Raw genomic sequence first — 114,507 nt, 5'->3', positions numbered from 1 at the left:
CCCGACCAGCCATTGCTCGGAGCCGTCTGCCACTGATGCCACACCGCGCCATCCGTCCCGCGAGCGAAGAACTCCATCCGCCCATCGGCATTCACAGAAGTCGCGATGTTACTGGTGATCACCCCGCCGAGAGACTCCCACCCCGACCAAGCGCTTGGGGCATACAGGTTGCGGACACCGTCGATGTCGTCCTGAGTCAGGGTTGTCTTGGTCGAGTTCGACCCGACCGACGGCGCCATGACCGCGCCGGCCACACTTGAGTGCCCCAGGCCCAGGATATGGCCGAGTTCGTGCAGAGCGACCGTCTCCACATCGAAGGCTCCGGCTGCGGCCCCAATACTCCACATGTGCTCGGTGTCGTCGAAGTGAAGGGGCTTCGGCAGACTGCCATTTGTGACGACTCCGCAGCCAGGCGGGAAGTCGGCGTGCGCGAGGATTCCGCCGACCATGCTGTGATCGGGGTCGTTCGCCGGCCGCCATCCGATCAGGATGTCAGGGTTCTGATTCGGCGCGACCTCATTGAAGGTGAACCCGGCAACGCTCGCCCACGATCTGAAGGCGTTGCGGACAGCGTCGAACTCCTGGCTTCCTGCGACGTCGTCAGTACCGGTGTCGAAGGCGAAGGTGAGGACACGGCGCGTCCAACCGCATGTGGTCGCGAACTCCACGCCGTCGCGCAGGTCGGCCATGCCGCACCTGGACTGCGTCATCAACGTACGCGTGTGTTCGTCGAACGCTCCCGTGGCGGGGATCCCGTTGAATTCCTGATACTTCTTCAGTGCGCGAGACGTGGTCGCGTCGACCGCGTTTGTCGTGCGACCGTCGGGCAGATAGCCGAAGCGGGAAAGATATCCCTGGACTGCTTCCAACCCGTCCGCCCTTTCGCCGACCTCGACGGTGGGCAGTTTTGCAACCTCGGGAAAGGCGATGAAGGCTGCCTGTGCCATGTCATTCTCCCTTTTTTCTGATCGAGGTCGGGAATCGGATGCTCCCTATGATTTTCAGAGCCACGTCTTTCGGAGTTCCGGGGTCCAATCTGACAATCACTGTCATGGGAACGGAGATGCCATCCGCACCGGTGTCATCAGGTCGACGCGGGAAGTGTGCACCCACGACCCTGGTACCGTCATCGTCTGTAAATTCCACGACTCGGACATTCCTGCCGTTCACCGATTCATCGGCAGCAGCGTGCCCCGGCCGGGAGCCGTACTGGGTAAGCGGATCGGCGAACGGACCCCTGTCGATCGTTATTTGGTATCCATTCGCAGTCCATGCTGTGACTGCCGAATCAATCCCTGTGCTCTCGGCTTCCGTATGAACAGGTGAGGGCACCTCGAACGAGATACCACTGGAATCGCGAATAGTCGCCATGATGCCTGGACCCCTTGATAATGCGACATGAGCGGGCAAGCGGCGAAGCGATCGAGGCGGAAAGCGGGCAATCCATTCCCGCACGGAGGTTCCGGTCTCCACGTGCGTATGGGTAGCTTTCGGAAATTCCCACTCCCCAGTCTGCTACCGAGCGATCTGGGCTGCAACCAGAGTTCCGCGCCGAGTCGAGTCAAGCCGGGCATGGGTGCCCGACTATCTACGTCCAGCCCGTCCAACGCCCGCCGGGGCACCGAAGGATTCACGATCGTCCACAGACGCTGGACCATCGAGCGCAGCACTGGATGGCTCATGCATCACCGTCGCCTCGCCCGCGACTACGAGACCCACCCCCACCGCTCCGAAGCCATGATCCAGCTCGCCATGATTGACCTCATGACCCGCCGCCTCACCAGCGAAGCCACACCAAACTGGCGCGATGCCTGACCGCCCGGGAGTAAAGAACAGGTCCTTGAGGCCGGTGTGCTTGTGGGTGAGCCGGCGAACAGTTCACGTCGTACGGCCGTGCGGTAGTCGGTGACCGAGGCATGGACGTCTCCGCGGTCGCGCAGGGCCTCGGCAAGCGCTGCGCGAGTCAGCGGCTGTCCCGCCTCTTTGACGAGGAGCACGCCGGCGGGGTGGGTGATCTCCTGGGCCGGCGGTGAAGTACTCGACGTGTATCCCGCTGGCGTGCACGCTCGGCTGCAGGTGCGCACCGCAGGCGAACCACCGCTCGGCTCCGTCGTCGCCGACGCGGCGGAACTCCATCCACACATACCCGACGCGGGTCTTGCCGGAGATGCCTTCGCCGAGCAGGTTCCAGTGCATGCTGCGTTCCGAGCGCTCGGCGGGCTCCGGCCGCCGCGGGACGGGAAGCTCTGTCACGCTCACTGCTGATCCCCTTCTTCCTCAACACCACCGGAAACCATGGCGGCTGCCGTCTCGCGCGGGCCCGCGTCCCACTCCGGTCCGGGCTCGCCATCCGGATCCGGACTCGCCGCCTCCGCCATGCGATAGCGGTACGCGGCCGGGCGGGCGACGACACGCCTCCCGGCCCTGCGGACAAGGCCGACATAGCGCAGGACGCGCACGGCGTCGTCGCCGGAAAGCCGGACCGCGCCGTCCTCGGACTGATACGCCTTGGCCCAGCGCGGGAAACGGCGCAGCAGACCTGCTCCGGCCTCAGCAAGCTGTGCGGGCAGCATTCCGGCGGGAGCGGCGCAGAGCGGCTCCAGAAGGAGCAGGGCGGCAACCCTGGCAGTGGCCGTCGTCGCCCACCTGCGCGGGACACTCATGCCGGCAGACCGGAGAACTCCTCGATCGGCTGGCCGCAAGCCGTACCCTGGCGTCCTGGCATCACCGGCGGGACACGGGCGAGGTCCACTGACAGCCGACTTCGCAGCACAAAGAGCTGCCTCGCCGTCCTGCAGGCGCTCCTGCGCGCTGACCCGTCACTGCGTTTGGCCTGTTGGATCTCAGAAGCCGTTGCCATACCGATCATGGAGTCTGTCGATCGAACGGGAGTCTCGATCGGGTGATCGCGGGCACTGCCCGGCATGAGAGCAGGGCCTGGCGGTATACGTGGAAAATCCAGGGGAGCGGACGGCCGCGCGCTGCTACGGTCGGGCGCTATGAGCTGGCTCCCCGATGACTTCGTCCATCCCGTCCTGGTACCGCTGCCGGGCAGTGGTCATCACCTGCGGCCGATCCGGGAGGCGGACACCCCGCTCGACTATCCGGCTGTGATGGGTTCGCGCGAGCGGCTGTGGACCATCTTCGGCCCAGCCTGGGGCTGGCCCGCGGCCACCATGACCTACGAGGCCGACCAGACCGACCTGTTGCGGCACGAGAAGGAGATCGCCGCACACCAGTCTTTCAACTACGCGCTGTTCGACGCGGCGGAGACAGCTCTGCTCGGCTGCGTCTACATCGATCCACCGGAGAGGGCCGGCGCGGACGGTGAGATCTCCTGGTGGGTGGTGGACGAGCTGGTGGGCAGCAAGGTCGAGCAGGCCCTCGACGAGTTGGTGCCGCAGTGGATCGCCGCCGACTGGCCATTCGAGCAGCCGCGCTTCCTCGGCCGCGAGATCTCCTGGTCGGACTGGCTCGCCCTGCCGGAGCACCCCGACGCGTAAGTAGCTTTTGTCGTAATGCTCTGGGGACTTGGTGCTCGAACGGCCGTCTCGATTGGGTGGTCGTCGGGTGCTCGGCGCATGCGAGGAGGGCCTCCTGAACAGCTCGCTGGTGTCGAATCACCGAGCATGGGCCGCGGGCCCCATCTTCACGACGGTGTCCGGGGCAAGGTCGGCAGGCTCCGGCACAGTGGCCACATCGCGGTCCCAGGCCGCGGAGACCGCCTTCCGGTACACCCGTCCGTCGATCCACCAGGCGATGCTCATGAGCCCGATGTATCCGAGCACACAACCGCTCAACACGACGACCTTTATCAAGAGCCCCCCTTGCCCTTGTCCTCCTTTGGAAGGCCATTACGCCCTTAGCCTCGATCTTGCATGAGGGTCCGTCAGCTTGCTGGCGGACCCTTTCAGCTTGTTCGGGGCGGAGACTTCTGCGGGTGGGCAGGTTGACGGCCCGGCTGTCGCGCCGGGTAGGCGCCGGGTTCCACGGTTCCGGCGTGGTGGGTGCTCGTCGGGACGGGTCGTTGACGCTGGTCAGTCGGGGTTCGGCAGGGCTCGCAGTCGTTCGAAAGCGCTGGTGATCATGTCGGTCCAGGGCCAGTGGCTTGCCAGGCGGAGGATGCGGCGGCGGCCGGTCGTCACGAGCTGGGCGGCGGCGGAGAACAGTCGTAGCCGCAGACGTTTGGGCTCCCAGCGCCGGGCCTGGCCGGTCAGGGCGAGCATGGGCATCCAGGCCAGGAGGTCGAGTGCGATCTGAACGATCTCCAGCCAGATCCGGTTCTGCGCGGTCTGGTGGAGGGGTAGGTTGCGTAGGCCGGTGTCGCGGGCGGCGCGGATGCGGTCCTCTGCCCTGGCGCGCTGGCGGTGCCGCAGCTCCAGCTCCGCGATCGGACGGTCGGCGGTGTTGGTGGCGAAGCAGGTGATCCGCATCCCGTCCGCGTCGGTGATCCGCAACTAGGCGCCGGGGTGGGGCCGTTTCTTGCGGACGATCAGCCGTATCCCCTTGGGCCGGTCTTTGAGGCAGTCTCCGGCGAGTTCGGCGACCCAGGCGCCGTCGCGGATCTCGCCGTCGGGTTCAACAGCCGGGGTCCAGGCCGAGACCGGCAGCTTCAGCACGGCCTGGTGAATGGCGTCGGTGACGACCATGCCGACCGAGTAGGACAGCCATCGTCCTCGTGCGGTGAGCCAGTTGAGGAACTCGTGGGTGCCGCCGCCGGAGTCGGTGCGGATCAGGGTGCGGCGCCCGCACCGGTAGGTCTTCGGCAGCTGAGCCAAGGCCAGGCGGGCGGCTTCGATGTGGTCGGCGGCGGTGTTGCTGCCCGCGTTGCCGGGCCGCAGCAGGCCGGCGACCGGTTCCCCGGAGCCCTCGTGGCCGTGGTCCACGAACGCGAACAGCGGGTGGTGGCCGAAGGTCTGCTTCCAGGTCGCGGTGGCGTCCTGCTTGTCGGAGTGCGCCAGGACCAGTACCCCGTCGATGTCCACGACCATCTCGCCTGACTTGTCCGGGGCGTTGTGCCCGGCCAACCGCCAGACCTGCTGGCGGACTTCGGCCCGGGCGCGCCGGATGGCTGCAAGCGCCCGGGGCCCGGCACCGGCGAGGGTGTCGATCAAGCGTGAGACGGTCGGGTCGGACGCCACGGGCCCGAACGCGGTGGGCTCGGCCGGCAGCATCGCCACGTCCGCCAGGCAGTCGCCGCCCAGCGCGACTGTCAGCGCAACATCCGGCAGGATCTTGCCCGGATCGTGCACCGTCCTGGGCTTGCGCCACGGGGCTAGTGCCGCTGATATCGCCGTATCCAGTCCGCTCTGGCGGGCCGTCTCCACCAGCAGCAACCCACCGGCCTGCGCGACCACCCCGCGACCATTGCCCGCGACACGGACACGCGGGTACGACCCGATACGCTTACTCACGTGGGAAGTTCCTCCGACTGGCGCGGGAACAAGGGCCTAGACAATCCTCATTCTCGCTGGTCAGAGAAACTTTCTGCTTACTTGAGCACCTATCGGGACGGCCCGCTCCGTGAAGGCGCGAGGCTAAGAAGGCGATGATGACGGACACCGACGAGTGGTCCTTCACGGTGGACGAGGATGGCATGGTCTTCGTCGTCGCACCCTCCGGTGTGCCGGAGAACGTGCGGCTCGCCGTCGAGACCGTGTTGATTCCCTTCGGCGACTCTCCCGACTCCGTGGAGAGCTATCTGCGCGAATGGCGGAGGATGGCGGAGGAGCTCGGCGACGACTACGCCCTGGCGACCACGAGCGCGCAGGTCAGACGTGTGGGGCCGGGCGAGATCGAACTCGGGGACATGTACGGGCAGTTCGAGGACTGTCGGATGAGTGCCCGTGAGTTCGAGAGGATGCTCGGACAGCTGATCGACTTCCTGAAGTCGCTCTAGCCTCGATCTTGCAATGAGGGTCCGTCAGCTTGCTGACGGACCCTTTTCTGCTTGTTCGGGTTGGGGTTTTCTGCGGGTGGGCAGGTTGGCGCCCAGACCGAGTCTCCGGCTCCGACTTACCGGGCCGAACACGCTCGGCTCGGCCCGAAGCATTGCGACATCGGCCAGACAGTCCCCGCCCAGCGCGTCCGCGAGCGCCATATCCAGCAGGGTCTTGCCCGGATCATGCATCGCACGGGCCTTGCGCCACGGCGCCAACACCGTCGATATCGCCTGATCCAGACCGGACTTGAGGACGGTCTCGACCAACAGCACGGACCCAGCCTGCGCAACCACCCCGCGGCCACAGCCCTCAACGCCGACACACGGGTACGACCCGATACTCTTCTTCACCTGAGGAGTGCAGCTTCCCTGACGACGAACAGGACCCTAAGGGCTGTCCCGTAAATGATCTCCGACGTGCTGGATGACCTGCTCGTTTCTTCGTCACCCGGCGAGAGTGAGGTTGTGCAGGCGGGCGATGCCGAGCATGGCGTGGTGGACGCCGTCGCCCTTCAGGCGGCAGTCGCGGAGGATCTTCCAGGTCTTCATGCGGGCGAAGGCGTGCTCGACGCGGGCGCGGACCTTGCGGTGGGAGGTGTTGTGTTCCTCTTTCCAGGCCGGGAGTTTTGTCTGGCCGGGTTCGCGGCGGTGCGGGATGGCGAGGCCGGTGCCCCGGTAGCCGCCGTCCGCGATCGCCGTGGTCTTGCCGACGGTGGCTTTCGCGCCGGACAGTTCCCACGCCTTGCAGTCGTTGCGATTGCCGGGCAGCGGGCGGCCGACGGCGACGACAAGCCGGGTGTCGGCGTCGATGACGACCTGGTGGTTGGTGGAGTAGCGGTAGTTCTTCGACTGCTCGGCGATGGTGTGGTCGCGGGTGGGGACCAGAGTGCCGTCCACGATCAGGACGGTGTCCTTGCGGAACCGCTTGCGCTGCTGGAGGGCGAGCTGTGGCCCGAGGTGGTCGATGATGCGGTCGGCGGCGGACTTGGACACCCCGAACAACGGCGCCAACTGCCGCAGCGTGAGATTGGTCCGCCAGTACGCGGCGACCAGCAGGACCCGGTCCTCCAGCGGCAGGCTCCAGGGCCGGCCCTTGCGCACCGGGTCCGCGCCCTCGCGCCGCAACGCTGTGATCAGCTTGCCGAACTGACGCGGACTCAGCCCCGTAAACGGGGCTGTCCAGGACGGCTCCGACGCCGTGATCACACCAGCCACATCAAGATCATCTCACCCGTGACCAGCAGTTACGGGACAACCCTTAGACAAGTCCCATCGTCCCAGCTCAGAGGCACTCCTCGCTTTTTTTGATCAAGCATCGGACAGCCCACCTCGTGAAAGCGCGAGGTTAGAGCTCGTAACACGATCTAGTTAAGGTGCCTCGGTTGAGCGTGACCGGTGTGATGGTTCGGCTGTTTGAGAGCGTGTGAGTGTCAGGCCATGGAGCGTAGATGACGAGTTGTGGGCGTTGATCGAGCCGCTGCTGCCTCCATGGCCGGAGGGGTCGCCGGGGCCGAAGCCGGTGTCGGATCGGGTCTGCCTACAGGGCATCCTGTACGTCCTCTACAACGACATAGCCTGGCAACTCCTGCCGTTGGAATTGGGGTTCGGCTCGGGGCAGACCTGCTGGCGCCGCCTGAACAGGTGGCAGAAGGCAGGGGTCTTCGATCAGTTGCACCGGGTCCTGCTCGCGGAGCTGAACGCGGCCGGCGAGCTCGACTGGTCCAGGGCCTGCGTGGACGGTTCTCACATCCGCGCGAAAAAGGGGGCGCCGACACCGGTCCGTCGCCGGTCGACCGGCGGAAGACAGGCAGCAAACACCACTTGATCTGCGACGGTCACGGCACCCCGCTCAAGGTCATCGCTACCGCGGCCAACGTCAATGACGTCACCCGGACCCTCGCCCTGGTCGACGGCATCCCGCCGGTTGCGGGCCGCCCAGGCCGGCCCCGGCGTCGGCCCGATTCGCTGCTCGGCGACAAGGGATACGACTCCAACGGCCAACCGCGAGGAACTGCGCAAGCGCCAGATCCTGCCGGTGATCTCCCGCAAGGGCGCCCCGAACATCAAGGGCCTGGGCAAGCTCCGTTACGTCGTGGAGCAGACTTTCGCTCTGCTCCACCAGTTCAGACGCCTGGCCGTCCGCTGGGAACGACGCACGGAACTGCACGACGCCTTCATCTCCCTCGCCTGCAGCCTCATCTGCTGGCGACGGCTCAAGAAGGCAACTGTGTGATCACCACGATGGAAAGCATGGACCGCGGTTGCGTATGTCGAGCTACTCAGCGTTGCGCCTGCGACTCCAGTCCCGCTCGCCCAGTCGCCTGATTCGCCAGGCAGGCAGCGGGTGGTGGGCCTCCGTGACGAGGAAGTGCATCATGTCGATCAACATGCGCCGAACAGCCGAGACAGGGACGACCAGATCGTCCCATTGACCGTAGTTAGCGTGAAGGCGAATTTGATCGTCAGAGACGCGCTCCAGGAGGCAGCTTTCCACGCCCAGTCGTAGCTCGTCGCCGGCCTCGATCCTGAGCCATTGCAGGAGGACAGACGAGACTGCCCAGTCGGGCCCGCACTGGGCAACGACTTCCTCCGCCGCCCATCGCAAAGCCTGGGGCGTGTCCTTGGGGGCCCTGATCAGAGCCATACCGAAGGCGGGGGCGACCTGTTGCACTGTGCCGTCGCTGCCCCTGCCAGCGGCGGGGATCTCCTCCAGACCAAAGACCCAGAAGCCTCCGGAGGAACTCTCAGCGTTGTTCACGTGGCTCATCTGCACGACGATGCCAGGCCCGTCGCGGCGTGTAGCCACCGGGATGGCGAAGAGTCCCGCGCATGATCGTGCTCTGAGCTCCTACAGGGTTGTGAACGTCGGCGGAAATCAGTGTCCTGCCAGGCTGTCAGGTAAGAGTCTGCGAAGGGCCCGCGAAGGGTTCGTTCATCCAGTTCTCGAAAGGCACGGCGTGACTCGGAATGACTCTGGGGTTGGTTCTGTCGCCGGTGACCACGGCTTCCATCGTCTCGGTGAAGTCGACGAGCTTGTCCGCGTCGTACCCGGTGATCAACTTCAGGGATGCGGCGGTGGCGCTCACCCAGGACCTGTAGTCGCTAAGGAACTCCCGGAACAGCCCAATGCGATCGTCATCGGTCAGATACTTCTGAGGATCGAGATCACTGCAGCCGTTCCCCTGGTTTCCCGCTGCCTCGATCCAGAAAGCCTGCCAGTCCCGCAGCCAGGCGACCTCCCGGTAGACCGGACTGGCCTCGACGTACATCGCGGCGAGCGCCATGAAGGTGTCCTGCTGTATGTCGTGGGCGTACGCCGCGTTGGCGCGGAAGACGAACATCGAGTAACTCATAGGCCCTCCATGGGCGTTATTTTCCCACGAGCCCCGCTGGGATTGACCAAAGTGGCTGCAAGTTCCAGTGTTGTGCAGCTGGTTGGGCAGCTGGTTGGGCAGAGGTACGGCTCTTCTGCGGTGAGATCGTCGGTCAGGGCCGGAGTTCGTCGTGTGTGCTTATCGGGTGAGGGATAGATGCGTTCGCTTTCCCTCTGGGTGTGGAAGGTCCAGTAGGCGGGGAAGTCGCGTTGCTGATGACGGCGCGGAGGGTGAGGACGGCCGGCTCCGCAGACGCTGCATCGGCTGCCGGTGATGTCGAGGCGGTCGGCGATCAGGTGGCGGGCCGTTCCTTCGACGATGCCGCCGCGATCGGCCAACCGGAGTAGAGGGCCTGGTCGTAGTGGACGAAGGCGGCATTGTTCTCCAGGTAGCGGCAGGCTTTGTCCGCCGCGGCCTGCTGCTCTGGGGACAGGCCCGTGCGGTCGGCCTCGGTGCGAATGACTGCGACGGCCGAGGGGGCGTCACCGGCCAGGATCCGGGCGGCTTTGGTGCCCACCTGGTCTTCGGCGGCGGGATCGGTGGCGGTGTGGAAACACCGCGCGGCCGCCCATGACTTCTCCAGCACGTGCACGATGTCGAGGACGATATGGATCGTGATGTTCCGGCGGGCGGCCTCGGCCTGGATCAGTTCCAGCTGGTGGGCGGCGCCGTCGACCAGGACCACCCAGCACCTGTGGTGCTGCGGGTCACGGGCTTCGGCCTGGTCGAACGCGGCGGCGATGACCTGGTCGGTGTCGTTTGGACCGAGGCGGTGAGCCACTTCTGCCGGGCCTTGGGGCCCTTGCGCGGGGTGCGTCGGCCGGCGCGGCCGTCGGGTGGGGCGATGATGTCGTGCGGACGGCGCGGGGCCGGGTCGGCGTCGTGGACGACCGCCAGGCTGGCCGTCCTCTTGCGGCAGGTCTTCTCCCCGGCGGACAGGCGGGTGCGGAACGTGCGCCGGGCTCGCTCGGCGGCCTTGCGGTCGCTTCGCGCAGATCGCCGGGGCGCATCACGATCCTTTTGCCGTCGACGCTGAGGACCATCAGAGTCTTCATCCCGGCCGGGACGGGGGTGCGCTGCGCGTAGAAGGCGCAGACGTCCGCCGCAGCCGCCCGCACGAGAGGCAGCCTGGCCGGTCCGGGATGTGTCCGCGGTGCCAGTGCTGTCGTTGGTGCCGGTACCGCTCGGCCCGTCTCGTCGTCGCGGGCGAAGCGGCGATCCATGGTGATCCATCCGCTCGAGTCGGCCGCGCGGCGAGGTGCCTGCCGAGGCAGGCCCTTCTCCGCGCGGCCTCGCGCCGAACCGGACGTAACGGCCTCTTGGTCGTCCGGCTGTCCCATTCCCTTGATCACGTCATCGGAGACAGAAGCGCGCTACCAGTTTCTTGCGCGGTGATGCGACGAAGTCACGGCGTGGGTTGCGTTTCGATGACGGCGAAGGCTCCGGCGGGTGTCACGTTGACGCGGTGCAGGCCGGCTGCGGTGAACAGGGCGTCGAATTCGGCGATTTGGCGTTCCCTGCCGCCTGTCATGTCGAGCATGTTCATATCCATCAAGGGGGCGAGTCCGGGTTGGCCGGGCTCGCCGACGAGGTGATCGACGACGGCGATGCGCCCGCCCTTCACGAGCTGTGCCCGGCAGTTTTCAAGGATGCGGACGCAGTTGGCGTCGTCCCAGTCGTGCAGGATGTACTTGAGGACGTAGAGGTCCGCCGGCGGAACCGAGGCGAAGAAGTCTCCGCCGACGGTGGTGAAACGCCCGTCGAGCCCCTCGGCCTTGGCGGCTTCGGCCGCGGCGGGGACGATGTGGGGCAGGTCGAAGACTCCGCCCTCGAGCTCGGGGTTCGCCCGCATCATGGCCCGGATGACGTCTCCGCCGGCTCCGCCGATGTCCAGGGCGAGAGTGACGCCCTTCGTGTCCAGCACGGCAGCGATGTCGAGGGCGGATGCGCGTGACAGGTTGCTCATCGACTCGGTGAACGAAGCCGCTTCGTCGAGGTGCTTGGCGAAGTAGTCGAAGATGTTCGCTTCGCCATGGGCCGCGGTGACCTGGTGCCGGCCCGACCGGACAGCTTCGGGGAACCTGCCCCACGGCAGCCAATGGCCCGGCGCGGACTGGGAGATGGCGAAGTGTCGCAGCGAGTGGGGGTCGTCGTACTGCAGTGTGCTCAGCAGGGATGTGCCGGTGAAGTGACGTCCGTCGTCGGAGGTCATCAGCCCCAGGGAAGCGCACGTACGCAGCAGGCGGCGGGTCGCGTCGACGTCCGTGGCCTCCTTCTCGGCGATCGCTTCCGCAGTGTCGGTTCCCGCCGCGAGGTGGTCCGCGAAGTTGTACAACGCGGCAGCCCGAACTGCCTGGGTGACCCAGAATCCCGTCACCATGCCCATCATGCGCTCATAGTCATGAGCGGCCGCAGACGGTCGTACGTTGGTCAAGTCAATCTCCTTCACTAGGCGACGGCATGATGCCGTCGCGGGCTTGGGGCCCAGCACAGCCGGTCCCTACCGGGCCCCATGGCCGTCGAGTCGAGTGCGGGTTGGTGTGGTGGTTGCGTTATGGAGGGGGCAGGCTGCTACTCCACGAAGAGCACGAAGAGCACGAAGAGTTCGACCGGGATGTTTCCGCGGGTGGCCGCCGCTTCAGCGGCAGTGCGTCAGGGGACCTTGGTCCTCAGCAGGTCGACCGGTGCGATCGCCGGCGCCACGCTGAGTTTCGTCTGCGCGGCCTCGTCGAGTGCCGCGGCGATCGGCTCGTCAGATGCGCCTGGCATTCCTGCTCGTCCTCGTAGGTGTCGAACACCCCGAAGGCAGTGGCGGTGCCGGCGGCGGTCACAGTGACGTCGACAGTGCTGGTTTCTGCGGAGGGGCGGCGGCGGTGAGCCGGTCTGTCAATGTGCCTGGCGCAGGAAGTCGACGACCAGGTCTGTCGTCGCCTGCGGCTGCTCTTCCGTGATCCAGTGCCCGCAATCCGGGATGATCGCATCTTCGACGTCATCGGCGACACACCGCAGCACCTCGCCGATCCCCGGGCCGAACGTGGCTTCGCCGCCGAAGGCCAGGACCGGCATCTGAAGCTTGCCCTGCGCGAGGAACTTCTTGTTGTCGGCCGCGTCCTGGGTGAACGCCAGGAACTGGGCGAAGCTCGCCCGCATGGCGCCGGGTTGTGCATAGAGCGCCGCGTAGTGCTGGCGCTTGGCTTCGTCGAACCGCTTCGGGTCCACGGAGAGTTCGTTCCAGAAGCGGTCGAGGTAGATGCGCTCGCGGCCGGCGACCAGGCGCTCCATGTCGTGACCACCGAAGCCGAAGTGCCACATGGTCGGGTCCTGTGTGATCTGGTCCCAGGGTCCGATGCCGGGCAGTGGTGCATCGATCGCCACCCATCGGCTCACGCGCTCGGGGTGGGTGGCGACAGCTGAGAAGCCCACCATGATGCCGATGTCATGCGTCACCAGTTCGATCGTACGCACGCCCAGGGCGTCCAGGACGCCCCACACGTCCGCCGCCTGGTTCTTCTTGTCGTAGCCGCCGTCAGGCTTCGACGAGAGGCCCAACCCGCGCAGGTCGGGCGCGATGACCGTGTGGTCTGCGACGAGCGCGTTCGCCAGATGACCCCACATGTCGCCCGTTGTGCCGAAGCCGTGCAGCATGACGACCGCGGGGCCCTGTCCGCCGACGCGTACATGGATCGTGGCGCCGTTGGTTTCGATGTCACGCGACTGCATACCGGCCGGGAAGGGGTGGATGCCGTCCTGCTGACTGTTGTCGTTCATCGCTGCACTCCGGGCTTGACGGGAACATGGCTCCGACCGCGAGGACGGCCGGAGGGACTGAGCTGGGTTCGGGCACGGAAGTTCCGCCTGGACGGCAAGACGCCCTGGCTGTAGGCCCCCATGCAGCACCTCCCTGAGGAACTGGATCAGAAGCCGATCCGCGCCGCACCACCGAAGCTAGCCGACCGGTCATCTAGGTTCCACTCGCGTGCCGCACGCCGTTCCCGCGGGGCAGGCCGCCGACCTGTGGTGGAAGGAAGGGGCTATCAGCAGGGAGGAAGTTGGTCGTGATCACGTCCCGCCCCGGAGTGCAAGGTGACCCCATGGGCGCCTGGAGAGGGGGCCCTGTCCACTGGAAGGATTCACCGTGAGCACCAACGACCCGTTCGCTCGCCTCCCCGAGGTGCCCCGCTTCACCGTCACCAGCACCACGGTGTCCGACGGGGACGCCTGGCCCGCCGAGCAGATGTCCGGCCTGTTCGGCGTCCCGGCCGGCAAGGACATCTCCCCGCAACTGTCATGGAGCGGCGCCCCCGAAGGTACGAAGAGCTACGCGGTGACGGTGTACGACCCGGACGCCCCGACCGGCTCCGGCTTCTGGCACTGGGCGGTGGCGGACATTCCCGCCAGGGTCGTCCAACTGTCCGCGGGCGCCGGTGACGAGGCCGGCTCGGGCCTTCCCGAGGGCGCCTATCAACTGCCCAACGACGCCCGCGCAGCCCGCTACATCGGCGCCGCCCCGCCGGCCGGGCACGGCCGACACCGCTACGTCATCGTCGTGCACGCCCTTGACGTCGAGCAGATCGGCGTGCCCGCCGAGGCCACCCCAGCCTACCTCGGCTTCACCATGACCAACCACATTCTCGGCCGTGCGGTCCTGACCGTCACCGCCGAGATCCCCGCCTGAGCGCCGGGGAGCGTCCGGTCGCCTCGCCCCCGCCGGGGAAGGCTGGCGACGGAGCCGTCGTGTGCTCATGCGTTTCGGCGGTCGCGGATAGTCGTGGCTGGGCGGACGGCGTCGGCGATCGCCTCCTACGAGCAGCCGAAGCGCAGGATCTGCAGCCGTTCGTGGGAGCCCGGCCGTCCCGGTGGTTCTTGACGGAGCGGTAGAGGGAGTTGGCGTAGGCGTCGAGCCATCCGCCGGAGTCCCGGAACGCCTCATCGGCGTCCAGCCGAGCCCCACATACAGGTCGTGGTCGGATTACGGGGTGACCATGCCGTCGTCGGCTTGGGAGCCTTGAGGACTTGGCCGACTACGGCCGGATCAGCGGCAGCGAGTTCGACAAACGCGTCGTAGGTGAGGGGCTGCTGAGCAGTCTAGGTGTGGATCTCCGGTGAGGTGAGACGGGAATGCCTACTGGGGCCGACCCCGTTACGAGGCGCCCCGCACCGTCCGCGGCTGTACGTGGCAGCTCGCCGAAGGCACGGGTGCCACCACGGCCGACAGCACGGGCGCAACGCCACCCTCTCCGGCGCCTACGCCTGGACCACCGACGCCGCCCGCGGCAAGGTCCTCAACTTGACCGGCACCACCGGATACGACGCGGCGACGGCCCCTGCCGTGGACACCTCCAAGAGCTTCACCGTCTCCGCCTGGTCAAGCTCGACTGAGCACCACGCTCGACGCCCCGCCCCGGGGCCCGTCCCGGCCCGGAATTCCTGGTGCGGGGTGTCCGAAGTCTCGGGCGCCCCGCACCTTCACTGTTACGATTCAGTGATGCTTGCCGCCCGGTCGGGCGCGTCGTATCGGCTTGTCCGACATGTTCTCCAGGAGGCTCCCGTGGCGCGCAGGACCGGCCGTGTGACGGCGACCGACGTCGCCAAAGAGGCAGGGGTCTCACAGACCACGGTCAGCTATGTGCTGAACAACGTGCCCAACCAGAAGATCTCCGAGCAGACCCGGCGCAGAGTCCTGGACGCGGTGGCGAAGCTGGGCTACAAACCGTCGGCCGCCGCCCGCGCGCTGCGCCTGGGCCGCAGCGATCTGGTGCTGTTGTTCCTTCCGGACGTTCCGGTCGGCGGCACCCTGACGGCCCTGGTCGAGCTCCTCGGCGACGAGCTGGAGCGGCACGGCCTGAACCTCGTCACCCGGCGCGAGCGGCACTCCCCGCTGGAGTCGCTGTGGCGGGAACTCATGCCGGCGGCCGTGATGACGACCTTCGACGTCTCCGCCGAGGACGCGGCCAGCATGCGTGCGGCCGGCATCCACGTGGTCAGCGCCGGGATGAGCCCGACGACCGACCCGGGCGTCCTGACCATCCCTCAGCATCTCATCGGCGCCATGCAGGTCGAGCGGCTGGCGGCGACGCGGCACTCGCGCATCGGCTATGCCGCTCCCGGGGATCCCCGGCTCGAGGGGTTTCTGGCGCTGCGGCTCGACGGCGCTCGTGCCGCCTGCGCGGAACGCGGCCTCGAACCCCCCGTCGTGCTGGAGGTACCGCTCGACATCTCGGCGGCCGCGGCGGCCGCCGAGCAGTGGCACGCGGCCGTACCCGCCGTCACGGGGGTCTGCGCCTACAACGACGAGACGGCTTTCGCCCTGCTCGCAGGTATGCGCAGGGTGGGTCTCGCCGCGCCCAACGATCTGGCCGTGATCGGCGTCGACAACGACAAGCTGGCGCCGTTCGCGATGCCGCCGCTGACGACCATCGACAACAACCTCGACGTCCTCGCGGGCCGCGCGGCCCGGATGATCGTCAACGGCGTGACCGGCCGATCGCTGCCGGCGCCGCCCCAGGTGACTCCGCTGAGCCTGGTGGTACGCGAGTCGGCCTGACGCCGACCGGTCCGCCACCCGGCGCCCCACAGCGCCGCCCCTCCGGTTTCCGGCCTCCCCGCCTCCCCGCCTCCCGGCCTCCCGGCTTCCCGGCTTCCCGGCTTCCCGGCTTCCCGGCTTCCCGGCTTCCCGGCTTCCCGGCTTCCCGGGAAAAGCTGACGCACGAGTCTTGTGGTCCGCCAAAGCGCGGGGTTACGTTACCCATACGTTTCACTTGTACGTATCAGTACGCCCGTTCACCCCACCGAAAACGGTGGAAAGCGAACACCCCTTCCACCAGGGACGGCTGACCGCCAAGAACGGTCCAGGCCGCGTCAAGACCTGGTTTCCCCTACCTCCGAGGCCCTTGAGGGCGGCTCGCTGCCCGACGCCGCCCGGTCATCCACTCACCAGCGGAGCACCCATGCGAAGAATCGCGCTGACGGCCGTATCGGCTGCCCTGATCTTGTCCTCGGCCGCGTGCGGCTCGGGCTCGGGCTCCGGTTCGGGCAAGGCGGCCACCGGCGGCACCCTCACCCTGGCCCCCCTGGTCGCGGCGCAGCCGTGGGACCTGGCCGACGCCGGACTCGGCAACAACACGCAGTACTACCAGCCCGTGTACGACTCGCTGCTCCGGCTGTCCCCGACGGCCGAGGTCAAGCCCAACCTGGCGACCAAGTGGTCGTACGACGCGGCCCGCACGGTGCTCACGCTGACCCTGCGCACCGGCGTCAAGTTCACCGACGGCGCCGCCTTCGACGCGGCGGCGGTCAAGGCCAATCTGCTGCACACCAAGGAGGGCAGCAACGAGGCGGCGGGCCAGCTCAAGGGCATCAGCGGCGTCGACGTGGTCGACGCCACCACGGTCGCCATCAAACTCTCGGCCCCCGACCCCTCGTTGGTGCCGAACCTCGGCAACGTGGCCGGCATGATGGCCAGTCCCCAGGCCATCACCGCGGGGACGCTCAAGACGGCCCCCGTGGGCTCCGGCCCCTACACCCTGGACAAGTCCGCCACCACGGCGGGCAGCACGTACACCTTCGTACGCAATCCGGGCTACTGGAACAAGGCCGCCTTCCCCTTCGACAAGATCGTCCTCAAGCCGCTGACCGACCCGACCGCCGTGCTCAACGCGCTGCGCTCGGGACAGGTCAACGGCGCCCTGCTGGCCAGCGCCAAGAACGTCGCGCCGGCCAAGAGCAGCGGGCTGAACGTCACCAAGTACACCTCCGGCGACGTCGAGGGCGTGTACATCTGGGACCGCGAAGGGAAGATCGTCAAGGCGCTCGGCGACGTCCGGGTCCGCCAGGCCCTCAACTACGCCTTCGACCGGTCCACGATCGTCAAGACGGCGAAGCAGGGACTGGGTAAGGCGACGACCCAGATCTTCAACCCGGCGGGCTCGGCCTTCGACAGTTCGCTGGACTCGAAGTACTCCTACGACCCGGCGAAGGCCAAGCAGTTGCTGGCCGAGGCGGGTTACCCGAACGGCTTCTCGGTCACCGTGCCGGACGTCTCGGCGGTCTTCCCGGACCAGCAGGCGGCCATGATCCAGCAGCTCGAGGACGTCGGGATCAAGGTCAAGGTCGACAAGATCCCGGTCACCCAGTTCATCAACTCCCTCCTCGCGGGCAAGTACGCCCTGTCCTACATGACGCTGGCCTCCTTCCGCCCCTGGGACACCATCCAGATCGAGGTCGCCAAGACCGCCCTGTGGAATCCGCTGCACACCGAGGACGCCAAGGTCACCGAGCTCATCGACAAGGCCCGGTCGGCGACCGGCGCGGCTCAGGACGCCCTGTTCAAGGAGCTCAACACCTACCTCGTCGACCAGGCGTGGAACGCGCCCTGGGACTCCGTGGAGAGCAGCTACGCGACGACCAAGAACGTCACCTTCACCCCGCAGGCGTTCGCCGTCGTTCCTCCGATCTACAACTTCAAGCCCACTGGCTGACCCGGTCGGCTGGCCGGGCGGGAACGTTTCTTCGGCTCCCGCCCGGCCGCCGACGAACACCGGTCAGGGAGAGGCAAGGTGGAGAGACTGATGATCGTTTTCTTGATCCGGCGCATCGCCGCCGGGCTGGTCCTGGTCCTGGTGATCGCGACCACGACCTTCGCGCTGATGGGCCTCACCGGCTCCGATCCGGTGCGGCAGATCGTGGGGCAGACCGCCACCCAGCAGCAGGTGGCCGCCAAGTCCGCCGAACTCGGGATCGACGATCCCTTCGTGGTCCGCTACGGGCACTGGCTCGCCGACGCGCTGCACGGCGACCTGGGCAGCTCGTGGTTCAGCAGTGAGTCCGTGACGGGCTCGCTCGCCAACAAGCTGCCGGTCACCCTGTCGATCGTGCTGGCGGCGCTGCTGCTGTCGGCACTGCTGAGCACGGTGCTGGGCGTGGCCGCCGCGGTCCGCCGGGGTGTGCTGGACCAGGTGGTGCAGTTGCTCGCGGTCCTCGGCTTCGCGGTGCCCAGCTTCCTGGTGGCCCTGGTGTTCGCCGTGGTGATCGGCGTCGACCTGGGCTGGCTGCCCGCGACCGGCTACGTTCCGCTGGCGGACTCGGCGGGCGGCTGGCTGAAGTCGATCACCCTCCCGGCGCTGTCGCTGTCCGTCGGGGCCATCGCCGCCACCGCCCAGCAGGTGCGCGGCTCCATGGTCGACGTCCTGCGCGCGGACTACGTGCGCACGCTCCGCAGCCGTGGCATCAGCGAGCGCAGCCTGCTGTTCCGGCATGCGCTGCGCAATGCGGCCCCGGCCGCGCTGACCGTGCTGGCCCTGCAGTTCATCGGTCTGGTCGGCGGCGCGGTGGTCGTCGAGAAGGTGTTCGGCCTCAACGGGATCGGCAGCCAGGCCACGACCGCCGGATCCCAGGGCGACACCCCGGTGGTCATGGGCGTCGTCGTGGTCATGGTCGCCATCGTCGTGGTGGTCAACATCCTGATGGACCTCGCGTACGGATGGCTCAACCCGAAGGTGCGTGTCGGATGACGCTCCCCCAGTCCGCAGCAACGCCGGACACGATCGCCCTGGCCGTCGCCGCACCCGGGCGGGCGGGCCTGCTGCGCCGGCTCCTGCGCAGCCCGGTGGCCGTGAGCTGTCTGGTGCTCCTCGCGCTCATCTCGCTGGCCAGCCTGTTCGCACCGCTCCTGACCAGTCAGGACCCGGCCCACACCTCGCTGACCGACAGCCTCGCCCCGGTCAGCGGACAGCATCCCCTGGGCGGTGACGGCGTCGGCCGCGACGTCCTGTCCCGACTGCTCTACGGCGGGCGCACCAGCCTGCTGGGAGCCCTGATCGCGGTGGCCGTCGCGCTGGTGATCGGCGTGCCCGCCGGTCTGGTGGCCGGCTACTACCGCAAGTGGTTCGACGCCGTCAGCAGCTGGCTGGCCAACCTGCTGATGGCCGTGCCGGCGATCATCGTGCTGCTGGTCGTGATGTCGGCGGTGGGGCAGAACACCTACGTCGCCATGGCGGTCTTCGGCGTGCTGATGTCCCCGGGCGTCTTCCGACTGATCCGCGCCTCGGTGATCTCCGTACGCGAAGAGCTGTACGTGGACGCGGCGCGGGTGTCCGGTCTGGCCGACCCCCGGATCATCCGCCGGCACATCCTGCCCGTCGTGCAGGCGCCGACCGTCATCCAGGCCGCCCAGATGCTCGGTCTCGGCATCGTCATCCAGTCCGGCCTGGAGTTCCTCGGCCTGGGCTCGGCGACCCAGGCGAGCTGGGGCTCCATGCTGAACGACGCCTTCGCCAACATCTACACCAAGCCGGTCCTCATGGTCTGGCCCGGAGTGGCGCTCGCGGTGACCGTCGCCGCGTTCGGCCTGCTGGGCAACGCCCTGCGGGACGCGCTGGACGGAAGCGCGGCGAACGGTCGGAAGCCGCGTGGCACCGCGGCCCGCAAGCAGGTCGCGGAGAAGCAGACGCCGCCCGTCACATCCGGCATGAGCACGTCCGAGGCGGACGACGCGCTGCTCGTCCTCGACGGCCTGAAGGTCACCTATCCGACGCCCGAGGGAGAGAAGACCGTCGTCGACGGAGTCTCCCTGACGGTGCGCCGGGGTGAAGTCCTCGGACTCGTGGGGGAATCGGGCTCGGGCAAGAGCCAGACCGCCTTCGCCGTCCTCGGTCTCCTGCCCCGGGAGGCCCGGGTCTCCAGCAGCCGGCTGGTGTTCGACGGCACGGAGCTGGGAGGGCTCGGCCGCGCGGAGATGAACCGGTACCGCGGCCGCCGGATCGCCTATGTGCCGCAGGAGCCGATGTCCAACCTCGACCCCTCCTTCCGGATCGGCGCCCAGCTGGTCGAGCCGGTGCGCCGGCACCTCGGGGTGTCGGCGGCCGAGGCGAGGACGAAGACTCTCGGCCTGCTGGAGCGGGTCGGCATCGCCGACCCGGAACGGGTCTTCCACTCCTATCCGCACCAGATCTCCGGCGGCATGGCGCAGCGCGTCCTCATCGCCGGCGCGGTGTCGTGCGAACCGGACCTGCTGATCGCCGACGAGCCGACCACGGCGCTCGACGTGACCGTGCAGGCCGAGGTGCTCGACCTGGTGCGGTCCCTTCAACGCGAGCGGAACATGGGCGTGATCCTGGTGACCCACGACTTCGGCGTGGTGGCCGACATCTGTGACCGCGTCACGGTGATGCAGACCGGCGCCGTCGTGGAGTCCGCACCCGTACGGCAGTTGTTCGCCGATCCGCAGCACCCGTACACCCGCATGCTCCTGGCGTCCACGTTGGAGGACGCCGAGCCGCGGTCCGCGCTCGGCCGCCCGGTGTCGGCGGGCGTCGCGGGGCCCACGAACAGCGCAGCGATCACGAACACCGCACGTCAGGAGGGTCCGGCATGACCGGGACACTGGACAAGGAACTCCCGGCGGAACCCCTGCTGGTCGCCGACGACGTGGTCGTGGAGTACCCGTCGAAAGGCTGGCGCAAGCCGCCGTTCCGGGTGCTGAAGGGGGTGTCGATCGCCATCGGCGCGGGCGAGACCCTCGGGCTGGTCGGCGAGTCCGGATCGGGCAAGACCACCCTGGGCCGGGCCGTCCTCGGACTGGCCCCGGTCGCCTCCGGCACCGTCCGCTACCGCGGCAAGGTCATCTCGGGCCTGGGCAGGAAGGAGCGCCGGGCGCTCAGCGACGACATCCAGGTGGTGTTCCAGGACCCGTACACCTCGCTCAATCCGGCGATGACGGTGAACGACATCCTCAGCGAGCCGCTGAGAGTCGCGGGCACCTCCCGGACGGAGGCCGAGAAGCGGGTGAAGGACCTGCTCGACCAGGTCCGGCTGCCGGCCGACGCCGGGGAGCGGCTGCCCCGGGAGTTCTCCGGCGGCCAGCGGCAGCGCATCGCCATCGCCCGGGCGCTGTCCCGGGACCCGCGGGTCATCGTCTGCGACGAGCCGGTCAGCGCACTGGACCTGTCGACCCAGGCCCGGGTGCTGGATCTGTTCGTCGAGATCCAGGAGCGCACCGGCGTCGCCTACCTCTTCGTCACGCACGACCTGTCCGTGGTCCGGCACATCAGCCACCGGGTGGCGGTCATGTGCGGCGGAGAGATCGTCGAGACCGGGGACGCGGCGACGGTCACCACCGCGCCCGAACACCCCTACACCCAACGGCTGTTGCTCGCCGCGCCGGTGCCGGACCCGGAGCGGCAGGCGGAACGCCGGGCCGAGCGGCGGCGGCTGGCGGCGGCCGGCTCGTCCCCGGGCGCCTCCACAGCCGTATCCACGATCGCTTCCCCGAACGCCTCCGCCAACGCTTCCACGATCGCTTCCACGTCGGGAGACCGAGCATGACCCTGTCCAACCCCACCGTCCCCGGCTTCCACCCGGATCCCAGCGTCACCCGCGTCGGCGACGACTACTACCTCGCCTGTTCGAGCTTCGAGTACCTCCCCGGCCTGCCGCTGTTCCACAGCCGCGACCTGGTGCGCTGGGAGCCGATCGGCCATGTGGTGACCCGCCCCGGGCAGCTCGCGGTGGAGAAGGTCCCCACGCTCGGCGGCGCCTGGGCGCCCACCATCCGGTTCCACGACGGCCGTTTCTGGCTGGTCGTCACTGACGCGATGGGGCGCGGCAGTCTGATCTTCACCGCCGAACGGGCCGAGGGGCCCTGGTCCGACGGCGTCGTCATGCAGGGGGTGTCCGGCATCGACCCGGACCTCGCCTGGGACTCCGACGGCACCTGTTTCGTCACCTATTCGGGTCTGCAGCTCGACGGCGACCGGGCCGGCGAGCATCTGGGCGTCCAGCAGGTCCGTATGGACCTGGAGACCGGTCGGGCCCTCGAAGAACCCCGGTCGCTGTGGTCGGGTACCGGACTGATGTTCCCCGAGGCCCCGCACCTGTACGAGATCGACGGCACCTGGTACCTCCTGATCGCCGAGGGCGGCACCGAGCGCGGGCATTCCGTGAGCATCGCCCGGGCCGCCCGCCCGGACGGCCCCTTCGAGGGCTGCCCGGCCAATCCGGTGCTCAGTGCCCGCAGCACCGACCGCCCGGTCCAGAACACCGGCCACGCCGATCTGGTGCGCACCCCCGACGGCGGCTGGGCGCTGATCCTGCTGGGCATGCGGCCCTGCGGTCTGACCAGGGCTTTCTCTCCGATGGGCCGGGAGACGTTCAGTACCTCGCTGGAATGGGTCGACGGCTGGCCGGTGGTGCAGCCGGTCCAGCTGACCCCGCCCACCGGACCGGTCGAGCACCACGACGACTTCACCGGCGCCGAACTCGGCCTGGAATGGCTCTCCATCCGGACGCCGGCCGCCGACTGGTCCTCGCTCACCGAGCGCCCGGGCCGCCTTGTCGTGCACGCCGACGGCTCCACCATGGACGACCCGCGGCCGCGTTTCGTGGGCCGCCGCCAGCAGCACGAGTCGGCCGTCTTCTCGGTCCGGGTGGACAGCGCCGACGGAGTCGGCGGGCTGAGCCTGCGGATCGACGAACGTCACCACTACGACATCGAGGTGGGCGCCGGCATCGCCCGTGCCCGTGCCCGGGTGGGCGGGCTCTGCCAGACCTGGGAGCAGCCGCTTCCCCCGGGTCCGGTGACCGTGCGGATCGAGACCGAGCCGGTCAGCGGCATGGGCCTGGACGCCCTCGGCCCGGACCTGGTCCGACTCTCCGTCGACTCCGGGGCCGGACCGGTCGAGTTCACGGTGCTCGACGGCCGCTATGTCTCCGCCGAGACCGCGGCGTCGTTCACCGGCCGGGTCGTCGGCATGTACGCCGCCGAAGGATCCGTCGCCTTCGACCGGTTCAGCTACCGGGGCGAGGACTGACGCCTTCATCCCGTCCAAGACAGCCGACCGGCACCTGACAGAAAGTCACCAGTACCGTATGGGCACTTCCTCCTCACCCCTGCTCTTCGGAGCCGCGTACTACACCGAGTACCAGCCCTACGAGCGGCTCGCGCAGGACCTCGATCTGATGGCCGAGGCCGGGTTCAGCGTCATCCGGGTCGGCGAGTCGGTCTGGTCGACCTGGGAACCCCGCGAGGGGCAGTTCGACCTCGACTGGCTGCAACCGGTGCTCGACGCCGCCCACGAGCGCGGCATCAAGGTGATCGTGGGCACCCCGACCTACGCCGTCCCGCCGTGGCTGCGCCGCAAGTACCCGGAGACGGCGGCCCGTTCGCGTACCGGGGAGACCGTCCCGTACGGCATGCGGCAGGACGCGGACTACTCGCACCCCGCCTTCCGGCATCTCGCCGAGCGGCTGGTCCGCAAGATCGTGGGGCGCTACGCCGACCATCCGGCGGTCATCGGCTGGCAGGTCGACAACGAGCCCGGGCTGCGCATCTTCCACAACGACTCGGTGTTCCAGGGCTTCCTCGACCACCTCCGCGAACGCTACGGCGACGTCGAGACGCTCAACCGCCGCTGGGGGCTCACCTATTGGTCCCACCGGCTGCAGGACTGGGCGGACCTGTGGACCCCCGACGGCAACTCCACCCCGTCGTACGACCTCGCCTGGCGGCGCTACCAGTCCCGGCTGACCCAGGAGTACATCACCTGGCACGCCGAGCTGGTCCGCGGCCTCGTACCGGAACACCACTTCATCACCACCTGCGTGGCTCTCGGCCAGCAGGGCTTGGACATCTCGGCGATCGGCCGGCCGCTCGACGTCGCCGGGGCGAACATCTACTACGCCACCCAGGACGGGCTGGCGCTGCCGGGTCCCGACGAGCCGGACGGCGGACTGCATCCGTTCTTCGTGCCCTGGTCAGGCCCCGCCTGGCTGTACCTCCAGAACGACCTGGCACGCGGTATCCGCCAGGAGCCCTTCCTCGTCATGGAGACCAACGCCACCTCCATCGGCGGCTCCGCGGACAACCTCCCCCTCTACCGGGGCCAGGCCCGCCAGGCGGTGTGGAGCATGGTCGCGCGCGGCGCGAGGATGATCGAGTACTGGCACTGGCACTCGCTGCACTACGGCGCGGAGACCTACTGGGGCGGCATCCTCGGCCACAGTCTGCAGCCCGGCCGGACGTACGAGGAACTCTCGGTGATCGCCCGGGAGTTGCAGCAGGCCGGCCCCGCGATCGACGGTCTGCGGCCGCGCAGCGACGTCGCGCTGCTGCTGTCCGCCGACAGCCGCTGGGCCATGGAGTTCATGGCCCCGCTCAGGGGGAACGCCCCTGCCTGGTTCGGCGATCCGCAGTCCTACGACCGCATCGTCGCCGCGTTCTACCGGGGGCTCTTCGACGCCGGGCTGTCCGTCGACGTCGTCTCCCCTGAGCAACTGCCGTCCAACCCGGCGGAGTTGGCGGCCCGCTGGCCGGTGCTGGTCGTCCCGGCGCTGTACATCGCGGACGACGCGACCCTCGATCTGCTGCGCCGGTACGCCGAGGCCGGCGGCCATCTCGTCCTCACCCCTCGCACCGGCTACGCCGACGAGGAGGCCGTGGCCCGGCACACGGTCATGCCCGGAGTGCTTCGTCCCGCCGCGGGCGCGTACTACCAGGAGTTCACCAATGTGCTGACGCCGGTCACGATCACCGAAGGGGACGGGACGTCGAACGGCCCCGCCCTGCACGGGCAGGCCACCGCATGGGCCGACGGGCTGATCCCGGACGGCGCCGCCGTCCTCGCCGGGTACGCGCATCCGCATCTGGGCGAGTTCGCCGCCGTCACCACGCATCAGCACGGCGGCGGCCGGGTGACGTACGTCGGCACCGTCCCGGACCGTGAGCTCTCGCACAGCCTCGCGGACTGGATCGCCGCGGTCTCGCTTCCGTCCGACGCCTGGCGCGAGAACCGGCCGCCGTCCGTCACCTGCACGTCCGCCGCCACCGCCGACGGGGCCGTCCTGCGCTTCGTCCACAACTGGGCCTGGGAGCCGGTCGACCACCGCCTGCCGGGCGACGTGCGCGACCTGTTCACCGGCACGGACCTCGCCGCCGGAAGCCAGCTCGTGCTCGGGCCCTGGGACGTCCGGGTCCTCATCGAGCGCGCATCCGACGCCCCCGTGCCGCCCCTCTCCCCCGCCGACCCCACTTCTTCGAGGAGGACGCCGTGACCCGGCAGCCCACCACCGACGCCGCGTCCGCGGCCGACGAAGCCGAGTTCGCCCGGCGCCTCAGCGCGCTCACCCTGGAGCAGAAGGTGAGGCTGCTGACCGGCGCGGACTTCTGGTCCCTCCATCCCGAGCCCGCCGTCGGCCTGCGCCGGCTGGTCGTCTCGGACGGCCCCGCCGGAGTCCGCGGCGAGCTGTGGGACGAGCGCAGCCCATCCGCCAACGTGCCCTCGCCCACGGCGCTGGCCGCCACCTGGGACGAGCCGCTGATCGAGCGGCTGGGCGGGCTGCTCGCCCACGAGGCGCGCGCCAAGGGCGTGGACGTCCTCCTCGCCCCCACCGTGAACCTGCACCGCACCCCCTACGGCGGCCGGCACTTCGAGTGCTTCAGCGAGGACCCGCTGCTCACCGCGCGGATCGGCGTCGCCTACGTCCGAGGCGTCCAGGACGGCGGGGTCGCGGCCACCGTGAAGCACTTCGTCGGCAACGACTCCGAGACCCAGCGGATGACCCTCGACGCGCGGATCGACGAGCGCGCCCTGCGGGAGCTGTACCTGACGCCGTTCGAGCACATCGTCGGCGAGGGCCGCGTCTGGGCCGTCATGGCCGCCTACAACGGGGTCAACGGGCACTCGATGACCGAGAGCCCGCTGCTGCGCGAGGTCCTGCACGAGGACTGGGGCTTCGACGGGCTGGTGATGTCCGACTGGTTCGCCGTACGCACCACCGAGCCGTCCGCACGCGCCGCGCTCGACCTGGTGATGCCCGGCCCGATCGGCCCATGGGGCGATGCGCTGATCGCCGCCGTGCACGAGGGCAAGGTCGACGAGGCGCTCGTGGACGACAAGGTACTGCGGCTGCTGCGCCTCGCCGCCCGGGTCGGCGCGCTGAGCGAGATGCCCACCACCGCCGGGCCGCCCGAGCACGACGCCGTGTCGGTGGCGGCCCTGCTGCGCGAGACCGCCGCCGCCGGGTTCGTGCTGGCCCGCAACGAGGACGCCGTACTGCCGCTGGACCGCGCGGCCCTGAGCCGGGTCGCGGTCCTGGGCCCCAACGCCGCCGTGGCCCGGACCCTCGGCGGCGGCAGCGCCACCGTCTTCCCGCCGCACACCGTCTCACCGCTCGACGGCATCCGCGCCGCCCTGGGGGACGACGTCGAGGTCGTCCACGGAATCGGCGTCACCCCGCAGACCCGCACCCCCGTCGCGGCGCTGTCCTACCTCCGCCACCCCGACGGCTCGGGCGAGGGCACGGAAGTGCGCTTCCTCGCCGCGGACGGAACCCTGCTCGGCTCCGAGCGCCGCGCCGGGGCCGCCTACACCTGGATGGGGTCCTACGGCCCCGGTGTGCCCATCGGGCAGGTCGCCCGAGTGGAGGTGCACACCGTCGTCCGCGCGGCCGACGCCGGACGGCACGCGATCGGCGGCTCGGGCATCGGCCGCTTCCGGATGTCCGTCGCGGGGACCGAGGTGTTCGACGTACGCCTGCAACTCCCGCCGGGCGCGGACCTGGTGGAGGGGCTGATGACTCCGCCGCAATGTCTCCACACCGTCGATCTCGCGGAGGGCGAGGAGACCCAGGTCGTGCTCACCCACGACATCGTCTCCGCCGAGGACGACATCGCGTCCGCCGACGACGCCATCGGCGACGCGGTCACCATGTTCCAGCTCAACCTCCAGCCGCCGCAAGGCAGCGACGACGAGGAGATCGAGCGGGCCGTGGCACTCGCCCGCGAGGCCGATGTCGCCGTGGTCGTGGTCGGCACCACCGAGGAGGTCGAGAGCGAGGGCTTCGACCGCGACAGCCTGGCCCTGCCCGGCCGGCAGGACGAACTCGTCCGCCGGGTCGCCGAGGCCAACCCGCGTACCGTCGTGGTGGTCAACTCCGGGGCCCCGGTGCTGCTCCCCTGGGCCGAGGAGGTCGCGGCGGTGCTGCTGGCCTGGTTCCCCGGGCAGGAGTTCGGCAACGCGCTCGCCGACGTCCTGCTGGGCGTGGCGGAGCCGGGCGGACGGCTGCCGACGGTCTGGCCCGCGTCCGAGCGGGGACTGCCCGCCACCGAGCCGGTCGACGGAGTCCTCGCCTACGACGAGGGACTGTTCATCGGCTACCGGGGCGCCGGCCGCGCCGGCTGGCAGCCGCCGCGCTACGACTTCGGTCACGGACTCGGGTACACCACCTGGGAGTGCGTCTCGATCGACGTCCAGGGTGCGGAGCGGCCCGACGCCGACTGCACGGCGCAGGTACGGATACGTAACAGTGGCGCGCGGCACGGCAAGGAGGTCGTGCAGGTGTACGCCGGCCGTCCGGGCGGCGGCGTCGAGCGCCCGGTCCGCTGGCTGGCCGGCTTCGCCGTGGTCGAGGCGGCGGCCGGCGAGGAGGTCGTCGCGACGGTGACGGTGGACGCACGGGCGTTCCGGCACTGGGACACCGAGGCGGGCCGCTGGGCCGTCGAACCGGGAACCTTCAGGCTGGAAGCGGGTCCGTCGTCGACTGCCCTGCCGCTCACCGCCGACATCGCCTTCGGCCGGGAGTGAGCCGGTCATGACGGACAGACGAGCGGAAGCGGAGCCGGTGGTCGCCCCCTGGCGTCAGACCGAGATCACCCTGACCGGCGCACGCGACTACGCCAATCCCTACACGGACGTCGACGTATGGGCCGAGTTCACCCATGAGTCCGGGACCGTACTGCGCCGCCCGGCCTTCTGGGACGGCGGCCGGACCTGGAAGGTCCGGTTCGCCTCCCCGGAGCCGGAGGGCCGCTGGACCTGGCGCAGCGGGAGCTCCGTCGCGGACAACGGGCTGTCCGGGCAGAGCGGAACGGTCGTCGTCCGCCCCGCCGCAGACGACGGCGACGCCTTCCACCGGCACGGCTTCTGGCGGATGTCGCCCGGCGGACGCAGCCTGGTGCACGCCGACGGGACGCCCGCGCTACTGGTCGGCGACACCGCCTGGGCCCTGCCCTGGCGGGCCACCGAGGAACAGGTCACGCAGTACGCCGCCGACCGGCGGGCCAAGGGTTTCAACGCGGCCCTGCTGATGAGCGTCCAGCCCGACATGAACGCTCGCGGGCCGCGCGACCGCACCGCCGACGAGGGCTTCGACGTCGGCTTCGAGGACCTGCCCACCGGTCACGTCAACGTGCTGAACCCGGCGTACTTCCAGTTCCTCGACCGGCTGACCGGCATCCTCCGCGACCACGGGATCGTCCCCGTGCTCCAGCCGCTCTTCCACGGCTTCGGCTGGAAGGGCCTTCGGGTGGCGGGCCCGGTGGTCCCGCCGCAGGAGTACGCGCGCTACTGCCGCTATCTCGTCGCCCGCTACGGCGCAGCCCCCGTCGTCTACCTGGTCGGCGCCGACGGCGAGGGCGGCGAGCCCCAGATCGCGGCAGGCGGCGCGGAGGTCGGCCGCTGGGACGGCTACGACCAGCCCTGCGGTATCCACTACCGTCCGCACTCCGACAACCGCGCCCACCAGAGCGAGGCCTGGCTGCACTTCCAGTGGTGCCAGACCGGCCACATGGGCGGGCACGTCCAGGAACGGGTCGCGGACATGTGGCGCAACACCCCGCCCAAGGCGGTCGCCAACGGCGAGCCGACCTACGAGAACACCGGCCGCCCCGGCCGGGCCGCGGGCTGGTGGCAGGGACACGAGGCCTGGAGCAACCTGTGCGCCGGCGGCACGATGGGCGTGGTCTACGGCGCGGCGAGCCTGTGGCAGTGGCGGCTGCACGCCGCCGAACCAGGCCACGAAGAGTTCTTCCTGGCCAAGGACGCGGGCTGGCGGGAGGCGCTGGACTTCGAGGGCTCGCGCCATGTCGGGCTGATCTCCCGGATCCTCGACGGCCTTCCGCTGACGGACCTGCGGCCGGACTGGCGGTCCGCCCTGGCGCCGCGAGGCCTGTCCGTGCCCGGAGTGCTGTACCTCTGCTACGCGGAGGAGGGCGGCCCGCTGTTCGTCACCGACCCGGTAAACGTCCCGCTCCCCTACCGGGTGGTCGACCCCCGGACCGGCGAGACCGTCCGCGAAGGCGTGCGTGCCGGCGCCGGGGACCCCGTCCCTGACGAGGGCGGTGCCCCACGGGTGTACATCTGCCATGACCCGAACCGGAGTTGATCCCCGTGCATGTCGCACCGCCCGCCTTCGAGCACCACCGCGAGCCCCTGGGCATCGGCGAGTCCGCTCCCCGCCTGAGCTGGCGCACGGTCACCGACGCCACGGACTGGCGGCAGGCCGCGCACCAGGTGGAGATCGCCGCCGCCGACGGCACGGTCCTCGCCGACACCGGACGCGTGGCGTCCGCCGAGTCCCTCCTCGTCCCCTGGCCGGGGCGACGGCTCGGCTCCCGGGAACGCGTCGGCGTGCGCGTACGCGTCTGGGGTGAGGGCGAGGACGAGCCGTCGCCCTGGTCGGAGACCTCGTACGCCGAGACCGGACTCCTGACGCCGGCCGACTGGACGGCCCGCCCCGTCACCCCGGATCACGCCCCCGCCGGGGAGCCACTGCCCGTCGCGCTGCTCCGCCGCGACTTCGCCCTCACCGGCCGCGTCGCCTCGGCCCGGCTGTACATCACCGCGTACGGCGTCTACGAGGCCGAGATCAACGGCGAGCGCGTCGGCGATCACGTCCTGGCCCCCGGCTGGACCTCCTACGCGCACCGGCTGCGCTACCAGACCTTCGACGTCACCCCCCTGCTGCGAACCGGCGAGAACACCCTCGGGGCACTGCTCGGCGAAGGCTGGTACACCGGGCGACTGGGCTTCCACGGCGGCAGACGCGACATCTACGGCGAACACCGCGCGCTCCTGGCCCAGTTGGAGATCGTCTTCGCCGACGGCACGGCTCGGACCGTCGTGACCGACGAGCACTGGCGCACGGCGGAGGGGCCCGTGCTGCGTTCGGAGATCTACGACGGTGAGGCCTACGACGCGCAGCGCGAGCGGCCCGGCTGGTCCGCGCCGGGACACGACGCGTCCGGCTGGGCACCCGTACGCCAACTACCGCCACCCGTAGCGGAGTTGGTGGCACCGACCGGTCCCCCCGTACGACGCACTCAGACCGTCGCCCCGGTCTCGGTCACCACGACACCGTCCGGGAAGACCGTCCTGGACTTCGGCCAGAACCTGGTCGGCCGACTGCGCATCCGCGTCTCGGGGGCGGCAGGGCACGAGGTCACCCTGCGCCACGCGGAGGTGCTGGAGGACGGCGAACTGAGTACTCGTCCGCTGCGGATCGCCGCCGCGACGGACAGCTATGTCCTGCGCGGCGAGGGCGTGGAGACGTACGAACCGCTCTTCACCTTCCACGGCTTCCGATACGCCGAGATCGGAAACTGGCCCGGCCCGCTCGACCCCGCCGACGTCGAGGCGGTCGTGCTCCACACGGACATGGCCCGCACCGGCTGGTTCGAGAGCTCCGATCCGCTGGTGAACCGGCTGCACGAGAACGTCGTACAGGGCATGCGCGGCAACTTCCTCGACGTCCCGACGGACTGCCCGCAGCGCGACGAACGTATGGGCTGGACCGGCGACATCCAGGTCTTCGCGCCCACCGCGTCCTTCCTCCACGACTGCTCCGGCATGCTGGTCGGCTGGCTGCGCGACCTGTCCGCGGAGCAACTGGCACGGCCGGACGGCGTGCCGCCCCTCGTCGTCCCCGACGTACTGCCGACCGCGTTCCAGGGCGTGGGCGCGCAGGCGGTGTGGGCCGACGTCGCGGTACTCCTGCCGTGGACCCTGTACCAGCGGTTCGGGGACCTGGAGGTGCTGCGCACCCAGTACCCGAGCATGCGGGCCTGGGGCGAGGCCACGATCCGGCTGACCGCCGAGGGCGACGGTCTGTGGCGGCAGGACTTCCAACTCGGGGACTGGCTCGACCCGCAGGCCCCGCCGGACCGTCCGGGCGAGGCGCGGACCGACGGCGACCTGGTCGCCAACGCGTATGTGATCCGCTCCGCCGAGGTCCTGGCCGAGACCGCCGAACTCCTGTACCGCTCCGGGCACTTGACCGGCAAGGACGACGCCGTCCGCTTCCGCGCGCACGCGGCTGCGGTACGCGAGCGGTTCGCCGAGCACTTCGTCACGCCGGACGGCCGGCTGGCCTCCGACGCCCAGACCGCGTACGCGCTGGCCCTCTCCTTCTCGCTCCTGCCGACGGAACGCCAACGGCGGGGCGCGGCCGAACGGTTGGCGCACATCGTGCGCCGCGCGTCCTTCCGTATCGCCACCGGTTTCACGGGCACACCGCTGGTCTGCGACGCCCTGTGCGCGGCGGGCGAACCGCAGCTCGCCTACCGGATGCTTCTGGAGAAGGACTGCCCGTCGTGGCTGTACCCGGTGACCATGGGCGCGACGACTGTCTGGGAGCGCTGGGACTCGATGCTGCCCGACGGCACCGTGAATCCCGGCGAGATGACCTCCTTCAACCACTACGCGCTCGGCGCCGTCGCCGACTGGCTGCACCGTACGGTGGCGGGTCTCGCCGCCGCCGAACCCGGCTGGCGGCGGCTCCGCATCGCCCCGGTCCCGGGCGGCGACCTGACCTGGGCGAAGGCGTCCCACGACACGCCGTACGGCAGGGCCGAGGCGGGCTGGCGCATCGAGGACAGCGAGGGAGACACCCTCGTCGTCGAGGTCGTGGTCCCCCCGAACACCCGGGCCGAGGTCCGGCTCCCCGACGGAAGAGACCCGTTCGAGATCGGCGCGGGACGCCACACGTTCCACTGTCCCTACGTCGCCCCGGCGTGGCCGCCGACCCCGATCCGACATCCGTGAACCGTGGGCGGTCGAACCTCGAGGATCAGCCAACGCAGCTCCTGTGCCTGTGGGTTGAGACTTCGAACACCTCCCCCAACGGCACGGGAGCCTCTTGCGTTGCGCATGGGTACGAAATACTCAGGCGAAAGAACTGGGCACGTGTGAAGTTGGTGGAAACCTGGTCGAGAGGAACCCGTCAGAGCATGAAACTCACACCAGATCCATGACGCGGCCGTCCCGTGGGACCACATCGTCGCTCCGGCCAGAGAGCGGCAAGGAAGACCTCCCGGGGCTGTTCCCGGCCGACGGGTGTGACTGACCGACGGTTGACCTGGCAGGCAACTTCCTCACGATCCACTGCGCCGGCGGCCGAAGAAGAACCCTCCGCAGCAGACGATCGGTACTTCTCCGCGCCGTGGACGGGCGCAGCTCGTCGAGGCCGCCTTCCAGCTCTCCGGCCGCGGCGGTGACTGCAGCGAGGCTGACGTACCCCGACCCTCGCCAAGGGACTGCTCACCCGATACGGGCCGGACACGAAGCGGAGGCGTGAAAACGATCCGCACTCAGGCTTCCGCCACGTACAGGAGTCGCCAGTCCACGCTCTGCGGAACGAGCCCCGACCAATCGCGTACCCGGCGGGGACCCACAGCACCCAGTCACGCCCCGACTCGAAGGAGACACATGCCCACGCTCGACCGTCAAGACGACGTTTTCGTCCTCGACCTCGGAGACGGCGAGAACCGCTTCCACCCCGACTGGCTTGCCTCCGTCAGCACGGCACTGGACAAGGTCGAGAAGGAGACAGGCCCCCGCGCTCTGGTAACCACCGCAACGGGAAAGTTCTACTCCAACGGCCTGGACCTGGACTGGCTGCTTGCCAACGTCGGCGAGCACCCCGGCTACGTCATCTGCGTCCAGGAGCTCTTTGCCCGGATGCTGTCCCTGCCGGTGATCACCGTTGCCGCTCTGCAAGGACATGCCTTCGCGGCCGGAGCGATGTTCTCCCTCGCCCATGACTTCCGCGTCATGCGCGCAGATCGGGGGTACTGGTGTCTGCCCGAAGCGGACATCGACATCCCCTTCACCCCTGGCATGTCCGCACTCATCCAGGCACGGCTGACCCCGCGCACCGCACACCGGGCCATGCTCACCGCACACCGCTACGGCGGAGCCGACGCAGTGGCCGCCGACATCGTCGACCGTGCGGTCGCCGAACACGAAGTACGCACGGCCGCCATCGAACTCGCCCAGTCGCAGGCCAACAAGGCGGGCGGCACCCTTGGCACCATGAAGTCCCGCATGTACGCCCCGGCCCTGACCGCACTGCGCGACACCGCCCTTCCTTTCAGCTGACACACCGTGGTGCTGTGGTTCACGCTGCGCCGAATCCGATCTGTACCGTCGGCTCGGCCTCGTCACCTCTGGCCTGCTGCACACCGGCGCGGGCGGCGTCCGTGCCTCGCCGGTGCGGCGGGTTGTCGCCCTTCTCGTGCACCCTCGCTCAGGCGGCACCCCGACCCACAAGAACCGTTTCGCGGAATGCGGCCACCACGGGACGGAGATCGACCCGGTGCCAGGCCGCCCACAGCTGAACAGACCCTCCGTACCAGGGCAGTTCGCGCACCGCGACGCCGTCGGTCGTGCCGCGCATCATGCTCTTCTGGATGAGCGCGAGACCAAGGCCGGAGGCGACCAGGCCCAGTGCGGTGAGTGGGTCGGCTGCATCAAGACGGATGTCCGGAGTGAAGCCGGAGGCTACGCACGACGCAACGAACACGTCGCGCCAGGCCGGGTCCTGGGAGTCGCCCACCGCGATCCACGGTTGCCCGTCAAGGGCGTCGGGGGTCAACTCCTCCTGCCCCGCGAGGGAATGCTCCGAGGGCAGCGCGAGCAGCAAGGGATCCTTCAGCAAAGGGGCCGCGTTCAGGTCCGGGTCGTCCTCGGGCGGCGGCGTGCGTACCAGCGCGATGTCCAGGCTGCGCTGGCGCAGCCCCTCGAACTGCTCGGCCGACTCCTGGTCGTACAGCGCAACGTGAATGCCCGGGCGTTGATCGCGCAGTGTGCGCAGGGCAGTGGGCAGGATGCCCGTGTGCATGGCGTCGGTCACGTAGCCGATGCACAGGCCGCCCTCCTCGCCCCGGCCGAGCCGCCGTCCGAGGTTCTCCAGCCGGTCCGCGTGGCGCAGCAGGGCGTGCGCCTCGGTCAGGAAGACATGGCCGTCGGAGGTCAGCCGGATGCGCTGCTGGCTGCGTTCGAAAAGGGTCAGGCCCAGGTTCTTCTCGAGCTGGGCAATCTGCCGGCTGAGGGGCGACTGGGAGATGTGCAGCCGCTCAGCGGCACGGCCGACGTGTTCGGCCTCGGCGACGGCGACGAAATAGCGGAGTTGGCGCAGGTCAAGCATGTAGGACCTCGAAGGACTCAAGTATGTCCAAGCAAGTCTTGGACAGTCTCATCTATGGATCCTAGCCTCGAACACGCAAGGACGACGGATCGCTCATTCACTGACGAATCCGACGCAATCACCATCGCAAGGATCCCCCCCCCATGAGCATCAAGCCCCTCCTGCCCGGCGCCCTCGGCTTCGGCACCGCACCGCTCGGCAACATGTTCCGCGCCATCCCCGACAAGGAGGCTGCGGCCACCGTCGAGGCCGCCTGGGACCAGGGCATCCGCTACTTCGACACCGCGCCCTTCTACGGCGCCGGCCTTTCCGAGATCCGGCTCGGCGACGTACTGGCGCAGCACCCCCGGGACGAATTCGTCCTCAGTACCAAGGTCGGCCGCGTCATCTTCGACGAGATCGAGGACCCGGCCGTACGCGACCTCGGCGAGAAGGGCGGCCTCTTCGAACACGGTCGCCCGAACAAGATGGTCAACGACTACACCGCCGACGCCACCCTCCGCTCCATCGAGGGCAGCCTCAAGCGACTCCGGACAGACCGTCTCGACATCGTGTGGGTGCATGACGTCGCCCAGGACTTCTACGGAGACGAGTGGCTGGCCGCCTATGAGAGCGCCCGCACCGGAGCGTTCCGCGTCCTGCAGAAGCTGCGCGAGGAGGGCGTCATCAAGGCCTGGGGCCTGGGCGTCAACCGTGTGGAACCCCTGGAGCTCACCCTCGACCTTGACGAGCCGAAGCCCGACGCCTTCCTGCTCGCGGGCCGCTACACCCTCCTCGACCACGACCGGGCCCTGCAGCGCCTGCTGCCGGCCGCCGCCGCCCAGGACGTCGACGTCGTGGTGGGCGGCCCCTACAGCTCGGGCATCCTCGCCGGAGGAACGCACTTCGAGTACCAGAAGGCACCCGCGCACATCATCGACAAGGTGCAGCGGATCAAGGCGCTCGCCGAGCGGCACGGGGTCGGTATCAAGTCCGCCGCGCTGCAGTTCTCCCTTGCCCACCCGGCGACGGCAGCTGTGATCCCCGGCGCCACCAAGCCCAGTCGCATCTCCGAGGACATCGCTGCTCTCGGCGAGATGATCCCGGCCGGGTTCTGGACGGATCTGCGCGAGGAGCGACTGATAGCGCAGGACGCTCCCGTACCCGCCGCCTGACCCCGTGCCCCCGTGACCGTGACCCCGCACGCATCCAGGAGAATCCCGTGGCTACGACCACCGCATCCCTCGACATCCCCGCCTCGCCCGAACGCGTCTGGCAGCTCATCGGCGGCTTCGACTCACTGCCCCAATGGCTCCCCTACATCCCCACCAGCGAACTCCGCGACGGCGGACGCGTCCGCAGTCTCAGGAACGAGGACGGCGGCTTGATCGTCGAGCGCCTCGAAGCCTTCGACGACAAGGCCCGCACCTACAGCTACTCCATCCTCCAGGCCCCCTTCCCCGTCACCGACTACCTCTCCACCCTCACGGTGCGCGAGACGCCCGGGCAGGACACGGCCCGCGTGGAGTGGTCCGGCGTCTTCACACCGGACGGCATCAGCGACGACGAAGCCATCGCCCTGTTCCACAGCATCTACACGGACGGCCTCGCCGCGCTCCACCAAACGCTCACTGCTCCTGACCGGCGCGTATAGGACTGTGTCCTCCATGGCCGGTTGGCGGCACTGCATTTCGTTCGGTGTAACTCCCGATCATGGAAGATGCATCGGTGCCAAGCTGTGCGTGGGTGCCTGGGCGAGGCAGTCCGTCACTGCGAGGACGGATCCGTATGATCACGCGAGGGCAGCCCAAGGAATCGGCGGATGTTTTCGAGTGAGGCGATAGGCGATGTGGCCGCGAGTTGAAGGCATGCGTTCCCTCGAACTGGGCACCCCAGACGAGATGCGCGCCGAGCTGAACGCCCTGGTTCTGGCCGGAACAAAGACCGCGACCACCGGCCTGCTCGAGGACTACGCCAAGGAGACTGAGGGCCTGGAGTATGTCGGTGAGCGGCTGGCCCTTCTGGACAACGAGGGCCGATCCATCGCCACCGTTGAGATCACCGGTGTGGAAGTGAAGCCCTTCATCGAGGTGACGTGGCGGCACGCCGAGGCCGAAGGCGAGGGCGATGCCTCTCTGGAGGAGTGGCGCGCTGGTCATCGGCGTTATTGGAGCCGCATGGGCACCCCCATCGATGATCACACTCTTGTGGCTTGCCTGGCCTTCCGACTTGCCGAGGTTCCCTGACCGGACGGGCCTTCCGTCACTGAGCTCGGACAGCGTGGCGGGACCAGGCGGTTGCTTCGCCGTAGTGGTGGCGGGTGCCGGCCAGCCGGCGGGCGGCCCTCCCACGCCGACAGTTCCGCACGGTCCTCGCGGGCCCGCGAGTTCCGTCAGGCCCGCTCGGCATGGCTGAACACGCGCTGCTCGACCGACCGAAGATCCCAGTCCAACGCCCAGCCGCAGCACTGTAGAGGTCATTTGTGATGGCGGTAACGGTCATATAAGGAAAAATCTGGCAACTTGGGGGGTCTGTTGCTCACCATCAGGAAGTTGGCCAGCACATGGCTGATGGCGCTCGCACCCCCGCTCCCCGCCCGGATCTCGCCCTGGCCCACGACTGCGACAGATGTCTGGGATGGGGCACCGTCGTCACGCCCGACGGACATCACCAGCTGTGCCTGACATGCCAGCACCCCGCCCAGCCGCCGCCCTCTGCGAAGGCCACCCCGCAGTGACCGGCACGACCGGAAGCCTGACGGTCGGGGTGACGATGCCTGGCTGTCGGCGGACACGACCCGCATGGTCGGCACGGTCGAGCCGGACCAGCCGCCGAAGTCGGACACGTCCACCGTGGATGCGCTGCTCGATGCGTGCCAGGCGGCTTGGCGTACCCGGCGGTTGCCGGCCATGCGGTACCAGGGTGCACTGAATCACCCAGCGTCGCCCCAGCGGGGCGGTCGCCTTCACGTCCGCTGTTACCGCAACCGCGGTGAGGCCTCGCACCGCGGCGCCGGGCGTTGTCGCGGCTGGTGCGAACAGACGGCGTACCGTTGGGCCAGCGGGTGACTCTGGCCGATCACGGGTCATAATGCGAATGGGAACCTGCGGTCGGCTGGGCGTGCGAGTCCGGGCGCCGCACTCTGGAAGCGGTGAAGATCTCCGTAGGAGATGGGTAGCCATGGCGCGACGCAGGGCCACCAGCCGGGTGCCGGGGCTTTCCGAGCACATCTTCGACGAGGCGCTCAGTGCACAGGTCATCATCGACGGAGACGGCGTGGTGACAGGGTGGAACGCGGGGGCCGAGAAGTTGCTCGGGTACTCGCCCCCGCAGATGGTGGGGCAACCCGCGGCTGGTCTGCTGGCCGACGAGATCGACGAGGAGGGGCTGCGGTCCCTCGCGCAGCTGCCCAGGTGGGACGGGCGGATCGCTCTCCGGCACCGCGACGGTCACCGCTTGGAGGTCAACGTCCTGGCGCACCAACGGGCGCCGGACGGCGGGCGGCCCGGAGAATGGTTCCTGGTCTCCGCACTGACGGGGCTGTGGCCCGAGCCCGACGACGACGCTCTCGCGAGTCTGCACCACGAGCACGCTTCGGGCTGCCTCGTCGGGCTGTACGACACCGGGCTGCGCCTGCGCCGGGCCAACGAGGCCTGGCAGCGTGACCTGGCTGTTCCCCCGGACGCGACGCGCGGGCTGCGGCTTCGCGAGTACATAGACCATCCGGAGATGGACAGGGTGGAGCGGTCCATGCTGCGGGCGCTGGAGACCGGCGAGCCACAGTTCCTGGAGGTCTACGCGAGGGCCTCCGGGGAGAGCCGGGAACACGCCTGGTCGGTCTTCGTCACCCCGCTGAAGGGCGAGGACGGACGTGTTCAGGGCATAGGTCTGGCCGGTCATGACATAACCGAGAAGTACTGGGCGCACAAACGGCTCATGCTGCTCGCGGAGGCCAGTACACGGATCGGCAGCACCCTGGACGTGACGCGGACGGCTCAGGAACTGGCGGACCTGGCCGTCCCGGAATTCGCCGACTTCGTCAGCGTCGACCTGCTCCCCTCTCTGGACGGTGCACAGGAGCCGTCCCCGGGCACACCGCGCGGCCCGGTCTCATTGCGGCGCGTCGCCCACCGTTCCGTGAAGCCGGGAACCTTCGAGGCGGTCGTCGTTCCGGGCCAGGTGGACAGCTATCCGGACGGTTCCCCGCCGGTTGAGAGCCTCCGGTCGGGACGTGCTCTGCTGCACCACGCGACCGACCCCGCGATCACCGAATGGACGGCCCGCGATCGGGCCCGGTCCGTCACGGTCCGCGACTTCGGCGTGCACTCGGTGATGACCGTGCCCCTGACCGCCCGCGGTGCCACCCTGGGCGTCGTGGTCTTCATCCGCCACCAGCATCCGGAGGTGTTCCGTGAGGACGACCTGGTGCTGGCCGAGGAGCTGGCCGCCAGAGCGGCGGTCTGCATCGACAACGCGCGGCGCTACACCCGCGAGCGCGCCACCGCGGTCACCCTGCAGCGCAGCCTGCTGCCCCAGGCACTGCCGGCGCAGGCCGCGGTGGAGGTCGCGTCCCGCTACCTGCCGGCCGGCGGCCGGGCCGGGGTGGGCGGGGACTGGTTCGACGTCATCCCGCTGTCCGGGGCCAGGGTCGCGCTCGTCGTCGGCGATGTCGTCGGCCACGGCATCCACGCCTCCGCCACCATGGGCCGGCTGCGCACCGCCGTACTCACCCTCGCCGACATCGACCTGCCCCCCGACGAACTCCTCACCCACCTCGACGACCTCGTCGCCCGCCTGTCCGCCGAGGGGAGGGACGCCGTGCGGCCGGGCCCCGGGGCGGAGACTGCCGGAGATGTCGGCGCGACGTGCCTGTATGCCGTGTACGACCCGGTGTCCCGCCACTGCACGATCGCCCTGGCCGGGCACCCGGTACCTGCTCTGGTCACCCCCGACGGCGCCGTGAAACTGCTCGATCTCCCCATCGGCCCCCCGCTGGGACTGGGCGGGCTGCCCTTCGAGGCGACCGACATCGAACTGCCCGAGGGCAGCCTCCTCGCCCTCTACACCGACGGGCTGATCGAATCCCGCGAGCGGGACATCGACGTCAGTCTGTCCCTGCTGCGCCAGGCCCTCGCCCAACCGTCAGCCTCCCTGGACAACCTGTGCGACGCGGTTCTGGCCGCCCTGCTACCCGGCCGTCCCGCCGACGACATCGCCCTGCTCATCGCCCGCACCAAAGCGTTGGACGCCGACGGGGTCGCCACCTGGGAAATACTCGCGGACCCGGCCGCCGTCGCCCAGGCCCGAAAGGACGCCAGTGCCCAACTGGCGGCGTGGGGTCTGGAGGATGCCGAATTCGTCACCGAACTGGTCGTCAGCGAACTCGTCACCAACGCCATCCGATACGGAGAACCCCCCATACATCTGCGTCTGATCCACGACCGAAACCTGATCTGCGAAGTCTCCGACGCCAGCGGCACCGCCCCCCACATGCGCCGCGCCCGCACCTTCGACGAAGGAGGCCGCGGCCTGCTCCTCGTCGCCCAGCTCACAGCCGCCTGGGGCACCCGGCAGACTGCCGAGGGCAAAACCATCTGGGCGGAACAGATCCTCCCGGTGAACCCTTTGGCCGGCTTCACCATGCTCGACACCGAATGACGGTGCGGCATGCGACCGTACGGCCCTCCCGAAGGGCATCGGCGTCCGCGGAGCCGTTGTCGTCGGAAAGCGCGCACCCGCCGCCGATCCAGTCGTCCAGCAACTCCAGGCCAGGCGCCACCAGCCATGAGGGGCTGGATCGATGCCGCACAGGCAGGTCGGTCATGCCGGAGTCGCGATGGACCATGGTGTGCTCTCGCTCGCTTCCTCAGCCCCCGCCGGACCGTTCTGCTGCACGGTGGTCGTGCGGTCGGCGAAGACGAACAGGCGCAGCACCAGGAAACGTCCGATTCCGGCGAGCCCGGAGGCGCTGAGGTAGACGGCCTGCTCACTCAGCGTCCCGGCCGACGGCCGTATCTGGTGCAGGACGAACATCGCCGCGCAGGTGATCGCATAGGCGGCCGTGGCCGACCCGGCGGACTGCCAGTGCCGGCGCCATCCGGGACGCAGCCCGGCCTCGAAGGTGAAGCGTGCGTGGAGTTCCGTGCAGAGGAGGGTGGACGCCGCGGTGACCAGCGCGTTCGCCAACGCCCAGGGCAGCTGCGCGGCCAGCAGGGCCACGGCCGGGCCGGAAGCGAGGCCGACACCGCCGCCGCACAGGACGAACCGGGCGAAGGAGACGAGCGGGCCGGGAGCGGCCTCGGTCCGGTGCGCGTCGCCCCTGCCGGTCTTCGTCCGGTCTGTGCACTGCACCCCGTACGCCGTACCGGGCTTCGAGGCGAGCAGCGAATTCATGGCGATCTTCCTTCCGGACCGGGGGCCTGCGGACCTCGGTCTCCGGGACGGGCACGGAGCAGGTTGCCAACAAGCGTTGGCCACCACTTGTTGACAGGATGCCCACCCCTCGCTGGAAAGTCAACGCAAGTTGGCCTACGTTTGTTGGCATGATGCAGGAAACCGAGAAACCCGCTGCTCCCCGACGCTCCGACCACACCCGGGCCGCCATCCTGGAAGCCGCCCGCCGGCGCTTCGCCGGCCACGGTTACGAGCGCACCACGATCCGCGCCGTCGCCGCCGACGCCGACATCGACCCCTCGATGGTCATGCGCTACTACGGAAACAAGGCCCGCCTCTTCGACGCCGCCCTCGACGTCGACCTACACCTCCCCGACCTCGCCGGCGTCCCCGCGGAAGAGCTCGCCCGGGCCTGGGTGCGCCACTTCCTCCACCGCTGGGAGCACGACGGCGAGGACGACGCCCTGCTCCTGCTGCTGCGCTCCGCAGTCACCAACGACCACGCCGCACAACGCATGCACGAGATCTTCGCCGCCCAGGTCGCCCCCGCCCTCACCGCAGCGCTCGGCCCCGAACAGGCTGCCGCCCGGGCCGGCCTGGTCTCCGCGCAGCTCCTCGGCCTCGCCCTCACCCGCCACCTGCTGCGCCTCCCGGCAGTCGCCCACCTCACCTCCGACGAGATCGTCTCTGCCCTCGCCCCCGCCATCCGGGCCACTCTCGGACAGCGCTGAACACGCCAGGCCGGCCCGCGAGCGAGCGCAGCCGCCGCGGACAGGACGGTGCCCCGGCCGCCGCCCGGCGACCTCGGCCGCGCCGACGAGGGCCCCGAGCGCCGCATCCCGCCCCGCTCTCCTTCCGAAGCCGCAGCCGCAGCCGCCTCGCGCAACGTCCGCGCCTCACGCGGAACCACGGACCGGAAAATGGATCACTTGAGGCATCGAACGGTGGGCCGACCGGTCCAGCGGTAGCGGTTCCTTGCTGACCGGTTCGACGACCCAGGCCATCAGGACCGCGATATCCACGGTGCCATCGTGGCCACGCAGCCCACCGGCGGTGACGCAGGCGCGGCAAAGCAACCGCCGCACGTCGTCAACGTGGTGCCCGCCAGTCCCGAAGACACCCTCGGCGTGGCACTGCTCTCGTCACGCTTCGTGTCTTGATCCAGCGCGCCCGTACCCGCTGCTGCCGCTGAGACACACTCCCCGCCACCCGGCGGCTGATGTGACGCCCACTGCCGGTCTCTCTCGTTCGTCATCCCCCGTCCGGCGCGGATCCGGTCTGACGGAGAACCGCGGCAAGGCCGGGAGCCAGGAGCCGGACGATCCGCTCGGAGTCCATGGCGGCGGTCGGGTTCAGTCCGAGCACGTTCCGGCTGAAGATCAGTCCGAGAGTCACCGTCAGCACGGCCCCGGCGCGCTCGGTGGCATCGGTCCCGCCTATGTGCTCCGCCAGCCGGGCGGTCAGTTCCCGCTCGACGTACTCGCGGAACGCACGCAGAAGCGCTGGATCCCGCTGGGCCTGCGTGACCAGCAGTGTCAGCGAACCGCCGAGTTCCGGATCATCCCATATCGCCAGGACCGACCGAATGATCTGCTGAGGTATCTGCTCGGGATCGCCCTCGAGCACCTGGGCTATCACCTGGCCGGGGCTGATACCGAGCGCCATCGCGCCGCCGAACAGCCCTTGCTTGGAGCCGAAGTGATAGCTGATCAGGGCCGGGTCCACGTCGGCCGCCGCCGCCACGGATCGCATCGTCGTCGCGTTGTAGCCGCGCTGCAGGAACGACGCCTGCGCCGCCGCCAGGATCCGCTCCTTGGCGTCGGAGCCCCCGCGCGGGCGCCCACGAGATTTATTCATCATCATTGAATATTATGGGAACGGAAAAGATTGTGCCCCGCATGGCTGCTCCAGGAACCACCTCACGACGCCTCACGGGCACCCAGCCGGGTGCCCGTGGGACGGCCCTGGCGGTGGTCGCCACCGCCACGGTCGGGTCGTACCAGCTCCGCGGCCCGGGGCCTGAGGCGGAGGCTGAGGACGATGCCCACGGCCGCGCAGGCACAGGTCATCCACCAGGTGGAGTGCCAGCCGCCGGTGCGGGTGGCCAGCCATGCGACGAGGGCGGGGCCGATGAAGCTGCCGGAGTTGAAGAGCTGCTGGGTCAGGCCCATGGTGGCGGCAACAGAGCCGCCTGCCGGCGTCAGGTCACCGATCATGCGCAGCAAGGTGGCCGGTATCGCGCCGCCGGTCAGCGAGAAGGCCGCGACGCACAGGAACTGCCAGCTGGAGCCTGCGGGGAGTGTGTGCCAGTGGGGGGCGAAGGCCAGCAGTGATGAGGTGGCCATGAGGGTGAAGGCGGGGATGAGGAGGGCGCGGGCGGGCAGGCCGCGTTTCATGAGTGCCGCGGTGGCGATCGAGCCGATGGCGTTCGCCGCGCCGACCACGGCGCTGAGGACGCCTGGCCAGACGCCCGCCATCCCGCTGTCGCGGTAGACGGTGGGCAGGAACCCGACCACCGCCATCCACTGGAGGGTGTAGCAGGCGAAGACGAGGCCGGCCGTCCAGGGCCCGGGGGCTCGAACGGTGCGGCCGATGCGGGCGAGGGCGGCCGCCACGCCGCGGGCGTCTCCGGCGTCGTCGCGGGGAACGCGGGCCAGGACCCAGGGCAGCGGCGCCAGTGCGAGCACGGCCATGGCCCACCACCACACCCGCCACGGCACCACCTGCAGGACCAGTGCGCCGGTGATGAGCCCGGCAAAGGTGGAGATGCCTTGGTAGGCGCCCCAGAAGCCCATGGCCGTGGCGAAGCGGTCGGGTGAAGTGCTGCGGCGGATCAGCCCCGGGCCGGTCACCGCCACCAGCATGAAACCGGCGCCCTCGACCGCCCGGGAGGCCAGCAGGGGGCCTGCCGACCAGGCGAATCCGCCGCCGGCCGATCCGAGGAACAGCAGGACCAGACCCCCGCTCAGGCAGCGCCGCTCGCCGATCAGTTCGGCCAGGAGCGAGATGGCAAGTCCGCCGAGCATCCCGGCCAGCTGGATGATCCCGAGCAGGGTCCCGGCCTGGACCAGGCTCAGCGACAGGTCGTGCCGCAGGTACGGGAGCGCGGGCGGCAGCTTCCACACCTGCAGCCCGGCAGCGACCCCGGCGGACACGATGACGATCCAGGAGCCACCGGTGCCGGTGGCGTGCGTCTTCAAGGCCATGGCGAAGGTCCTTCATCAGGGCGGGGGCGCGGAACGACCCATCACCTTGACCACACGCCGGGGCATCCGCGCAACACAGAGCCTTTCCAGTGCGACAGATGCCCAATGGCATGGCTCTCAGATGACAGAATGCACACCCATGACACTGATGGACCCCTTGGATGCCCGGATCGTCCTGGCCCTGGACGACGACCCGGATGCCACGATCCTCGCCCTGGCCCAGACCCTGGGTGTGGCCCGGAACACCGTTCACGCACGGCTGCGGAGGATGGCCGCCGACGACGCGCTCAAGCCCTTCAGCCGGCGTGTCGACCCCGCCGCCCTCGGATACGGCCTGGTGGCGTTCATGTCGCTCGCGGTGAGCCAGGCCGAGCCCGAGAGCGTCCACGAGGGATTGCTCGCCCTCCCCGAGGTCATCGAGGTCCACTACACCACCGGCGAAGCCGACCTCCTCGCGCGCGTCGCCGCCAAGGACACCACGGACTTGCACCGCATCACCAAAGCGATCCTCGCCATCGACGGAGTCGACCGGACCAGCACCGCCATCTCGCTGGCCGAGGTCATCCCCTACCGACCCCGGTCCCTCCTGCACCGTCTGGCGAACGGGTGAGCCCACCAGCGGCCGAGCCGCCCGTGCGCATCGGCAGCAGCGCGAGCAACGACGCGAGCCGCATGGGGGACGGGCCGGGCGCCCAGGGCTTCGAGATCATCTCAGCGGGTGATGTCGACGAAGACCATGGGGCGGTTGGCGACCGTGTTGAACGCGGCCTCGTTCCGGCCCCACCAGTGGCCGGTCGGTTTGCCAGTCGTCGTGTCGGCCTGGATGAAGATCGTTCCCCGGCCGGCGCCGCTCCACTCCTTCGTGGTGAGTCCCGGAGAGCCTTCGACCCTGCTGTCCTTGAACGCCCAGTGGGGCGACGTCCTGGAGGAGAATGCGACGCCGTGCGGGGCGGAGGTGCTGTCGGCGACCCTGACCGCGTACTCCTGGGTAGCACTGTTGCCGTCGCGCTCGAACGGCGCCACGGACTGCACGACCATCATGTGCCCGGTCGCTCCTCCCTCCGAGCCGTCCAGGTACTTCACCGCGATGACGGATCCTGCGTGCAGGTCGCTGACTCGCTGTGCGGAGGGGCGGCTGATGTGGTCGCTCATGTCCTCGAGCGCACCACCGGCGGAGGTGTCGGTGAAAGCGTCGTAGTACTGCTCCGAGGAGGGACTTCGAAAGCCTGTGCCCGAGGTGAACCACGCGTCGGTGGCCCAGGTGTAGGCGTGCTTCAGCGAGGCGGTGAGGAACTGGGCGCACTTGGCCTCGACCTGATAGGAACTGGGGTTCCCAGGGGTGCCCCAGACGACCGAGGCTGCGTCGGCGTCGGGGTGGTTGAGAGCGCCGGGGTAGAAGTTCTCCGGGTCCTGTCCCGGCCAACCGAGCGGCGCGAGTTCGTCGATGATCTCGTTCTGGGCAGCCACCAGGGGCGCGCCGTCCTCGATTCCGGCTGCCTGTGCCGTCGTCGGCATGCATGCCAGAACGACAGCTGTCGACGCTGCGCACAGAGGGGCTATGAGCTTCTTCATCGTGCTGTTCTTCTTCTTTCTGTGGTGCTGTTCTCTCGCCGGGGCGGAATCAGGAATCGCGGAATTCCGGACGGCGGGATGCGGTTGCCCTGCCTGCTCAGTGGTCCGCCGGCTTTGGGGTGCGGCACGAGCCGGGGATTGCCCACGCCCAACGCGCTGCTCTACGTTTCGGCGGGCAAGCAGGGTGAGTCAACCGTGAGTTCGGTGAACGGGCATGAGTAATCTCTGCCTATCCGGCGCAGCGCCCGCTCAGGGGCAGCTGACGTCCGTGGACCGGCGGGACAGCCGGGAAGTGGCGGGACAGCCGAGGAGTGGCGACCACAGCGCGTCGAAAGGTGCGAACCTTCAGTCCTTCGTCAGGCCGACGAACATCGTGTGGTGGAGCGCCTCGACGTGCCGGCGGGCGATCTCGCCGGCCTCGGCCGCGTCCTTGCGGCGCAGGGCGTCGATGAGCCGACGGTGCTCCGTGTTGGATTCTCGCAGGGCTTCCATCGGATAGGGCAAGTAGTAGCGGTAGAGCTCGCGAAGTACTGCGCCGTAGGGGGTCGCGATCGCCGGGATTCCGGTCGCCTGCGCCAGCCGTAGATGGAAGCGTTCGTCGCAGCCGTGGAATCCCGCCCAGCTCGGCATGCGATCCATCTCCTCGACCATGTCCTGCAGTTCGGACAGATCGCCTTGTGCGGCATGGGCCGAGGCGAGATGCGCGATGCCGCATTCCAGGACGAGCCGATGGTCGATCAGGCGATGAACGGCAGCACTGTCGGAGCGGTACGCCTCCGCGGCGGTGACCGTGCCATGGGCCGGGTTCGCGGCGACGTGCGTGCCGCCGTTGCGACCCCGTCGGCGTTCGAGGACGCCATCGGCGCACAGGGAAACCAGCGCCCGGCGGACGGTGATCTCGCCCGCGCCGAGCCCGTCGGCGATCTGGGCGGTATCGGGAAGACGCTCTCCAGGTGGCGCAGAGCTACGGACGCATGGCCGCCGCCCATCCTGGTCATCGTGATCTTCGTGGCGCTCGCCCTGCGTCATGTCTTCCACCTGGGCGGTTCCGGCGCCCTGGTGAGCACCAGCCCCTTCGCGAACAGTGCCACCACGCCGGCAGGCGTCTCGGCCGGTGCCGCCATCGCCGCCTACTCCTTCCTCGGCTTCGACGCCGTCACCACCCTCACGGAAGAGACCGTCGACCCGAAGCGCACGATGCCGCGCGCGATTCTTCTGATCGCCCTGATCGGTGGCGCCATATTCGTCACGGTCGCCTACGCCACTCAGCTCGCCCACCCAGGAGCCCGCTTCGACGATGAAGGATCGGCCGCCTTCGAAATAGCCAAGGGCATCGGCGGTGACCTCTTCTCCTCGGTCTTCCTCGTCGGACTCGTCGTGGCCCGGTTCGCCTCCGGCATCGCCGCCCAGGCCAGCGCTTCCCGGCTGCTGTTCGCCATGGGCCGTGACGGCGCCCTGCCCCGCACCTTCTTCGCCCGCGTCCACCCCCGCTACCGCACTCCCGCCCTCAACATCCTGCTGACCGGCGCGATCGGGCTCATCGCCATCAGGCTCGACGTGGCTACCTCGACCTCGTTCATCAACTTCGGTGCCTTCGTCGCCTTCACCTTCGTCAACGTCGCCGTCATCGCCACCTACCTCCGCATGCGACGGGACGGCGAGAGGCCCAATCCGCTGACCTACGCTGTCGCGCCCACGATCGGCGCAGCCGTCGATCTCTACTTGCTGTACAACCTGGACGGCGCGGCCCTCACCCTCGGTCTCAGCTGGCTGGGCCTGGGCGTCGTCTACCTCGCCTACCTCACCCGGATGTTCCGCAATCCGCCGCCCGGCATGGCGTTCCACGAGGCAGAAGGCGGCCAGGAGACCGCATCCGCGCCCCGGTGAAGGCGCGCGGCGGTGTTTCGGCGGAAGACTGACGAGATCCGGGTCCGCCGCCCAGGCTCGGGGCGCCGGGGCCGGGATCCTCGACGCGCCACCGCCAACCGTGCAAGAGCTCGTCGATTCAGGGCATGGTCGTCTCGGCAGCCGACTCCGGAGGGACCGTCGTCGCAGGTGCAGTCGGCTCCGTAGGGACCGTCGTCGGAGGTGAGGAGGCCACGTCCGCTTCCGGTTTCTCCTGTGGCAGCCGCCGCATCAGCAGCCAGTAGCCCACCCCCGCCACCGTTCCCAGCCCCGCGCACGCGCCCCATAGCCACGCCGCGCCGACGTGGTCCATCACGAAGCCGCCCATCAGAGGGGCGACCAGCGCCGACGCCGACCACGACATGCTGCTCATCCCCTGGTAGCGGCCCCGGCCGTGCACCGGGGAGAGCCGTGCTGTCAAGCCCGTCTGAGTAGGCGCGTTGACGATCTCGGCCAGGCTCCAGACGCAGATGGTCAGGGCGTACACGGCGATCGATTCCGCGAAGGCCGTCAGCCCGAATCCGTACCCCGCGATCAGCGACGAAAGGATCAACAGCCCTCGTGCGTCGCGGTGTTGGATGAAGCGGGTCACCGGCATCTGCAACACGATGATCAGGACACCGTTGACTGCGATGGCCAGCCCGTAGTCGGAGCTGGTGAAACCGTCCGCGCCCATGGCCACCGGCAGCGCGACATAGCCCTGCATGAAGATCAGTGAGGTGATGAAGGACAGCCCGACGCCGCTCATGAAACGGCCGTCGCGCAGCACTGTCGCCATGCCGATGTTCGGAGCCGCCGAGGTCTCCGCCGTCGCCTTCACCTGCTTGGGGCGCGATTCCGGCAGCTTCAGGAAGACCAGCACCGCACATGCGAGTGTCATGAAGGCCTCGCCCAGGAAGCCGGCCAGATAGCTGTGCTCGGCGACGAAACCCGCGGCGGTCGAGGAGATCGCGAAGCCGAGGTTGATTGCCCAGTAGTTGAGGGAGAAGGCTCGGACCTGGTCCTCCGGACGCACGATGTCCGCAATCATCGCCTGGACGGCCGGGCGTGACGCGTTGGATGTCATCCCGACGAGAAAGGCCACCCCCGCGATGGCCAGGGGATCCTCCATGAAGCCCAGGAGCGCCACCGAGGCCGCGGCCGAGGACTGCGCCATCAGCATCGTGGGCCGACGTCCCAGTCGGTCGGTCATCACCCCGGCGACGGGCGAGGAGACGACCCCGCCGAGGCCGTGGAGCGCGACGACCAGGCCGGCGTACGAGGCCGAGTAGCCGCCCTCGCCCATCGTGAGATAGAGAGCCATGAACGTGGCGACGAACGAGCCGAGCCGGTTGACGAGAGTGCTCGTCCACAGCCACCAGAACTCCGGGGGCATCCCCGAGACGGTCTCCTTGACGGCACGTCTCAGACCCGACTTGGTCGGACCGGTAACGGACACGCTACGTCCCTCCAAGGAAACGATGTGGTCAGCGATGGTGCGGGTTCGACTTCACCGATACCGGGAACACTGTCGCTCGGCCGTACCGCCGGTGCCGTTGTCTCAACTGGGCGCAATGAACCGCGGGTGTGGGTAGAACTCATTCCGAGCCTCGTGTATTCGTCACGGCCCGAGGTGCTCAGCTTAAAGATCGAATGCTGGGAAGGCTTGAGTATTCACCACTCATTGCGCTACCCGCATTCGGCCCGCATTCCATTGCTCCCTTTACTCAGCGAAGGTCCGCTGTGCGTATAGGCGATGCCGGGTTGACTGGCGCAGGGCAGCTCCCCGCCTCTCGATCACCAGCTGTGCAGTTCGGTAGCATTGGCTGACCGGTCGCCCCTTGAGGGAGCAGTCGCATGCAGGGCTGGGCAGACAGATGGCCGCTCGTGGGGCGGCAACCGCTCCTGGATTCCTTCGTCCGGGACCTTTCTGACGGACATACCAACGGTTGGATGATCTGCGGGCCGGCCGGAGTGGGGAAGACCCGTCTGGCCGAGGAGTTCCTGGAACTGGCCATCGCTGTGGGCGGGCAACGCACCGCGAGGGCTGTGGCCAGCAAGGCCGCCGCGCAGGTGCCTCTCAGTGCGATCGCCCACCTACTGCCCCCGGGCATCGACCTGACCGACCCGGTCAGCGGCTTCCGCGCCGTCGCCCAGACCCTGGCCGGACCGCCGGGCAAACCCACCGTGGTGTTCGTCGACGACATGCACCTTCTGGACAGCTCCTCGGCCGTCCTGTTCGGCCAGCTCCTGAACGCCCGAGCCATCGCCCTGGTGGGCACCGCCCGCACCGGGGAACCGGTCGGTGACGCCGTCGAGGCCCTACTGCAACACGGGGACCGCGTCCGCCGCATCGACCTGTCCCACATGGACCGCGCCCAGGTCGAAGCACTCGTCCAGCGCGTCCTCGGCGGCCTCGTCGGCAGCCGCACCCTGCACGCGCTGTTCACCGCAAGCGGTGGAAACGTCCTGTTCCTGAGAGAGCTCGTCCTGGGAGCCGTCGAATCAGGCACCCTCAGCCTCAACGGCGATGTCTGGGAGATTCCCGACCAGTGGCTCGCCGTCACCCCTCACCTCAACGACCTGATCACCGCCAAAATCGCGTCGGCACCGCCCGCGGCACTCCCCCTCCTGCAATCCCTCGCCCTCTGCGGCACCCTCTCCGTGACCGACGCCGCGTCCATCGTCGACCGCGTCCACCTGGCCGAAGTCGAAAGCTCGGGCATCATCCGGGTAACCGCACACGGACGCAGGATCACCGTCGCGCTGTCCCACCCCCTGTACAGCGAGGTCATCGCCGCCGGGATCTCCCCCCTCCAGCGCTACGACCTGGGCCTGAACCTGGCCGAGCGGCTCGAAACCCACGGACTCAAACGCCGCGACGACGCCCTGCACAGCGCCTCCTGGCGACTGGCGGCCATCGGCACCGCCGACCCCGCCCTCCTCGCCCGCGCCGCCACCATCGCGATGAACGCCAACGACAACGAACAGGTCATCGAGCTGCTCACCGCGATCAAACCGGAGCAGCGCACTCTGGAAACCCGGGTCCTGCTGGGCCGAGTGCTGACGTACACCGGCCATCTGGAACGCGCTGAGGCCATCCTCGCCGAGGCTGACGCCTACGCTCGCAACGACCAGGAAAAGATCACCGCGGTAACAATCCGCAGCATGAATCTGTTCTGGTCCAGCCCGCATCTCGACCAGGCACTCTCCGTCGTCGCTGACGCCCGCGCAGTGCTGCGAACCCGGACGGCAAAACAACAGCTGCGTTTCATGGAAGGCGCCATGCGGGCCGCCTCCGGCCAGCCCGAGGCCGGACTGCGGCTCCTCGACGACCTCCCCGGCGCCCCGCCTCAGGACAGCCCTGACATTTGGCTGCTGGCAGTGACCGCGAAAGCCTTGGGCCTGGCCACTGTCGGCCGCGTGGCACAGGCCAAGGCCCTGGCCGAGCACGGGCACAGCATGCACCAGGCGATCGGCGAAGGAACGCTGCTGCCCCATCCAGAGATCCAACTGGCGCCCCTCGCACTGGCGCTCTCGGAGACCGGTCTGATCAGTGAGGCTCGCGAGGCCTGTCTGAGCGCCTTCGAGAGGCTTCAGGCTTCACCCTCCCCCCTCGCGCGCCAGTGGCTCGCCTACTACAGCGCACGAACGGAGTGGCTGGCCGGACACCCGTCCAGTGCCCGCCGCTGGTACGCGGAAGCCGCCGCCCTCGCACGCACGCACCAGCACACCAGGACCACCAGGCACTTCGTATCGGGCTTGATCGCCTGCGCGGCACTGACCGGCGGCATGGACACGGCAGAGTCTCTGCTCCCGGATCTTGAACAGTACGCACCGAGCGGCTTCATGGCCGGCGAGGAGACTCTCGGCACCGCCTGGCTGCACGCGGCCCGAGGCAACCTCAGCCGCGCCCGCGACGTCCTGAACACTGCGGCTGCCCACGCTCGTCGCACCGGCCACACCCTGTCCGAGGTCCTCCTGCTCACCGACATCGCACGCCTCGGTGACGCCCCGGGCGTCCAGCACCGCCTCACCGAACTCGCCTCCGACTGCGACGGAGCACTCACCCACGCCCGGGCACACTTTGCAACCGCCCTGGCCGACAACGACCCCATCCGCCTGATGGACTGTTCACATGACCTCGAGCGGATGGGCTCGCCCATCCTCGCCGCCGAGGCGGCAGCCGCATCCGCCAGCGCCTGGACACGCCATGGCGACCCACGCAAGGCCACCGCCGGCACCGCTCGCGCCACAGCCCTCGCAGCCGAGTGCGAAGGCGCCCGAACTCCGCTCCTGTCCGCCCTCGGCAACCCCTCCAGCCGCCTGACCAAACGCGAACTAGAGATCGCCCTGATGGCCGCCGCGGGAAACTCCAGCAAAGCGATTTCCCAGCACCTCACGCTTTCTGTGCGCACCGTCGACAATCACCTCCAGCACATTTTCCTCAAACTCGGCGTGCGCAACCGAGCCGACCTCGCCAAAGCCCTCGAATACCAAGCGGCCCGCCGACCGAAATCACCCGGAATGTGACTACGGCCGTTCTGCTCCTCATCGCATGGCAAAGTGGGGGCGCCCGCGCTGTGGAAAGCCGCTACCGGCACAGAGGTCCGACCAAGAAGCGACCTCGCGCAACTCGACACCAGGCGGCAAATCCACAGCCTTCGCCAGCGAGACGGCCTGACCAATCATCACGGTCTCTTCGTCTTCAGGCGCGAACCCCGCAAAACGTAGCGTGCCGTCCAGGCCGCCCAGGCCGCGGTACGTGATCAACGCACGCTCGGAATCAGAAATGATAGGGGCCGGGCCATCCGCAACAACAGCTGTACCACTCGCCGACCTAACGCTTGTCCCGCAAAAAGTCGTCGAGGGCGGTGTTGGACGATCTTGTGACCGCTCGGGCTACGTCGAAAATTGCCGATCGGTGTCCTCCACGTCCCGCACGCCCTGGCCGTCGGGCAAGCCGTCCCACAGGATCCGGTTGCGTTCCATCAAGTACGCACGTGCCCGCGACATCCACGGGCAGGGCGAACTGGGTGCGGATGAGCCCGCTCCGTGACCACAGCTTGGCTGGGTCTGAGGAAGAAGCCTCCGCCGTGGCCGACAGCCTTGGAGGACGGCGTCCGGATCCGATGACTACTTGACCTGGGACGACGCGTCCGATGACAGCTCCCGCGAAGGTGACTGAGCCTATGTGAGTTCTTTCCGCATCAACGTGCACATCGTTTCGTAGCGGCGCAACGATCCATCAGGGGCTTGCTCGTCCCACGAGTCCGGCTGACGGTCGTACGCGACATAGCCCAGCCTTTCGTATAGCGCACGTGCCCGAGGGTTGCTCTCCTCCACACCGAGTTCGGCCTGCCGCAGACCGCGGTTCCTGATCCGCAGTTCCGCGGCTGCAACAAGGAACGTGCCGATCCCACACGACTGCAATGCGGGGTGGACTGCCAGCTGCCACAAAGTGCCGACACCTTCCTTGACCTGGTAGTCGACGCCGCCCTTCGCCACAGGGATGTCCGTTGCAGGGCAGACCGCGAGGTAGTCGACCTCGCCGATCCGGGCACGTTCCAACTGCTTGGCGACGCTCGCCAGGTGGTGGTCAGACCCTGCCCACCCGCACGACGCCAGGTCCGCATGCACCAAATCACGGGCTGACAGCTTCAACACAACGTTGATCATCTTCAGTACCTCCGGCGAGCCAGCATCCACGCCGGTCACACAGGGCGCAAAGCCGTTTCCCCTGCCCCCCTCCTTGCTCACGGGCCACCGCTGCTCAAGCAAGCAGACGAACGCTGCTATGGAAAGCGCACGAAGCCAGACGCGAGAGGCCACCGCGAATGGCCGGCAGTCGAGACGATCTCGCTGTGTCTGGTGTGATCACGGCGTCCGAGCCGTCCTGGATGGCCCCGTTCACCGGGCTGAGCCCGCGGCAGTTCGGCAAGCTGGTCACCGCGCTGCCGCGAGAAGGTGCGGACCCCGTCCGCAAGGGTCGGCCGTGGAGCCTGCCGCTGCAGGACCGGGTCCTGCTGGACACCGCGTACTGGCGAACGAACCTGACGCTGCGGCAACTCGCTCCGCCGTTCGGGGTGTCCAAGTCGGCTGCGGACCGAATCGTCGGTCAGCTCGGGCCGTTACTGGCACTGCGGCAGCGCAAGCGGTTCCGCAGGGAGACCGTGCTGATCGTGGACGGCATCGTGCGCCACGAGGCGCTTGATGACCGGGCGGGGGTGAAAGGACTCCGCCATCGGGCTGTCGCAGCAGTCCGGTTGAAGCTGAGGGCAGCCTGATCCGGGGACGCCGGGGAGGGTGGGAAGCCACCCTGACAACGCCCGGACGGCTGGCACTGCCAGACGGTGCGGGTCCGGCAAGCGAGACGAGAAGGTGTACGCGAGGAACCAGTGGCAAAGCTCCGTAAGCGACGAACCGGCTCCAATCTGGTGGATATGGGCCGGGATGCAGTGCGTGACCACTTTGGTGGTCAACTCCGAAGCCGCGTAGTGCCGTCGGTGGGGAGGCCACGATGAAGGTCTGCGGCGTGGTCGTGGCGATGCTGCCGGAGCAAGAGCTGGGCACCTCCCTCGTCGACCGGTCATCGAGTGAACGTGGGAACCATCCCCGGTCGCCCTCCGGGCCAGGCAGCCAGCCTGGTCCAGGGCAGGCCCGTCGCCGGCCGAGGGCCGCGGGATGGGGCGGAGGTCCCGTAGTGGTCCGAGCGCGCGAGAGGCGCGCACATGGCGAAGGGGACCAGCAAGTCAGCAGGGAGGAGACTGGAATGCCAGGAGGATTTCGCCGGTGAATACCGACGAACTGGAGTCGGCCCTTTACTGGGGCGAGCGCCGGGCAGGGCCTCGGCGTAGTTGTGTGATGTCTGGTTCGTGCCGATCCGCCAACTCGGGCCCGTGGGAAGCTGACCGCCCGACGAGGTCGCGGTGGCGTTACGGCTTTCCGCCGACGGGTGCGGGCTCGGGCTTTCCGAGAGGGATGTCGCGCATGCCACGCAAGGGTGAGAAGAACAGCCACAGTCCCGCGCAGCAGCCGCCGGCGACGGCGATCCACAAGGTGGTCCGGACGCCGAGGGCGGTGGCGAGCGCGCCGCCGACCACGCCGCCCAGCGGCAGTGTGCCCCAGGCGATCCAGCGTGCGGCGGCACTGACCCGGCCGAGCATGTCCGGCGGGCAGGCGGCCTGGCGGTAAGTGGTCAGCGAGACACCCGCGACGGTGGAGGCGAAGGTCCACGAGATCCAGCCGAAGCCGAACAGCAGCACCCACCAACCGTGCCCGGCCAGCGGGATCAGCAGGCCGGGCAGGGACAGCACGGTCATCGAGATCCAACTGATCCTCGCCGAGCCGACCTTCCGGGCGAGGTACCGTGCCGCCACGCCGCCGGCCACCCCGCCGACGGCCCCCAGCGCCAGCAGCAGCCCAACCAGGGCAGGACGCAGATGCAGCGTGCGGATCAGGAACACCGGGCCGAGGGTCTCCACCATGATGACGAAGAAGTTGGCTGTGCCGTTGAAGGCCACCGAGTTCCGCAGGATGGGGTCGCGGGTGACATAGGCGAGCCCCTCACGGATCTGCGCCCACAGCCCGGGCCGCCGGTCGGCTTCGGCCGAGGGCCGGCGTCGCTCGCGGGTACGGATAGCCGTCAGCGAGCCCGCCGACAACGCGAAGGAGAGGGCGTCGGCGGCCATCGCCCCCGCGGCGCCGATCAGCGCCACCAGCCCCGCGCCCAGACTGGGCCCGGCAATTTGCGCGACCGACCCAGAGACGGCGACCTTGCCATTGCCGTCCATGAGCTGGCTACGGCCGAGCAGCACCGGCAGATAACTCTGGTAGGCCACCGAGAAGAACACGGAGAAGACACTGGAGACCAGCGCGACGGCGTAGAGCTGGGCGAGCGTCAGCGCCCCGACCGCCTGCGCCAGCGGCACCGAGCCGATCACCAGGAACAGCGCGAGGTTGCACCAGATCATCAGCCAGAGCTTGGGGACCCGGTCCACTATGGCCCCGGCCGGCAGTGCCACCAGCAGATACGCACTCGTCTCCGCAGCCGACAACAGGCCTACCTGGAATGCGGAGGCCTCCAACAGCACGACGGCGACCAACGGCAGGGCGAGGACGGTAACTTGCGACCCCATCTCGCTGACCGTCTGCCCACCCCATAACAGCAGGAAGTCGCGATGATGCCAGATCGAGGGATGTTTTCCGTTGTCATCAGGCATCCGCCCGATAGTGGCATCAGCCGCAAACCATGTCCATGCCAGGGTCTCGGCGTAGGCGTGTGATGTCTGGCTCGTTGCCGATCCGCCGGCTCGGGCCTCTGGAACGCAAACAGGCACGGGCTTCCAAGATCATGGAGTTCTCCACGCCCCATGACCCCAGCGGAAGACCATGCCTGCCGACGCATCATCCCCGATCCCGCCTGCTCTTGACCAGCTCCGCCATCAGCCCCAGGTTGCATCGGAGGAAGTCCTGGACCTGCTGGAACGGCTGTGCCAGGTGCCGGACTCGCGTGACCTGCGCGGGGTGCGCCACACGCTGGCCGTCGTACTCGCGCTCACCGCCTGTGCCGTGCGCTGGCAGGGGCTACCTCGCTGCCGGCGGTCGGTGAGTGGATCGCCGAGGCTCCCGCGCATGTCCTCCACCGGCTCGGCGTCGGCTCCGACCCACTCCAGCCCCGGCGAACCCTGCCGTCGGAGGCCACGGTCCGGCGGCTGCCGGCCCGCATCGACGGCGACGCGCTGGACCAGGCGATCGGCAGCTGGCTCACCGACCGCCGCCCCAAGTCGACCGGACTGCGCGGGCTGTCCGTGGACGGCAAGAGCTTGCGAGGCGCGGCCAAGGCCCGAGGCCGGAGGATCCATCTGCTCGCCGCCCTGGAGCACACCACCGGCCTGGTCCTCGCTCAGCTGGACGTCGGCGAGAAGACCAACGAGATCACCTGTTTCCAGCCTCTGCTGGACTCCGTCGCCGAGCTGGCCGGAGCCGTAGTCACCAGCGACCCTGCACACCCAGCGCGAGCACGCCGAGTACCTCCTCGCCCGCAAGGCCCACTACATCGTGATCGTCAAGGACAACCAGAAGAAGCTTCAGAAGCAGATCAAATCTCTTCCCTGGCGGGACATCCCGCTCCAGGGCCGAGTCAAGGGCATCGGCCACGGCCGCTCGGAGATCCGCCGGATCAAGGTCGCCACCGTCAACAACCTGCTGTTTCCCCGGAGCCCGCCAGGCCGTCCAGATCAAGCGCCGCCGTACGGACCGCAAGTCCGGCAGGACCACGGTGAAGACGGTGTATGCGGTCACCAGCATGACCGCCGAGCAGGCGACTCCAGCCCAGCCGGCGAGACTGATCAAGGACCACTGGCACATCGAGGCCCTGCACCACGTCCGCGACACCACCTTCGCCGAGGACGCCTCCCAGTTGCGGACCGGCAACGCGCCGCGCGCCATGTCCGCCTGGCGTAACCTCGCCATCGGAGCCCTGAAGCTCGCCGGCGTCACCAACATCGCGGCCGCCCTCCCCAGCAACGCCCGCGATCCCCGCCGCCCCCTCACATTCTTCGACCTCGCGTGATCACAAAAAGGACGTCATCCGACTACGCCGAAGCCCTGCTGATCACCCATATCGAGGATGGTCTCGACTTTCCAGGCCGGCGCATCCAACGTCACCGGAAGCGAGGCACCAGCAAACACTTCGTCTACCTCTATCCGGCCAAGAAGGCGCTCCGCTCCATCATGGCCAAGGTGAAGACGTTGTGCCGGCAGGACGTGAACCTGCCGCTCGACGCCCTGCTGCACCAGCTCAATCAGGTGCTGCGGGGCTGGGCCGCCTACTTCAAACACGGTTCGTCGAAGGCGACCTTCAACTACCTGCGGGCCTACACCTGGAAGCAGGCATTTGGATGGCTTCGCCGCAAGCACCGGCGAACCAACTGGAAGGAAATCCGGCGCAAGAACACCAGCGACGGGATGGTGGCCCGCCACCAGCGAGGTGACTCTCTTTAACCCCGGGGCAGTAAAGATCGTCCATTACTCCTACCGGGGAAAGAAGATTCCCTGTCCAGCAAGAGGGTGCGCGTCCAGGCCAGGAGGTCGATCGCGGACAGGGAGAGTTCCAGCCAGGTGGCGTTGACTCCTTGACGGCCAGATCCGTGATGGTCTCGTCCCGTCGGCGAGCATCACCGCGAGATCCGCCGAAATGTGTCGCGGGTCATGGCCGGGTCCCACGCGGACGCAAAGGCCTCAGCGCGGTTGAGTACATGGGCGAGATCCGCTGGCAGACGCGCTCCCGCATGACCGACCATCCCCGATCCGTCGGCCGACACCACAGCCCCGGCACGCGAACCGACAGCGTGTACGCAGAAGGCGCAAAGTGCCTTCTGTTGAAGACGACAGAACCCCTCGCCAAGGTTCATCATCCCAGTTCAGGAAGGTGCTTCCGCCTTCTCCATCGACAACCGGCCCCGCCCGAGCGAAACGGCGAGGTTGAGTCGAGTAGTCGGTACTCATGCTGGTCCACTCGCCCGACCGGCATGGTGTTGCCGCCGATCAGGTCGAAGATGAGTTCGGCCGTCAACCGGAGGCATGGAATGGCTGCAAACGACAACCTCGCCGCTGAGGCGACCGGCGCGCAGAGCGTCGATCCTGCCGACGGGCTCGCCGCCAATCAGGCCCTGTGGGACACCTTGGCCGAGATCCACGGAACGAGTCCCAACGACCTCTCCTACAACGTGGAGGACTTCCTCGCAGGTCGACAGAGACTGCGTGGCATCGAGCGGGAGCTCGCCGGTGACGTAGCGGGGAAGGATCTTCTTCACTTGCACTGTCACTTCGGCATGGACACCTTGAGCTGGGCCCGTCTTGGCGCGCGGGTCACAGGGGTGGACTTCTCCCCCGTAGCCATCGCCCGGGCCCGAGCCCTGGCTGAGCGTGCCGGACTGGCCGCAGAGTTCATCGAGGCGGATGCCCAGCACTTGCCCGACAATCTTGCGCGCAGATTCGATCTCGTCGTCGCCACCTACGGGATTCTGTCCTGGATCGCAGACCTCGACGCTTGGATGCGCGGCGCCGCGGGGGCGCTTCGCCCCGGGGGCCGGCTCGTGCTCGTCGACCTCCACCCCGCCTTCCAGACCGTGCTCAGCTTTGAGCCGTTCGTAGCAGACTGGCCCTATGGCGGAGGCGAGCCCCAGCATGTCGCCATGAGCGGCTCCTATGCCGATCCGAACGTCGAAATGGCGCCGCAGGAGACGGTCCAGTACCCCTATTCACTCGGCGAGATCGTGACAGCTGCCGCCTCGGCAGGGCTGCTCGTCGAGCGACTCGGCGAGCACACGGAGACCGAGTCCGACGGCCGCCACATCCTGCCTCAAGGCCCCGACGGCATGTACCGGTTCCCCTTCAGTGACACCCATCTGCCGATCATGTACTCCCTGCGGGCCATAGCCCCCCGAACGGCCGACGGCTCATGATCCCCCCGTGCCTGCAGGGAAGAAGTAACGAGATACCAACCCAAATCCATTTGCTGTACGCAGCGCCCAGAATGATCATTGGGCTTCTTCAGCGGTGCTTCTCCAGGCTGAGGATGGCCCGGCCGCAGTGCCTACAAAGCCAGGTGCCCCTCGTTGAGTAGCCTTTACTCATGCCACCTATGCCATAATCTGGCATTAATCAATAAATGCGCAAGGTAATCCAGAGCAGGTTGGGAAGTCCGGAAGTCCTTGAAACCGTCGAGGCTGAAATTCCGGTACCTGGGCCAACAGAAGTTCTCGTTGAGGTCAAGGCGGCGGGGGTCAATCCCGTCGATTGGAAGGTGCGCGAAGGTGGAGGCCTGGGAGATCCGCCTTTCTCTGTCGGCTGGGATGTCTCAGGAGTGGTGACGGGGGTCGGACCCGGGGCGACCCGCTTCAAGCACGGGGATGAGGTGTTCGGCATGCCTCGGTTCCCCTCGGAGGCAGGAGCCTACGCGGACTATGTGACCGCCCCGTCACGACATCTGACCCTCAAGCCATCCGGGATGAGCCATGTGCAGGCGGCCGGCCTGTCACTTGCCGGTCTCACCGGCTGGCAGGCCCTGGTGGCCACCGCCGGACTCGAGGCTGGCCAGCGGGTGCTCATTCCGGCCGCGGCCGGGGGTGTGGGACACCTTGCCGTTCAGATCGCCAAGAGTCGTGGTGCTTACGTCATCGGAACAGCGAGGGCTGCAAAGCACGACTTCGTCAGGGGACTTGGAGCGGACGAGGTCATCGACTATCAGAACGTTGAGGTGGGTTCGCAGGTCAGTGATGTGGATATTCTCCTCGCCACGGTCGCCGGCCAAATGCGGGAGCTGGCCAGCACACTGGTGGCCGGCGGACAAGTGGTGGCATTGAACGGCGCCGATGTGGAAGCAGTCCACTGGGCCACGCAGAACGGCCTTCGGGCAGAATTCATGCTGGTGAAACCTGACCGTTCCGATCTGGAGATTCTGGCCGACCTGGCCGAGAACGGCCAACTGACCGTCCACGTTGACACAGTTTTTCCGCTCAGCGAGGCAGCTGACGCACACCGGCTCGGTGAGCAGGGACGGACGATCGGGAAGATCATTCTGGTTCCGTAACGAAAGGCGGTGGCCACGCCAGACGCCCGAAGCGCTGACGGATCCAGGGCCGATGCGCAACCTCGGCAGCGCAGCGATGAGCCCCTGGACCGCCCGCCGGGTGAACAGCATGGGCAACATCCCGGCAGCTGCCACCAGGCCCGCGCCGGAGGCGGAGCCGCCCACCGGGCGCACGGCGAAGGGCGCGGCCACGAACAACACACGGTCGGCCGGCGCGGACAGGGACTGCCCGATGAGCAGGAGGACGAACTCGGCTCATCACGCAGCACGCCGGGAATCAAGGGATTCGACAGCGTGGCCGATCCAGGGACGCGAGGACAGGATGGCGAATTGTGAGGGCCGGAGCGAGTCGCACGAAGTGACTGCTACGGGTGTCTCTACCGGTAGTTGAGCTCGGCGAGCTCGGTGGCGAGCTTCTTGGGCAGGCCAGTGTGGCCGAGCAGGGGAAGGACGATGTTGCGGGCTCCACGGGCGAAGGAGTTGCGGGTGGTGGCGATACGGGTCATCCGGTCGGTGAAGGCGACCACCCGCTGGGCGACGGGGCGGCGCCGGGCCTCATAGCCGTCGAGCTGCCCGGTGGCGAACGCCCGGCCCAGGGCGTAGCCGTCCTGGATGCCGGTGTTCATCCCCTGACCGCCGGCGGGGCTGTGCACATGCGCGGCGTCTCCGGCCAGCAGCACACGACCGGACCGGTAGTGGTCGGCGACCCGGTGGTGCACCCGGAACCGTGAGGACCAGGCAAGGCCCGTGACCTTCGCCTGGCCGGGAGCGCGTTCGTCCAGCAGCTGCTGGACGAAGGCGAGGTCGGGGGTTTCCGGAGCGGCGTTCACGGTGGCGACGACCCGGTAGTGGTTGTTGGGGAGCGGGGCGACGACAGTGAGACCCGCGATACCGAAGGTGAGCGACACCTCGATGGGGCCCGGAGCCCAGTCCATCACGACATCGGCGAGCACGAAGGACTCGGCGTAGGCGTTGCCTGTGAACCCGATGCCCGACGCTTCGCGCACGGTGCTGTGCATGCCGTCGGTGCCGACGGCGTACCCGGCGCGCAGTGTCTGTCCGGTGCTCGTGGTGAGCGTGACGCCGTCCTCGTCCTGGACGACGGAAGTGACCTCGTGCGGGCGGTGCACATCGCCGCCTAGCGCCCGCAGCCGGTCCAGCAGCACGCTCTCGGTCTCGTACTGGGGAACCATCAGCGTGTACGGGTGGGGTGTGGGCAGCTTGTCGAACGGCACGGTCAGCAGTCGGCGGGCGCCGTCGCGGACGGCGAACCGGGTGACCTGGATGCCGCGCGCGATCAGCTCCTCGGAGGCTCCCAGCTCGTCCAGGACCTCCAGGGTGCGGGCGTGCACGACGGCGGCACGCGAGGTGTTCGCGCCCTCCGCCAGCTTGTCCAGGACGACGAAGTCGATGCCGGAGGCGGCGAGGGTGACGGCGAGCGCGAGGCCGGCGGGGCCCGCACCGACGATGGCGACCTCGGTGCGGGCGGGGAGTGCGGTGGTGTTCATGGCGGAGTCTTCCGTTTCGCATGCAGAAGGGTTGCCAACAATCGTTGGCCTACATCTGTTGACAGAGTGCCTGGATCCGCACTGGAAAGTCAACTGCCGTTGGCATACAGTTGTTGACATGACGCCGGGTACTGAGACCACCAGCACAGACAAGCGTTCCGACCGAACCAGGGCCGCTATCCTGCGCGCCGCACGTGAGCGATTCGCCGCCCAGGGCTACGAACGCACCACCATCCGCGCCGTGGCGTCCGACGCCGACATCGATCCTTCGATGGTCATGCGCTACTTCGGCAACAAGGCCCAGCTCTTCGACGCGGCGCTGGCCATCGACCTGCGCCTGCCGGACCTCACAGCCGTTGCGCCGGACGAACTGGCACGAGCGCTGGTACGGCACTTCCTGGAGCGCTGGGAGGGCGACCCGGCCGACGACGCGCTGCTGGTCCTGCTGCGCTCGGCGGTCACCAATGAACACGCGGCGACCCGGATGCACGAAATCTTCGCGACGCAGATCGCCCCGGCACTGGTCGCGGCCCTGGGCCCCGAGCTCGCCGCACGCCGGGCGGGCCTGGTCTCCTCCCAGCTCCTGGGCCTCGGGCTGACCCGCTATCTGCTGCGCCTTCCCGCGGTGACCGCCCTCACACGGGACGAGATCGAAGACGGCCTCGCCCCGGCCATCGAGGCCACTCTTGAGCCGAGCCAGGTGCTGTTCGGAGAAGTTGGCGACACGGCCGGCTGAGGCGTCACCGCCGGGGAATCCGGCACCCCTCACCGCTGCGCAGGTGACTGTCATGCCCGGCAGCGGTGCGCCGACGCCGTACCGGGCGCGCTGAGTGAAGCCCTTCATCGAGATGACATGGCAGCACGCCGGGACCGAAGGCGAGGGTGATGCCTCTCTCGAGGAGTGGCGCGCTGGTCATCGGCGCTATTGGAGCCGCATCGGCACCCCCGTTGATGATCACACTCCTGTGGTGTGCTTGGCCTTCCGGCTCGCTGCCCGGGTCTGCAGGGCGTCGGCGAGGAGGTTGTTGCGCGGACGTAGCGGGCCGCGACAGTCTGGCTCTTCCCGGAGGCGCGGTGATGCGAACCCACCGGCCCAGGTTTCCTCTCTTCCGCCCAGCTATGAGGCCCGCTCAGCGCCCTGCCCTCGGCTGCGCCGACCACATCGGCCAGAGGGAACACGGCACCATGATCCGCCGTCACATCCCCTGGCGAACCTGCTGTGCCCAGCGGGACTTATAGGCATCGTTTACTCATGTGAGGGGCTCAGCGCCGAAAGGACGATGAGTACCTGAGAGGACCCGCACCTGATGGGCGCGCAGCTCTCTGACCTGAGCGGTCAAGGAGGCAGGCCGACCCTGTTCCTCTCGTCCCCCTCGATATACAGGAGCCTTCGTGGCCTCGTTTCTCTACAAGCTGGGGCGGCTGGCCTTCCGGCGCCGCCGGCTTGTGGCCCTCATATGGGTGGCCCTGCTGGCGCTCGCCGGTTTCGGCGCGGCTTCCGCGCCGGCTGCCACCTCGTCGTCGTTCTCCGTCCCCGGCACGGAGGCCCAGAAGGCCTTCGACCTACTGGAGGAACGTTTCCCCGGTGGCAGTGCCGACGGCGCCACCGCCCGCGTCGTCTTCAAAGCGCCCGCCGGCGAGAAGATGACGGACCCCGGTCCCAAGGCCGAGGTCACCGGCGCGGTCGCCGCACTGAAGTCCGGCTCCGGCCAGGTCGCCTCCGTCACCGACCCGTACACGGCGCAGGCTGTGTCGAAGGACGGCTCGACGGCGTACGTGTCCGTCACCTACCGGGTCGGCTCCATGGAGCTGACCGACGACACCCTCCACGCCCTGAAGAAGACCGGTGCGCAGGCCCGGGACGACGGGCTCACTGTCGAGATCGGCGGCGACGCACTGCAGGCGGCGCCGGAGACGGGTGCCGGGGAGATCATCGGTGTGGTGATCGCCGGGGTGGTCCTGGTCGTCACCTTCGGGTCGCTGATCGCCGCGGGTCTGCCGCTGCTCACCGCGCTCGTCGGCGTGGGCATCGGCATCTCCACGATCACGGCGCTGGCCGCCGCCCTCGACCTGGGCACGACCACGTCGACGCTCGCCATGATGATCGGCCTCGCGGTCGGCATCGACTACGCGCTGTTCATCGTCTCCCGTTACCGCGCGGAACTCACCGAGGGACGCGAGAAGGAGGAGGCCGCCGGACGGGCCGTCGGCACAGCGGGCTCGGCCGTGGTCTTCGCCGGCCTGACCGTGGTCATCGCCCTCGTGGGCCTGGCCGTCGTCAACATCCCCCTGCTCACCAAGATGGGCTTCGCCGCGGCCGGCACCGTGGTCGTCGCGGTGCTCATCGCTCTCACCCTGATTCCGGCCCTGCTGGGCTTCGCCGGGGACCGGGTCCTCGGCCGCAAGGTCCGCAAGGGCAGGGCCGTCCCGGACAAGCCGAACATGGGCACCCGCTGGGCGCGTCTGGTGCTCCGTCACCCGGTCGCCGTCCTTCTCGTCGGCGTCGTCGGCCTCGGCGCGATCGCCGTGCCGGCCGCCTCGCTGGAGGTCGGCCTGCCCGACGACGGCTCGCAGCCCGTCAGCACCACCCAGCGCAAGGCGTACGACCTGCTCTCCGACGGCTTCGGACCCGGTTTCAACGGCCCGCTGACGGTCGTCGTCGACGGCGACAGAGCCGAGGCCGACCGGGCGATCAAGATCATCCGGAATCTCGACGGCGCGGCCGCCGTCACCCCGCCGACCCTCAACAAGGCCGGCGACACAGCCATGATCACGGTCATCCCGAAGGACCGGCCGTCCTCGCTCGCCACCGAGGACCTGGTCCACGAGATCCGGGACAAGAGCAGCGACCACGTCTATGTCACCGGTGCGACCGCGCTGAACACCGACTTCTCACAGAAGATGAGCGACGCCCTGCTGCCGTACCTCGCGCTGGTCGTCGGTCTCGCCTTCCTCCTGCTGATGGTGGTGTTCCGCTCGCTGCTCGTGCCGCTCAAGGCGGCGCTCGGCTTCCTGCTCTCGGTCGTCGCCGCGCTCGGCGCCGTCGTGGCCGTCTTCCAGTGGGGCTGGCTCGGCTCGCTGTTCGGCGTCGAGCAGACCGGCCCGGTCATGTCGATGATGCCGATCTTCATGATCGGCGTGGTCTTCGGCCTCGCCATGGACTACGAGGTCTTCCTGGTCACCCGGATGCGCGAGGCGTTCGTCCACGGTCAGCGGCCCGGGGAGGCGATCGTCACCGGCTTCCGTCACAGTGCCCGCGTGGTGATCGCGGCGGCAGTCATCATGATCGCGGTCTTCGCGGGCTTCATCGGATCCAGCGAGCAGATGATCAAGATGATCGGTTTCGGACTCGCGATCGCGGTGTTCTTCGACGCCTTCGTGGTCCGCATGGCGATCGTTCCGGCCGTGCTGGCTCTGCTCGGGCGGCGGGCCTGGTGGTTGCCCCGCCGGCTGGAGCGGACTCTGCCCAACGTCGACGTGGAGGGCGAGCAACTCGACAAGGAACTGTCCCGGAGCCCGGGTGGTTCGGACGAGGACCGCGGACTGATCCCCGTCTGAACCAGGGACGATCCGGAGATCTCGGGGCCTTGTGCGGTGCGGTCGGCGCCGCCGCACACGCCCGAGCACCATCTGCTCGAGGCGCGCCCCGGAGAGCGGCGGCCCGTGGGGACGAAGCCGCCGCTTGGAAAGATGGCCGTGCTGTCGCTGCAGACAGCACGGCCATCACCCACTGGCTCTCGAAGTACCGAGGAAGATGCCGACTTCGCTGCCGACGGTTCGGCCAACACCACGTCAGGCGCCCTTGCAGGGGTGTTGATCGACCGGGCCGAGCACACCGCACGAGCCGAGTGCCTCAGTCCGTTGCCTCCAGCGCCTTCTTGAGCTCTGCCCGGGTAGAAACGCCGAGTTTGCCGTAAATGCTGTAGAGGTGGTTCTCTACGGTCCGCCGGGAAATCGAGAGGGCCTCTGCCACCGCTTGCGCCGATGCGCCCGAACTGGTCAGGACAGCAATTTCTCGCTCACGGGCCGTCAGTGCCGCAGCCGGCTCGACGGCCGTGGTCAAACCGGGAGAGCGGGCACCCTCACACAGGACAGCAAGCCGGGCGGTCCGGTTGGCGCCGGCTGTCGACTTGCGGGACTCGCCCGCGCGCTTCCACGCAGCAGCAGCCGCCGCGGACGCCTCCGCTGCGAGCAGGTCTGCCCCCATCTTCTCGAACGAGGCAGACGCAACTTCCAAGGCAGGCGGATCGTTTGCCGCCAGCGCTCCGACATAACCCGCCCGAGCACGGGTGAATGCCGAGTCGCAGACGTCTGCGAGCTCGCCGAGTCTTCCCACAACCTGACGTGCGCCGCCCAGTCGGGCGACATCGGTCAGGAGCGCGGCTTCCGAACTCAGGACTCCGGATGCACGTGCTGAAGCCGCGGCCGCCTCGAGCACCTCGCGCGCGGCGGCGAGCTTTCCGTCGGCGACGTGGAGCCAGGCTGTGGCGAGGTCGTCTTCTCCTACGAACAGGCCGACATGGGGGTACTGCGCTGCTTCGTCCATGGCCTTCCGCGCACTGACGGTGTCATTCACTTGCGCGGCGGCCGCCGCGAGGCCGCACAGAGCGGGTCGCATCGCCAGCGTCTGGCCATGCAACCTGGCAAGGGCGACCGACTCCGCGTACCAGTGCCTGGCAGAACGCGGATGGCCCGAAAGCCATTCAGCACGTGCCATCTGCAGTGCCGTCCACACATGGGGCACCTGGGCTCGCGCGGCCATGAGCTCCCCCAGTGCGAGGTCCCCCACAGCCCGGGCCTCCGGCAGCCGACCGGCCTCGGCGAGCGCGAAGATCAGGCCATTGCGCTGAGCAGAAGGGTGCAGGTACAGCGCCTGATCGTGGTACTTGAGGTTGACCTTGTACGCGTTTTCGGCGGTGCTGATGGCCTCGGCCGTACGGCCGGTCATGGTCAGTCCCGGGGACTGGTACATGAGACTGAGAAGCAGCACGTTGATCTCTGCTGGATCCTCGACGTCGTAGTCGATCTCGCCGAGGGCGTCCAGGCCGGCCTGCGGATCACCGCAGGCGATGCGGATGGTGGCCTCGGCAGAGCGAATCCGGAACAGCGCCGATGAACTGCGGGCATGCCGGCCGGCCTCGGCGATCACCTCCAGAGCCTCAGCCTTGCCGCCCTGGACCCAGAACAGGTTCTGCACCCGCGCAAAGGCGACGTCGAGGATCTCGTCCTCGCCGGCAGCCAGCCCCTGAGCCTGAACCAGCACGTCCTCGACCTCTTCTGTCCTGCCGGCCTGAGCAAGGCAGTGCCCCAGAAGGAGGAGACAGGCGGCAGTCCTCTCCGGCTGCGGCACGGCCTCCAGAAGTTGTACGGCTCGGGTGTAGCTGTGAGCGTCCCGGGCGAGTCTGGCGGCCGCGACAAGATGATCCGTCTCTGCCGATCCAGTCGCCTCGACACGCCAGGCGACAGACCGGAAGAAATCGTCACGGCGCCGAAGCCCATGAGCTTCCAGCGAGGCGGCCTGATCGAGGTACACGCGTCTTCTTTTGAACGGAGGCATGTTCCTCTGGAGAACCTCACCATAGATGGGGTGCGCCAGGTCGATGCGTGTACGCCGCCCGTCGAGGGAAATATTCACCAGACCCTCGGCCTCAAGTTCTATCAGCGCGTCGTCCTGTTTTTCCCGGGATACGACACCGTCGAGTGAGACTTCGCCGCATACGGAGATCGCCTCGAGAAGAGCGCGCCCCTCGGTCGAGATGGCCGAGAGTCTGGACTCGACCAGATCGGTGAGTTGCGGCGTGGTCGTAGCGGATTCTGCTGCCGGTTCCAGTTCCCAGACCTCGCCGTCATTCCTCATGAACCGTGACTCGAGTGCGGCAAAGACAAGTTCACGGAGAAACAGCGGGTTGCCTGCGCTCTTCAAGTACAACTCGTACGACGTCCTACGGCTCACAGCTCCTTCAAGAGTGGACTCGAGCAGACGGTGAATTGATTCCTGGTCGAGATTCTTGAGGCTTACTTGCCGGAAACCGTATCCCACGGTAAGAGAATCCGAGTCCGGATTTTCACGCTCTCCGTCACGCCTGGTGGATATCAGAAATATCTTTCCTGCATCGGAAAGCCGTTGAACGATGATGAGAGAGGACTGGTCCAGCAGAGTAATATCCTCCACGAGAAGCAGAGTCCCTTTCCTCTTCTTCTCATCGAGACCGGACGCAACTCCGGTGAACACGGCGGCAACATCGGTAGCGGCCACTCCGACTGGAATCAGGTGCGCGATAGCACCGAAGGGGACAGTTGAGGCTCCCCTCGTGGCAGTTACCCGGAGCGCCTTCCATCCCCCTGCTGTGCCTATTTTGAGAAACTCATCAGCCAGCCTGGACTTGCCGACACCTTGCGGTCCGAAGATCGCGAATCCCCTGCACTCCGGGTCGGCCAGCGCAGCTCGATAGAGGCGAAGTTCAGAATCGCGCCCCGCCAGCGGACGCTGTCCGACACCGATCTTCTTCATCCTCGACCTTCCTTACCAGCAGCCGCAGAGCGATCCCTGCAGGGCAGGCAGGCACTTACTCAGAGCCGACTCGGGGCGCACCCAGCATACGTGTCCCGCTCTGCCTCACTTCATCATCTTTTGGTCCACGCTTCGGCAAAACATCGTTGCCATGCCGTCCCAGGGCCCGCATCCGTGCCTCCGTGGCACGACGGGCGATCAGCGCGCGACCGGTTTGCTCCTGCGGGGTGAAGGCCTCCTGAGCGCATGTCGCCACCTGGGTCCCGATCTTCCCGAGCGCCGCCCCCTGGCGGCTGCCGGCGTCGCCCGACCGTGGCACATGCAGGGGGTGGCCCCTCAACCGGCCGCCCGGCTGCTCCTCCACACCGGCTCGCGCCGCTCGACATTGATCGTCGACGCAACACCCGATGATCGACGGCGTCCTCACCTGTCCGGGCTCCACCTGCCCCAGTGGCCGACCCCGTCGACCCGGTAGCGGCCCTCGCCGTCGAACCGCCACTCGGCGACCAGTCGCCGCGCATCGGCGGGTGCCTGACGCTGCGGTGCGAGCAACGCTTCCAGCTCGTCGTACCGGGCGTCGATCCCTCCCTGCCCGGGATGGCTCTCGATGTCAGCGGTCCCGGCTTCGTATCGCTGGTTCCGCCGCGCAAAGATCCCCCACTGCTCCCGCTCCAAAGTCACCGGAATCTCGCTCGCAGGCCACACGAAGCACTCGTCCGGGGCGCGGGAGAAGTCGACGTCGTCGCACTGGAAGTAGTGAGCCACCCCATCAATGCCGACGAGTCCGCTGCAGGGACCGTCGTACCACGCCGGCTCAACGCACACATGCCCGAACCAATCTGCAATCAGCTGCTGTTCGTCCCAGGTCTCAGCCACATAGGCAGGCTACTGGCGACTGGCATCCGCGTACATGATCACGACCTACGGCTGAAGCTCTGAGCTCACCTCGGGTGCACGCCGGCTAATGGCAACAACCCATAAACGGGAGAGGAGGTTCTTTCAGCAGCAACTCGAGGAGGTCGGAATTGACATTTCCACCACTGACTACCGCTACGTGCGCAGCACCGGCCGGAAGGTCGCGCTCGTGATACAGATATGCTGCCGTTGTGACTGCCCCGGAAGGCTCGGCGATCATGCCGGCACGACGTGCCAAGATTGCTACGCTCGAGCAGATCTCTTCCTCTGTGACGGTGATGATGTCGTCGACGAGTACTTGCATGTGCTCAAAGGGGTGCACGCCTACGGTACTCATCTGCATCCCGTCAGCCAGCGTTCTACTGACGCGCTGAGTCGGCCAGGTCACTCGTCTGCCGGCGCGCAGGCTTTCCCGCGCGTCGGCCGCCAGCTCCGGCTCGACGCCCACTACTCGCACTCCGGGCCTCGTGAGCTTCAGTGCGGCCGCGACACCGGAAATCAGGCCGCCTCCGCTGACTGGCACCAGCACCGTGTCAACGTCCAGTCCCCGAGCAACCGCCTCCTCGGCGATTTCCAGGCCTACCGTTCCCTGGCCAGCAATGATGTCGGGGTCATCGAAAGGCGGGACGATGACGAAGCCATGCTTTTCGGCCAGCTCCTCGGCCACCTTGGCGCACTCTTCGAGAGGGGCGAACCTCACCTCGGCCCCGTATTCGAGAATGCCGTCGACTTTGGCCTTGGCTGCAGTAGCGGGCATAACGATCGTGGCTTTCACGCCCTCTTGGCGCGCCACGTAGGCGAGAGCCTTGCCGTGGTTTCCGCTTGACCGCGCGATGACCCCTCGGGCTTTCTGGGCTTCGGACAGCCTCGACAAGCGGTTGTAAGCGCCGCGGATCTTGAACGAACCTGTGATCTGCAGGTTCTCAGGCTTCAGGAGCAGGGAACGGTGGGCGCACGAGGCCCAGGACGCCTTGAGCAACGATGTATGGGACACCACATGCGCCAGGCGCTGACTGGCCGCATAGATGTCATTGAAAGTGACGAGAGCCATTAGCCAGCCTCAATTCGATGGTTGTCCTGGTCGGGCAGGGCCGATGGGACGCTTCGCCCGTTCGGGAGGGCGTGAGCGCTCCGCGGCAGGGGGGGAGCCGACATCGGTCCGTCGCCGGTCGGCCGGTGGAAGACGGGCGGCAGACGCCACTTGACCTGCGACGCGGTACCCGCTCAAGGCCCTCACCACCGCGGCCGACGTCAGCGACGGCATCCCGACGGCAGCCGGACGTCCCAAACGTCCACGCCGTCCACGCCGCCGCCCCGATTCGCTGCTCGGCGACAGGGGCCACGGCTCCGACGCCGACCGCCGCGATCTGAGGACTATGCGACGGATTGCGCGTGTTGCCGGGTGAGCCGGAACTGAGCCATGCGCAGGTTGGGTGCGGGTTCGGTGGTGCCCACGCGGGAAAAGCCATGGCGCTCGTAAAGGGCGATGGCGGGAGAGTTGTCGGCGCCGGTGCTCACCAGCACATGCCCGCCGGGGGCCGGGGCGGCCAAGAGGTGCTCCAGCAGTCGTGATGCCACACCGTGCCGGAACCATGCGGGATCGACGCACACGCGGGCGATGTCGATGCCGCCGCCTTCGGCCAGGTGCTGCCAGGCGACGAAGGCGACGATCTGTCCGCCGTCCGTCTTCGCCCCGAGCCAGCGCAAAGGCTGTGCCTGCATCTCCTCCAGACTCTCTCGCAGGGCCGGTATGCCGTCGAAGCCGATCAGGTCGGCTTCGACGGCATACGCACGGCGGCCGATGCGGTGCACTGCCGCCGCCGTCGCTTCGTCCGCCAGGTCCAACTCGCTCACCACGAAGTCAGGACGGCTGCGTGCACCGCGCTCAGGGGGCCCGGAAGACGGCGTCCCCATCGCGGTGACGTGGTCCTGCGCCCATACCGTCAGGGCGGCCAGGGGGATGAGAGAAGCCGCACCGTGGGAGGAGAGTGTGTAGTGGGTGCACGGTGACGCGCCCGGCTGGACGGTGCCCGTCACCAGGCCGGCCGTGGTCAGCTCCCGGAGGCGACGGGCGAGCATGCGGTCGCTGATGCCGGGGACGCGCTCGCGCACCTGCGCGAAGTCGGCCGGGCCTTTGGCGACGGCCGCGATGATCAGGCCGTTCCAGCGTCTGCCCAGCAGGGCGAAGGCCGAGGCGAGGGCCGAAAGGGACTCGGGCAGTTGCGGAGACGGGGAGTGGTGCACCGACTGAGGGCGCCTCGGAGTGGTCATGGGGGGGTCCTTTCTCCCTACCGGGCGGGGCCCCGCGGTGCGAGGCCCCGCCCGGTAGCGCGTGTGACATGACGTCAGTCGGCTAGCGGCTACCGCACCGACTTCGCCAATCGGTGGCCCGTGTCGCTGTCCGGCGCCTCTCCGACAACCGTGCTGGTCTTGCCTGCCCGGCGAAGCAGGAAGGTGACGACGACGGCGGCCAGCACCGCGGCTCCGGCGCCGCTGATGAGGGCGAGGTGCATTCCGGAGGCGAAGGCGTCACGGGCCTGTTCGATCAGTGACGAGTTGCCCGTGGCGAGGCCCACGTGGTTGGCCGCCGCGAGGGATGAGCGGGCTGCCTCCGCGACGGGAGCGGGGAGTCCTGTGAGGTCGAGCTCGTCGCGGTACCCGGCGTTCAGGACGCTGCCGAGGACGGCGATGCCCAGGGCGCCGCCGAGATCGCGGGACAGGTCGTTCACGGCGGAGCCCACGTTCTGCAGGCGAGGAGGCAGCGCGTCGGTGATGGCCGCGGTGGCCGGGGTCATGGCCAGCCCCATGCCCGCGCCGAGCGGCACGAGCCCGCCCACGATCAGCCAGTACGAGCTGTCGGCGTCGAGCTGAGCGAGCACGAGCAGGCCGGTGGCGACCAGGAGGAGGCCCACGGTCCAGGGGCCGCGAGCGCCACGCCGGGCAACCAGACGCGGGCTCAGGCGGGCGCTGGGAATCATCGCCGCGGACATCGGCAGCACGCTGACTGCAGCGATCAGAGCACTGTCGCCGCGCACCAGTTGGAGGTACTGCATGACGACGAAGATGAATCCGAAGAATGCGAAGAACTGCAGTGTGATCGACAGAGATCCGGCCGCGAACGGCATGTGGCGGAACAGTCGCGGGTCCAGCAGGGGGTGCGGGTGCCTCAGTTCCCAGGCGACGAACGCGATCAGCACGGCGAGCCCGACACCGATGCCCACCAGTGTGCGGACGCTGCCCCAGCCGTGCTCGGGCGCCTGGATGACCGAGTAGACCAGCGCACCCAGTCCCGCCACTGTGAGTACTGCCCCGACCACGTCGATGCGCTGCTTGCCCGGCTGTGCGGACTCGGGCACGAAGAGGTACGTGCCGATGAGCGACGCTCCTGCCAGGACCACGTTCAGCCAGAACACCGACCGCCACGACCACACTTCGAGCACCGCGCCGGAGGCGAGCAGTCCCAGCACGGCGCTGGCGCCCGCGACCGCCGCCCAGATGCTGACGGCACGCGCCTGCTGAGCTCGGGGGAACGTGCTGGTGATCGTCGACAGTGTGGCAGGCATGACGAATGCGGCTGCTATGCCCAGGACCGCGCGAAGGGTGATCAGGACGTCCGGATCGGTTGCGAAGGTCGCAGCCAGCGAGACTCCCGCGAACAGTCCGAGCCCGGCCAGGAGCGCCTTGCGACGGCCGAAGCGGTCGCCGAGGGTTGCCGCGAGCAGCAGGAAGGAGGCGAAGATCAGGCTGTAGGCGTCGATGATCCACGACAGCTGGGTCTGGTTGGCATGCGTCTCACGGGCGATGTCGGGCAGCGCCACGTTCAGCGATGCCATCGCCGACACGACGGTCGCGAGCGCCAGGCAGGTCACGGCGAGAACCGCACCCTGGCGAACCGCGCGCACCGGCGCGCCGGCCCGGTCTGGATTGGTGAGGCCATTCACGAGGAATATCCTTAAATCGAAACTGGTAAATAGACGATGCGCCCCGACCTGTCCTCAGAACAGCACTCAGCGCTCTATCCATTCGAGAGCTTTTTGCCCGCCGGATGATCCTCTGAAGTCAGCGCGAGTGAAGCTGTTCTTTCGGCTGCTGTCCTGAGGCTCGCCCCGGTTGAGATAGTCCGCCTAACCAGGCTTACCAACAGGATCTCAAGGGGCTCGGCAGTGGAAATGAGTAACGGGTACTTAACTGGAGCCGGGCTGCGGTGCACAGCACCCGACCCCACATTGCCGGGCGTCCCGGAAGGTCGTCGTCACCGAGGTGATGACAACGCCCGGACCATCGCCGGACGGGTGTCTGCCCTGGTCACCACGTCCCCTTGCCCGGGACAGCGGCCCCTGGTCGTCGGCTTGCCGACGCCGGTCCCGGAAACGGGCGAGGGACGGGCCGGCGCAGATCTACGGCTGCGGTATCAGGACCGGTGGTCGTCCGGTGACCCCACGGCGGCCCAACGGTGGACGGCCCCGTCATGCTGGCTTATTTCACCGGCACCCGCGGTCAGGGCGCCGACGATAACACCCCCGCGCCCGTGTTCGTCGGCAGGGCGGTCAGCGGCCCATCCGTTGTCGATAAGGGAAGGGCCGCCATCGGATACCTCGACGAGCAAAGCCTGATCGTCGGAGAGGTAGAGAGACAGACTGATGGGCGGCAGAGCATACTGCACCGCATTGGTGACCAGCTCCGAGACGACCAGCAGAGCGTCATCCAGAATCTCGCCTTCGAGCCCCCAGGAATTCATCACCCTGCGGGCCTCGCGGCGGGCGGTCGAGGGAGACGAAAGATCACGTTCCAGCGGCAGACCCCATTCCAGGGCGGTCCGAGCTGCCGTGGACAGCCTGGGCTCCGCCATGGCGGATGGAACTCCGGCAGAGGTGCCGGCTGCGGCAGCGTACGTGGTGGGACTCATGGTGATCACGACCGAAGGGAGTGGGTTCCGACCACTCCAGGAGACGGCCACGCACCACCGTGGCGATTGAGCAAGCAGTACTCAATCTGGCGATTTCTACCGAACTGGACATGCATGGCGCGGCGAGTCAGCACCGAGTCGAGAGAGATCATCTCCTGGGTGGGGTGTCAGATGAGGCTTTTCAGGAGTTCTTCGACCGCGTCGACCAGGGGATCGCCCTCGGTGCCTGGGCGCCGAACCAATCCGAGTTCCACGTCGGGCAGTTCTGGCAGGCCGCGCACTGCCGTCCCGGGCTCGACCTGGGCGGGAAGTACGGCCGCCACGCCCAGCCCGGCACGGACCGCGCTCTGCACACCGGCCAGGCTGGTGCTCTCGAAGGCGATACGCCAGGCGTATCCGCTGTCCTTGAGGGTGTCGAGCACCGGCATGCGCCAGCGGCACGGCTGCGAGAACAGCACGAGCGGCAGCGGGTCCAGACCGAGATCCACCTCGGGGCCGGCAGCCCACACCAGTGGCAGCCGTACGGTCCAGCGTGGAGGCTCGGGGAGATGGGACGGGTCGCACAGCGCCAAGTGGATGCGGTTGCTCGCGAAAGCCCTTCTCATCGCCGGTCCGTGACCGCTGACCAGCTCCAGCGTCGCTTGCGGGTGTATGTGGGCGAAGTCGGCCAGGGCCTGCGCGAGGGGCGCGGCGGTGAGGTCCTCGATCAGGCCTACGCCGCAGTGCCCGACCACGGTCTGCCCGGTGGCGGCCACGGCCTGCGCCGACAGCGCCAGAATGCGTTCCGCATACGGCAGAAGAGTCTCCCCGGCCCTGGTCAGTGACACGCCGGCAGCAGACCGGTGCAGCAGCGGGTCCCCGATGGAGCGTTCAAGTTTCCTGAGCTGCTGGCTGAGCGCCGGCTGACTGTGCCCCAGCGCGGCCGCGGCTCTGCTGATGCTCCCCGACCGGGCGCAGGTGACGAAGGCACGCAGCAGCGACGTCTCCAGATCCAGGCCCATAACCACAGCTTATATCCGCCCCTCAAGAGTCGCCGGTTCCTTCCGCCGACGGCAGGGGCTTCGACACGGCTCCCGAGGACCGGGCTCATGCCGTGCGTACGTTTGACCGGTGCCGGCCAGGGTTCTAGACGGCTTTGTCCACGTGATCCTGTGCCCCTCGCGCCGGGGGACGGTGACCCGCAGGTCGCGGGCGACAACGGCCGACTCGTCGCCACGAGCAATCACATGCATCGAATACGCCCGCACGGCAGGAAAGAGTGCTGCCGGTCCACTACCACACCCACCACATGCTCAGCCGGCTCCTCCCTCCACCCCCCGCCAACTGACCCAGGCAGGGCACGGCGCACCAGCCGCCCATGAACCGCCCCTGGCCCGCTGGTGCGGCGACGACGACACGCCCGACCTGCGGATCCGGCGTCAGGACAACACGCTGTGCGTCCGCTGCGACAGAACCCAGCGGCAGATCCGCCCGTACCGGATCACCGTGCCGCGGATACCTCCTCCAAGGGTTTGGTGTGGTTTGCGGCCGTGGACGGAAGTCGCCGCTCAGCGTCAGGGCCAGTACGGCAGCGGCCGCGAACGACACCGCGTCGACGGCGAAGGGAAGCGTGGCGCAGACGCCGAAGAGGAACGCGCCCAGCGGGGTACCGAGCAGGGTGTCGGTGATGAGAGAACCCGACTGCAGACGGGCGTTGGCGCGCGTCAGTTCCGGGGACGCAACCAGCGTCGGCACGATGCCTGACCAGGCTCCGCTGTAGAGGGTCTGTCCAAGCCCGAGAATCGATGACGGCTTCGGTGGTGAGGAACAGGCGCGGCGGCCACGGGTGCAGGTGCTGCTGTGAGCAGGGAAATCGGCCCGGTCGGGGGCAGTGTTGTCGCACCGTGACCGTGGTCGGGCCCTGATGGTCGGTGGTGTGGTCGGGGCCGGCTGATGCGCTCGGTCGTACGCGCGGTACCGCAACGAGGCGGCACCGCACCGTGCGCGTGCGGGAGTCGCCGACCATGACGAGAGCGGATGCGGAAGCCGGTGCCGGGGACCGGCTGGCGTTGGCGGTGCTGGTGCAGTACCGGATGGCCACCAAGGAGCAGATGCATCTGATCATCGCCCCGCGGGTGCGGATCGAGCAGACGCGGCGGCGGCTGGCCAAGCTCCGCGCCGAGGGCCTGGTCGACCGCATCACCCTGCCGCAGGCAGGGTGCAGCCGGGTGTGGTTCGCCACCAGGTACGGGGTGCAGGTCGCCGGGGAGTGGCCGGAGCTGCGCGGGCGGCGGCCGTTGAGGCTGGTGTCGGATCCGGTCGCCGCGCGGCTGCAAGTGAGTCACACCCTGACCGTCACCGAGACGGGGCTGCAGTTCCTGCTGGACGCGCGCCGTCGTGAGGAGGTGTGCCGGCCGCTGGACTTCCTCCCGGAAGTCCACCACCCCATCGGGGGCGGAGAAGCCGTCATCCCGGACGCCCTGCTGTACTACCAGCGCGGCCGCCTGGACGGGGACGGGGATGTCCGGTCGATGCTGCGGGCCTTCCTCGAGGTCGACCGCGCCACAATGGGCCCAGAGCGGCTGGCCGCGAAACTGGGGGCGTATGCGCGGTTCCACCGGTACGCGCCCCTGTCGGTCGCCGCCGTACCGGTCGCCGCGTTCGAGCTGCCGAGCGAAGAGTGGCGCAGGCAGTACCCGCTGTTCCCGCGGCTGCTGTTCGTCCTGGACGGCACCGGCGCAGCGGGGTCGAGTCCCGTATACGGGCCCTGCGAGCGGCCGCGCGGGCCGTCAATGTGGCCGGCTTCGTGCGCGAGGTTCCGGTACTGGCCGCGGTGCTGCGTTCCGACTCTGCAGGTGGCTGCCCGGCTGGTCAAGCAGGCCACGCCCGCGTCCTCGCCCGCGTCAGTCCGGTCCTCAGACCTGCCTTCGACGGCCCTGGGGCAAGGCCGCGCACGGACACGGTCGGCGACCTGCTGACCGGCCGGCCTCAGGCTCCCGGTCCGCTCGGCCTCTCGGTGGCGGCAGGGGCGGAGTCCTCGGTGCAGTAGCGCCGTAGGAGTTCCTGCTCGGCGTCCCGGTGCGGGAACATGAAGAAGATCAGCAGCGCACCCAGGGCGATCGCGGCCAGGCCGACGGTGTACGCCCAGTCGTCGCCGTGGAGGAACGACTTGCGTGCTGCCGCGACGATCTGGTCGGCGTAGCGGGGGTGCTGCTGGGCGACCTGCCCGGCGGAGGCGAACGACTTCGTCAGCTCGCTCTGGACCTGGTCCGACACTTCCTTGCTGTCGGGGGAAGCGGCGATCGCCGCGCTGAAGGCCGAGGCATAGCCGGCGGTGAGGAGCACGCCCATGACGGACTGCATGATGGCCCCGCCGAGGTCGCGTTGCAGGTCGGCGGTGCCTGAGGCCATGCCGACCCGTCGCACGGGCACCGATCCGGTCAGCGAGTGGGATGAAGGCGTCCCGGCGAAGCCGGCGCCGATACCGATGAGCACGTAGGCGAAGCCGATCTGCCAGTAGCCGCTGTCCTCGCCCCAGAACAGCAACATCCAGGCGAAGGCGAGGAAGAGGAACGCGTAACCGATCAGCAGGGTCGTGCGGGCGCCGCGTCTCTCGACCAGCTTCGCGGACCGTGGCGCCACGAGCACCATCATCACGACGAGGGGAAGGATGGCGGCGCCGGCTTCGACGGGGCTGTACTCGAGCACGTTCTGCAGGTACTGCTGGCTGATGAACGCCGACCCCATCATGGAGCCCCACACGATGATTCCCGCGCATGCGGCGACCCAGAAAGTGCGCCGGCCGGCGATGTGGAGGTCGTACAACGGGTTCGGAGCCCGGCGCTGACGCCAGAAGAACGCCGCTCCGGCAGCCAGGGCGATCACGGCGAGGCCGACGACCAGTGACCCCTGGTCGGGGACGGCGGCGAAATTGATCGCCAGCACCAGTCCCGCGACCAGGAAGACGGAGAGGACGCCGCCGAGGTTGTCCACCGGTTCGGCCGACTCGTTGGCGTGCGCGGGGACGAACAGCAGGGCCATGACCAGCGCGACCACAGCAAGGGGCAGGGTGATCAGGAACACCGACCCCCAGTAGAAGCGTTCGAGCAGGGCGCCCGCGATCACCGGCCCGAGCATGGAGATGCCGCCGCCCAGGGCCGACCACAGCGCGATCGACTTCGTCCGCGCCGGCCCCGCCCACAGGGCGGTGATCAGCGCCAGGGTGGTCGGGTAGGCCATGCCGGCCGAGAGCCCGCCGAGGATCCGGGCCGCCACGAGGACGGTGTCGTTCGGCGCGTACGCGGCGAGCAGGCAGGCGGGGATGGACAGAGCGATGCCGAGGAGCAGCAGCAGCTTGCGGCCGTGACGGTCGCCGACCGCACCCAGATAGAGCACCGATGCGGCCAGGCCGAGGGAGTACCCCACGGCGATCAGGTTCAGCGCGGCCTGGGAGGAGTCGAAGGCCTTCCCGATCGCGGGCAGTGCCACATTGGCCACCGACAGGTTCAAGTTGGCCACGGCGGCAACGATGATCAGGGACGTCAAGACGAGCGACGCCCGCGCCGGGGCCTCGCGCGGAACGTCGATGCGAGGCGCGCCGCTTTTCGACATGGAACCTCCGGGGCGAAGTTGGGCTTCGCGAGAGTCTTGCCTGATCCGCCGTGCCGCACATCGCCCCATTGGGATGACACGCCCACTAAGATCGCTGGCACTTGCCGGCGGATCAGGACGGCGCCAACCGGCTCGTGCTCCAGCAGGTTCTGGTCCTGGAGAACCTCAGCGACCGCAGAGTGGAGGCCCGGTTCGAGGCGACCTGGTCGTGGCCGATGAGGACAGGCGGCCCAGCCCTGCGGCGGCTGCTGCGCAGGCTTGCCGGTCGAGAGCCAGATCGTGATCGTAGAGGCCGACGGTACGGAGAGGCCGCTGGACCCGTCGACTTGATTTGCCGAGTCAGAGTGAGAGACGTCTCGTACGGCCTACTGCCCTCCGCGGCGTGGCGGCCGGTGTCTCCTCCCGACGTCCGTACAGGTCGAAGGAATTGGTTTTCGGGTGGTCGACGCCGAAGCCGCGCACTGGCAGCCGAACACCACGCGGGGCCGGTCCTGGAGGTTGTACGCGGTGGTCCATCAAGCTGGGGCGTGCCGTAACCCGCCGCCGACCGCCCGGCTTGCAGTTGGTGCGACGGGCGGGATTCATGTGGCGGCGACCTTCGGGCCGCTGTGACTCCGGCTTCCTCGCGCCGAGCATGGGCACCAGGTTGAGCCGGACGGGAGACGCGTACTCGGCATACGTGTTCCGCTCGCGGGTGCGCGGCTCCCCTGACGTGTCGTACAGGAAGAAGACGTGACACGGATGGTCAAGATGGGGCACTGGCCGTGAAACGTGCAGGGGCATCGTCGGGCGGCCCCGATGGAAGGTGTGGTGGCTGAGGTGGCGGAAGGTCCGATGGAAAGTCAGGCGGGCGATCGGGTAGAGACTTCCGTGGAGCTCGGGGGCTACCAGCAGGAGCTGAAACGGACGCTCGGCTCTTTTCAAGTGTTCGCGATCTCGTTCGCGTTCATCTCGGTGGCCGTCGGCATCTTCGCGACCTACGACGACGTACTGCAGACTGCGGGGCCGGTCGGGATCTGGCTCTGGGTCATCGCGGCGGTGGGGCAGGTCCTGGTGGCGCTGGTGGTCGCGCAGCTCGCTGCCCGTATCCCGCTCAGCGGCTCCTCCTATCAATGGGCGTCACGGTTGACCAACCCGAAGATCGGCTGGGGGTTCGGTTGGCTGGCCTTCTGTTACCTGGCGATCGGCGTGGTGGCGGTCGACAACGCGCTGGCAAGCCAGGCGTTCATGCCGCTCGCCGGCATCGAGCCGGATGAGGGCACCGCGCGCCTGATCACGGTCGTGGTACTGCTCGTCCAGGCCCTGCTCGCAGTGGCCTCGACACGCCTCGTCAGCCTGATCAACACGGGCGCGGTCGGGATCGAACTGGCGCTTGTCGTGGTGGTGGCGATCGCGCTCACCATCGCCGTGGTGGTCACGGGTGATGGCGCGGCCGACAATCTCGTCTCGCGCGGTGTCACCGAGAACGCCCCCGACTACTTCGCCGTCGGCGGCGGGTTGATGCTTGCGATGATCATGGGCCTTGCGACGCTCGTCGGCTTCGACGCCGCGGCGAACCTGGCCGAGGAGGCCAAGGACCCCCATCGCAGCGTGCCGCGGGCGATCGTGGGGTCGGTGGTGGCGGCTGGACTGCTGGGCATGCTGTTCCTGATCGCGCTCACCGTCGCGATCGATGACATCCCCGAGGTCACCGCCAACGGCTCACCGGTCGCGGCGATCATGCGCGATCAGCTCGGTCCGGTGATGGAGAAGGTGCTGCTGGTCGCGATCACCTTCGCGTTCTTCGGCGCCGGGATGGTCGTGATGGTCGCCTGCTCGCGGATGATTTTCGCGATGTCGCGGGACTCACGCTTCCCTGCCCATCGGCTGATGCGACGGGTCAACCCACGTACACAGACGCCGATCCCGGCGACGGTCCTGATCTTCACCCTGGGGGTCGTTCTGATGGTCGCCCTGCCGGGTGCCGCACTCCTGGAGCTGATCACGGCGTCGACGATCCTCCCCGCCATCACCTACGGCTCGACGGTCGTCCTCTACCTGGCGGTGCGCAAAGGACTGGATCGCAAGAAGGGTGCATTCGACCTCGGGCGCTTCGAGCTTCCCGTCGCGATCTGCGCGCTGGCGTGGACGCTCGTAGCGCTGTTCGTCCTGGTGGCACCCCGGGAAGCGCTCGTCTCCGTGGTGATCGTGGTCGGCCTGCTCGCCGCAGGCGGGCTGTACTTCCTCTTCATGCTGAAATTCGACCGCGAGGCGCTGGACACCGAGCCCGGAGACGTGAGCGCCTTCAAGCATTGATCTTCCGAAACCAATCTGTCCCGCACGGGATGTGGGCCGCGTCCTCCTACGCCGGCCTGGCCTCGACGACGAAGTCGTCGGGAACCTCGATACACGGCGAACACGCACCCAGAGGCGGCAACCGGCGACTGAAACGCGCGATGTTCTGTCCGCGTTCGCCGCCCTGCACGATCCCGCCTCCCGCACCTACTTCGACCGATGCCAGGCCCGTGGAAAGAGCCACACGCAAGGCCTTCTCCGTCCGGCCCGCCACCGCATCAGCATGCTGTTCGCCATGCTCCGCGACTGACGCGACGATCGACGCGCTGGCGTTGGACACGGTCGGCAAGGTTCCGTGGTCCGCCTCGAGCGTGCCGCTCCGGAAGCCGAGCGGAACGCGTAGCTCCGGACCAGAACCTGCGGCCCACGAACCCCCCTCTCCCCATCGCCCCGATCGGTCCACCTCCCCGCGATTGGCCTTGTCGCGTAGGTCCGCCCGATGGCTAGGAGCGTGGGTCAGTAAACAACTCCTGGAATGCCGCGCCTCGTGGTGAAGTGCGGCTGCCGAGCGCTGCCCTTGAAAAGGCGTGCTGCCGGGCAGTCGTGATGCGACGATCAGTCCGCAACTTGATCCACATCCGCGTCCCGGAGGTCCGCATGGACATCGCATCGCTGCTGCCGTTGACCACGTCCCGGTTGTCGCTGCGTCTGTTCACTCCCGGCGACGCCGACGACCTGTACGCCTACCAGAGCCTGCCGAGCGTGGCGCGCTACTTGTACCGGCCGGCGCACACGCGTGAGCGCAGCGAGCAGGTTGCCGCCGAGCGCGCGGCGCAGACGGCCTGGCGCGCCGACGGGGACAAGCTGTCGCTCGCTGTCTGCCGACGCGATGAGCCCGGCGTCCTTGGCGAGGTGAGCCTCGGCCTGGCCGATGCCCGCGCCGCCCAGGCCGAGATCGGCTGGACTCTCGACCCAGGCCACGAGGGGCACGGCTACGCGACCGAGGCGGCCGCGGCGCTGGCCGGGTTTGCCTTCGACACGCTGGGCGTGCACCGGCTCTACGCACGGCTGGATGTGGAGAACACCGGGTCTGTGCGGGTCTGTGAGCGCCTCGGGATGCGCCGGGAGGCGCACCTGGTCGAGAACGACCTCGACGGGGATCGCTGGGGCAGCGAGTACATCTACGCGGCGCTGTCCGCGGATCTTGGCAGTCGATCAGGCGATTGAGCCCGACGCCGCCTCCTGTTGGTGATCTTCCATATGGGAAAATCCTGGTATGTCTGGTGGGGTTGGCCTGTTCGAGGTGGATCCGGCGGCGGTCGTGAAGCCGGAGATCGCGCCGATGGTGGCGGTGAAGAAGACCTTCCGGGCGTTCGTCCCCGATCAGATGCTGATGCTGCCGCCGTCGCTGGATGAGTGGCTGCCCGAGGGGCATCTGGCCCGATTCGAGGCCGAACTGGTCGACGAGGTGCTCGATCTGGGCCCGATCCTGGCGTCCTACACCGAGAAGCGCGGGTTCCCGCCGTATGACCCGCGGTTGATGGCCCGGCTGCTGATCTACGGGTACACCACCAGGGTGCGCTCGTCGCGGGCGACCGAGCGCTGCGCGTCGACGGGCACCTGACGCTGCGGGGCGAGCAACACCTCCAGCTCGTCGTACCAGGCGTCGATCCCGCCGTTCCCAGGATGGCTCTCGACGTCGGCAGTCCCGGCTTCGTGTCGCTGGTGTGCGAAGACCCCCGTTTCCCGGTACAGCTCGACCAGGGTCTCGCATGCAGGCCACACGAAGTACTCGTCAGGGGCGCGGGAGGGGTCGACGTCGTCGCACTGGAATTGGTGAGCCACCCCGTCGATGCCGGCGAGTCCGCCACGAGGACCGTCGTACCACTCCGGTTCGACGTAGACGGGTCCCAATCCCTCTGCGATCAGCCGCTGTACGTCCCAGATCTCAGCCACGAACGCAAGCTATGCCGGCACGACGTGCCAGGATGCCTGCCTGCATGCTCAGCCGCGAGGTCGGCGAACGTGACTACTCCCCCGCCGTGTCCGCCCCCTGCCGGACGGTCAGGTGCTTTTCGCTCGGGTGACTGCAGCGTGGAGCTCGTCGAGGAGTGCACGGCCTTCCGCGTCGTCGCTGACTCCGATGTAGAACGACGATGCCTCTCGTGCACCCGACCACAGCGCGGTGACGCTGGTCCCGAAGTCGTCAGGGGGCAGCCTGCCGAACCGCCCGGCCGAGGCGGCAGCCTCGCGGGCCAACCGGCGAAGCTCGGACGACTCGCTGAGACTTACGCTGTCCAGCCGCGCGGAGAGGACATCGACGCCGCGTCTCTTCCCCTCCACGGCGACGACAAGGTACCGGGGCGCGACGACAACGACCATGCGATGCGCGGTGTCGGGGTCTGCCGTGCCGGTGAGCCGTGACAGCAGTCCCGGCTTACGCAGTCGCACGCTCCAGGTTTCGTGGCAGTTCACCGCTGTGCCGAGCACGTCGCCGAGCTGGTGGGCCTCGGAGTGTGCGGTGACCGCGGCCCGCAGCGCTGCGTCGAGCTGCGATGTCGTACGACGCCTGGTGGTGCGTTCGTACAGGCGGTTCATGCGTACGTGCCTTCCGTGCGGGACAAGGAGAGTCCTTGCCGGGCGGCCGTCAGGGTGGGGTGATCGGGGGTGACGTGGGGGGTGAGGATGGCGATGGCCCGGGTGTAGTGCGGGGCAGCCTGGTCGTGGTCGCCGCGTTGGCGGTGGGCGGTGGCCAGGTTGACCAGGGTGGTGGCGAGGTCGGGGTGGGAGTCGCCGAGGAGGCGTGCTTTGAGGGCGAGGGCGCGGGTGTAGGCGTCGATGGCGGCGGTGTGGTGGCCTCTGCGGTGCTGGAGGGCGGCGAGGTTGTGTGTGGTGACGGCGATCTCGTAGTGCTCGGTGCCGTGGACGCGCTGGAAGACGGTGAGGGCGGCGCGGAGTTGGGTTTCCGCATCGCCGGGGCGGCCGCAGCCGTCCAGGAGAGCGGCCCAGGCGGCCCGGTCGGCCGCGACCAGCGAGTGGTCGGGACCGTGCAGGCGGGTACGGATGCTCACCGAGCGGGCGGCCCAGGGCTCGCCCTCCTGGTGGGCGCCACGGGTGTGGGCCAGGCCGCCGAGGTTGTGGCAGAGGGTGGCGACGGTGTCGTGGTCACTGCCGTAGGTGTTCTCACAGATGGCCAGGGCCCGCAGATAGAGGGTCTGGGACCGGTCGAAGTGCCCGGTGTACTTGCCCAGTACGCCCCATTCGTTGCACACCTCGGCGACATCCGGGGAGTCGGGACCGTAGGCGTGCTCGGCGGCGCCGAGGGTCAGGGCCAGCAGGACTCCGGCGCGCCGGTAGTCGCCGCTCACACGCCACAGCCGGGCCAGCGCGAGCTGGGCGCCCAGACGCCCGGCGGGGTCGTTGCGGTGGCGGGCGGCGGCGGCCCGCAGGGCGGCTTCGGTCGACTCGGTCTCTCGGGGCGGGGTCACGGTGCTGAATCCTTCGGCACAGGATGCTGCGGCAGGAGGTGGTGCTGCGGTGGCCGGCTACTGGCCCACGGGGTGTCGCCGGCGGCCGCTGTCGGGAGGACCAGCGGCCGCCGACGTGGGGTGGGCCTTGTCGTACAGGTAGAAGGCGCGGGCGCTCGCGAGGAAGTCCTTGACGGTGGCGAAGCCGCCTTCCAGGACCGCGTCGACCAGCCCATGCCGCAGCGGCGCCGGCCTGGCCCACGTCTCCTCCACAGCGACCGCGCGTAGAGCCCCGGCCGTCACCGACTCGCCCACACCACTCATACCGTCCCACCCCACCGGTCCGCCACCACAAGACGGATAGGGTGCCCCCGGCCGGATCCGCCACTGCGAATACTCACCGAAGACGCCCTTCACACGCGCCGACAGTGTCAGCCGGCAATCACGATCTCGTTGTGGTTCGACCAGCCCCAGCGAGGATAGAGACCGGCCTCGACGGCCCCCGTCCCAGCGCCCTCGTCCACCTCGGCGTCAAGGTCGACGGGCACCACGATCTCGTTGTGGTTGTAACTGCCCGTCCTGCTCGCCCAGATGGTCCCGACCTCGGCAACGTCCTTCATGGCATCTCCTGTCTCTGATTTCCAGCGGGTTCCCGCATGTGCACGGTGATGTGGATGGCTGAAACGTATGCGGACGCCCCACACCCTTGAGTGAGTAGTCGCTACTTGAATGGCGGAACGGGTTCTTGCAACCGGGTTCCTGGTCGCGCGCGCCGGTGACCAATGCGGTGGAGCACGCGCGACCGCACCTGTCCCTGCATCTGCACCGCGAGCACGCGGTTCGACGAATCTGGATCTGGCTGAGCGACGGCGGCCCGGCCGCCGGTGAAAGCGCGTGGACGGCCAGCTGCTCAGCAGACGAACACGGCCGCGGCGTAGCAGGAATCTACTGCGGCAGGCCGCCCGCCAACCCCTCGGACGTCGACTTCTAAGACCGTGTTCTACATGGCCAGTTGGCAGTTGTGCCGGACATGGGGAGTGGACGGTGGGGATGGATCGTTCCGGACGGCTTGTGGGAGTTGGCGAGGCCGTTGCTGCCGCCGGCCCGGGTGCGTCCGCAGGGCGGCGGAGTCGTGAACATCGATGATGAGGCGGTGTTTGCCGCGATCATCTACGTACTGGTCAGCGACTGCGCCTGGCGGGCGTTGCCGCCGTGTTTCGGAGCGTCGAATTCGACCGTGCACCGCCGCTTCGCCATCTGGTCCCGTGCTGGAGTCTGGGGACGGCTGCATCAGAAGGTTCTCCAGCTCCTGGACGAGCAGGACCTGGTCGGCCTGTCCCGTGCGGTCCTCGATTCCGCACACGCGAGGGCTAAAAAAAGGGGGCGAACTTGCAGGTCCGAGCCCCGTGGAACGGGGAAAGCCCGGTTCCAAGATGCACGTCCTGTCCGACGCGAACGGACTGCCCCTACGAGCTCGTAAAGGGATCACGGGTGGGCCTTCTTGAGGCGTCGCCAGCAGATGAGGCTGCATGCCAGGGAGACGAAGGCGTCGTGGAGTTCGAGGCGTCGTTCCCATCGGATGGCGAGGCGTTTGAACTGGTGGAGGAGGGCGAAGGCCTGCTCGACGACGTAGCGGAGTTTGCCCAGGCCCTTGATGTTCGGGGCGCCCTTGCGGGAGATGACCGGCATGATCCGGCGTGTGCACAGTTCACGGCGCACTACCCGGGAGTCGTACGCCTTGTCGCCCAGGATGGACTCGGGGCGTCGACGGGGACGGCCCGGACGCCCGGCCACCGGCGGGATGCCGTCGACGAGGGCGAGAGTCTGCGTGATGTCGTTGACGTTCGCCGCAGTCGTGATGACGTGGAGCGGAGTGCCCTTCCCGTCGCAGATCAGATGGTGTTTCCTGCCAGTCTTCCGCCGGTCGACCGGCGACGGACCGGTCGCGTCTCCCCTTTTTTGGCGCGGACGTGGGAGCCGTCCACGCACGCGCGGGTCCAGTCGAGTTCGCCGGCCGCGTTCAGCTCCGCGAGCAGGATGCGGTGCAACCTGTCGAAGACGCCTGCCTGCTGCCAGCGGTCCAGGCGCCGCCAGCAGGTCTGCCCCGAGCCGACCCCAGCTCCAGGAGCAGGAGCTGCCAAGCGACGTCCTGGTGCAGGACATACAGAATGCCCTGCAGACACAGCCGGTCCGCCACCGGCTTCGGCCCCGGAGACCGCTCGGGCCAAGGCGGCAGCAACGGCTCGATCAGCGCCCACAAGTCGTCGTCCACGATCCACGGCCGAGTCGTCACACCCACCCGAACGATCAGACCGTCACAACAGCCACGCCCGACCAGGACCGTTCAACAAGATCGTGTTACGAGCTCTACGTGTCGGAATTTCCGCGGCCAACACCCACGACAGCCAGGCTGCCCTGAAGCCGATGCTGTCCCCACGTCGTGCCCGAGCCGAAGCCCAGGTCCTGCGGCAGGTACTCCCACTGGATCCCGGTGTGCAGCCCGTACAGGATCCCGCACAGCACTTCTCGGTCCGGCAACGGCTTGCGGCCGGGATATCGGAACCTGCGCTCACGCTGCGGCAGCAGCGGTTCAAGGCGGTCCCACAGCTCATCCGACACGATCCACGGCGAAATCCCCACACCCGACGGAACGCTCCACTCCCTCCCTGAACACGGCCCTCAGCGCGGATCCACCTTTTTGTGTCAGCCGTTGTAAAACGCCGAGATCAGTAACCGTAGTACTGCTGCTACTCAGCCGAGTAACTTGAACCGCATTCTCAAACGGGGTCCCTGACTCAAGGCACGACGACGGTGAGCGAGGTACTGGCGAGTTGAAAGTCGAGCTTCTCGTAGACGCGGCGGGCCGGATTCGCATCGCTTACCACGAGTGCAATTTCGGTCAAACCGTGCGCTGTAGCATCAGCCAGTACACAGCGCAGCAGTTGGGCTCCGAGTCCGGCATGACGTGCGCCTGGCTGACGGAAGACGTCTGCGATCCAGGGGAGGCCATCGCGGTCGGTGACGATCACGCCGGCGATGACGTGATCGGCCGCATCCACCAGCAATGAACTGCACGGCATGACTGGCCCAAGCACTTTGCCCGCAAGCAGGGGCACCAACTCTGCGGTCAACGCTTCCTCGTCACTGACGTTGTAGTGATCGATATGTTCCGGCGGGAAGGCCGCGCGCCATGCGGGGAACAGATCGCTCGCATCGCGGTCGCACGAGACTGCGCGCAACCCGCTTGGAAACGTGAGTGTGGTCCACTCGGGCGGGGGCGGGGCGGACACCAGATTCCGCCGCATGCTGTGGGCGTGTCGCATGATTCGCGCACCGCGACGGATCAGTTGTTCGCCGAGCTCCACCGATCCGGAAAGCGCCCATCCGGACAGCCCTGCAAGGATGGCCTCCACGGGATCAGGGCCTACCACCTTCGCCAGGTCCGCCCACGGGCGCCCCTCACGGACACCCTGCAGGTACGTCAGGACGGGAGTACCGCCAGCATCGGTCAGGACCTGGCACTGTTCATCGCTTTTAGACACTCGTCGAACCCATCCATGGACTGAAAATGTTCCCCCCATCTTGCGGGGCTGACTGAAGGCGCGCAACGTACCGCAGCGGGCAGGCATACGCGATATCCCAATTGATGCCCGCCGGGCGATCAAGCTTATCCATTCCCCGGCTTCCTCCAATAGTAAACCCGCTCAATCATTGATTGGATTCCACTCTCACTGGACTTCCATTAGGGACGAGTAGTCGGTACTCAACTCCACACTGGAGCCATAGATATTCTCGTGTCTCACGCCTCCACGTCTGGTAGAACGTCGTACCCGCTGCAGCCGGTCAAGGAGACGAAGATCCGCTCGGCCGCGCCTCCAGCACCCGTTGCCCCTGCTCCTGCCGCACGCTGCCGACCCCTTGCTCACGCCGCCTGGCCCGGCTGGGTTCGGTTGACGGTGTCTGCGGCGCGGCGGCCGCCCGCGTGAGTCTGGCGAACAGTGCAGTCGGCGATGTGGGCGAACCTGTCGGAAGCCGCCTGGATGGCGCCGAGCCGGCCTTCCTTGAACAGTCGCTGCTGCCGGACGAATTCCCTTACGGGCCGCTCGTCCCACGATGGCACGGCATCTCGTCGCAGCGCGATAAGCACTGGTTACTCATGTACGCACATGAGTAACCGCCCTAACCTGGCGGCGCGTCAGTGAGATTCCGGGAGATGACACAGCGCGAGGGAGGCCGCAAAGGCACTGGCCTCACTCGTCATGTAGCCGCGCGAGCCGCGCCAACGCCACAGCCGCAGCGTGTGGCTGGTGTCACCCGTCAATGCCCACCCAGGAAAGAAGCGTTCATGCTTCCTCACGCCCGGGAGTCACCCGTCTTGTCAGTCGAGACCATGCAATCCGTCTCCGTCGCTCTCGTCGGCGCGGGTCCGCGGGGCACGAGCGTCCTGGAACGCCTCTGTGCCTCCGCTCCCGAACTCCTCCCGCGCGGGACTCGGTTGACCGTGCATGTCATCGATCCGGCGCCGCCGGGTCCGGGCCGGGTCTGGCGCACCGCCCAGTCCCCGGAGCTGCTGATGAACACGGTGGCCTGTCAGGTGACGCTGTTCACCGACGAGAGCGTGGAGTGCGCCGGGCCGGTCCGGCCGGGGCCGAGTCTGTACGAGTGGGTTCTCGGCAACAGCTCAGGCAGTCGGAGGGAGTCGGGGCCGCGAGGCGGTGAACGAGTGTGCGGCACGGTGAGCCCGGACGACTATCCCACCCGTGCCCAGTACGGGCGTTACCTGGAGTGGGTGTTCGCGCAAGTGGTCGGCGGCGCCCCGGAGGATGTACACGTCGAGGTGCACACCGCCCGCGCTGAGCGCCTGGAGGACGCCCCGGACGGCCGCCAGACGCTCGTCCTCTCCACCGGCCGTACCCTGGTCGGTCTGTCCGCGGTGGTCCTCGCCCAGGGCCACCTCCCCTCGGTCGCGGACCCGGCGCAGCAGGAGCTCGCGGCACACGCGGCCCGCCACGGCCTGCGCCACATCCCGCCCGCCAACCCCTCGGACGTCGACCTCTGCCCGCTTGCGCCGGGCGAGCCGGTCCTGCTGCGCGGCCTGGGCCTCAACTTCTTCGACCATATGGCCCTGCTGACGACCGGCCGTGGCGGCCGCTTCATCCGCACCGCCGTTGGCGGACTGCGCTACCGGTCCTCGGGCCGCGAACCCCGCCTGTACGCGGGCTCTCGCCGTGGCGTCCCCCACCAGGCCCGCGGCGACAACGCGAAGGGGCCCTACGGCCGCCATACGCCGCTGCTGCTGTCGGACGAGGTGATATCCCACTTCCGCAAGCGCGCCGACTCCGGTGAGGCCCCGGACTTCCTGGCCGAGATATGGCCGTTGGTGGCGAAGGAGGTGGAGACGGTCTACTACGAAGCCCTGCTCGCCGCCCGGAAGGGGACGGACCGGCGGGGGTTCCGGGACCGTTTCCTCGCCACCGCCCACCAAGGGCTTCAGGAGAGCGTCCTCCTCGATGAGTTCGGCATATCTCCTGCCGACCGCTTGTGCTGGGATCGCATCTCCAGCCCGCACAGCGGAAGGACTTTCAACTCCCCCACAGACTGGCGGAACTGGCTTCTCGACCACCTTCGGGAAGATGCCGCCCAGGCCGCACTCGGCAATGTCGAGGGCCCCCTCAAAGCCGCCCTGGACGTGCTGCGCGACCTGCGCAACGAACTGCGGCTGATCGTCGACCACGGCGGCCTGTCCGGCGTATCCCGCCAGGACCACTTGGACCGCTGGTACACCCCGCTGAACGCCTTCTTGTCCATCGGTCCGCCCAGGCGGCGCATCGAGGAGATGACCGCGCTGATCGAGGCGGGCGTCCTGGAGGTCCTCGGCCCGCGCCTGGAGGTCCGGGCCGAGGCCGAAGGCTGGGTCGCGCACTCTCCCGACGTGCCGGGCTCCACCGTACGCGTGCGCACGCTCGTCGAGGCGCGGCTGCCGGAGCCGGATCTGAGGCGCACCGCCGACGAACTCCTCGCCGGCCTCTTCCGGGCAGGCGCATGCCGCCCGCACCTCGTGGACGGTTACGAAACCGGTGGCCTGGACGTGACGCCGCGCCCGTATCACCTGATTGACCGTCAGGGAATAGCGCACCCACGGCGGTTCGCATTCGGGGTGCCCACGGAGGGCGTGCACTGGGTGACCGCCGCGGGGGCCCGACCCGGCGTGGATTCGGTCACGCTTTCGGACGCCGATGCGGTGGCGAGAGCCACCCTGCGTGCGGCAGCAGCCGACAACACATGACTGCACGTCTCAACGGCGCACAGCCCTACGTCACCACTTGAGTGGAAACTACTCTCGAACCGCCCGCTACGGCCTGCTTGCCTGAACGTCGCGCTGGTGCGAACACCGGCGAATGTGCTCGACATCAGAATGAAAGAGGCGCGATGCACGGCAAGCTCGGTGGTGTGATTGGTGAACCGTGGGAGGTACCCGGCTACGTCCACGAACGAGTACTGGGTACGGGCACCAGCGGTACGGTCGTGCGGGCCACAAGCGACAGCGGCGGTACCCCCGGTTGCCATCAAGTACCTCTCGTGCGAACTGCTCGAGGACCTGCGGTTCAGGGCGAGATTCCGAGCCGAGGCCAGACTGCTGAGCCAACTGCACACACCCCACGTAGCCCGTTTCCACGAAAACATTGAGAACTCCGAAGGCGCCGCCATCATCATGGATCTGGTGAACGGCGTCTCGTTGAGGAAAGCGCTGCGCCAGGCAGGTGCCATCCCGCCCGAGGCGGCGCTGGTCACCTTGAAGGGCTCGTTACTCCACCACCCGCGCCACCGCCTCGGTGGCGTACCCGCGTCCCTGGAACTCCGGCGCGAACGTGAAGCCCAGCTCCGCCTGTCGGCCGTCGTCACTGCGGCACACCCCGACGTCGCCGATCAGCCCCGGAACGTCCCGCCGCTCGACGGCGTATTGGAACCACCCCGGATCGCGAGGGTCCCCGGCCGAGAACGTGGCCGCCAACCGCTCGGCCTCCGCCATCGGCACCGGCGACTCCCAGGACTGATACCGACTCACCTCTGGAACTGAACGGTACGCCGCCAAGGCAGGCGCGTCTGCCGACGTGAACCTCCGGACTACCAGCCTCGCTGTCTGCATGCTTTCACTTCCTTTCACGACTCCCCGCAGCCAGCCGCGTGCGCAAGGCGTCGATGTGGGGCAGGAACCAGAGCTGCGTGCCCCGGTTGCTCTCCCTGACGAGGTCCTGCAGTGCGGTGCCGGCGTCGGTGTGCCGGGAGATGTCCCCGACGACGGCCAGTCCCAGGCGATAATTCACCATGAAGTCGTCTTTCATTCTGGGGCGTGAGCGGGAAGTCCAGGATCGGCTGGGCCTGGTTCTTGAGCAGGTGGCCGGTCTCGGGATGGCGTGGGCCCGGGCAGATGGCTTCCGGGGGCTGCACTGCCAGGCGTAGCTTTTTTAGCAGCCGGATCAATCCAGGGGAGTGAGTAATTGGTACCAGTAGTGCGCGCGGGTGACGGGTATGGTCCAGACCATTGATGTGTCAGTGGAGGTGATGGCACCTTGCGATGGCTACGTGTCCAGAGCTCTGGACAGGGTGTCCCGTCCTCCCCCACACGGCACAGGAGACAGCGACATGACCATCCCGTCGAGACCGTCAAGTCTGTCAAGAGCGTCGAGATGCCTGAGCACCGCCCTGGTGGAGTGTGTTCACGATGAGGTCGGGATCGGCGGTGCTGGTCGCCCGAACCGTCCAGGTCGCGACGCGAAGCGTGTCCTCCAGGCGCCGAGCGCCGTGCGAGAGTACGCGTTCCGCGCAGTCGTCGACGATCGCCAGGCGGCGGCTGACCGGCATCGCGGTCCCTAGGCCGCCTCCATCCGCAGCCGCTCCCGAAGCGCCCGGCGGTCAGCCCGCCACTCTGCGCAAACCTCTCCAACCGCTCCCCTCGACCGGTGGCACCATCATCCAGAGATCTGCGCCAGCCAGTCCCTCCCTGCTCTCAGCGGCAGCGTCGGCCTGCTCAGGCCGCTGTTGTTCCGGGCCAGGCGTCCTGGTTGGCGAGGGCAAGCACCAATGCGGCGATGTTCCAGGCGTCGTCCTCACCTCGGTGATGACGGCCTTCCAGGGGCAGCCCGGTGATGTGCAGGGCTTGGGCCATCCCTGGACGCTTGCGTAGCTGGTGAGCTTGGGTGAAGGCCGTTTTGACGTTGGTGTGTCGCTTCCCGAAAGGGTAGATGGTGCCAGTGGCCTGGCATTGGCGACTGAACTGGTGGCGGTCGTAGTCGCCCCAGCTGGCCCACGGGCGAGCCCCGGCTTGGTGCTCAGCCGCCAGCAGCCGACAAGCTTCAGCGAATCCGATGCCTGTGTCCACCTCCGCTTGGGTCAGTCCGGTCAACTCGGTGCAGAAGTCGCTGACAAATGACCGTGCCGGCCGCACAAGAACGCGATGCCGGGCGACCCGCTCACCCGCGCGAAGGTCGACGACGGTCAGCCCTATCTCGATGATCTCGCTGACTGCCCCGCGCGGCGGTTCACCGTCCCAGCATGTCGCTTCGACATCGACGACATTCAGCAGCTGCTCGACAGTGTCCATGGTCGAGGGTAGAAAGAAATTCCCTGACTGGGTACTGAATTTGCCTGCCGTCCCCTGCTACCGCCCCACCGGCGACCACTGGCGTAACCCGCCTCGCCGGTCAGGCAGGATGTGTGCTCGCGTACAGCCATCAGAGATCATCGGTTGGTGCGCGGACAAGTGAGATGTTCGAGAGCCCGATGGGCCGGATCGCGGTGCTTCAAGAGGACCGGGCCGCGGTGGTCGTCGACGAGACCGGCGATTCAAGGCAAGGGCACCCAGGCCTGCGCCTCGACGACTCAGTCATGACGGACCTCGCCAGCGCACAGCCCAGGCACCACCAGCTGCTCGTCCGCCGTATCCGCCTCACCGGTGAACTCGCCTCTGCACACTGGTGCAGGTGACGGCCAGTAGACGGCGAGGGAACCCCCCGACGGGGCGTCCTGAACGTGCAAGGAAGTACCGATTACTCAGTCAAGGACGTTGTGCGCCCGCATACGTTTCAGGCATCCACATCACCGCGCACGCGCGAGAACCACTGGACATGAAACAGGAGATGCCATGAAGGACGTTGCCGAGATCGGGATCATCTAGGCCGGCAGGACGGGCAGCTACAACCACAACGAGATCGTAGTCGCCGACTGATCCTGTCAGCGCGCATGGGGGCGTCCTCGGTCAGTTCTTCGTAGCGTTCCGGCCGAACAGGCGGACGTTGTCGGTGGCGCAGGGCAACGGTGTGACGGCGCGGGTCCGCGTGCACGACTTCACTCCGGCAGCGGCGCTGCCCTGCCATGAGCTTTGATCTCGTCGGCGGATCTGCCCATGAGGTTCGCCGACCAGGGCTGCCACCGGGACGCGGATGTGGCGCTGTGCAGGGCCTTGACCGTGGCCGCGCAGGCCCGCCTACCCATGGATGGCGTCCCGGCTGCGGCCCCCGTTTCCCCAGTCCACCCCGGCCCGGGCCTTCCTGCCCCCGACCACCGGCATCAGCGGCTTGGCGGAGGAACTCCGTGCCGTAGCGGCCACGGTGGCCGAGCGGGCCTCCGGCGGGGTGCTCCAGGCGGACCTGACACGCCCGGGGTTCGGCGTCCCGGTGGTCCAGGTGGTCACCCCCGGCCTTCGCATCGTCGAGGACTACCGATGACCGTTTTTCTGTTTACCGACCCCTCTCTGCCCCGCGCGGTATGGGACCGCTGTGCGGGACATGCTGCAAAGCAAGCTATGGGACGACCCGTGAAGCACGTCGTGGTACTGCCCCCGGTGGCCGCCAGTGATCTGCCCCGGCTGGGCGCCCGCCCGGGGGACACGGTGGGGATCGCAGCCGGGTTCTTCGACCGCCGACCGGCGGTGCGGCACAAGGAGATCCTGGACCTGCTCGACTCCGAGGTGCGGGTGCACAGGGCGGCGAGCAGGGGCGCGCTGCGGGCCGTCGAGCTGTCCGTATTCGGCATGACCGGCCACGGCCGGTTCTTCGCCGACTCCCACTGCGGGGTGATCACCCCGAACGACGAAGAGGCACTTTTGCACGGCACCGAGGCCGAGGACTACCAGAGCTACACCAAGGCACTGGTCAGTGTCCGCCATGCCCTGGCCGACGCTGCAGCCTGTGGCCTGCTCTGCGCCCGGGTCGCCGAGGCGGTACCGGCCGCCGAGGCGCGGCTGCCGTTCGTCGAACGCACCCGAGAGGCGATCCTGGCCGCCGCCGCGCACGGTGGCATCGGGAAGCGGGAACTCGCGACAGTCGACGAGGTGTTGACCCGCGCGCCGGACGTCAAGCGAACCGACGCCCTGGCCTTGCTGGAGGCCGTCCTGGGATCGGGCGTACGCCCCGAGGGCGGCGGCGATCGGACGTGGCGGCTGCGGGAGACCCTGCATCTGCGCCAGTGGCGGTCGGCCGCCCGGGGCAGCCACGACCCGGCGGCCGGGTGGGTGTCCGAGGAGCAGATGCACCGGCTGGCCCAGGTACTGGCCGCGGACTACCCGTCCTTCCGGGAACGGGTCGCCGTGCGGCACTTGGCCGCCCAGCACACAGCCATGCGCTCCGCCCAGCACACCGAAAGGCCCGTGGTCGTGCCCGCTTCGACGGACGCCCTGCCGATCGCCGACGTGGGGGAAACGGCTGCGCTTCCTCGGCCTGCTCGCCCCCGGGGCGGAGGCGGATCCCGGCCTGGAGCGGTGGTGCACCGCGGCCGAACGCGAACTGCCGGACCTGGTACGCACCGCCAAGGCCGCGGCCCGGCCCTGTTCCCCCATCACTCGCTGCTCTGCCATGACCCGTTCCTGGACGAGCTGAAGACCACCGGGGCCCACCTGATGGTGCGTGAGCGGCTGGCGAGCTGCCTGCGATTCCACCGGATGCTACGGCTGCGACGCCCCACGCTACAGACGGCCCAGTTGCGGAGCGAGAAGATCCTGGCGCACTTCGCCCAGCGGTGGGACCGCGACGACCTGGAGGATGCGGTGCTGGAACGCGGCTTCGCCACTGTCGGGGACTTCCTCGCAAGCGCCCGCTCCTTCTACCTGTACGACAAGGCTCACCCCGACACCGGTCCGCTGGTCCTGCAGACAGCGGCCGCCGGCGACGGCGCGCGGGGCCGGTAAGGGCCCGGCCGTGCCGACAACCGAAACCATCCGTGACCGCGCCCGTGCCCGGCTCCGGTCCGCCCCCCACGCGGGAAAGACGCGTCGTCTTCCCACGGCGGCGCGGTTCGTGGTGGGCGGGGAACTGCTGTCCAGCATCGGGACGGGTACCACCGTCCCGTTTCTGCTGGTCTATCTGCACGAGGTATGTCACACCCCGGTCGGCGTCGTCGGCCTGCTGCTCGTCGCGCGGGCCCTCATGGCCCTGGCCGGTGCCACCCTCGGGGGCGCCCTGTGTGACCGGATCGGGCCGAAGGCGGTCGTCGTCACGGCCCTGGCCGTGACCGCGGTGTGTTCGGTGGCGATGGCCACCGCCTCCAGTCCGCTGCCGGGCGGCGCGGCGATGCTCGCCCACACCGCAACGTTCACCGTGCTGGCCCCGGCCCTGGACGCGATGCTGGCCCAGGCGGCACCGGGCCCTGTCCGTCAGGCGGCATTCGCCTGGCGCAACACGGCCGTCAACCTCGGGGGTGCTCTGGGCGCCGCAGCCGCCTCGGTCACGCTCGTCGTGCTGGGCACCGGCAGAGGGCTGACGACGCTGTACGTCCTGGACGCGCTCTCCTTCGCCGGATTCGCCCTGCTCGTCGCTGTACGGGTCACCTCCTCGCCCCGGCCCGCGGACCCGCAGGGGGAAGAGTCGGCCGGGCCCCGGACCGTGGGGCCGGGCGGCGGGTACGCCACGGCGGCGGCAGACCCGGTCCTGCGCCGGATATGCCTTCTGGTGGCCTTCACTGTCGCCGCCGGGTTCGCCCAGCTGCAGATCGGCCTCCCCGCCCTGGCCACTGCCGACGGCACGCAGGCCGGACTCGGCTGGATGTTCGCCGCCTTCATGGTCACCAGCGCGATCCTGCAGATCCCCGTCGAGCGCCGACTGCCCGGAAGGAGCCGGGCCGGCGTCCTGGCCGCCGCACTCACGTGCATGGCCCTCGCCTGGACCGTCATCGCCGTCTCCCACCGCCCTTCGCCGGTGGTCCTCGCCGTCGCGGCAGTGGTCTTCGCCGTGGGCGGCACTCTGTTCAGCCCGGTCCCGCCCACTCTGGTCAACGACATCGCCCCGCCCGCGTCGCGCGGCCGCTACAACGGCGCCCACATGCTCGCCTGGACCGGCGGCTTCGCCGTCGGCGCCGCAGCCACCAGTGCCCTGCTCACCGCCGACGCCATCCACGCTCTCTTCCCCCTCTGCGCCGCCGCCCTGGCACTGACCGCAGGTCTCCTGTGGCACCGCAGAGGCCGCTACCTGCCCGCACCGCTCATGCGCATCCCGGTCGCCACGCCGCAGCATCCTGTGCCGACGGACTCAGCACCATGACCCGGAACAACCCCCGCGCTCTACGGACCGCCGGGAGGCGCCAGGTGTCCCGCCTCACACGACTTTGCCTCTGTCTCACCGGACGTTCTCGGATTCGCACGTCAGGAGCAAGGCCGACTGAGGGAGTCCCGTCGGCCCATGTGAAGGATCGGACTGGATTTTGGCGGTAGAACGGTGATCTTGATCCCGGACCGGCTGATCACGTGGCTGGCGCATGAGGTGCGCCCGGCCGGGTGAGCCGACCGTCCTGGCGTCGCTCTCGCCCTCGCCACGGGCTGACGTGAGAGAGGACGGGATCGGTGTGAAACTGGGCAAGGAAGGGGTGATCCCCGTGTCGGACCCACCACAGGCGTCGTCCGGTCCCGACACCGCCGTCGACGAGAATCGGCTGGAAGAGCTGATCATCGAGGCACAGACTGCCCTGCCAGTCGAACTGCCCGCCTTGGCGAACCGGTGCGCCTCGTCCCTCGGCCTGGACACCGCGTTGATCTACCTCGTCGACCTGCAACAACAGCTGCTCATCCCACTCGACGAGGCTTTGGAGCCGCTGGCGGTGGACCGCTCGTCGGCCGGCTGGGCGTACCGCACGGTCTCCCCGCAGGTGGCCGAGGCCGACAACGGCTTGATCCTCTGGATGCCTCTGGTCGACGGTGCAGAGCGGCTGGGCGTGCTGGCGGTTCGGACCGCCTCTCTCGACGGGGTGCGGATGCGCCGCAGCCGGATGCTGGCCCAACTGTTCGCCATGCTGATCACCTCCAAGCGCACCTACAGCGACTGGCTCGCCTCCCGCACCCGCACTGCGACCATGGGGTTGCCCGCCGAGATGCTGCGGGCCTTCCTGCCACCCCGCACCATCGGCAGTAGCAGGTGCGTATCGACCGCGGTCCTGGAACCGGCGTACGACATCGCCGGCGACGCCTTCGACCACTCGGTGGCCAAGAACATCCTGCACACCATGATCCTCGACGCCATGGGTCACGATCTGACCGCCGGCCTGACCACGTCGGTCGCCATGGCGGCAGCGCGCAACGCCCGCCGGGCCGGTGCCGACCTGGCCGCCGTCGTCAGTTCCGTCGACCAGGCGCTCGCCCAGTGGCTCCCCGACCACTTCTGCACCGGCGTGCTGTGCCGGCTCGACGCCGAGACCGGCAGGCTGCGCTGGGTCAATTGCGGTCACCCCCCACCGCTGCTGATCCGTGCCGAGCGGGTGCTCGCCCAGGCGCTGGACAGCCCGCCGCAGCCGCCGATCGGCCTGGCCGGCCACCTCGCCCCGGGAGCCCGGCAAGTCCACGAGGCGACCCTGGAACCGGGCGATTGCGTCCTGCTCTACACCGACGGTGTCGTGGAGGCGCGCGACGCGGACGGTGCGGAGTTCGGCCTCGACCGGTTCACTGACTTCATCATCCGCTCCTCCGCCGCCGGACAGCGCCCAGCCGAGGCGCTGCGGCTGCTCATCCACGCCATCCTCGACTACCAGCGCAACCAACTGCGGGACGACGCAACCATTCTGCTCTTCGAATGGCACCCGCAGCACCGGTGACGCGGTATTGCGCCGAGCCTCGCTGCGCTCGTGCTCCGTCTTCGGCCGGCCGGGTACTCGGTCGGCACCTCTCCCCTGGTGTCCCTGCTGGGAACCCGAGGAAAGTCAATGCGTCGCTGTGCGGCGGGCCAGGACGTGGAAACGATGTTGGCTGACAACATCAAGTGAGATGGTGAGGCGTCCCCGTGTGTGGGAAGAGGTGCGCCGTCCGTCGGCGGAGGCGGCGGACGTCACGTTCGACGACGCGCGGAAACCGGTCGTCACACGTGGGAGCGCGCGATGCGGAACCCTACGTCGTCGACCTGGAATGTCGGGTGGCTGCGACGCCGCGCAGAGGCCCGGCAACTCCAGTGCTCATCGAACCAGCCACCGCCGCGGAGCACCCGGTAGGTGCCGTAGACCTCGGCGTCGTAGACGTCCCAGCACCAGTCCCAGACGTTGCCAAGCATGTCGTAAAGACCCCACGGGTTGGGGTGTTTGCCGCCCACGGCGTGGATGCGCTCGTGCGAGTTTCCGCGGTACCAGGCGATCTCGTCGAGCGGCCCGTACTGCGGCCCGGTCGTACCGGCACGGCAGGCGTGCTCCCACTCGGCTTCGGTCGGCAGCCGGTACCCGTCGGCGGACCCGTCCCACTCGATGCCTTCGCTGTCGGCAGGGAGGTGGTAGGCGGGCGTGAACCCGTCGCGCAGGGACAGGGCGTTGCAGAACCGTGCCGCGTCCCACCAGGAAACGCACTCGACGGGCAACTGGTCCCCGTGGGCGGTGCTCGGCCGCTGGCCGGTGATTTGTGCATACAACGCCTGGGTGACCGGGAATGCCGCGAGCTGGTAAGGCGCGAGCTCGACCGACCAACTGCGCTGCGTCCGCCGGTCCGACAGCGTTACCTTCCCCGGCGGGATGGCGACCATCTCGTTTCCCTCGATCACGTCCATGATCAAGAGATCCTACCGAGACGTGTCAGTTCGCCACGACGGTGTCGGACCATACAACTGAGTCAGCAACCGGCATCCAAGCGCCCGGGACCAGACCCACTGAGATTCTCGGCGACCAGGCGTCTCAAGCGATCTGGTCGCCGCAGGTCGCTTGCTCTGCCCACAGTCCAGATCGTCCGAGACGGGACAAATGCAGCGCGCGTCCCGGCGTCGGTCCCCGCCGGCGAATGTGATCCGGCCGCAGACCGGGCAGGTCAGCGGCCGGATCATGTCCGTGTCACCGTTCCACTCCGCCTCACCGAGGATCAATTCGAGGCCCCAGATCCGGTCAGCGGTCTTCCGGTCCCGGTACGCCTGAACCCGACAGACGTCGTCGTGTCGCAGCGCGGAGGCGGGCCATGCCTCCAGGGTCGTTCGCCTCGGCGCGAGTGCGCGCCCTCGCCCAGCCGGTGCCGTCGAAACATGACTGCCTTGCGCGACGTGTGTGCCGTGTCCCATGACGCGGCCGACGCGCGGCTTACCGGAACGCGCCGAGCAAGGTCGCTTACACCACGAGGCGGGACACGTCCGTGGCGTGGGCCATGCCTCGCTCGAAGGCCTGCCGGCGCAGGTCCTCCATGGTGCCGCGGTGTTCCAGGGCCGTGGTGCGGGCCGTGTCGAGGGCGGTGTTGGAGTGGAGGTGGCGTTGCCAGGTCAGCCGGCGACGGGCTCCGACAGGGCTGAGTAGTGATTGCTCAGGCGGTTCCAGCCCGCATGCAGGTTGTCTTGTTCCAATCCGTCTGCCGTCTGTGCGGACGGAAGGCCAGACGTCAACCTCGCCGGACCGCTGACATACACGGCGCACCGCGAGGTCGGGAGATACAGGAGCGTGGTGACCCGGTGAGTGATGGTCGCCTGCGCCCTGCCCGCTCCTCCTTCGCCGGCTGCCGACTCAGCCCAGTCGTGTCCATGAGCGCCCCGCCCCGCTCCTGCGGAACGTCTCTGGCATCGTGCGGGCCCTGTGCCGGGCCCCGCGCAACGTCATCCGCCTCAGCTCTTGAGGCCAACCCGCCCATGGTGCAGCGCTCCGCTCGTTGCACGCGTTCGGGCACCGGGTCTCGACGGCGCCTCGCCGTCTGGACATTGCCCGCATCACTGACCGAGGAAGGTGGCCGTGGCACCTATGCCCCCGCCGAAGAAGGATGTCTCCCGCCGGCTGTTCTTGCGCTACTCCGGGGCGGCAGGCATCGCCGTCGCTGCCGCGGTGGGCACAGTGCACGGCCTCGGCCCCACCGCAGGATCCGGTTCTGCTGCACGAGCCACTGCGGTGCCGGTCCGGGCTGTGCTGCTCCGTCGCCGCGACGACATGATGAACCTGCAGATTCTGCTCGTGAACCTTCAGGTCGGCGGCAAGACAGGGGCGCCGACGCTGGTCAAGCAGGACGCGAGCCAGCCCGCCTTCCTGGTGGTGGACTTCGGCCCCCAGTCGGCGCAGGAACGTTCCTTCCCCGATCCGGGCACCGTGGGCCAGGCGCCTGTATCGCTGGAGTGGGGTGCGGCAAGCCGTCTGGCCTTCGACGTGACCGATCACCTTCCCTTGCCCTACACCACGACGGGCTTGCTGCACTGGGCCGGTTTCCCCGCCAGGCTGGTGCCGAACGCGCAGGGCCGCGACGTGCCCGGGACGTTCCAGGGCGAGCTGCGCGTGCCCACCAGCCACGAGACGTCGCTGGAAGTGCCGTTCGGTGTTGTTGTCTCTCCTGACAGCAGCAGCGGCTGGTGCCATGTGGAGACTGCCGCTGTTCCGTCCTCGCCCAGCGGCTGGACCGAACTGTGGAACACCCGGCTCGGCTCCCGAGTGGACGGCGGCGAGGACGGCGAGTGGACCGTGCGGGAGGACGACGCAGCCCGGCCCCTCAGAGCGGTCTGGCTCCGTGATGCACGCTTTCCGTCGTGGCTCGGCAACCCCGCCTCCGTACCCACCACCGGTCCCTATCCGACATCGCTGACTCCTCGCAACCGCTACGACCTGGTTCGCCTGTCGTCCGACTTCTCCGTGCGGACCACGTCACTGCCCGCCCCCATCGAGGCTGATCTGCTGTCGTTGTCCGCCTTGGGCGCTGGGCTGGAGGCACATGGCTCCTGGGACACCACGGGCAGTTCCTTCTCGTCGGGGCTGTCGGAGTGGTCGCACAGCATGGGCTTGGGACGCGACAACAAGGTGCGTGTCGCCCAGCACGGCTATCTGCTCCCCTTCGGTCACCGCGCGGCGTACGTGCAGGTCACGGAGCGCCAGATGGAGGCGGACGGAGGCGGTACCGTCAGCGGCATCCTGCGTACCCGCACGTTTCTGGTCGTCCTCGAGCGTGAGCGTCGCTATGAAAGCGATCAGAACATGCCCAACGGCGGCAGAGCGATGCCGTTCCGGCGGATCCAGGCCGTGACCCGTACCACCGCGACACTCGACCAGGCGCGTCCCTACGTTCCGGCCTCCGCCGCCCCGGTCGCAGGAGCCGATACCGCCTATGCGTTCCTCGCCGAGTCCGGTTCTGCCCCGCTGCCGCTGCATTTCACGGGTGTGGACTGGCAGGGGCGGCGCGTCTCGTTCACGGCTCCTGTGGTCTTCATCAGTGAACAGGGTTCCCGCAACAGTTCGCTGCGTGGCGCCGTGGCGACGAAGTACAACACCCAGACTCCCGTGGACCATGCCGTACGTCTCGGATGGGTCGGAGGCAAGTCCGTCGCTCTTGCCGCCCCGTCGAAGCCGGGCGACACCAGTTTGCCGGTCCGGGCGCTGTCGTTCGGTATGGCGATGGCGGATCCCGCGGCGAAGGGTGTGCCGGCCTTCCCGTCGGTGAGCCAGGTGGTCGCCGAACTCCCGGCCGGTGTGCGTGCGTTCGCGCCTGACGCGCCGGCGGCCGTGCTGAAGTATTTCGCCGGCTATGTCGCCCATGGTTTCGAGGACGCGCACAATGCGGCAGGTGTGTATCTCGCCAAGGCGCAGGGCAGCGCCCTTACTGCTCTGGAGTTCGCCGCCGAGCGCAGCGGAGGCATCGTCACCCCGGGTCTGATCATGGACGGTCTGTCCCGGAAGTTCGGACCGGTGGCCGGCGACCTTGCCCAGGTGGCGCGTGAGCGGTTCGACGTGTCCCAGATGTTGGCCGACCTGGACGTCAATCTGCTGGGCGGCGTGCGGCTGTCGGATGTGGTGAAGAACCTGGCGGGCGATGTGCCCAACCCGCGGCAGGCCATCAAGGTGGTGACCCGCGAGTTCGACCGCGTGGAAGGTGCTGTCCGCAAGCTGGAGCGGGTCGAGGCGCGGCTCTCCTGGAGTCCCGAGCTCAAGGCCGGCCCCGGGAGCCTCGGCATGTTCGTTCCAGGCCCTCGTGGGCGGTTGGACGTCGAAGCCGTCTCCATCATGCGGCTCCTGCCGCCGCTGAACGCGGACTACACGGTCCGCGGGCGGCTGAGCGATGTCGCCATCAACATCTGGGGCGACAGCGGCGCAAGCCACTTCGTCACTGTGGCAATCAAGTCCCTGCAGTTCACCGCGGCCAAGGGGCGTCCCACCGACATCGACTGCGAGCTGGGACAGGTCTCCTTCCACGGGCCGCTGAAGTACCTGGAGGAAATCGCCAAGCTCTGCAGACTGTCGGTTCCCGGCACACCTTCAGCCGCTCGCACCGGCACCCTGATGCCTCGCGCTGCCGCGGCCCCCGCCGGTTCCGGCGGGTCACCGCTGGATGTCCGCGTGGTCGGGCAGCAGGTCCAGGCCGAACTGTCGTTGGCTCTGCCGTCGCTTGCTTTCGGTGTCTTCTCCCTCGGCACGCTCAACCTGTTCGCAGGCCTGTATCTGCCCTTCGACGGATCGCCCGTGCGGTTGAGGTTCGCTGTCAATTCCCGGGAGGCACCGTTCTCCCTCACCATCTCGTTCCTCGGCGGTGGCGGCTTCTTCGCCCTGGAAGCCGGCGCCGACGGGGTGGAAAGCCTGGAGACGGCTCTGGAGGTGGGGGCGGGCACGTCCTTCAACGTGGCCGGCGCGGTCTCCGGCCACGTCGAAGCGAAGATCGGCATCTACTTCGGCGTGCGCACCGTCGAGGCCGGCGACTCGACCGCACAGCAGGTGGAGCTCTCTGCCTACGTTCGCTTCAGCGGCCGTGTGCGCGTACTGGGGCTGGTCTCCGCCTCATTGGACTGCTACCTCGCGCTCACCTATTACTCGGGCCCCGACCGTCTGGTCGGTGAGGCAAGGGTGACCATCTCGATCGACCTGTGCTTCTTCGACACCTCGGTGAGCTTCAGCGTGCGCCGCGAACTGGCCGGCGGCAACTCCGCGACGGCCCGCGCCGGTGCGGCCAGGAAGGTGAGCGGCACAGGACGCGCCGCCCTCGCCGGGGCCACCGCCGGAGCCTCGGCACAGGGCTTCTCCGACGCCTACACCCAGCAGCACTGGGATTCCTACTGCACCGCCTTCGCCCCCGTGGGAGCCTGACCATGCCCCGACAGAACATCATGTGGACCGTCCTGCCCCGAGGCGGCGGATCCGGCAAGCTTCGCTTCACGGTGCATGTCGCACCGCGGCTCGTCATCGACACCGGCAACGGTCGGCTGGGTGACTTTCCGGACTGGCTGAACTGGCCTGCCACGCTCGCGGACGCGCAGTTCAAGCTCCACCTTCCCGAAACCGGGGCCAAGCCCGCCAGGCTGGTCTCGACTCCGGACAGTGCCCGTTGGAGTGCCCTGTTCGACCAGTCAACGCTGGTGCGAGGTCATTCCTTCACCGGACGCGAAAACCGTGTGGTCCGGTCCTACCCCGTCAGCCATGTCCTGTCGTTCCTCTCCGACCGCTGGGGACACTTCGGCGCCACGGCCGTCGACGCCCCGCCGTCCTACGACGACCTCGATCAGGACGGGGCATTCGGCCCGATCGGGTTCGAGGAGGTGACCGTCGGCAGCCACGGCAAGAGCGGCTACGCCCGGCGAGCCGAGCTGACCGAGACGCTGGAGAACAAACTGCAGGCGAACGGGGCTGTCCCGTTCAACCCCGCGGATGCCGACACCGCAGATGGTCTCGGCCGCGCATTCCTCCAGGTCGAACGCTTCCACCAGCGGGGGCGCAGGACCGGCTCCGGGCCACTGCCCGCACAGCCGCGGGAGCACCTGGACGTACACCAGATGATCGCCGCGACCCGCGAGTACCGCGGGCTTCAGCGAGCCCTGGGGCTTGCCCTGGAGTTCGAGGTCGACGACCCCGCCGTGACCGCACTGCTGACCGGGTCCGCGCTGCAGACCTGGGCCGGCCTCCAGATCACCTGGTCGAGCAGTCCTCCGCCGGCGACCGGCCGCGCCGATGTGCTGCCCCGCACGCGCTGCCTGATCGGCGGCAACCGTTTCGAGGCCGCGCCGCGCGATGCCGACGCCAGTGACGTCGCCCGGGGGATGCTGCGCGTCGGCCTGGGCGACCGATTCACGGTCGTGCCGGTCGACCCGGACGGCGGCGCGCTGCTGTCTCGTCAGTTCGCCGACAACGTCAGCCGCTCACGCGTGGTGGACGGCAGCCGACTGAGGAAGCGCAGTTCGGCGGGTGCGGACCAGTTCTCTCTGCCTGCGCTGCGGTCGGCGGGTCTGTCGGTCGCACGAACGGGCCGGGCAACCGAGCTCATCAAGTCGTTCGACCGGGCCGCCGAGGCCAACTCCGCAGCCTTTGACCAGAACGGCAACCCCCGGTCCGGCACCTTGGACCTGTACGCGGACGACGTCGTGCGAGGCCATCGCTGGGACGTCCGCGATCAGGCGGACGCCTCATGGCGGTCTCTGATGGCGCGCCAGGGGGCCTACGTCTTCGAGCGGGACGGACAGTCGGTGAACGCGGCCGAGGAAGGACAGGTCTCCCTGGCGCCCAGCACGTCCGGAGAAGCCGACGACACCGACCTGTACCTGGGTGAGTCGCTGATGCGCTGGGCCGGCTGGAGCCTGGCCGTCGACCGGATCGGTCGGGCTCTTCAGCCCGACGGGACGCTCGCCGACCCTGAGCCGGTCCAGGACGAGGACTTCCCCGTCACCACCCGGTTCACGGTGCCGCCCGGCAGCCTGCCTCGGCTCCGCTTCGGGCATGAATACTCCTTCCGCGCCCGTGCGGTGGACCTGGCCGGCGACAGCGTGCCGTTCACACCGCAGGACCTCTTCCCCAACGAAGCAGACCTGCAGACGCCGGAGGTCACCCACCGTCGCTTCGACCCGGTACCGCCACCCCATGTGCTGCTTCGCCAGCCGCAGACAGTCGGCGAATCGGTGAACAGGATGGTGATCCGCAGCGAGAACGCGGCCGGCTCCACAGCCGAGTCCCACCGGCATGTCCTGCCGCCGCGCACCTCGCAGGCGCTGGCTGAGCAGCATGGCGTGCTCGACGCCGACGCGAACGGTCATCCCCTGCGGCCCGACCTCTACCAGGTCCTCGCCACCCGGGACAGCGCCCGGCTGGAGGACCTGCCGAGCGCCCGGCAGGGCACCGGGGCGAACGCGGACACCTGGTTCTTCGACACCGATTCGCTGCCCGTCACCTACCTGCCGGACCCTCTGGCCAAGCAGTTGCTGATCAGGGGACTGCCTGGGAGTACCAGGGAGTTGGTGGCATCGGCCCTGGGAAGCTGGCCGGAAGCATCCTCGCTCCGCGTTCGGCTGATCAGCGGTGCTTCCGATGGCTGGTCCTGGTCCGACCGGGTACTGAAGGTGGCGCTGGCACCAGGCCACGAATACCGCCTGCTCCTGTCCTCCCGGCTCGCCAACGCCGATCTCGACGTGATGGGAGTGTGGCGCTGGATTCAGCGCTGGGCCGCCGCGTGGAACGCCGCGCACCCCGGCAGCACGCAGATCGATCTCGCTGCGCTGCGCACAGCGGCCGCCGAGGGACGCCACCCGATGATCACACCCGGCCAGGCCATCACCCTGGTGCACTCGGTCCGTACTCCGTTGACGAAGCCGTCCGTCGAGCACCTGGAGACCCCTGACCGAGCGCCTGCGGCTACCCGCCTCGCGCTGAAGGGGGAGGTCCAGTTCGATCGGCGTTCCACCGGGACGCTGGACGTGCTGGCCTCCTGGGAGGAGCCCGTCGACGGCGGGCCCGGTACTCCGGACCCGGTCACGCCACGCACCTTCCACGAAACACCGCTGTCGCTCCACATCGACCGCGCTCCGGAGCCCAGCCCCGGAGCAGACGCCATGGACGTCAACGGCGGGCACGACTTCGGTGACACCCGTCATCGCGTTGTCACTTACACCGGGCTGGCGACAAGCCGCTACGCCGAGCACTTCCGGGAAGAGACGACCGTTGTCCTGGCCGGTGGGCGGGTCACACTCAGCGCGCTGGAGCCTGCCACGCTGAAGGTCAGGGACGCCGTCAGCGGTCTTCCCCTTGCGCCGGCGCCGACGGGCAGCACCGATCCCGCCACGGCCGAGGGCGACTACCTTTTCGACCCGGCGAACCGGGTCCTGACGCGCACCGCCGGCGGCACACTCGCAGACGACGCCGAACTCGCGGTCAGCTACGTGGCACCCGGCATCTACACCTCCTCGGACGAGGAGGAACGCACCGTCCTGAGCACCGCGCAGCCCGCGCCCCCGGTGGTGCGACAGGTTGTACCACTGTTCCGCTGGGACGCCCCGACAACCGACCAGAGCAGGCGTCGCGGCAACGCCGTCCGCATCTATCTGGAACGTCCCTGGTGGTCATCGGGCGCCGGAGAGAAGCTCGGCGTGGTGCTGGTCAGCAGCAGCACCGAACCGCCCCAGGCCCTGCGCCCGTACCTCACCACGCAGGGTGTGGACCCCACGGTGACGGACTTCGTCCTGCCTCCCTACCCGCGACTGGCGTCATTGCCCCGTACGACCAAGTCGGCCACCGGCGTGACCTTGACAGAGGTATCCGGCACGACGGTCACGATCGCCGGTCATGACGTCTCCTTCGATGCGGCCCGCGACCTCTGGTACGCCGACGTCGAGCTGGTCCTGCCGAACGGGACGCCGCCCGCGGCATGGCTTCCGTTCGTGCGTCTGGCGCTGGTGCGCTACCAGCCGAACTCGCTCGACGGCTACTCGGTGTCCAAGGTTGTCCAGGCCCCGCTGGTCCAGCTCAGTCCGGAGCGCAAGGCCACCCTTGTGCGCGGTTCCGGCACGGCGACGGTCTCGGTGACGGGCCCGGCGTACACGGGGACCTCGGCGGCGGCGAGTAGCCGTCCGTCGGTTCGCGCTGTGGTTGAGCAGGCGAACCCGGCCGTCCCCGACCCTCACCTGCGGTGGGAGGAGATTGCGGGCTCGGCTGTCACGCTGACCGCGACCGGAAGCAGCGCACAGACGACCTGGACCGGCACCGTGCCGACCACGGGCGGCCCCTATGGCAACGCGCCGCGAAGGGTGTGCATCACTGAGACCGAGCACCATCTGGGAGGTATCGGCCGCATCGTCTACCTGGACGTCCTGGCTCTCTGACTCTTCGGCGAGACCGAGGCGGCCCGTGCACATGGTCACGGGCCGCACTCACCGAAGCCGGCCTCTCGCTGGACACGACAACTCAACGGAAAGGTCAGTAGGACCTTTTAGGGCAGGCGGCCTTCCCTACGATGTCACCATGACGATCTCTGGACAGGGACAGCCGCTGATACGGGTCCTGCACGATGAGTCCCGAAGCGACTTGCGGGATCCGGCTCGTCCGCGTCCTGTCCGTGTTTACCTGTGGGAGCCGAGCCGCCCACAGGCCGCACCCGCTCCGCTGGTCGTCGTCTCTCACGGCACCGGAGGTTCGGGCAGCGACATGGAGTGGCTGGTACGACCGCTGCACGAGGCGGGTTTCCGGGTCGTGGCCCTTGATCACCACGGCAACAACTACGTCGACGGCTACGAGCCGGAGGGCTTTCTCCATGTATGGGAACGGCCCCGGGACGTCTCCTTCGTCCTCGAAGCGCTCGCTCAGGAACAACCCCTTGGTCCGGTCGGTGTGGCGGGATTCTCCCTTGGCGGCTACACGGCGGCGGCGCTCGCCGGAGCCCGCGTCGACCCGCAGATCCTGTGGGCGGTACTGACGGGGACGGTCCCTCTGCCCGAGATCCCCGAGTTCCCCGGCGCGCTGGAGGCGCTGCGGATGAAGCACCCACTGAACGAGTCGTCACGACGTGCGCTGGATGCCGCCGCAGCAGACCTCTCGGATCCCCGAGTGCGGGCGGTCTTCCAAGTGGCCCCCGGAGTCGGCGGTCTCGTGACCCCGGAGAGCCTGGCAACCGTGCGGGTACCTGTGGGCATCCGCTGGGGCGGAGCGGACACGGTCAACCCGTACGAGGTCGACACCAGGCCGTACCTGGAGCACATCCCCACAGCGAGTGGCTGCTCGGCCGGGCCCGATGTCCGCCACGACGACTTCTTCACCCCTCAACCTGCCGACCCGGCCGTCCGCGTTCGGGTCGGCAAGGAGGCGGCCGCCTTCTTCCAACAGCACCTCGGCTGACCCTTCGGTGGACAAGGGGTCGGCTGAGAGCACGGGGCTGCCGGCAAGCCTCACGGCGCAACCAAGATCTGGGCCAGAACCCAGTTTTGGCAGCACCAAAGCTCCGCCCGGCCTGCTCGCCCGGCGCGATGATCATCCTCGTGTCTTCGCTGCCCGCCATGGAGTGAGAGGACGAAGAGACGTGGATGTGTATGAAGCCGTGGACAGTCGCAGGGCCGTGCGGGCGTTCAGCGATGAGCCGGTGCCCAAAGAGGTACTCGAACGAGTGCTGGCCGCAGCAACGCGGGCTCCGTCGAGTGGGAACCTCCAGCCGTGGCATGTGTTTGTCGTGACCGGCCGGCCCTTGACCGAACTGAAGAAGCGCGCGACGGCCAGGGCACTGGCGGGAGACCCGGGTGATGAGCGGGAGTATCCGATGTACCCGGCCGAGTTGTCCTCACCGTACCTGGACCGATTTTCCGCTGCGGCTGCCCAGCGGTACGAGGCGCTGGGAATCGAGCGCGACGACCCCGAAAGACCCAAGAAGATCGCCGCCTTGAACTCGGAGGCGTTCGGGGCGCCGGTCGTGCTGTTCTGCTACCTCGACCGGACGATGGGGCCCGGACAGTGGGGGGACGCGGGGATGTACCTGCAGACGGTCATGCTGTTACTGAGGGCGGAAGGGTTGCACAGCTGCCCCCAGGTGATGTGGACGATGTATCGCAAGACCGTCAGCCAGACAGTCGGAGCCGATGACGGGCTCGTACTGTTCTGCGGTGTCTCGGTGGGATTCGAGAAGGAAGGCATGCCACGGCTGCGCACTGGGCGGGCGGACATGACAGAAACAGTGAGCTTCATCGGAGCATGACCCGCTGACCAGTGATCCTCACAGCAGACGGGTCGTCAGTCCGTTTCGCTCCGCTCATCGCGGGCTCGGGTCTGAGCGAGGCGGAAGGAGTCGGTGCCAATCTCGATGATGTTCCCGCCGAAGGCGAGCCGGTCGACGCTGGCCGCGCCGCGGTGCTGTGCGGGTGCCAGGGCGGTTCAGCCGGCCAGCCGGAGGGTCGGCCGGACCTCTCGGGGCGGGGCGTCCTCGCCCGGGGCAGGGGCAGGGGCAGGGTCGAACTCAGTGTCGGTGCGTGCGTCGCCGGTACGCGGCGAGGACCTCGATCAACTCAAGCTTCGCGGCATTGCGCCGACACCCAGCGTCCTGACGTCATCCCCAGTGCGGCCGAGCGCACACACGAGCGGACGCGGTAGCGGCACTGCGGACACGGGCGTTTCAGACACAGCCGATCCAGCCCCTTCCCGACTCGTCTCGGTCTCCCCCGCTCACGGCTGTCGCCGCAGGAGGCCGTCGTCGCGCACCCGCCGCATCGCCGTCCGCGCACGGTCGGCGACCTTGTCGAGATCTTGCTGGTCATGGGCCGTCGACAGGTACATTTTGAAGCCGGGGTAGGCGAAGACCCCTGCCCGGATGAGTTCGAGGCCGAAGGCCCGCGACGCCACCCGGTCCTGTTCCTCGTACGAGCGCTGATCGACGACGGGCCCGGGGCCGAAGACCGGTTCGATGAACGCGCCTGGGCCGATCACCTGGAGCTCGACGTCGAACTCGGCCGCCACGTCCAGCAGTCGCTCGCGCAGCGCCCGGCCCGACTCGGCCATCCGGCTGATCCCGTCCTCGTCCTCCAGGACGCGCAGCGTGGCGAGCCCTGCCGCGCACGACAGGGGATTGCCGAGCGTGGATCCGCTGATATAGACATCGGGTTCGTGCGACCTCCCGGCGGCCTCGATCGGCCGGGCGGCGGCGAGTTCGATCAACTCCCGCCGGCCGGCGACCGCGCCGATCGGGAGCCCGCCGCCGAGCGCCTTGCCGAGCGCGCACAGGTCCGGGATCACGCCGTACAGCTCTTGAGCGCCGCCGAGAGCGAGCCGGAAACCCGTCACCACCTCGTCGAAGACGAGCACGGCGCCGATCCGGTCGCACACGGCGCGCAGCCCGGCGAGGAAGCCGGGGGCCGGCTCGATCGCGCGCTGCACCGGCTCCACGATGATCGCGGCGAGGCGCTCTCGATGGGCCTCGGCCACCCGGGTGGCCTGGGCGAGATCATTGAACGGGGCGTGCAGGACATCCGCGGCGACCGCGGCCGGAACGCCTCCGCAGGCGGGTCCTTCGACCGCCCGGCCGTAGTCGTGTGAGCCCAGGTACCCGCCGTCGAACTTAAGGATCATGTCGCGGCCGGTCGCGCGCCGGGCGAGCCGCAGCGCGCTGAAGGTCGCGTCGCTCCCCGACGCGCAGAACTTGACCGCGTCGGCGCACGGGACCAGTTCAACGATCCGCTGCGCCAGCCGGGCCGCCGACGCATTGAGGTAGTAGAACGTCGTGCCGTCGCGCAGCTGCCGCTCGACGGCCTCCACAACGCGCGGATGGGCATGCCCCAGGACGAGCGGCCCGCAGCTCATCACCAGGTCTATGAGCTCGCGCCCGTGCGTGGTCCTGATCCGTGATCCGGCGCCCGCCGCGATCACGAAGGACAGCTCGTCCGGCAGGCGGAACGCGCCGAGGCTCGCGTCCGGCAGCGCCGAGTCAGGAGTCGGCGGGTCGACGGGCGAGTGGGAGGACGACTGGAAGGGCGACCTGTCCGGCCCGGGAACCCTCATCACGACCCGGGCGAACGGCCCGGCACGGACATCCCACACAGCCCGCGCATCCCGGGAGCTGTCTCGTCGTTCATGATTCCCCCCAGCGCGTCGACGCACGCGCGGTCATGGTGCGTCCCCACATCTCTGCCACGCGTGAATCGTCACCGACATCCGACGAGTGAAAAGCGACCCCCGCTACGTCAGTCGACGTCGATCATTCCCCGGCGTCGGCCGCGCGAACCCGTCCGAGGTCAGGGCCGCGCATACGGTAGCTGTCGCCCTTCGACGAAACCACCCCGGCGTGACGGACGAGACGGTCGATCATCGCAGCGGCGACCGACCCTGCCGTCGCCGAAGACCTCGGCCCGTCGTCCCAAGGGCTTCTTGCTGGTCACGATCAACGAGATCCCGCCCAGCGGGTCAACTCGTCGCTGAGCCTGCCCGCTTGGTGGCCTCAGCGAGGCAGGCGACCCACTGGGCTGTGGCGGCGAAGACGAACCGGTGGCCGCAGCCCGGCAGTCCCGGATGCCGAGCCCGGTGTCGAGATGGGTCTTGCCCGTGCCGCCCGCTATCTGAGGTTGAGTGCTTCTCTCCGGGCGACTGCCTGATACTGAAACCGGTACTCAGCTCGATCATGCTCGGTAAGCCAACGCAGGAACTCCGCTCAAAACGGATGGAGTTGACCCGAAAGCCGGCGGATGCCGCAGACATTCCCGCTGTGATCGTGCAGCACAGCACCTGGGCCCGCGCTCTGGTTCACACTCCCCGCCCGCCGGTCAGGTGGGCTGGACGCCGGACCAGCCCCGTCGAACGAACTCGCGCCGGAAGTCGAGATTCTCGCCGAATCCAGGCTGTCGTTGCCCAGGCCACGGACTCAGCCGTCCGCGTCAGAAAACCCCTGTGCGAGGTCGCGATGCCTGTCCCGTGGACTACCTTCGCCTCGACATGGATGTGCGGATCGTTCCCGCCCACGGGTCCTCCCTACCCCGGCAACTGGGCTGCCCGAGAGCACTCCTGCCCGGCCGCAACCTGCAGGATCAGTCTGCCATGTACGCGATGACCTTGCGGGTGGCTGGTGTGATGACGGCGTCGGACGGCCTGCTCACCACAGGACCGCGCGCCTGCAGCCACTGCCGGCCCGACGTCCAGCTCCACATCCGGGACGACGGCGATGCGGGTGCGTGACCGCCTCGACGGCCTGTCACTACCTGAGGCTGCGCGACGACATGACCGCGCGGGACGTTCGGCCCTGAAGTCCGGACGGAACCGTGGAGGTCCGCTGAAAGGGACACCACCCTTGCCTTTATCGTCTATACGACGATAAGCTCGAAGCGATGAACGATTCGCCGTCACGACAACAGGCGAACCGGGCGCCGACGGCCGCCGGCGATTCCGCAGAGGGGCGTCCATGGGGAACGAAGAAGGAAGAAGCTACGAATACAGCGTCTGGGGGACGATTGAGCTGCGCCCCCCGGTCCCGATGACACAGTTATGGAACCTGACCGACCAGGACGCGTTCCAGCGCAACCTCGACACCGCGCTGCATGAGGCGGCCGGGCCGGAGCCCGCAGCGGCGGCCCCCCAGGTGAGCTGGGAGTTCGTCCCGGACGACGACGCAGGCGCCGACGAACAGGGCCGTCCGCAAGCCATCAGATACCTCCGGGTGAACGCCCAAGGTGTCGCACGTACTGAGGTCGACAGCCGGCTCCGGGACGTGACCGCGTCGGTCGGCGCGGACCACGCATTCCACGGACACCTTCGCTACGAGGGCTTCGTCGGCGACGACGGCGAGATCTGGCTCCGCAGCGGCGGCGGGCCGCCGGAGTGGCGCGACACGACGCCCCGGTACTGGTGACGCTCTATTCGCACGGCCCTGCTCCTTGGTCGAATCGTGCGGACAGACGAAACAGGGGATCTGACGGACCGGGGCTGCCGGAGACGGAGCCGTGCGTACCGCATGCCCACCCAGGCCGAATGTGGGAGTCTCCGCTGGCGGGCGATGGACGCCTCGTCCCTCACGGGGCAGGCGATCGCGAAAATCCTGGCAACCGCAACAGCGCAACGTCGACCTGCGCGAACTCGTCGGCCGACCGACGCCGGCCACCCCACAGTCAAGGCCGCCCGCCGGCCGGCTCCTAGGACTTGTCCGTACGATCGTGGGGCCTGCGTGTTCAACGCGTCGGTTGTCACGAAAGGAGGCCTCGGTGCGGCCGCTCAGAAAGCTCATCAAGACGCTCAGGAACACTCACGACGCACCTGGCGACGAGACGTTCGCGAAGACCGGCCCGTGCGAGTGCTCCCCCGAATGGCCGGCGCTCGAGACGACCGCAAACGGCCACATGATGTGCGCGCGGCCCTCGTCGCACTACAGCATCATGACGAACCCGGAGATCGGGACGCTCGTGGCCAGGTGCACGGGATGTCACGCCAGGTACCCGGCACCGTGGGCAGTGGACGGGAACGAGCCCATGCCCTACGACTTCGCGAGGGACGCCGCCGAGCCCACCGGGCAAGAGCGTCCGCGTGACCCCGTCGCGGAGTACACGATCAGCTGATCCCGGTCTCATGGGAGCTCGCGGGTACGTGGACCGTATTCGTCGAGGGTGCTGCTTCGCTGGAGGCCGCCGACTTGATCGTCGAAGAGATGGCACAGCAGCTCGGCGAAGCGACTGGCGAGACAGCCCTCCATTACAGGGTCACCGGCCTGAAAACGTCTGTTGCTCAGCGCTGGGATCACTCAGTTCCACGTGAGAGTGATGTCACCGAGCTCTGATTCTCGCCCAACTGCTGGGCTCGCCTCCGCTCACAGCGCAGAGGAAGCCGGGAGCGTGGCCGTGCTGCATCCTGCCTGGAACAAGGCGCCGCCGCCCCACATCCACGCCTTCGCCCGCGCCCGGCAACGGCTCTGGAAGCCGATCGCAGAAGCTGACCAACCCGGTGGTCGGACGCACCAACTGCACGCTGCGACACAGACCTGGGTGGACCACCGAAGTCAGCGCGGCCGCCCACCCGCCCCACTGTGCGCTCGAACTCTTCCCTGCTCGGGGACACAGCCATGGAGAAACCTCTTTGAACCGACATGGTCGCGGTTGTCGGTGTGCA

At 68.5% G+C, this 114,507-nt stretch carries 88 protein-coding genes and 15 pseudogenes; 55 read left to right on the top strand and 48 right to left on the bottom strand.

Annotation, left to right across the window (positions count from 1 at the left end; all coding sequences use genetic code 11):
• A partial coding sequence (locus ABZ725_RS29275; RefSeq protein WP_358805521.1) for a matrixin family metalloprotease occupies positions 1 to 947 on the bottom strand: 947 nt, incomplete at its 3' end.
• Positions 948 to 1,626: 679 nt separating this feature from the next.
• On the opposite strand from ABZ725_RS29275, the pseudogene ABZ725_RS29270 reads away from it, so the two are divergent.
• Positions 1,627 to 1,815 (top strand): annotated as a pseudogene (locus ABZ725_RS29270) (IS5/IS1182 family transposase); the annotation flags it as partial.
• Positions 1,816 to 2,255: 440 nt separating this feature from the next.
• Here the strand turns inward: ABZ725_RS29270 and ABZ725_RS29265 are convergent.
• Positions 2,256 to 2,636: pseudogene (locus ABZ725_RS29265) on the bottom strand (TIGR02678 family protein); the annotation flags it as partial.
• Between the two features lie 363 nt (positions 2,637 to 2,999).
• Here ABZ725_RS29265 and ABZ725_RS29260 point away from each other — a divergent pair.
• A complete protein-coding gene (locus ABZ725_RS29260) occupies positions 3,000 to 3,503 on the top strand; it encodes an N-acetyltransferase (RefSeq protein ID WP_358805520.1) in 504 nt (167 codons plus the stop codon).
• 117 nt (positions 3,504 to 3,620) lie between these two features.
• On the opposite strand, the gene ABZ725_RS29255 is transcribed toward ABZ725_RS29260, so the two are convergent.
• A complete protein-coding gene (locus ABZ725_RS29255) occupies positions 3,621 to 3,767 on the bottom strand; it encodes a hypothetical protein (protein WP_358805519.1) in 147 nt (48 codons plus the stop codon).
• Positions 3,768 to 4,037: 270 nt separating this feature from the next.
• Positions 4,038 to 5,414: pseudogene (locus ABZ725_RS29250) on the bottom strand (IS1380 family transposase).
• 137 nt (positions 5,415 to 5,551) lie between these two features.
• On the opposite strand from ABZ725_RS29250, the gene ABZ725_RS29245 reads away from it, so the two are divergent.
• Entirely contained in the window at positions 5,552 to 5,899 is a 348-nt protein-coding gene (locus tag ABZ725_RS29245) for a hypothetical protein (RefSeq protein ID WP_351913892.1), read from the top strand.
• Between the two features lie 114 nt (positions 5,900 to 6,013).
• Here the strand turns inward: ABZ725_RS29245 and ABZ725_RS29240 are convergent.
• Positions 6,014 to 6,292 (bottom strand): annotated as a pseudogene (locus ABZ725_RS29240) (transposase); the annotation flags it as partial.
• Positions 6,293 to 6,385: 93 nt separating this feature from the next.
• On the bottom strand, positions 6,386 to 7,156 hold the full coding sequence (locus tag ABZ725_RS29235; protein ID WP_358805518.1) for a transposase: 771 nt from the start codon (positions 7,154 to 7,156) through the stop codon (positions 6,386 to 6,388).
• Positions 7,157 to 7,364: 208 nt separating this feature from the next.
• Between ABZ725_RS29235 and ABZ725_RS29230 the strand changes: the two are divergent.
• Positions 7,365 to 8,174 (top strand): annotated as a pseudogene (locus ABZ725_RS29230) (IS5 family transposase).
• 42 nt (positions 8,175 to 8,216) lie between these two features.
• On the opposite strand, the gene ABZ725_RS29225 reads toward ABZ725_RS29230, so the two are convergent.
• From ABZ725_RS29225 to ABZ725_RS29205, 5 genes are all read right to left on the bottom strand, one after another.
• Entirely contained in the window at positions 8,217 to 8,708 is a 492-nt protein-coding gene (locus ABZ725_RS29225) for a hypothetical protein (protein WP_358805517.1), read from the bottom strand.
• 127 nt (positions 8,709 to 8,835) lie between these two features.
• Positions 8,836 to 9,294 (bottom strand): hypothetical protein, encoded by a 459-nt coding sequence (locus tag ABZ725_RS29220; protein WP_358805516.1) that lies wholly within the window; start codon positions 9,292 to 9,294, stop codon positions 8,836 to 8,838.
• A gap of 313 nt (positions 9,295 to 9,607) precedes the next feature.
• Positions 9,608 to 10,096 (bottom strand): hypothetical protein, encoded by a 489-nt coding sequence (locus ABZ725_RS29215; protein ID WP_358805515.1) that lies wholly within the window; start codon positions 10,094 to 10,096, stop codon positions 9,608 to 9,610.
• A gap of 624 nt (positions 10,097 to 10,720) precedes the next feature.
• Complete coding sequence (locus tag ABZ725_RS29210; RefSeq protein WP_358805514.1) at positions 10,721 to 11,749, bottom strand: methyltransferase; 1,029 nt, start codon at positions 11,747 to 11,749, stop codon at positions 10,721 to 10,723.
• Positions 11,750 to 12,201: 452 nt separating this feature from the next.
• Positions 12,202 to 13,083: an alpha/beta hydrolase gene (locus ABZ725_RS29205; protein ID WP_358805513.1), complete on the bottom strand. Its 882-nt coding sequence runs from the start codon at positions 13,081 to 13,083 to the stop codon at positions 12,202 to 12,204.
• A gap of 367 nt (positions 13,084 to 13,450) precedes the next feature.
• On the opposite strand from ABZ725_RS29205, the gene ABZ725_RS29200 reads away from it, so the two are divergent.
• Positions 13,451 to 13,990 (top strand): YbhB/YbcL family Raf kinase inhibitor-like protein, encoded by a 540-nt coding sequence (locus tag ABZ725_RS29200; protein WP_358805512.1) that lies wholly within the window; start codon positions 13,451 to 13,453, stop codon positions 13,988 to 13,990.
• A gap of 166 nt (positions 13,991 to 14,156) precedes the next feature.
• Here the strand turns inward: ABZ725_RS29200 and ABZ725_RS29195 are convergent.
• Positions 14,157 to 14,400, bottom strand: a pseudogene (locus ABZ725_RS29195) (hypothetical protein); the annotation flags it as partial.
• A 463-nt stretch (positions 14,401 to 14,863) separates the two neighbouring features.
• Here ABZ725_RS29195 and ABZ725_RS29190 point away from each other — a divergent pair.
• The 11 genes from ABZ725_RS29190 (at position 14,864) to ABZ725_RS29140 (ending at position 33,461) form a co-directional block, all read left to right on the top strand.
• On the top strand, positions 14,864 to 15,859 hold the full coding sequence (locus ABZ725_RS29190) for a LacI family DNA-binding transcriptional regulator (protein WP_358805511.1): 996 nt from the start codon (positions 14,864 to 14,866) through the stop codon (positions 15,857 to 15,859).
• 403 nt (positions 15,860 to 16,262) lie between these two features.
• Complete coding sequence (locus tag ABZ725_RS29185) at positions 16,263 to 17,792, top strand: ABC transporter substrate-binding protein (RefSeq protein WP_358805510.1); 1,530 nt, start codon at positions 16,263 to 16,265, stop codon at positions 17,790 to 17,792.
• Positions 17,793 to 17,882: 90 nt separating this feature from the next.
• Positions 17,883 to 18,824 (top strand): ABC transporter permease, encoded by a 942-nt coding sequence (locus tag ABZ725_RS29180; protein WP_358805509.1) that lies wholly within the window; start codon positions 17,883 to 17,885, stop codon positions 18,822 to 18,824.
• Positions 18,821 to 20,686, top strand: coding sequence for a dipeptide/oligopeptide/nickel ABC transporter permease/ATP-binding protein (locus tag ABZ725_RS29175; protein ID WP_358805508.1), 1,866 nt, complete (start codon positions 18,821 to 18,823; stop codon positions 20,684 to 20,686). Before ABZ725_RS29180 ends, ABZ725_RS29175 begins: the two co-directional genes overlap by 4 nt.
• Positions 20,683 to 21,636 (top strand): ATP-binding cassette domain-containing protein, encoded by a 954-nt coding sequence (locus tag ABZ725_RS29170; protein ID WP_358805507.1) that lies wholly within the window; start codon positions 20,683 to 20,685, stop codon positions 21,634 to 21,636. The genes ABZ725_RS29175 and ABZ725_RS29170 overlap by 4 nt, the downstream gene beginning before the upstream one ends.
• Entirely contained in the window at positions 21,633 to 23,120 is a 1,488-nt protein-coding gene (locus ABZ725_RS29165) for a glycoside hydrolase family 43 protein (protein ID WP_358805506.1), read from the top strand. The genes ABZ725_RS29170 and ABZ725_RS29165 overlap by 4 nt, the downstream gene beginning before the upstream one ends.
• A gap of 58 nt (positions 23,121 to 23,178) precedes the next feature.
• Positions 23,179 to 25,359, top strand: a complete 2,181-nt coding sequence (locus tag ABZ725_RS29160) for a beta-galactosidase (RefSeq protein WP_358805505.1) — start codon at positions 23,179 to 23,181, stop codon at positions 25,357 to 25,359.
• Complete coding sequence (locus ABZ725_RS29155) at positions 25,356 to 27,890, top strand: glycoside hydrolase family 3 C-terminal domain-containing protein (protein ID WP_358805504.1); 2,535 nt, start codon at positions 25,356 to 25,358, stop codon at positions 27,888 to 27,890. Before ABZ725_RS29160 ends, ABZ725_RS29155 begins: the two co-directional genes overlap by 4 nt.
• A 7-nt stretch (positions 27,891 to 27,897) precedes the next feature.
• The gene (locus ABZ725_RS29150) at positions 27,898 to 29,469 is read left to right on the top strand and encodes a DUF4038 domain-containing protein (RefSeq protein WP_358805503.1); all 1,572 of its coding nucleotides are present in this window, start codon (positions 27,898 to 27,900) and stop codon (positions 29,467 to 29,469) included.
• Between the two features lie 5 nt (positions 29,470 to 29,474).
• The gene (locus ABZ725_RS29145; RefSeq protein ID WP_358805502.1) at positions 29,475 to 32,126 is read left to right on the top strand and encodes a glycoside hydrolase family 78 protein; all 2,652 of its coding nucleotides are present in this window, start codon (positions 29,475 to 29,477) and stop codon (positions 32,124 to 32,126) included.
• 663 nt (positions 32,127 to 32,789) lie between these two features.
• A complete protein-coding gene (locus ABZ725_RS29140) occupies positions 32,790 to 33,461 on the top strand; it encodes an enoyl-CoA hydratase-related protein (RefSeq protein WP_358805501.1) in 672 nt (223 codons plus the stop codon).
• Positions 33,462 to 33,609: 148 nt separating this feature from the next.
• Here ABZ725_RS29140 and ABZ725_RS29135 read toward each other — a convergent pair whose 3' ends face one another.
• A complete protein-coding gene (locus ABZ725_RS29135) occupies positions 33,610 to 34,509 on the bottom strand; it encodes a LysR substrate-binding domain-containing protein (protein ID WP_358805500.1) in 900 nt (299 codons plus the stop codon).
• Positions 34,510 to 34,652: 143 nt separating this feature from the next.
• On the opposite strand from ABZ725_RS29135, the gene ABZ725_RS29130 reads away from it, so the two are divergent.
• The 5 genes from ABZ725_RS29130 to ABZ725_RS29110 all read left to right on the top strand — a co-directional run bounded on the left by ABZ725_RS29130 (position 34,653) and on the right by ABZ725_RS29110 (position 40,146).
• Entirely contained in the window at positions 34,653 to 35,663 is a 1,011-nt protein-coding gene (locus ABZ725_RS29130) for an aldo/keto reductase (protein WP_358805499.1), read from the top strand.
• Positions 35,664 to 35,710: 47 nt separating this feature from the next.
• The gene (locus ABZ725_RS29125; protein ID WP_358805498.1) at positions 35,711 to 36,142 is read left to right on the top strand and encodes an SRPBCC family protein; all 432 of its coding nucleotides are present in this window, start codon (positions 35,711 to 35,713) and stop codon (positions 36,140 to 36,142) included.
• 214 nt (positions 36,143 to 36,356) lie between these two features.
• Entirely contained in the window at positions 36,357 to 36,734 is a 378-nt protein-coding gene (locus ABZ725_RS29120; protein WP_358805497.1) for an ASCH domain-containing protein, read from the top strand.
• Between the two features lie 317 nt (positions 36,735 to 37,051).
• Positions 37,052 to 37,225: a hypothetical protein gene (locus ABZ725_RS29115; RefSeq protein ID WP_358805496.1), complete on the top strand. Its 174-nt coding sequence runs from the start codon at positions 37,052 to 37,054 to the stop codon at positions 37,223 to 37,225.
• Positions 37,226 to 37,668: 443 nt separating this feature from the next.
• Positions 37,669 to 40,146, top strand: a complete 2,478-nt coding sequence (locus tag ABZ725_RS29110) for a SpoIIE family protein phosphatase (RefSeq protein ID WP_358805495.1) — start codon at positions 37,669 to 37,671, stop codon at positions 40,144 to 40,146.
• 162 nt (positions 40,147 to 40,308) lie between these two features.
• On the opposite strand, the gene ABZ725_RS29105 is transcribed toward ABZ725_RS29110, so the two are convergent.
• Positions 40,309 to 40,881 (bottom strand): hypothetical protein, encoded by a 573-nt coding sequence (locus ABZ725_RS29105; protein WP_358805494.1) that lies wholly within the window; start codon positions 40,879 to 40,881, stop codon positions 40,309 to 40,311.
• Between the two features lie 149 nt (positions 40,882 to 41,030).
• Between ABZ725_RS29105 and ABZ725_RS29100 the strand changes: the two genes are divergently transcribed.
• Positions 41,031 to 41,612: a TetR family transcriptional regulator gene (locus ABZ725_RS29100; protein ID WP_358805493.1), complete on the top strand. Its 582-nt coding sequence runs from the start codon at positions 41,031 to 41,033 to the stop codon at positions 41,610 to 41,612.
• A 300-nt stretch (positions 41,613 to 41,912) separates the two neighbouring features.
• Positions 41,913 to 42,041, top strand: a complete 129-nt coding sequence (locus ABZ725_RS29095; RefSeq protein ID WP_358805492.1) for a hypothetical protein — start codon at positions 41,913 to 41,915, stop codon at positions 42,039 to 42,041.
• 91 nt (positions 42,042 to 42,132) lie between these two features.
• On the opposite strand, the gene ABZ725_RS29090 is transcribed toward ABZ725_RS29095, so the two are convergent.
• Positions 42,133 to 42,738 carry a TetR family transcriptional regulator gene (locus tag ABZ725_RS29090; protein ID WP_358805491.1) on the bottom strand — a complete coding sequence of 202 codons (606 nt, stop codon included), beginning with the start codon at positions 42,736 to 42,738 and terminating at the stop codon, positions 42,133 to 42,135.
• A gap of 62 nt (positions 42,739 to 42,800) precedes the next feature.
• A complete protein-coding gene (locus ABZ725_RS29085) occupies positions 42,801 to 44,087 on the bottom strand; it encodes an MFS transporter (RefSeq protein WP_358805490.1) in 1,287 nt (428 codons plus the stop codon).
• A 148-nt stretch (positions 44,088 to 44,235) separates the two neighbouring features.
• Here ABZ725_RS29085 and ABZ725_RS29080 point away from each other — a divergent pair, with 148 nt between their 5' ends.
• Positions 44,236 to 44,697, top strand: a complete 462-nt coding sequence (locus ABZ725_RS29080; protein WP_358805638.1) for an Lrp/AsnC family transcriptional regulator — start codon at positions 44,236 to 44,238, stop codon at positions 44,695 to 44,697.
• A 101-nt stretch (positions 44,698 to 44,798) separates the two neighbouring features.
• Here ABZ725_RS29080 and ABZ725_RS29075 read toward each other — a convergent pair whose 3' ends face one another.
• Complete coding sequence (locus tag ABZ725_RS29075; protein ID WP_358805489.1) at positions 44,799 to 45,602, bottom strand: hypothetical protein; 804 nt, start codon at positions 45,600 to 45,602, stop codon at positions 44,799 to 44,801.
• Positions 45,603 to 46,004: 402 nt separating this feature from the next.
• Positions 46,005 to 46,688 (bottom strand): FCD domain-containing protein, encoded by a 684-nt coding sequence (locus ABZ725_RS29070; RefSeq protein ID WP_358805488.1) that lies wholly within the window; start codon positions 46,686 to 46,688, stop codon positions 46,005 to 46,007.
• On the opposite strand from ABZ725_RS29070, the gene ABZ725_RS29065 reads away from it, so the two are divergent.
• On the top strand, positions 46,659 to 47,546 hold the full coding sequence (locus ABZ725_RS29065; RefSeq protein WP_358805487.1) for an APC family permease: 888 nt from the start codon (positions 46,659 to 46,661) through the stop codon (positions 47,544 to 47,546). The genes ABZ725_RS29070 and ABZ725_RS29065 overlap by 30 nt on opposite strands.
• Positions 47,547 to 47,664: 118 nt before the next feature.
• Here ABZ725_RS29065 and ABZ725_RS29060 read toward each other — a convergent pair whose 3' ends face one another.
• On the bottom strand, positions 47,665 to 48,939 hold the full coding sequence (locus tag ABZ725_RS29060) for an MFS transporter (protein ID WP_358805637.1): 1,275 nt from the start codon (positions 48,937 to 48,939) through the stop codon (positions 47,665 to 47,667).
• A 461-nt stretch (positions 48,940 to 49,400) separates the two neighbouring features.
• Here ABZ725_RS29060 and ABZ725_RS29055 point away from each other — a divergent pair, with 461 nt between their 5' ends.
• Positions 49,401 to 52,076 carry a LuxR C-terminal-related transcriptional regulator gene (locus ABZ725_RS29055; RefSeq protein ID WP_358805486.1) on the top strand — a complete coding sequence of 892 codons (2,676 nt, stop codon included), beginning with the start codon at positions 49,401 to 49,403 and terminating at the stop codon, positions 52,074 to 52,076.
• A gap of 657 nt (positions 52,077 to 52,733) precedes the next feature.
• Here the strand turns inward: ABZ725_RS29055 and ABZ725_RS29050 are convergent.
• Positions 52,734 to 53,222 carry an N-acetyltransferase gene (locus ABZ725_RS29050; protein WP_358805636.1) on the bottom strand — a complete coding sequence of 163 codons (489 nt, stop codon included), beginning with the start codon at positions 53,220 to 53,222 and terminating at the stop codon, positions 52,734 to 52,736.
• A gap of 185 nt (positions 53,223 to 53,407) precedes the next feature.
• Between ABZ725_RS29050 and ABZ725_RS29045 the strand changes: the two are divergent.
• A pseudogene (locus ABZ725_RS29045) lies at positions 53,408 to 53,734 on the top strand (transposase family protein); the annotation flags it as partial.
• Positions 53,735 to 54,478: 744 nt separating this feature from the next.
• Here ABZ725_RS29045 and ABZ725_RS29040 read toward each other — a convergent pair.
• A complete protein-coding gene (locus tag ABZ725_RS29040) occupies positions 54,479 to 55,765 on the bottom strand; it encodes an MFS transporter (RefSeq protein ID WP_358805485.1) in 1,287 nt (428 codons plus the stop codon).
• Positions 55,766 to 56,107: 342 nt separating this feature from the next.
• On the opposite strand from ABZ725_RS29040, the pseudogene ABZ725_RS29035 reads away from it, so the two are divergent.
• Positions 56,108 to 56,251 (top strand): annotated as a pseudogene (locus ABZ725_RS29035) (ISAs1 family transposase); the annotation flags it as partial.
• 283 nt (positions 56,252 to 56,534) lie between these two features.
• Here ABZ725_RS29035 and ABZ725_RS29030 read toward each other — a convergent pair.
• On the bottom strand, positions 56,535 to 56,852 hold the full coding sequence (locus ABZ725_RS29030) for a hypothetical protein (protein ID WP_358805484.1): 318 nt from the start codon (positions 56,850 to 56,852) through the stop codon (positions 56,535 to 56,537).
• On the opposite strand from ABZ725_RS29030, the gene ABZ725_RS29025 reads away from it, so the two are divergent.
• From ABZ725_RS29025 to ABZ725_RS29010, 4 genes are all read left to right on the top strand, one after another.
• Positions 56,851 to 57,117, top strand: a complete 267-nt coding sequence (locus ABZ725_RS29025) for a hypothetical protein (RefSeq protein ID WP_358805483.1) — start codon at positions 56,851 to 56,853, stop codon at positions 57,115 to 57,117. The two genes, ABZ725_RS29030 and ABZ725_RS29025, sit on opposite strands and share 2 nt — an antisense overlap.
• The gene (locus tag ABZ725_RS29020; protein ID WP_358805482.1) at positions 57,114 to 57,548 is read left to right on the top strand and encodes a group II intron maturase-specific domain-containing protein; all 435 of its coding nucleotides are present in this window, start codon (positions 57,114 to 57,116) and stop codon (positions 57,546 to 57,548) included. Before ABZ725_RS29025 ends, ABZ725_RS29020 begins: the two co-directional genes overlap by 4 nt.
• A 584-nt stretch (positions 57,549 to 58,132) precedes the next feature.
• Positions 58,133 to 59,011, top strand: a complete 879-nt coding sequence (locus ABZ725_RS29015; RefSeq protein WP_358805481.1) for a methyltransferase domain-containing protein — start codon at positions 58,133 to 58,135, stop codon at positions 59,009 to 59,011.
• 206 nt (positions 59,012 to 59,217) lie between these two features.
• Complete coding sequence (locus ABZ725_RS29010) at positions 59,218 to 60,138, top strand: NADP-dependent oxidoreductase (RefSeq protein WP_358805480.1); 921 nt, start codon at positions 59,218 to 59,220, stop codon at positions 60,136 to 60,138.
• A gap of 377 nt (positions 60,139 to 60,515) precedes the next feature.
• Here ABZ725_RS29010 and ABZ725_RS29005 read toward each other — a convergent pair whose 3' ends face one another.
• The gene (locus tag ABZ725_RS29005; protein WP_358805479.1) at positions 60,516 to 61,646 is read right to left on the bottom strand and encodes an FAD-dependent monooxygenase; all 1,131 of its coding nucleotides are present in this window, start codon (positions 61,644 to 61,646) and stop codon (positions 60,516 to 60,518) included.
• 118 nt (positions 61,647 to 61,764) lie between these two features.
• Between ABZ725_RS29005 and ABZ725_RS29000 the strand changes: the two genes are divergently transcribed.
• From ABZ725_RS29000 to ABZ725_RS28990, 3 genes are all read left to right on the top strand, one after another.
• On the top strand, positions 61,765 to 62,382 hold the full coding sequence (locus ABZ725_RS29000; RefSeq protein ID WP_358805478.1) for a TetR family transcriptional regulator: 618 nt from the start codon (positions 61,765 to 61,767) through the stop codon (positions 62,380 to 62,382).
• Between the two features lie 94 nt (positions 62,383 to 62,476).
• Positions 62,477 to 62,938, top strand: a complete 462-nt coding sequence (locus tag ABZ725_RS28995; RefSeq protein WP_358805477.1) for an ASCH domain-containing protein — start codon at positions 62,477 to 62,479, stop codon at positions 62,936 to 62,938.
• Between the two features lie 100 nt (positions 62,939 to 63,038).
• Positions 63,039 to 65,204, top strand: coding sequence for an MMPL family transporter (locus ABZ725_RS28990; protein ID WP_358805476.1), 2,166 nt, complete (start codon positions 63,039 to 63,041; stop codon positions 65,202 to 65,204).
• 295 nt (positions 65,205 to 65,499) lie between these two features.
• On the opposite strand, the gene ABZ725_RS28985 is transcribed toward ABZ725_RS28990, so the two are convergent.
• From ABZ725_RS28985 to ABZ725_RS28950, 8 genes are all read right to left on the bottom strand, one after another.
• A complete protein-coding gene (locus ABZ725_RS28985; RefSeq protein WP_358805475.1) occupies positions 65,500 to 68,157 on the bottom strand; it encodes a LuxR C-terminal-related transcriptional regulator in 2,658 nt (885 codons plus the stop codon).
• Between the two features lie 423 nt (positions 68,158 to 68,580).
• Positions 68,581 to 69,033 carry a hypothetical protein gene (locus ABZ725_RS28980; protein WP_358805474.1) on the bottom strand — a complete coding sequence of 151 codons (453 nt, stop codon included), beginning with the start codon at positions 69,031 to 69,033 and terminating at the stop codon, positions 68,581 to 68,583.
• 85 nt (positions 69,034 to 69,118) lie between these two features.
• Entirely contained in the window at positions 69,119 to 70,123 is a 1,005-nt protein-coding gene (locus tag ABZ725_RS28975) for a threonine/serine dehydratase (protein WP_358805473.1), read from the bottom strand.
• 323 nt (positions 70,124 to 70,446) lie between these two features.
• Positions 70,447 to 71,343, bottom strand: coding sequence for a GNAT family N-acetyltransferase (locus tag ABZ725_RS28970; RefSeq protein WP_358805472.1), 897 nt, complete (start codon positions 71,341 to 71,343; stop codon positions 70,447 to 70,449).
• A gap of 89 nt (positions 71,344 to 71,432) precedes the next feature.
• Positions 71,433 to 73,013 (bottom strand): MFS transporter, encoded by a 1,581-nt coding sequence (locus tag ABZ725_RS28965; RefSeq protein WP_358805471.1) that lies wholly within the window; start codon positions 73,011 to 73,013, stop codon positions 71,433 to 71,435.
• Positions 73,014 to 73,483: 470 nt separating this feature from the next.
• Complete coding sequence (locus ABZ725_RS28960) at positions 73,484 to 73,921, bottom strand: ATP-binding protein (protein ID WP_358805470.1); 438 nt, start codon at positions 73,919 to 73,921, stop codon at positions 73,484 to 73,486.
• 224 nt (positions 73,922 to 74,145) lie between these two features.
• The gene (locus tag ABZ725_RS28955; RefSeq protein WP_358805469.1) at positions 74,146 to 74,979 is read right to left on the bottom strand and encodes a LysR family transcriptional regulator; all 834 of its coding nucleotides are present in this window, start codon (positions 74,977 to 74,979) and stop codon (positions 74,146 to 74,148) included.
• A gap of 271 nt (positions 74,980 to 75,250) precedes the next feature.
• A complete protein-coding gene (locus ABZ725_RS28950) occupies positions 75,251 to 75,712 on the bottom strand; it encodes a hypothetical protein (RefSeq protein WP_358805468.1) in 462 nt (153 codons plus the stop codon).
• Positions 75,713 to 75,981: 269 nt separating this feature from the next.
• Between ABZ725_RS28950 and ABZ725_RS28945 the strand changes: the two genes are divergently transcribed.
• Positions 75,982 to 76,935, top strand: coding sequence for a replication-relaxation family protein (locus ABZ725_RS28945; protein ID WP_358805467.1), 954 nt, complete (start codon positions 75,982 to 75,984; stop codon positions 76,933 to 76,935).
• Positions 76,936 to 76,945: 10 nt separating this feature from the next.
• Here ABZ725_RS28945 and ABZ725_RS28940 read toward each other — a convergent pair whose 3' ends face one another.
• Positions 76,946 to 78,568: an MFS transporter gene (locus ABZ725_RS28940; protein ID WP_358805466.1), complete on the bottom strand. Its 1,623-nt coding sequence runs from the start codon at positions 78,566 to 78,568 to the stop codon at positions 76,946 to 76,948.
• Positions 78,569 to 79,378: 810 nt separating this feature from the next.
• On the opposite strand from ABZ725_RS28940, the gene ABZ725_RS28935 reads away from it, so the two are divergent.
• From ABZ725_RS28935 to ABZ725_RS28920, 4 genes and pseudogenes are all read left to right on the top strand, one after another.
• Complete coding sequence (locus ABZ725_RS28935) at positions 79,379 to 80,863, top strand: amino acid permease (RefSeq protein ID WP_358805465.1); 1,485 nt, start codon at positions 79,379 to 79,381, stop codon at positions 80,861 to 80,863.
• 44 nt (positions 80,864 to 80,907) lie between these two features.
• Positions 80,908 to 81,152: pseudogene (locus ABZ725_RS28930) on the top strand (transposase); the annotation flags it as partial.
• Between the two features lie 347 nt (positions 81,153 to 81,499).
• The gene (locus ABZ725_RS28925; RefSeq protein WP_358805464.1) at positions 81,500 to 82,069 is read left to right on the top strand and encodes a GNAT family N-acetyltransferase; all 570 of its coding nucleotides are present in this window, start codon (positions 81,500 to 81,502) and stop codon (positions 82,067 to 82,069) included.
• A gap of 115 nt (positions 82,070 to 82,184) precedes the next feature.
• A pseudogene (locus ABZ725_RS28920) lies at positions 82,185 to 82,445 on the top strand (transposase); the annotation flags it as partial.
• Here ABZ725_RS28920 and ABZ725_RS28915 read toward each other — a convergent pair.
• From ABZ725_RS28915 to ABZ725_RS28895, 5 genes are all read right to left on the bottom strand, one after another.
• The gene (locus ABZ725_RS28915; RefSeq protein ID WP_358805463.1) at positions 82,400 to 82,798 is read right to left on the bottom strand and encodes a hypothetical protein; all 399 of its coding nucleotides are present in this window, start codon (positions 82,796 to 82,798) and stop codon (positions 82,400 to 82,402) included. The pseudogene ABZ725_RS28920 and the gene ABZ725_RS28915 overlap by 46 nt on opposite strands.
• A gap of 108 nt (positions 82,799 to 82,906) precedes the next feature.
• On the bottom strand, positions 82,907 to 83,440 hold the full coding sequence (locus tag ABZ725_RS28910; protein ID WP_358805462.1) for a hypothetical protein: 534 nt from the start codon (positions 83,438 to 83,440) through the stop codon (positions 82,907 to 82,909).
• Positions 83,437 to 84,330: a tetratricopeptide repeat protein gene (locus tag ABZ725_RS28905; RefSeq protein ID WP_358805461.1), complete on the bottom strand. Its 894-nt coding sequence runs from the start codon at positions 84,328 to 84,330 to the stop codon at positions 83,437 to 83,439. The genes ABZ725_RS28910 and ABZ725_RS28905 overlap by 4 nt, the downstream gene beginning before the upstream one ends.
• A 57-nt stretch (positions 84,331 to 84,387) precedes the next feature.
• Positions 84,388 to 84,633 carry a hypothetical protein gene (locus tag ABZ725_RS28900; RefSeq protein ID WP_358805460.1) on the bottom strand — a complete coding sequence of 82 codons (246 nt, stop codon included), beginning with the start codon at positions 84,631 to 84,633 and terminating at the stop codon, positions 84,388 to 84,390.
• A gap of 107 nt (positions 84,634 to 84,740) precedes the next feature.
• The gene (locus ABZ725_RS28895; RefSeq protein WP_358805459.1) at positions 84,741 to 84,929 is read right to left on the bottom strand and encodes a hypothetical protein; all 189 of its coding nucleotides are present in this window, start codon (positions 84,927 to 84,929) and stop codon (positions 84,741 to 84,743) included.
• Positions 84,930 to 85,339: 410 nt separating this feature from the next.
• On the opposite strand from ABZ725_RS28895, the pseudogene ABZ725_RS28890 reads away from it, so the two are divergent.
• A pseudogene (locus tag ABZ725_RS28890) lies at positions 85,340 to 85,778 on the top strand (transposase); the annotation flags it as partial.
• Positions 85,779 to 85,794: 16 nt separating this feature from the next.
• On the opposite strand, the pseudogene ABZ725_RS28885 reads toward ABZ725_RS28890, so the two are convergent.
• The 4 genes and pseudogenes from ABZ725_RS28885 to ABZ725_RS28870 form a co-directional block, all read right to left on the bottom strand.
• Positions 85,795 to 86,602: pseudogene (locus ABZ725_RS28885) on the bottom strand (IS5 family transposase).
• A 143-nt stretch (positions 86,603 to 86,745) separates the two neighbouring features.
• Positions 86,746 to 86,949, bottom strand: a pseudogene (locus tag ABZ725_RS28880) (transposase); the annotation flags it as partial.
• A 155-nt stretch (positions 86,950 to 87,104) separates the two neighbouring features.
• The gene (locus ABZ725_RS28875) at positions 87,105 to 87,722 is read right to left on the bottom strand and encodes a GNAT family N-acetyltransferase (protein ID WP_358805458.1); all 618 of its coding nucleotides are present in this window, start codon (positions 87,720 to 87,722) and stop codon (positions 87,105 to 87,107) included.
• Positions 87,723 to 88,231: 509 nt separating this feature from the next.
• Positions 88,232 to 88,456 carry a hypothetical protein gene (locus ABZ725_RS28870; protein WP_358805457.1) on the bottom strand — a complete coding sequence of 75 codons (225 nt, stop codon included), beginning with the start codon at positions 88,454 to 88,456 and terminating at the stop codon, positions 88,232 to 88,234.
• A 243-nt stretch (positions 88,457 to 88,699) separates the two neighbouring features.
• Here ABZ725_RS28870 and ABZ725_RS28865 point away from each other — a divergent pair, with 243 nt between their 5' ends.
• Complete coding sequence (locus ABZ725_RS28865) at positions 88,700 to 90,595, top strand: FAD/NAD(P)-binding protein (RefSeq protein WP_358805456.1); 1,896 nt, start codon at positions 88,700 to 88,702, stop codon at positions 90,593 to 90,595.
• Positions 90,596 to 90,766: 171 nt separating this feature from the next.
• Positions 90,767 to 91,027, top strand: a pseudogene (locus ABZ725_RS28860) (hypothetical protein); the annotation flags it as partial.
• 87 nt (positions 91,028 to 91,114) lie between these two features.
• Here the strand turns inward: ABZ725_RS28860 and ABZ725_RS28855 are convergent.
• The 3 genes from ABZ725_RS28855 to ABZ725_RS28845 all read right to left on the bottom strand — a co-directional run bounded on the left by ABZ725_RS28855 (position 91,115) and on the right by ABZ725_RS28845 (position 92,911).
• Complete coding sequence (locus ABZ725_RS28855) at positions 91,115 to 91,456, bottom strand: GNAT family N-acetyltransferase (RefSeq protein WP_358805455.1); 342 nt, start codon at positions 91,454 to 91,456, stop codon at positions 91,115 to 91,117.
• Positions 91,457 to 91,460: 4 nt separating this feature from the next.
• Positions 91,461 to 91,652: a DUF4180 domain-containing protein gene (locus ABZ725_RS28850; RefSeq protein ID WP_358805454.1), complete on the bottom strand. Its 192-nt coding sequence runs from the start codon at positions 91,650 to 91,652 to the stop codon at positions 91,461 to 91,463.
• Positions 91,653 to 92,338: 686 nt separating this feature from the next.
• Complete coding sequence (locus ABZ725_RS28845) at positions 92,339 to 92,911, bottom strand: 3'-5' exonuclease (RefSeq protein WP_358805453.1); 573 nt, start codon at positions 92,909 to 92,911, stop codon at positions 92,339 to 92,341.
• 164 nt (positions 92,912 to 93,075) lie between these two features.
• On the opposite strand from ABZ725_RS28845, the gene ABZ725_RS28840 reads away from it, so the two are divergent.
• The 5 genes from ABZ725_RS28840 to ABZ725_RS28820 all read left to right on the top strand — a co-directional run bounded on the left by ABZ725_RS28840 (position 93,076) and on the right by ABZ725_RS28820 (position 98,379).
• Positions 93,076 to 93,294: a hypothetical protein gene (locus ABZ725_RS28840; protein WP_358805452.1), complete on the top strand. Its 219-nt coding sequence runs from the start codon at positions 93,076 to 93,078 to the stop codon at positions 93,292 to 93,294.
• A 509-nt stretch (positions 93,295 to 93,803) separates the two neighbouring features.
• Positions 93,804 to 94,034: a YcaO-like family protein gene (locus ABZ725_RS28835; RefSeq protein WP_358805451.1), complete on the top strand. Its 231-nt coding sequence runs from the start codon at positions 93,804 to 93,806 to the stop codon at positions 94,032 to 94,034.
• Between the two features lie 89 nt (positions 94,035 to 94,123).
• Positions 94,124 to 95,491 carry a TfuA-like protein gene (locus ABZ725_RS28830; RefSeq protein WP_358805450.1) on the top strand — a complete coding sequence of 456 codons (1,368 nt, stop codon included), beginning with the start codon at positions 94,124 to 94,126 and terminating at the stop codon, positions 95,489 to 95,491.
• A gap of 10 nt (positions 95,492 to 95,501) precedes the next feature.
• Positions 95,502 to 96,839, top strand: coding sequence for an MFS transporter (locus ABZ725_RS28825; RefSeq protein ID WP_358805449.1), 1,338 nt, complete (start codon positions 95,502 to 95,504; stop codon positions 96,837 to 96,839).
• A 331-nt stretch (positions 96,840 to 97,170) separates the two neighbouring features.
• On the top strand, positions 97,171 to 98,379 hold the full coding sequence (locus ABZ725_RS28820) for a PP2C family protein-serine/threonine phosphatase (RefSeq protein ID WP_358805448.1): 1,209 nt from the start codon (positions 97,171 to 97,173) through the stop codon (positions 98,377 to 98,379).
• A gap of 260 nt (positions 98,380 to 98,639) precedes the next feature.
• Here the strand turns inward: ABZ725_RS28820 and ABZ725_RS28815 are convergent, their stop codons facing one another.
• Positions 98,640 to 99,311 (bottom strand): formylglycine-generating enzyme family protein, encoded by a 672-nt coding sequence (locus ABZ725_RS28815; protein ID WP_358805447.1) that lies wholly within the window; start codon positions 99,309 to 99,311, stop codon positions 98,640 to 98,642.
• A 1,153-nt stretch (positions 99,312 to 100,464) separates the two neighbouring features.
• Here ABZ725_RS28815 and ABZ725_RS28810 point away from each other — a divergent pair.
• The 4 genes from ABZ725_RS28810 to ABZ725_RS28795 all read left to right on the top strand — a co-directional run bounded on the left by ABZ725_RS28810 (position 100,465) and on the right by ABZ725_RS28795 (position 109,630).
• Positions 100,465 to 103,782, top strand: coding sequence for a hypothetical protein (locus ABZ725_RS28810; RefSeq protein WP_358805446.1), 3,318 nt, complete (start codon positions 100,465 to 100,467; stop codon positions 103,780 to 103,782).
• Positions 103,783 to 103,784: 2 nt separating this feature from the next.
• Positions 103,785 to 107,774, top strand: coding sequence for a hypothetical protein (locus ABZ725_RS28805; protein WP_358805445.1), 3,990 nt, complete (start codon positions 103,785 to 103,787; stop codon positions 107,772 to 107,774).
• Positions 107,775 to 107,913: 139 nt separating this feature from the next.
• Entirely contained in the window at positions 107,914 to 108,783 is an 870-nt protein-coding gene (locus ABZ725_RS28800; RefSeq protein ID WP_358805444.1) for an alpha/beta fold hydrolase, read from the top strand.
• Between the two features lie 181 nt (positions 108,784 to 108,964).
• Positions 108,965 to 109,630 (top strand): nitroreductase, encoded by a 666-nt coding sequence (locus ABZ725_RS28795; protein ID WP_358805443.1) that lies wholly within the window; start codon positions 108,965 to 108,967, stop codon positions 109,628 to 109,630.
• A 35-nt stretch (positions 109,631 to 109,665) separates the two neighbouring features.
• Here the strand turns inward: ABZ725_RS28795 and ABZ725_RS28790 are convergent.
• From ABZ725_RS28790 to ABZ725_RS28780, 3 genes and pseudogenes are all read right to left on the bottom strand, one after another.
• A pseudogene (locus ABZ725_RS28790) lies at positions 109,666 to 109,776 on the bottom strand (AAA family ATPase); the annotation flags it as partial.
• 318 nt (positions 109,777 to 110,094) lie between these two features.
• Positions 110,095 to 111,462, bottom strand: coding sequence for an aminotransferase class III-fold pyridoxal phosphate-dependent enzyme (locus tag ABZ725_RS28785; protein ID WP_358805442.1), 1,368 nt, complete (start codon positions 111,460 to 111,462; stop codon positions 110,095 to 110,097).
• A gap of 157 nt (positions 111,463 to 111,619) precedes the next feature.
• Positions 111,620 to 111,730, bottom strand: coding sequence for a hypothetical protein (locus ABZ725_RS28780; protein ID WP_358805441.1), 111 nt, complete (start codon positions 111,728 to 111,730; stop codon positions 111,620 to 111,622).
• Between the two features lie 722 nt (positions 111,731 to 112,452).
• Between ABZ725_RS28780 and ABZ725_RS28775 the strand changes: the two genes are divergently transcribed.
• The 3 genes from ABZ725_RS28775 (at position 112,453) to ABZ725_RS28765 (ending at position 113,960) form a co-directional block, all read left to right on the top strand.
• Positions 112,453 to 112,590, top strand: a complete 138-nt coding sequence (locus ABZ725_RS28775; protein ID WP_358805440.1) for a hypothetical protein — start codon at positions 112,453 to 112,455, stop codon at positions 112,588 to 112,590.
• Between the two features lie 295 nt (positions 112,591 to 112,885).
• Entirely contained in the window at positions 112,886 to 113,260 is a 375-nt protein-coding gene (locus tag ABZ725_RS28770; RefSeq protein ID WP_358805439.1) for a hypothetical protein, read from the top strand.
• Between the two features lie 349 nt (positions 113,261 to 113,609).
• Positions 113,610 to 113,960, top strand: a complete 351-nt coding sequence (locus ABZ725_RS28765; RefSeq protein WP_358805438.1) for a hypothetical protein — start codon at positions 113,610 to 113,612, stop codon at positions 113,958 to 113,960.
• Positions 113,961 to 114,507 lie beyond the last annotated feature (547 nt).

The organism is Streptomyces sp. NPDC006872 (assembly GCF_040635845.1).
Classification (GTDB): Bacteria; Actinomycetota; Actinomycetes; order Streptomycetales; family Streptomycetaceae; genus Streptomyces.
The sequence above is the reverse complement of the archived record's forward strand: the minus strand, read 5'-3'. Positions and strand labels throughout refer to the sequence as shown.

What these genes read in the sequence shown, in the direction of transcription:
- ABZ725_RS29175 (WP_358805508.1), top strand. Translation starts at nt 18,821, where the DNA reads ATGACGCTCCCCCAGTCCGCAGCAACGCCGGACACGATCGCCCTGGCC.
- ABZ725_RS28865 (WP_358805456.1), top strand. Translation starts at nt 88,700, where the DNA reads ATGCAATCCGTCTCCGTCGCTCTCGTCGGCGCGGGTCCGCGGGGCACG.
- ABZ725_RS28805 (WP_358805445.1), top strand. Translation starts at nt 103,785, where the DNA reads ATGCCCCGACAGAACATCATGTGGACCGTCCTGCCCCGAGGCGGCGGA.
- ABZ725_RS29260 (WP_358805520.1), top strand. Translation starts at nt 3,000, where the DNA reads ATGAGCTGGCTCCCCGATGACTTCGTCCATCCCGTCCTGGTACCGCTG.
- ABZ725_RS28985 (WP_358805475.1), bottom strand. Translation starts at nt 68,157, where the DNA reads ATGAAGAAGATCGGTGTCGGACAGCGTCCGCTGGCGGGGCGCGATTCT.
- ABZ725_RS28955 (WP_358805469.1), bottom strand. Translation starts at nt 74,979, where the DNA reads ATGGGCCTGGATCTGGAGACGTCGCTGCTGCGTGCCTTCGTCACCTGC.
- ABZ725_RS29070 (WP_358805488.1), bottom strand. Translation starts at nt 46,688, where the DNA reads ATGACGCAGGGCGAGCGCCACGAAGATCACGATGACCAGGATGGGCGG.
- ABZ725_RS28815 (WP_358805447.1), bottom strand. Translation starts at nt 99,311, where the DNA reads ATGGACGTGATCGAGGGAAACGAGATGGTCGCCATCCCGCCGGGGAAG.
- ABZ725_RS29220 (WP_358805516.1), bottom strand. Translation starts at nt 9,294, where the DNA reads ATGAGTTACTCGATGTTCGTCTTCCGCGCCAACGCGGCGTACGCCCAC.
- ABZ725_RS29015 (WP_358805481.1), top strand. Translation starts at nt 58,133, where the DNA reads ATGGCTGCAAACGACAACCTCGCCGCTGAGGCGACCGGCGCGCAGAGC.
- ABZ725_RS29140 (WP_358805501.1), top strand. Translation starts at nt 32,790, where the DNA reads ATGCCCACGCTCGACCGTCAAGACGACGTTTTCGTCCTCGACCTCGGA.
- ABZ725_RS29245 (WP_351913892.1), top strand. Translation starts at nt 5,552, where the DNA reads ATGACGGACACCGACGAGTGGTCCTTCACGGTGGACGAGGATGGCATG.
- ABZ725_RS29005 (WP_358805479.1), bottom strand. Translation starts at nt 61,646, where the DNA reads ATGAACACCACCGCACTCCCCGCCCGCACCGAGGTCGCCATCGTCGGT.
- ABZ725_RS29150 (WP_358805503.1), top strand. Translation starts at nt 27,898, where the DNA reads ATGACGGACAGACGAGCGGAAGCGGAGCCGGTGGTCGCCCCCTGGCGT.
- ABZ725_RS29185 (WP_358805510.1), top strand. Translation starts at nt 16,263, where the DNA reads ATGCGAAGAATCGCGCTGACGGCCGTATCGGCTGCCCTGATCTTGTCC.
- ABZ725_RS29055 (WP_358805486.1), top strand. Translation starts at nt 49,401, where the DNA reads ATGCAGGGCTGGGCAGACAGATGGCCGCTCGTGGGGCGGCAACCGCTC.
- ABZ725_RS29255 (WP_358805519.1), bottom strand. Translation starts at nt 3,767, where the DNA reads ATGAGCATCGCCTGGTGGATCGACGGACGGGTGTACCGGAAGGCGGTC.
- ABZ725_RS28840 (WP_358805452.1), top strand. Translation starts at nt 93,076, where the DNA reads ATGTTCGAGAGCCCGATGGGCCGGATCGCGGTGCTTCAAGAGGACCGG.
- ABZ725_RS29225 (WP_358805517.1), bottom strand. Translation starts at nt 8,708, where the DNA reads ATGAGCCACGTGAACAACGCTGAGAGTTCCTCCGGAGGCTTCTGGGTC.
- ABZ725_RS28910 (WP_358805462.1), bottom strand. Translation starts at nt 83,440, where the DNA reads ATGAACCGCCTGTACGAACGCACCACCAGGCGTCGTACGACATCGCAG.
- ABZ725_RS29105 (WP_358805494.1), bottom strand. Translation starts at nt 40,881, where the DNA reads ATGAATTCGCTGCTCGCCTCGAAGCCCGGTACGGCGTACGGGGTGCAG.
- ABZ725_RS29080 (WP_358805638.1), top strand. Translation starts at nt 44,236, where the DNA reads ATGGACCCCTTGGATGCCCGGATCGTCCTGGCCCTGGACGACGACCCG.
- ABZ725_RS28770 (WP_358805439.1), top strand. Translation starts at nt 112,886, where the DNA reads ATGACACAGTTATGGAACCTGACCGACCAGGACGCGTTCCAGCGCAAC.
- ABZ725_RS29000 (WP_358805478.1), top strand. Translation starts at nt 61,765, where the DNA reads ATGACGCCGGGTACTGAGACCACCAGCACAGACAAGCGTTCCGACCGA.
- ABZ725_RS29100 (WP_358805493.1), top strand. Translation starts at nt 41,031, where the DNA reads ATGATGCAGGAAACCGAGAAACCCGCTGCTCCCCGACGCTCCGACCAC.
- ABZ725_RS28970 (WP_358805472.1), bottom strand. Translation starts at nt 71,343, where the DNA reads ATGACCACTCCGAGGCGCCCTCAGTCGGTGCACCACTCCCCGTCTCCG.
- ABZ725_RS29120 (WP_358805497.1), top strand. Translation starts at nt 36,357, where the DNA reads ATGCGTTCCCTCGAACTGGGCACCCCAGACGAGATGCGCGCCGAGCTG.
- ABZ725_RS28925 (WP_358805464.1), top strand. Translation starts at nt 81,500, where the DNA reads ATGGACATCGCATCGCTGCTGCCGTTGACCACGTCCCGGTTGTCGCTG.
- ABZ725_RS29060 (WP_358805637.1), bottom strand. Translation starts at nt 48,939, where the DNA reads ATGCCCCCGGAGTTCTGGTGGCTGTGGACGAGCACTCTCGTCAACCGG.
- ABZ725_RS29115 (WP_358805496.1), top strand. Translation starts at nt 37,052, where the DNA reads ATGGCTGATGGCGCTCGCACCCCCGCTCCCCGCCCGGATCTCGCCCTG.
- ABZ725_RS28855 (WP_358805455.1), bottom strand. Translation starts at nt 91,456, where the DNA reads ATGCAGACAGCGAGGCTGGTAGTCCGGAGGTTCACGTCGGCAGACGCG.
- ABZ725_RS28975 (WP_358805473.1), bottom strand. Translation starts at nt 70,123, where the DNA reads ATGGCTCTCGTCACTTTCAATGACATCTATGCGGCCAGTCAGCGCCTG.
- ABZ725_RS28850 (WP_358805454.1), bottom strand. Translation starts at nt 91,652, where the DNA reads ATGAAAGACGACTTCATGGTGAATTATCGCCTGGGACTGGCCGTCGTC.
- ABZ725_RS28780 (WP_358805441.1), bottom strand. Translation starts at nt 111,730, where the DNA reads ATGATCGACCGTCTCGTCCGTCACGCCGGGGTGGTTTCGTCGAAGGGC.
- ABZ725_RS28775 (WP_358805440.1), top strand. Translation starts at nt 112,453, where the DNA reads ATGTACGCGATGACCTTGCGGGTGGCTGGTGTGATGACGGCGTCGGAC.
- ABZ725_RS29170 (WP_358805507.1), top strand. Translation starts at nt 20,683, where the DNA reads ATGACCGGGACACTGGACAAGGAACTCCCGGCGGAACCCCTGCTGGTC.
- ABZ725_RS28895 (WP_358805459.1), bottom strand. Translation starts at nt 84,929, where the DNA reads ATGAAGGACGTTGCCGAGGTCGGGACCATCTGGGCGAGCAGGACGGGC.
- ABZ725_RS29025 (WP_358805483.1), top strand. Translation starts at nt 56,851, where the DNA reads ATGACCGCCGAGCAGGCGACTCCAGCCCAGCCGGCGAGACTGATCAAG.
- ABZ725_RS29010 (WP_358805480.1), top strand. Translation starts at nt 59,218, where the DNA reads ATGCGCAAGGTAATCCAGAGCAGGTTGGGAAGTCCGGAAGTCCTTGAA.
- ABZ725_RS28800 (WP_358805444.1), top strand. Translation starts at nt 107,914, where the DNA reads ATGACGATCTCTGGACAGGGACAGCCGCTGATACGGGTCCTGCACGAT.
- ABZ725_RS28945 (WP_358805467.1), top strand. Translation starts at nt 75,982, where the DNA reads ATGACGAGAGCGGATGCGGAAGCCGGTGCCGGGGACCGGCTGGCGTTG.
- ABZ725_RS29085 (WP_358805490.1), bottom strand. Translation starts at nt 44,087, where the DNA reads ATGGCCTTGAAGACGCACGCCACCGGCACCGGTGGCTCCTGGATCGTC.
- ABZ725_RS29090 (WP_358805491.1), bottom strand. Translation starts at nt 42,738, where the DNA reads ATGAATAAATCTCGTGGGCGCCCGCGCGGGGGCTCCGACGCCAAGGAG.
- ABZ725_RS29180 (WP_358805509.1), top strand. Translation starts at nt 17,883, where the DNA reads ATGATCGTTTTCTTGATCCGGCGCATCGCCGCCGGGCTGGTCCTGGTC.
- ABZ725_RS29030 (WP_358805484.1), bottom strand. Translation starts at nt 56,852, where the DNA reads ATGCTGGTGACCGCATACACCGTCTTCACCGTGGTCCTGCCGGACTTG.
- ABZ725_RS29205 (WP_358805513.1), bottom strand. Translation starts at nt 13,083, where the DNA reads ATGAACGACAACAGTCAGCAGGACGGCATCCACCCCTTCCCGGCCGGT.
- ABZ725_RS29165 (WP_358805506.1), top strand. Translation starts at nt 21,633, where the DNA reads ATGACCCTGTCCAACCCCACCGTCCCCGGCTTCCACCCGGATCCCAGC.
- ABZ725_RS29050 (WP_358805636.1), bottom strand. Translation starts at nt 53,222, where the DNA reads ATGATCAACGTTGTGTTGAAGCTGTCAGCCCGTGATTTGGTGCATGCG.
- ABZ725_RS28900 (WP_358805460.1), bottom strand. Translation starts at nt 84,633, where the DNA reads ATGAGTGGTGTGGGCGAGTCGGTGACGGCCGGGGCTCTACGCGCGGTC.
- ABZ725_RS29075 (WP_358805489.1), bottom strand. Translation starts at nt 45,602, where the DNA reads ATGCCGACGACGGCACAGGCAGCCGGAATCGAGGACGGCGCGCCCCTG.
- ABZ725_RS29130 (WP_358805499.1), top strand. Translation starts at nt 34,653, where the DNA reads ATGAGCATCAAGCCCCTCCTGCCCGGCGCCCTCGGCTTCGGCACCGCA.
- ABZ725_RS29135 (WP_358805500.1), bottom strand. Translation starts at nt 34,509, where the DNA reads ATGCTTGACCTGCGCCAACTCCGCTATTTCGTCGCCGTCGCCGAGGCC.
- ABZ725_RS28940 (WP_358805466.1), bottom strand. Translation starts at nt 78,568, where the DNA reads ATGTCGAAAAGCGGCGCGCCTCGCATCGACGTTCCGCGCGAGGCCCCG.
- ABZ725_RS28960 (WP_358805470.1), bottom strand. Translation starts at nt 73,921, where the DNA reads ATGGCGGAGCCCAGGCTGTCCACGGCAGCTCGGACCGCCCTGGAATGG.
- ABZ725_RS28835 (WP_358805451.1), top strand. Translation starts at nt 93,804, where the DNA reads ATGGCGTCCCGGCTGCGGCCCCCGTTTCCCCAGTCCACCCCGGCCCGG.
- ABZ725_RS29160 (WP_358805505.1), top strand. Translation starts at nt 23,179, where the DNA reads ATGGGCACTTCCTCCTCACCCCTGCTCTTCGGAGCCGCGTACTACACC.
- ABZ725_RS29040 (WP_358805485.1), bottom strand. Translation starts at nt 55,765, where the DNA reads ATGCCTGATGACAACGGAAAACATCCCTCGATCTGGCATCATCGCGAC.
- ABZ725_RS29110 (WP_358805495.1), top strand. Translation starts at nt 37,669, where the DNA reads ATGGCGCGACGCAGGGCCACCAGCCGGGTGCCGGGGCTTTCCGAGCAC.
- ABZ725_RS28845 (WP_358805453.1), bottom strand. Translation starts at nt 92,911, where the DNA reads ATGGACACTGTCGAGCAGCTGCTGAATGTCGTCGATGTCGAAGCGACA.